This window comes from uncultured Maribacter sp., from assembly GCF_947500405.1.
Taxonomy (GTDB): domain Bacteria; phylum Bacteroidota; class Bacteroidia; order Flavobacteriales; family Flavobacteriaceae; genus Maribacter_B.
In genome coordinates, this window is sequence record NZ_CANMRY010000010.1 from 1 (window position 1) to 115343 (window position 115343).

At 31.3% G+C, this 115343-nt stretch carries 93 protein-coding genes (1 of these 93 running past the window's edge); 56 read left to right on the forward strand and 37 right to left on the reverse strand.

Features of this window, described 5'->3' with window-relative positions:
* The 5 genes from Q0945_RS13215 to Q0945_RS13235 form a co-directional block, all read left to right on the forward strand.
* The coding region (locus tag Q0945_RS13215) for a T9SS type A sorting domain-containing protein (protein WP_299435345.1) at window positions 1–650 on the forward strand (650 nt) is incomplete at its 5' end.
* A gap of 388 nt (window positions 651–1038) precedes the next feature.
* Complete coding sequence (locus Q0945_RS13220) at window positions 1039–2037, forward strand: SDR family oxidoreductase (protein WP_299435347.1); 999 nt, start codon at window positions 1039–1041, stop codon at window positions 2035–2037.
* Window positions 2038–2046: 9 nt separating this feature from the next.
* Entirely contained in the window at window positions 2047–3378 is a 1332-nt protein-coding gene (locus tag Q0945_RS13225; protein ID WP_299435349.1) for a UDP-glucose/GDP-mannose dehydrogenase family protein, read from the forward strand.
* 11 nt (window positions 3379–3389) lie between these two features.
* Entirely contained in the window at window positions 3390–4670 is a 1281-nt protein-coding gene (locus tag Q0945_RS13230) for a nucleotide sugar dehydrogenase (protein ID WP_299435351.1), read from the forward strand.
* A gap of 131 nt (window positions 4671–4801) precedes the next feature.
* The gene (locus tag Q0945_RS13235) at window positions 4802–10288 is read left to right on the forward strand and encodes a T9SS type B sorting domain-containing protein (protein ID WP_299435353.1); all 5487 of its coding nucleotides are present in this window, start codon (window positions 4802–4804) and stop codon (window positions 10286–10288) included.
* 15 nt (window positions 10289–10303) lie between these two features.
* Here Q0945_RS13235 and Q0945_RS13240 read toward each other — a convergent pair whose 3' ends face one another.
* Both Q0945_RS13240 and Q0945_RS13245 read right to left on the reverse strand, forming a co-directional pair.
* On the reverse strand, window positions 10304–11245 hold the full coding sequence (locus Q0945_RS13240; RefSeq protein ID WP_299435355.1) for a nucleotide-diphospho-sugar transferase: 942 nt from the start codon (window positions 11243–11245) through the stop codon (window positions 10304–10306).
* A gap of 5 nt (window positions 11246–11250) precedes the next feature.
* Entirely contained in the window at window positions 11251–12129 is an 879-nt protein-coding gene (locus Q0945_RS13245) for a polysaccharide deacetylase family protein (protein ID WP_299435357.1), read from the reverse strand.
* Between the two features lie 308 nt (window positions 12130–12437).
* Between Q0945_RS13245 and Q0945_RS13250 the strand changes: the two genes are divergently transcribed.
* From Q0945_RS13250 to Q0945_RS13330, 17 genes are all read left to right on the forward strand, one after another.
* The gene (locus tag Q0945_RS13250) at window positions 12438–14279 is read left to right on the forward strand and encodes a hypothetical protein (protein WP_299435359.1); all 1842 of its coding nucleotides are present in this window, start codon (window positions 12438–12440) and stop codon (window positions 14277–14279) included.
* A gap of 209 nt (window positions 14280–14488) precedes the next feature.
* Entirely contained in the window at window positions 14489–15604 is a 1116-nt protein-coding gene (gene gmd, locus Q0945_RS13255) for a GDP-mannose 4,6-dehydratase (protein ID WP_299435361.1), read from the forward strand.
* Window positions 15605–15727: 123 nt separating this feature from the next.
* Window positions 15728–16810 (forward strand): GDP-L-fucose synthase, encoded by a 1083-nt coding sequence (locus Q0945_RS13260; RefSeq protein WP_299435363.1) that lies wholly within the window; start codon window positions 15728–15730, stop codon window positions 16808–16810.
* A gap of 32 nt (window positions 16811–16842) precedes the next feature.
* On the forward strand, window positions 16843–18279 hold the full coding sequence (locus tag Q0945_RS13265; protein WP_299435365.1) for a lipopolysaccharide biosynthesis protein: 1437 nt from the start codon (window positions 16843–16845) through the stop codon (window positions 18277–18279).
* Between the two features lie 34 nt (window positions 18280–18313).
* Window positions 18314–19423, forward strand: coding sequence for a glycosyltransferase (locus tag Q0945_RS13270; protein WP_299435367.1), 1110 nt, complete (start codon window positions 18314–18316; stop codon window positions 19421–19423).
* 6 nt (window positions 19424–19429) lie between these two features.
* Window positions 19430–20701 (forward strand): glycosyltransferase family 4 protein, encoded by a 1272-nt coding sequence (locus Q0945_RS13275; RefSeq protein WP_299435369.1) that lies wholly within the window; start codon window positions 19430–19432, stop codon window positions 20699–20701.
* Between the two features lie 11 nt (window positions 20702–20712).
* Window positions 20713–21915, forward strand: coding sequence for a hypothetical protein (locus tag Q0945_RS13280; RefSeq protein ID WP_299435371.1), 1203 nt, complete (start codon window positions 20713–20715; stop codon window positions 21913–21915).
* Window positions 21916–21988: 73 nt separating this feature from the next.
* The gene (locus Q0945_RS13285) at window positions 21989–22858 is read left to right on the forward strand and encodes a glycosyltransferase family 2 protein (RefSeq protein WP_299435373.1); all 870 of its coding nucleotides are present in this window, start codon (window positions 21989–21991) and stop codon (window positions 22856–22858) included.
* Between the two features lie 47 nt (window positions 22859–22905).
* Window positions 22906–23934: a hypothetical protein gene (locus tag Q0945_RS13290; RefSeq protein ID WP_299435375.1), complete on the forward strand. Its 1029-nt coding sequence runs from the start codon at window positions 22906–22908 to the stop codon at window positions 23932–23934.
* 18 nt (window positions 23935–23952) lie between these two features.
* A complete protein-coding gene (locus tag Q0945_RS13295) occupies window positions 23953–25167 on the forward strand; it encodes a glycosyltransferase (protein WP_299435377.1) in 1215 nt (404 codons plus the stop codon).
* 32 nt (window positions 25168–25199) lie between these two features.
* Window positions 25200–25946 (forward strand): glycosyltransferase family 2 protein, encoded by a 747-nt coding sequence (locus tag Q0945_RS13300; RefSeq protein ID WP_299435379.1) that lies wholly within the window; start codon window positions 25200–25202, stop codon window positions 25944–25946.
* Window positions 25947–25989: 43 nt separating this feature from the next.
* Window positions 25990–27714, forward strand: a complete 1725-nt coding sequence (locus tag Q0945_RS13305; RefSeq protein ID WP_299435381.1) for a N,N-dimethylformamidase beta subunit family domain-containing protein — start codon at window positions 25990–25992, stop codon at window positions 27712–27714.
* Window positions 27715–27731: 17 nt separating this feature from the next.
* Window positions 27732–28643 carry an NAD-dependent epimerase/dehydratase family protein gene (locus Q0945_RS13310; protein WP_299435383.1) on the forward strand — a complete coding sequence of 304 codons (912 nt, stop codon included), beginning with the start codon at window positions 27732–27734 and terminating at the stop codon, window positions 28641–28643.
* Entirely contained in the window at window positions 28634–29134 is a 501-nt protein-coding gene (locus tag Q0945_RS13315) for a WxcM-like domain-containing protein (protein WP_299435385.1), read from the forward strand. Before Q0945_RS13310 ends, Q0945_RS13315 begins: the two co-directional genes overlap by 10 nt.
* On the forward strand, window positions 29122–30075 hold the full coding sequence (locus tag Q0945_RS13320; RefSeq protein WP_299435386.1) for a glycosyltransferase family 4 protein: 954 nt from the start codon (window positions 29122–29124) through the stop codon (window positions 30073–30075). The genes Q0945_RS13315 and Q0945_RS13320 overlap by 13 nt, the downstream gene beginning before the upstream one ends.
* A gap of 118 nt (window positions 30076–30193) precedes the next feature.
* Window positions 30194–33562 (forward strand): PQQ-dependent sugar dehydrogenase, encoded by a 3369-nt coding sequence (locus Q0945_RS13325; protein ID WP_299435388.1) that lies wholly within the window; start codon window positions 30194–30196, stop codon window positions 33560–33562.
* Window positions 33559–34248: a hypothetical protein gene (locus Q0945_RS13330; RefSeq protein WP_299435390.1), complete on the forward strand. Its 690-nt coding sequence runs from the start codon at window positions 33559–33561 to the stop codon at window positions 34246–34248. Before Q0945_RS13325 ends, Q0945_RS13330 begins: the two co-directional genes overlap by 4 nt.
* Before the next feature lie 36 nt (window positions 34249–34284).
* Here Q0945_RS13330 and Q0945_RS13335 read toward each other — a convergent pair whose 3' ends face one another.
* The 9 genes from Q0945_RS13335 to Q0945_RS13375 form a co-directional block, all read right to left on the reverse strand.
* The gene (locus tag Q0945_RS13335) at window positions 34285–35466 is read right to left on the reverse strand and encodes an OmpA family protein (RefSeq protein WP_299435392.1); all 1182 of its coding nucleotides are present in this window, start codon (window positions 35464–35466) and stop codon (window positions 34285–34287) included.
* A gap of 123 nt (window positions 35467–35589) precedes the next feature.
* Window positions 35590–36018, reverse strand: a complete 429-nt coding sequence (locus Q0945_RS13340) for a hypothetical protein (protein ID WP_299435394.1) — start codon at window positions 36016–36018, stop codon at window positions 35590–35592.
* Window positions 36019–36025: 7 nt separating this feature from the next.
* A complete protein-coding gene (bshA, locus tag Q0945_RS13345) occupies window positions 36026–37165 on the reverse strand; it encodes an N-acetyl-alpha-D-glucosaminyl L-malate synthase BshA (protein WP_299435396.1) in 1140 nt (379 codons plus the stop codon).
* A 16-nt stretch (window positions 37166–37181) separates the two neighbouring features.
* The gene (locus Q0945_RS13350) at window positions 37182–40091 is read right to left on the reverse strand and encodes a glycoside hydrolase family 3 N-terminal domain-containing protein (protein ID WP_299435398.1); all 2910 of its coding nucleotides are present in this window, start codon (window positions 40089–40091) and stop codon (window positions 37182–37184) included.
* A gap of 105 nt (window positions 40092–40196) precedes the next feature.
* A complete protein-coding gene (locus Q0945_RS13355; protein ID WP_299435400.1) occupies window positions 40197–40679 on the reverse strand; it encodes an ABC transporter ATPase in 483 nt (160 codons plus the stop codon).
* 14 nt (window positions 40680–40693) lie between these two features.
* A complete protein-coding gene (locus Q0945_RS13360) occupies window positions 40694–41488 on the reverse strand; it encodes a (Fe-S)-binding protein (protein WP_299435402.1) in 795 nt (264 codons plus the stop codon).
* 95 nt (window positions 41489–41583) lie between these two features.
* Window positions 41584–42906: a (Fe-S)-binding protein gene (locus tag Q0945_RS13365; protein WP_299435404.1), complete on the reverse strand. Its 1323-nt coding sequence runs from the start codon at window positions 42904–42906 to the stop codon at window positions 41584–41586.
* Window positions 42907–42918: 12 nt separating this feature from the next.
* A complete protein-coding gene (locus tag Q0945_RS13370; protein ID WP_299435406.1) occupies window positions 42919–43881 on the reverse strand; it encodes an MlaD family protein in 963 nt (320 codons plus the stop codon).
* 58 nt (window positions 43882–43939) lie between these two features.
* Window positions 43940–45304, reverse strand: coding sequence for an N-acetylmuramoyl-L-alanine amidase (locus tag Q0945_RS13375; protein WP_299435408.1), 1365 nt, complete (start codon window positions 45302–45304; stop codon window positions 43940–43942).
* Between the two features lie 168 nt (window positions 45305–45472).
* Between Q0945_RS13375 and Q0945_RS13380 the strand changes: the two genes are divergently transcribed.
* Window positions 45473–48139, forward strand: a complete 2667-nt coding sequence (locus tag Q0945_RS13380) for a putative LPS assembly protein LptD (protein ID WP_299435410.1) — start codon at window positions 45473–45475, stop codon at window positions 48137–48139.
* Between the two features lie 19 nt (window positions 48140–48158).
* Complete coding sequence (locus Q0945_RS13385) at window positions 48159–48539, forward strand: RidA family protein (protein ID WP_299435412.1); 381 nt, start codon at window positions 48159–48161, stop codon at window positions 48537–48539.
* 6 nt (window positions 48540–48545) lie between these two features.
* Here Q0945_RS13385 and Q0945_RS13390 read toward each other — a convergent pair whose 3' ends face one another.
* The 4 genes from Q0945_RS13390 to Q0945_RS13405 form a co-directional block, all read right to left on the reverse strand.
* Window positions 48546–49397 (reverse strand): N-acetylglucosamine kinase, encoded by an 852-nt coding sequence (locus Q0945_RS13390; RefSeq protein ID WP_299435414.1) that lies wholly within the window; start codon window positions 49395–49397, stop codon window positions 48546–48548.
* 82 nt (window positions 49398–49479) lie between these two features.
* The gene (gene gap / locus Q0945_RS13395; RefSeq protein ID WP_299435416.1) at window positions 49480–50481 is read right to left on the reverse strand and encodes a type I glyceraldehyde-3-phosphate dehydrogenase; all 1002 of its coding nucleotides are present in this window, start codon (window positions 50479–50481) and stop codon (window positions 49480–49482) included.
* A gap of 23 nt (window positions 50482–50504) precedes the next feature.
* Complete coding sequence (gene pfkA / locus Q0945_RS13400) at window positions 50505–51491, reverse strand: 6-phosphofructokinase (RefSeq protein ID WP_299435418.1); 987 nt, start codon at window positions 51489–51491, stop codon at window positions 50505–50507.
* Window positions 51492–51640: 149 nt separating this feature from the next.
* Window positions 51641–56050: a translocation/assembly module TamB domain-containing protein gene (locus tag Q0945_RS13405; protein WP_299435420.1), complete on the reverse strand. Its 4410-nt coding sequence runs from the start codon at window positions 56048–56050 to the stop codon at window positions 51641–51643.
* 108 nt (window positions 56051–56158) lie between these two features.
* Here Q0945_RS13405 and tsaD point away from each other — a divergent pair, with 108 nt between their 5' ends.
* From tsaD to Q0945_RS13435, 6 genes are all read left to right on the forward strand, one after another.
* Window positions 56159–57181, forward strand: a complete 1023-nt coding sequence (gene tsaD, locus Q0945_RS13410) for a tRNA (adenosine(37)-N6)-threonylcarbamoyltransferase complex transferase subunit TsaD (RefSeq protein WP_299435422.1) — start codon at window positions 56159–56161, stop codon at window positions 57179–57181.
* 11 nt (window positions 57182–57192) lie between these two features.
* Entirely contained in the window at window positions 57193–57540 is a 348-nt protein-coding gene (locus tag Q0945_RS13415; RefSeq protein ID WP_299435424.1) for a TfoX/Sxy family protein, read from the forward strand.
* Between the two features lie 19 nt (window positions 57541–57559).
* Entirely contained in the window at window positions 57560–58267 is a 708-nt protein-coding gene (locus Q0945_RS13420) for a 16S rRNA (uracil(1498)-N(3))-methyltransferase (RefSeq protein WP_299435426.1), read from the forward strand.
* Window positions 58268–58371: 104 nt separating this feature from the next.
* Window positions 58372–59022, forward strand: a complete 651-nt coding sequence (locus Q0945_RS13425) for a DUF4159 domain-containing protein (protein ID WP_299435428.1) — start codon at window positions 58372–58374, stop codon at window positions 59020–59022.
* A gap of 4 nt (window positions 59023–59026) precedes the next feature.
* Window positions 59027–60127 carry an AI-2E family transporter gene (locus Q0945_RS13430; protein ID WP_299435430.1) on the forward strand — a complete coding sequence of 367 codons (1101 nt, stop codon included), beginning with the start codon at window positions 59027–59029 and terminating at the stop codon, window positions 60125–60127.
* Window positions 60128–60200: 73 nt separating this feature from the next.
* Complete coding sequence (locus Q0945_RS13435) at window positions 60201–61319, forward strand: class I SAM-dependent methyltransferase (protein ID WP_366136444.1); 1119 nt, start codon at window positions 60201–60203, stop codon at window positions 61317–61319.
* Window positions 61320–61425: 106 nt separating this feature from the next.
* Here the strand turns inward: Q0945_RS13435 and Q0945_RS13440 are convergent, their stop codons facing one another.
* A complete protein-coding gene (locus Q0945_RS13440; protein WP_299435434.1) occupies window positions 61426–70077 on the reverse strand; it encodes a T9SS type B sorting domain-containing protein in 8652 nt (2883 codons plus the stop codon).
* A 144-nt stretch (window positions 70078–70221) separates the two neighbouring features.
* Between Q0945_RS13440 and Q0945_RS13445 the strand changes: the two genes are divergently transcribed.
* Together Q0945_RS13445 and Q0945_RS13450 are read left to right on the forward strand one after the other, a co-directional pair.
* On the forward strand, window positions 70222–71346 hold the full coding sequence (locus Q0945_RS13445; RefSeq protein WP_299435436.1) for a PQQ-dependent sugar dehydrogenase: 1125 nt from the start codon (window positions 70222–70224) through the stop codon (window positions 71344–71346).
* Between the two features lie 8 nt (window positions 71347–71354).
* Window positions 71355–71756 (forward strand): cytochrome c, encoded by a 402-nt coding sequence (locus Q0945_RS13450; RefSeq protein WP_299435438.1) that lies wholly within the window; start codon window positions 71355–71357, stop codon window positions 71754–71756.
* A 2-nt stretch (window positions 71757–71758) separates the two neighbouring features.
* Here the strand turns inward: Q0945_RS13450 and murQ are convergent, their stop codons facing one another.
* Both murQ and Q0945_RS13460 read right to left on the reverse strand, forming a co-directional pair.
* The gene (murQ, locus tag Q0945_RS13455) at window positions 71759–72568 is read right to left on the reverse strand and encodes an N-acetylmuramic acid 6-phosphate etherase (protein ID WP_299435440.1); all 810 of its coding nucleotides are present in this window, start codon (window positions 72566–72568) and stop codon (window positions 71759–71761) included.
* Window positions 72569–72574: 6 nt separating this feature from the next.
* Complete coding sequence (locus tag Q0945_RS13460; RefSeq protein ID WP_299435442.1) at window positions 72575–73324, reverse strand: DeoR/GlpR family DNA-binding transcription regulator; 750 nt, start codon at window positions 73322–73324, stop codon at window positions 72575–72577.
* A 192-nt stretch (window positions 73325–73516) separates the two neighbouring features.
* Here Q0945_RS13460 and nagB point away from each other — a divergent pair, with 192 nt between their 5' ends.
* The 8 genes from nagB to acs all read left to right on the forward strand — a co-directional run bounded on the left by nagB (window position 73517) and on the right by acs (window position 85137).
* Window positions 73517–75460, forward strand: coding sequence for a glucosamine-6-phosphate deaminase (gene nagB, locus Q0945_RS13465; RefSeq protein ID WP_299435444.1), 1944 nt, complete (start codon window positions 73517–73519; stop codon window positions 75458–75460).
* 72 nt (window positions 75461–75532) lie between these two features.
* Complete coding sequence (locus Q0945_RS13470) at window positions 75533–77026, forward strand: family 10 glycosylhydrolase (RefSeq protein ID WP_299435446.1); 1494 nt, start codon at window positions 75533–75535, stop codon at window positions 77024–77026.
* Window positions 77023–78288, forward strand: coding sequence for an MFS transporter (locus Q0945_RS13475; protein ID WP_299435448.1), 1266 nt, complete (start codon window positions 77023–77025; stop codon window positions 78286–78288). The genes Q0945_RS13470 and Q0945_RS13475 overlap by 4 nt, the downstream gene beginning before the upstream one ends.
* Before the next feature lies 1 nt (window position 78289).
* The gene (locus Q0945_RS13480; RefSeq protein ID WP_299435450.1) at window positions 78290–79876 is read left to right on the forward strand and encodes a glycoside hydrolase family 3 N-terminal domain-containing protein; all 1587 of its coding nucleotides are present in this window, start codon (window positions 78290–78292) and stop codon (window positions 79874–79876) included.
* A 6-nt stretch (window positions 79877–79882) separates the two neighbouring features.
* Window positions 79883–80962, forward strand: a complete 1080-nt coding sequence (locus Q0945_RS13485; protein ID WP_299435452.1) for an anhydro-N-acetylmuramic acid kinase — start codon at window positions 79883–79885, stop codon at window positions 80960–80962.
* Window positions 80963–81082: 120 nt separating this feature from the next.
* Window positions 81083–81343, forward strand: a complete 261-nt coding sequence (locus Q0945_RS13490) for a DUF4212 domain-containing protein (protein ID WP_299435454.1) — start codon at window positions 81083–81085, stop codon at window positions 81341–81343.
* 25 nt (window positions 81344–81368) lie between these two features.
* A complete protein-coding gene (locus Q0945_RS13495) occupies window positions 81369–83144 on the forward strand; it encodes a sodium:solute symporter family protein (protein ID WP_299435456.1) in 1776 nt (591 codons plus the stop codon).
* An 85-nt stretch (window positions 83145–83229) separates the two neighbouring features.
* The gene (gene acs, locus Q0945_RS13500) at window positions 83230–85137 is read left to right on the forward strand and encodes an acetate--CoA ligase (protein WP_299435458.1); all 1908 of its coding nucleotides are present in this window, start codon (window positions 83230–83232) and stop codon (window positions 85135–85137) included.
* A 60-nt stretch (window positions 85138–85197) separates the two neighbouring features.
* Here the strand turns inward: acs and Q0945_RS13505 are convergent, their stop codons facing one another.
* Window positions 85198–86406 carry a multidrug effflux MFS transporter gene (locus tag Q0945_RS13505; protein ID WP_299435460.1) on the reverse strand — a complete coding sequence of 403 codons (1209 nt, stop codon included), beginning with the start codon at window positions 86404–86406 and terminating at the stop codon, window positions 85198–85200.
* A gap of 193 nt (window positions 86407–86599) precedes the next feature.
* Between Q0945_RS13505 and udk the strand changes: the two genes are divergently transcribed.
* The 9 genes from udk to Q0945_RS13550 all read left to right on the forward strand — a co-directional run bounded on the left by udk (window position 86600) and on the right by Q0945_RS13550 (window position 93505).
* Window positions 86600–87208 (forward strand): uridine kinase, encoded by a 609-nt coding sequence (gene udk, locus Q0945_RS13510; RefSeq protein WP_299435462.1) that lies wholly within the window; start codon window positions 86600–86602, stop codon window positions 87206–87208.
* 1 nt (window position 87209) lies between these two features.
* Window positions 87210–87545, forward strand: coding sequence for a septum formation initiator family protein (locus Q0945_RS13515; RefSeq protein ID WP_299435629.1), 336 nt, complete (start codon window positions 87210–87212; stop codon window positions 87543–87545).
* A 165-nt stretch (window positions 87546–87710) separates the two neighbouring features.
* Window positions 87711–88484 (forward strand): AAA family ATPase, encoded by a 774-nt coding sequence (locus Q0945_RS13520; RefSeq protein ID WP_299435464.1) that lies wholly within the window; start codon window positions 87711–87713, stop codon window positions 88482–88484.
* Window positions 88484–89395 (forward strand): ParB/RepB/Spo0J family partition protein, encoded by a 912-nt coding sequence (locus Q0945_RS13525; RefSeq protein ID WP_299435466.1) that lies wholly within the window; start codon window positions 88484–88486, stop codon window positions 89393–89395. Before Q0945_RS13520 ends, Q0945_RS13525 begins: the two co-directional genes overlap by 1 nt.
* Window positions 89388–90050 carry a DUF5683 domain-containing protein gene (locus tag Q0945_RS13530; protein WP_299435468.1) on the forward strand — a complete coding sequence of 221 codons (663 nt, stop codon included), beginning with the start codon at window positions 89388–89390 and terminating at the stop codon, window positions 90048–90050. The genes Q0945_RS13525 and Q0945_RS13530 overlap by 8 nt, the downstream gene beginning before the upstream one ends.
* Window positions 90051–90053: 3 nt before the next feature.
* The gene (gene dapB, locus Q0945_RS13535; RefSeq protein ID WP_299435470.1) at window positions 90054–90755 is read left to right on the forward strand and encodes a 4-hydroxy-tetrahydrodipicolinate reductase; all 702 of its coding nucleotides are present in this window, start codon (window positions 90054–90056) and stop codon (window positions 90753–90755) included.
* A 97-nt stretch (window positions 90756–90852) separates the two neighbouring features.
* Window positions 90853–92553, forward strand: coding sequence for a signal peptidase I (lepB, locus tag Q0945_RS13540; protein ID WP_299435472.1), 1701 nt, complete (start codon window positions 90853–90855; stop codon window positions 92551–92553).
* A 3-nt stretch (window positions 92554–92556) separates the two neighbouring features.
* Window positions 92557–93195 (forward strand): WbqC family protein, encoded by a 639-nt coding sequence (locus tag Q0945_RS13545; RefSeq protein ID WP_299435474.1) that lies wholly within the window; start codon window positions 92557–92559, stop codon window positions 93193–93195.
* The gene (locus tag Q0945_RS13550; RefSeq protein WP_299435476.1) at window positions 93188–93505 is read left to right on the forward strand and encodes a DUF6122 family protein; all 318 of its coding nucleotides are present in this window, start codon (window positions 93188–93190) and stop codon (window positions 93503–93505) included. Before Q0945_RS13545 ends, Q0945_RS13550 begins: the two co-directional genes overlap by 8 nt.
* On the opposite strand, the gene Q0945_RS13555 is transcribed toward Q0945_RS13550, so the two are convergent.
* The 7 genes from Q0945_RS13555 to Q0945_RS13585 form a co-directional block, all read right to left on the reverse strand.
* A complete protein-coding gene (locus tag Q0945_RS13555; RefSeq protein ID WP_299435478.1) occupies window positions 93492–94538 on the reverse strand; it encodes an endonuclease/exonuclease/phosphatase family protein in 1047 nt (348 codons plus the stop codon). The two genes, Q0945_RS13550 and Q0945_RS13555, sit on opposite strands and share 14 nt — an antisense overlap.
* Before the next feature lie 3 nt (window positions 94539–94541).
* Window positions 94542–95408 carry a rhomboid family intramembrane serine protease gene (locus Q0945_RS13560; protein ID WP_299435480.1) on the reverse strand — a complete coding sequence of 289 codons (867 nt, stop codon included), beginning with the start codon at window positions 95406–95408 and terminating at the stop codon, window positions 94542–94544.
* A gap of 4 nt (window positions 95409–95412) precedes the next feature.
* Window positions 95413–96147: a rhomboid family intramembrane serine protease gene (locus tag Q0945_RS13565; protein WP_299435482.1), complete on the reverse strand. Its 735-nt coding sequence runs from the start codon at window positions 96145–96147 to the stop codon at window positions 95413–95415.
* The gene (gene mutL / locus Q0945_RS13570; protein WP_299435484.1) at window positions 96148–98022 is read right to left on the reverse strand and encodes a DNA mismatch repair endonuclease MutL; all 1875 of its coding nucleotides are present in this window, start codon (window positions 98020–98022) and stop codon (window positions 96148–96150) included.
* 1 nt (window position 98023) lies between these two features.
* Window positions 98024–98320: a riboflavin synthase subunit beta gene (locus Q0945_RS13575; RefSeq protein WP_299435631.1), complete on the reverse strand. Its 297-nt coding sequence runs from the start codon at window positions 98318–98320 to the stop codon at window positions 98024–98026.
* Window positions 98321–98423: 103 nt separating this feature from the next.
* The gene (gene ribH, locus Q0945_RS13580) at window positions 98424–98903 is read right to left on the reverse strand and encodes a 6,7-dimethyl-8-ribityllumazine synthase (RefSeq protein WP_299435486.1); all 480 of its coding nucleotides are present in this window, start codon (window positions 98901–98903) and stop codon (window positions 98424–98426) included.
* A gap of 2 nt (window positions 98904–98905) precedes the next feature.
* On the reverse strand, window positions 98906–99670 hold the full coding sequence (locus Q0945_RS13585; protein WP_299435488.1) for a tetratricopeptide repeat protein: 765 nt from the start codon (window positions 99668–99670) through the stop codon (window positions 98906–98908).
* Between the two features lie 125 nt (window positions 99671–99795).
* Here Q0945_RS13585 and recF point away from each other — a divergent pair, with 125 nt between their 5' ends.
* The 3 genes from recF to Q0945_RS13600 are packed head-to-tail and all read left to right on the forward strand — an operon-like array spanning window position 99796 to window position 101596.
* Entirely contained in the window at window positions 99796–100875 is a 1080-nt protein-coding gene (gene recF, locus Q0945_RS13590; protein WP_299435490.1) for a DNA replication and repair protein RecF, read from the forward strand.
* A 2-nt stretch (window positions 100876–100877) separates the two neighbouring features.
* Window positions 100878–101300: a hypothetical protein gene (locus Q0945_RS13595; protein WP_299435492.1), complete on the forward strand. Its 423-nt coding sequence runs from the start codon at window positions 100878–100880 to the stop codon at window positions 101298–101300.
* Window positions 101300–101596, forward strand: a complete 297-nt coding sequence (locus Q0945_RS13600; protein ID WP_299435494.1) for a DUF721 domain-containing protein — start codon at window positions 101300–101302, stop codon at window positions 101594–101596. The genes Q0945_RS13595 and Q0945_RS13600 overlap by 1 nt, the downstream gene beginning before the upstream one ends.
* A gap of 53 nt (window positions 101597–101649) precedes the next feature.
* On the opposite strand, the gene Q0945_RS13605 is transcribed toward Q0945_RS13600, so the two are convergent.
* Window positions 101650–102069: a nucleoside-diphosphate kinase gene (locus tag Q0945_RS13605; RefSeq protein ID WP_299435496.1), complete on the reverse strand. Its 420-nt coding sequence runs from the start codon at window positions 102067–102069 to the stop codon at window positions 101650–101652.
* Between the two features lie 288 nt (window positions 102070–102357).
* Here Q0945_RS13605 and Q0945_RS13610 point away from each other — a divergent pair, with 288 nt between their 5' ends.
* The 3 genes from Q0945_RS13610 to Q0945_RS13620 are packed head-to-tail and all read left to right on the forward strand — an operon-like array spanning window position 102358 to window position 105033.
* Entirely contained in the window at window positions 102358–103374 is a 1017-nt protein-coding gene (locus tag Q0945_RS13610; RefSeq protein ID WP_299435498.1) for a bifunctional oligoribonuclease/PAP phosphatase NrnA, read from the forward strand.
* Window positions 103371–103910, forward strand: a complete 540-nt coding sequence (gldI, locus tag Q0945_RS13615; protein WP_299435500.1) for a gliding motility-associated peptidyl-prolyl isomerase GldI — start codon at window positions 103371–103373, stop codon at window positions 103908–103910. Before Q0945_RS13610 ends, gldI begins: the two co-directional genes overlap by 4 nt.
* A gap of 16 nt (window positions 103911–103926) precedes the next feature.
* On the forward strand, window positions 103927–105033 hold the full coding sequence (locus Q0945_RS13620) for a peptidylprolyl isomerase (protein WP_299435502.1): 1107 nt from the start codon (window positions 103927–103929) through the stop codon (window positions 105031–105033).
* Window positions 105034–105086: 53 nt separating this feature from the next.
* Here the strand turns inward: Q0945_RS13620 and Q0945_RS13625 are convergent, their stop codons facing one another.
* Complete coding sequence (locus tag Q0945_RS13625; protein ID WP_299435504.1) at window positions 105087–106547, reverse strand: aminoacyl-histidine dipeptidase; 1461 nt, start codon at window positions 106545–106547, stop codon at window positions 105087–105089.
* 112 nt (window positions 106548–106659) lie between these two features.
* Between Q0945_RS13625 and Q0945_RS13630 the strand changes: the two genes are divergently transcribed.
* Complete coding sequence (locus Q0945_RS13630; RefSeq protein ID WP_299435506.1) at window positions 106660–107727, forward strand: DUF3810 domain-containing protein; 1068 nt, start codon at window positions 106660–106662, stop codon at window positions 107725–107727.
* Window positions 107728–107739: 12 nt separating this feature from the next.
* On the opposite strand, the gene Q0945_RS13635 is transcribed toward Q0945_RS13630, so the two are convergent.
* The 9 genes from Q0945_RS13635 to Q0945_RS13675 all read right to left on the reverse strand — a co-directional run.
* A complete protein-coding gene (locus Q0945_RS13635) occupies window positions 107740–108282 on the reverse strand; it encodes an HNH endonuclease (protein WP_299435508.1) in 543 nt (180 codons plus the stop codon).
* 167 nt (window positions 108283–108449) lie between these two features.
* Window positions 108450–109640, reverse strand: coding sequence for a molybdopterin molybdotransferase MoeA (locus Q0945_RS13640; protein ID WP_299435510.1), 1191 nt, complete (start codon window positions 109638–109640; stop codon window positions 108450–108452).
* A 14-nt stretch (window positions 109641–109654) separates the two neighbouring features.
* Window positions 109655–110728, reverse strand: coding sequence for a HesA/MoeB/ThiF family protein (locus Q0945_RS13645; protein WP_299435512.1), 1074 nt, complete (start codon window positions 110726–110728; stop codon window positions 109655–109657).
* Window positions 110725–111327 carry an NTP transferase domain-containing protein gene (locus Q0945_RS13650; protein WP_299435514.1) on the reverse strand — a complete coding sequence of 201 codons (603 nt, stop codon included), beginning with the start codon at window positions 111325–111327 and terminating at the stop codon, window positions 110725–110727. The genes Q0945_RS13645 and Q0945_RS13650 overlap by 4 nt, the downstream gene beginning before the upstream one ends.
* Window positions 111311–111784, reverse strand: coding sequence for a cyclic pyranopterin monophosphate synthase MoaC (moaC, locus tag Q0945_RS13655; RefSeq protein ID WP_299435516.1), 474 nt, complete (start codon window positions 111782–111784; stop codon window positions 111311–111313). The genes Q0945_RS13650 and moaC overlap by 17 nt, the downstream gene beginning before the upstream one ends.
* Window positions 111784–112767, reverse strand: coding sequence for a GTP 3',8-cyclase MoaA (gene moaA, locus Q0945_RS13660; protein WP_299435519.1), 984 nt, complete (start codon window positions 112765–112767; stop codon window positions 111784–111786). The genes moaC and moaA overlap by 1 nt, the downstream gene beginning before the upstream one ends.
* Before the next feature lie 3 nt (window positions 112768–112770).
* The gene (locus tag Q0945_RS13665; protein WP_299435521.1) at window positions 112771–113190 is read right to left on the reverse strand and encodes a molybdenum cofactor biosynthesis protein MoaE; all 420 of its coding nucleotides are present in this window, start codon (window positions 113188–113190) and stop codon (window positions 112771–112773) included.
* Window positions 113190–113429 carry a molybdopterin converting factor subunit 1 gene (moaD, locus tag Q0945_RS13670; protein ID WP_299435523.1) on the reverse strand — a complete coding sequence of 80 codons (240 nt, stop codon included), beginning with the start codon at window positions 113427–113429 and terminating at the stop codon, window positions 113190–113192. Before moaD ends, Q0945_RS13665 begins: the two co-directional genes overlap by 1 nt.
* A gap of 15 nt (window positions 113430–113444) precedes the next feature.
* Window positions 113445–115343 carry the 3' portion of a molybdopterin cofactor-binding domain-containing protein gene (locus Q0945_RS13675; protein ID WP_299435525.1) on the reverse strand. It continues 318 nt past the right edge of the window, so 1899 of the gene's 2217 nt are visible here — the last part of the coding sequence; the start codon falls outside the window, past its right edge; its stop codon occupies window positions 113445–113447.

A 115343-nucleotide genomic window follows, 5' to 3' on the forward strand; every position in this document is an offset into this window, starting at 1 on the left:
ATGCAACTGCTTCTGATGAAGGTACCTATACCTATAACACCCCGCAAGGTTGCGCTATAAACCTAAATGTAAACGTAAAATCTTTTGATTGTAATTCTTTAGGATTACAAACTTCTTATAGTGTTAATAATGGAACCTTTGTGAATGAAGATACTAACTCAGTTTTTATTTCTCTTAATGAAGGAGATGATTTAATTTTAAACTTGAATCGTGGAGAAATTCCTTTTAGCATATCTGGCTACAAAACAAGACCATTAAGCGAAGAAGACTTTGTTATAAACAAAGCAAAAACATCAGATATAGGAAGCTATAACCTTACAACAAAAGAAGGCTGCAACAAATTACTAGTTATAAATGTTCAAAAAATAGCTATAACATCTAACCCAAAAATAGAAGATATTATTTTATATCCAAACCCAACAACAGATGGTAAAATAAAATTCATAGTTAAAGACTTTATAAATGAAACAATTAACATTAGATTCTATGATATATATGGAAAATTAGTTTCCACTAATCTAATCCCTTTAAATCATGGTGAAGAAGAAGAATTAAACATAGGACACTTTAATGTTGGAACATATATTGTTGAAATAGTTAGAGTTGAAAAAGCCGAAAGCATATATAAAAAAATAATAAAAAAGAACTAATTCTTATTTTTCATTAAAAAATAACCACAATGATGGAAAAAAATAAAAAAAATTAAATTAGAGATAATTACTTCTAAAATTCAAAATTGTAAAATTTAACATTCAAAACTTATAAGCACGTATTAATAATATGTGCTTATTAAAAAATTCTAGTACTAAAAATAAAAAGGCATTTATTAAAAAAAATACAATATTGGAAACAACAAATCCGTTAAGCTCCTATATTTTTGTATAAAAAAATTAAATTAGAGATAATTACTTCTTTTTTACCAAAGTTCTTACAAAAAAACTTCTTCTATAAAATGTAGAAAATAAAATTGCTTATTATAAATTTCAATGCAAATTAATTTCTTTTGATCATCTTTGCATTATAAACACTAAAAAAACCATGAATATCTCATCACTAAAATTAGATTCCAAAAACACTATTCTTGTCACTGGAGGTGCTGGTTTTATAGGTTCAAATTTATGTAACTCTTTATTAGATAACGGTAACAAAGTTATTTGTTTAGATAATTTTGCCACTGGTAAAAGAGAAAATATTTCTCCTTTAATGAAACATCCAAATTTCACATTAATCGAAGGAGACATAAGAGATTTAGAAACTTGTCATATAGCCTGTAAAACAGTAGATTACGTTTTACATCAAGCTGCTTTAGGCTCCGTCCCAAGATCTATCAATGATCCCATAACAAGTAACGACGTTAATGTTTCTGGTTTTTTAAATATGCTTGTTGCTGCAAGAGATGCAAAAATTAAAAGATTTGTATTTGCTGCAAGTAGCTCTACCTATGGAGACTCTACAAATATGCCAAAAGTAGAAGATGTTATAGGTAAACCTTTATCCCCTTATGCAATTACAAAATATGTAAATGAACTATATGCTACTATTTTTAGTACTACCTATGGTTTAGAGACTATAGGGTTACGCTATTTTAATGTTTTTGGACGCAAACAAGATCCAAATGGAGCTTATGCCGCAGTAATACCAAAATTTGTTTTGCAATTAATGAATTATGAATCTCCCGTTATTAATGGTGATGGTTCTTTTTCAAGGGATTTCACTTATATAGACAATGTAATACAAATGAATATTAGAGCAATTACATCCAATAACAAAGAAGCTACTAACACTGTTTATAATGTTGCTTATGGTGAACGTACAGATTTAAAACAGTTAATTACTTTATTAAAAGAATATTTAGGGGAGTTCGACCCTGCTATAAAAAATGTAGAACCTACATTTGGCCCGCAGAGAGCTGGAGATGTACCACATTCTTTGGCATCTATAGACAAAGCTAAAAAACTTCTCGGTTATAGTCCTGAGCACAGCATAGAATTAGGGCTTAAAGAAGCTGTAAATTGGTATTGGGAAAATTTAAAATAGTATAAAACAATGAATTTAACAGTAATTGGAACTGGTTATGTTGGCCTTGTGAGTGGAACATGTTTTGCTGAAATGGGTAATACTGTAACCTGCATTGACATTGATGCTTCTAAAATACAAAAATTAGAAGAAGGAATTATTCCTATTTATGAACCTGGATTGGAAGCCATGGTAAATAGAAATTACGCTAATAAAACTTTACGCTTTAGTACTAAATTACCTAATAATTTAGAAAAATGTGATATTGCTTTTATAGCTGTAGGTACACCAATGGGAGATGACGGCTCTGCAGACTTACAATATGTATTACAAGTTGCCAAAGAAATAGGGCAACACATGACCAAATCTATAATTATAGTAGATAAATCAACAGTACCTGTTGGAACAGCAGACAAAGTAAAGGCTACTGTACAAAAGGAATTAGACAATCGAGGTTTAGATATTTCTTTTGACGTTGTTTCTAATCCTGAATTTTTAAAAGAAGGAGATGCTATTAACGATTTTATGAAACCTGACCGTGTAGTTATTGGCTCTAATAGCCCTGAAGCTACAGATAAAATGCGAGCTCTATACTCCCCTTTTTTTAGGTCTAGTGTAGACCGTTTGATTGTAATGGATGTTCGTTCAGCAGAGATGACAAAATATGTTGCCAATGCTATGCTTGCCACAAAAATTTCATTTATGAATGAAATTGCAAATATATGCGAACTAGTAGGTGCCGATGTCAACAAAGTACGTATTGGCATAGGTTCTGACACTAGAATTGGGTATAGTTTCATTTATCCAGGTAGCGGTTATGGAGGCTCTTGTTTTCCTAAAGATGTAAAAGCTCTAAAAAAAACGGCAGAAGAACATGGTTATAATGCCAAATTAATAAAATCTGTAGAAGAAGTTAATAATAGCCAAAAACTAGTAATTGCAAATAAAGTTATTTCTCGCTTTGGGGAAGATTTATCAGGAAAAACATTTTCTATTTGGGGGTTAGCATTTAAGCCAGAGACAGATGATATGCGAGAAGCTCCTGCTATTTACATTATAAAAGAATTAGTTAAACGTGGTGCTAAAATAAACGCGTATGACCCCAAGGCAATGGATGAAGCACAACATTTTTATCTTAAAAATATAAAAGAAGTTTCCTATTTTAATTCTAAATACGAAACTTTAAAAAATGCAGATGCTATGATTCTTTTAACTGAATGGAAAGAATTTAGATCTCCAGATTTTGAAGAATTAAAACAACAACTAAAACAACCTATAGTCTTTGACGGTCGCAACCAATATAATGACGAACGTATGAAGCGAAATGGTTTTGAATATTTCCAGATTGGAAAAAAATCTTAAAAAACAAACAAATGTCTAATACAAAAATTGCCATTATAGGATTAGGCTACGTAGGCCTGCCTTTAGCTAGATTATTTGCTACAAAATACCCTGTAATTGGTTTTGATATTAATGAAACTAGAATTAAAGAATTACAAGCAGGATCTGATAAAACCTTAGAAGTTTCAGATGATGTCTTACAAGATGTACTCCAAGACAACTCTAATATGAATACTGGGCTTTATTGCTCTAACAATTTAGATGATATTGCAGATTGCAATTATTATATAGTAACGGTACCCACACCTGTAGACAGTACAAACAGACCAATTTTAACACCTTTGTATAAGTCTAGCGAAACAGTTGCTAAAGTCTTAAAAAAAGGAGATACTGTTGTTTATGAATCTACCGTTTACCCTGGAGTTACAGAGGATGAATGTGTTCCCGTATTAGAAAAAATAAGTGGTTTAAAATTTAATGTGGATTTTTATGTTGGCTACTCTCCAGAACGAATAAATCCTGGAGACAAAGAACATACCGTAGAAAAAATACTTAAAGTTACATCTGGCTCTACTCCAGAGGTTGGAAAAAAAGTAGATAATTTATATAAATCTGTTATTACAGCGGGAACTTTCTTAGCTTCATCGATAAAAGTTGCCGAAGCCGCGAAAGTAATTGAAAATTCTCAAAGAGATATAAATATCGCTTTTGTTAATGAATTAGCTAAAATATTCAATTTAATGGATATAGACACACATGATGTTTTAGAAGCAGCAGGCACAAAATGGAACTTTCTTCCTTTTAAACCAGGACTTGTTGGCGGACATTGTATTGGCGTAGATCCTTATTATCTTGCACAAAAAGCGCAAGAATATGGCTACCACCCTGAAATCATCTTAGCTGGTAGACGTATGAATGATGGAATGGGTAAATATGTTGCATCTGAAGTAGTAAAATTAATGGTTCAAAAAGATATAAAAGTTAAAAATTCTAATATTTTAGTTTTAGGAATAACTTTTAAAGAGAATTGCCCCGATGTTAGAAACACTAAAGCTGTTGATGTAATTAAGAACTTAAAAAGTTATGGAACTAATGTAACCATCTATGATCCTTGGGCCTCTCCTGATGAAGTAAAAAAAGAATACAAAATTACTTCTCAAAAAGATTTACCAAAAGAAAAATATGACGCCATTGTTCTTACTGTTGCTCATAAAGAATTTCTTACTATGAATATCGAAAAAATGCTGGATTCAGATGGCGTTTTATATGATGTAAAGGGATTACTTACATCTGGTGTGTCGGGAAGACTATAAAAAGTTCGATTCCACACAATAAAAAAGACCTTCTTATTGTGTGGAACAACTAGTAATTAGATACAATTAACGAATTTTACTTTTAGGTAGCCTATGGTTTAGTATTTTTGCTAGACACACTATATTATAACATGGCTCCAAATTTTAAATTTATTCCATTTAGTTTAAGGGTAATTTATAAAAATATCCTACCAGTAATAATATGCTTTTTATTTGCTACGCCAATATTTTCTCAAGATACAGATGGCGATACTGTATTTAACAATATTGATGTAGATGATGATAATGATGGTATACTTGATATATATGACTGTATTATTCCAATTCCTAACTACAGTTTTGAAAATCCAATCCCATATAGCATACCAACCAACTGGATCAACACATCTGGAACTGCTTTACAAGCAGGGACTCACGACATAGACGCGAGTAATTACCTAGCTGCTCATGAAGGAAATCAATTTTTATATATTAATTCTGCTAATGGGATAACAAACCAAGTAACATTAGACCTTCCTTACGGTGTATACTCGGAAACTGGCTATATATTCTCTATTGCAATTGGAGATGGTTTAGCCAATACGCAATACAGAAATGATGGTATATCTACTATTGAAATGGGTTATGGAAATAGCGCTGCTGGTTTTAACCCTATTCCCGGCGCTTCTATAGTTGTTGATGGAACAACTACTCTAGATGGAACTTGGACAGATATTGAAATACCTTTTACTATTAACGCAGGTGATCCAGCAATAAATGAAGGCATTTTAATTAGAATCTCCCATGAAGGAAGAACCAATGAGCTTGCGGGAAATTATGATAACTTAAGATTAGAAATTGATACCGATGCTGATGGGATTTCAAATTGCCTTGAGGTTGATTCCGATAATGATGGTTGTTTTGATACTGAAGAAGCCGGACATATTGCTAATGGAGCAGGTAGATTAAATAATACAGGAACAAATCTCGATGGATCAGTAATTCCTGCTACTACTGGATATACAGGAAATACAGAATATGTACTAAACAACCTTATAAATACTTGTAACGCTAACTTTAAAGACAATGACAATGATGGTGTTCCAAATAATGTTGATTTAGATGACGATAATGACGGTATAACAGATATCTATGAATGTGAAATTCCTGTTTTAAATTATAGTTTTGAAATGGATCCTGCTTTTGGTACAACAACAGGCTGGACATTTATATCAGCCTCAGGAGGAGGTACACACGATTTACAAGCAGATAATTATAATTATGCTCCTGACGGAAATCAATTTGGTTTTATCAATGGCACAGGGTCTGCTACATTAACAAACTCCTGGGCTACTTTTAGTCCTGGTGGTTATGTTTTATCTATTGCAGTTGGCGACGGAATTGATTTTACAAATAGTTTCCGCAATGACGGCACAACTCTAATTGAACTTGGCTATGATAATGGTGGCGGCTTTATACCAGTAGGATCGAGAACAATAACAGCATCAGAAACGCCAAATGGTATTTGGACAGATTTTTCATTAAATATAAATATTCCAACTGGGAATGCTGCTAATGGGCAAGGAATACTTATTAGAATATCTCATACCGAAAATACAGCGTTATACCAAAGTGCTGGTAATTACGATAATATTAGGTTAGTAAAAGACACTGATAACGACGGTCTTTCTGATTGTTTAGATTTAGATTCTGATGGAGATACATGTGCTGATGTAGACGAAGCTGGATATACTAATTCTGGAACAAACACCTTACAAGGGAGTGGTATTAACGTAGATGGTACAATTTCAGGAAATATTGATGGCTATTTAGGAAATAGAGAAGCTGTAATAAACAATACAATTATTCAATGTAATCCCATAGATACAGATACAGATACAGTACAAAATGGAGATTCATGGTATTACAATGGATCAGGCAATTTACTTTTTGACCAATACGATCTTGATAATGATAATGATGGTATTACTGATTTAGATGAAGATTGCCATTTAACAACACAAGGAACAAATAGAGAACCATACAATTTTGAGCTGCCAGAAAATAATTATTTTTATGACCCCGCTGCTGGAAACAACGAACCTTTTTCTACTGGAACTGGGTTTAATGGTGTTACGGGGGTACTAGACTTTTGGACAGCAAGTGACCCTAGCATTACTGGCCCACACCTAGTAAACTCTGACCAATTTATTAATCCCGCAACTACATTACCATACTCTCCTAATTACAAAACTGATGGTTCTGGATTAATTGATGACCCAATTTCATATGAAAATGACACCTATGCTTTTATAAATGGTAATGGAACATTAACACAAAACACATCTCCTATAACAATACAAGAAGGTAGCTATATTTTAACCATAGCTGTAGGCGATGCTTTAGATTATGCTGATCCTTTTAGAAATGATGGTCAAAGTTTAATTGAAATGGGGTATGATAATGGTGGAGGTTTTACCACACTAAATTCCCTTACTATAGAAAGCCATGAGACACCAAATGGGCTATGGACAGATTTTACATTTTCTGCACTTGCTACTCCAGCATCTATTGGAGAAGATCTTTTAGTTAGAATTACTCATACTCAAAACGTAGCACTAAATCAACAATCAGGAAACTATGATTATATCCGTATAAATTTTGATTATGATGGTGATGGTATAGAAGACTGCAACGATTCTGACAGTGATAATGATGGTTGTAGCGACACAAAAGAAGCTGGATATACAGATGATGATGATGATGGATATTTAGGAAACACTAGCCCACCAACAATTAACACTAGTGGAATAGTAACTAGTGGTGTTGATGGATACAACACCCCCATTAGTCCTAATGTACGTTCTGCAGGAACACTTGCCATAAATACTGATTTAACAAATACTACTGTTTGTGAAGCTCAAAATGCGACTTTTACAGTAGCTGCAACAGGATCTGGTAATTTAATGTATGAATGGACTATAAGTACTGATGGTGGAGCAACCTATGGGTTACCTCTATCCGAAACAACAAACACATTAACATTCGCTACAGTTGCAGCTGAAAATGGTAATTTTTATCGAGTAGAGGTATGGGGAGATGATTATTTATGTAGAGAAGAATCCATTGCTCAATTAACAGTAAATTCAGCCCCAACACTTACAAGTATTACTCCTACAAACACTAATATATGTGATGGAGATAATGCAGAATTCACTATCCTTGGAGACGCAAATGATATAATCACCTATTCTTTTGATGGGGGAACAACAACTGCTATTACAACATTAGACAATACTGGCAGCTCTATTGTATCGCAGGCTGCTGCATCTTTAAATACTACAATAAGTATTATAAGTATCGAAGATAACCTAACTAATTGTCTTGGAAATTCAACCTTGACTTCTTCAATTGCAGTAAATACAGTGCCTACTCTAACAATAGACAATACTGTTTGTGCAGCAAACTTACTTACATATCAAGTTGATTTTACATTAAACCTAGGGACTGTAACAACTACAGCTGGATCTGTTTCTGGAAATAGCATTACTAATATCCCAGCTGGAACTAACATCACTATTACTGCCGATAATAATGGGTGTATTAGAACCTTTAATGTAACTGCTCCTAACTGTAATTGCTTATTTGTAGAAGCCCCTATAAATCCAAATACCCCTAACATTTGTTTTGGTGAACCAAATGCAATTTTAAATGTTCAGCTTCCTATTACAGGTATTGGCAACCAAGTAAGTTGGTATACTAATTCTACTGGAGGAACAGCAATAGCATCTGGATTAAACTATACTACCACTGACAATGCTATTGGCACTTATACCTATTACGCTGAAGCAGTAGAAACTATCTCTGGTTGCACCAGTGGATCCAGAACACCAGTAACTTTCTCTATAACAGAAATACCTACTGCAGATACACTGCCAAATGTTGACATATGCGATACTTATAATTTACCCACATTAAGCCCAAACAATTTTTATTATACTGGAACAAATGGAACAGGTAACCTTTTAAATTCAGGTGACAACATCTCTAGTTCTCAAACCGTATATATTCTTGCCCGATCTTCTGTAAATTCAAATTGTTTTGATGAAACCAGCTTTACTATCAACATTTATGAAACACCAGACTTAATAATTGACAATACTTATTGTGATGCTTCTCTACTAACATATAATGTAGATTTCACTTTAAATTCAGGAGTAGTTACGGCTAGTGCCGGCACTGTTTCAGGAAACAGTATTATAAATATTCCAATAGGCACAAATATCTCTATAACAGCTATTAACAATATTTGTTCAGATTCAAAAACAATAAATTCACCTACCTGTATTTGCCCAACTATTGAACCTCCTATAAACCCCAATAATCTAGTAGTTTGTTTTGGTGACTCAAATAACGTTTTATCAGTTGAACTTCCAAATACAGGACTTGGGAATACTATAAATTGGTATACTACAGAAACTGGTGGCTCTATCTTATCAACAGGGTTAACGTATTCTTCCCCAGAAACCAACACCGGCACTTATCTATATTATGCAGAGGCTGTACAGAATGCTTCAAACTGTTCAAGTACTAGAATACCAGTTTCATATACAATTACAGAAACTGTTTCTGCAGATATAATTACAGATATTAATTCCTGTGAAACATACATATTACCTAATTTAAGTGCTAATAATAGATATTACACAGGGCCCAATGCCTCTGGCTCAATACTAAACTTTGGAGATACAATTTCTAATACACAACGAATTTATATTTTTGCAGAATCTCCAGATAATCAAAACTGTTATGATGAAAGCAGTTTTGTAGTTTCTATTTTTAACACCCCAAATGTTAATATACCAGAAACTCTTTCTATATGTACAGACGAAAATGGAAACACCACTCCTGTATCAATAGGAGAATATATAGGAGCTAATTATACATACAATTGGACTCCTGATAATGATATTGATGGAGATGGTGTTGAAGAAGCAATACTTCTTGTAAACCAACCAGGTTTCTATACATTAGAAATAACTGACAATAACAATAATCTTGTTTGTCCAGGAAGCTTTTATTCAACCAGAGTTACTAACACTCCATTACCCATTGGTATCGAAGTAGAAATTTCTCATCAAGACAACAAATTAAGTAATACAAATAATAAAGTTATAATAACTACAGAAACATTAAATGGAATTGAAAGTGATAAGTTTGAATACAGCATAGACTCTCCTAATGGTCCGTTTCAAGAATCAAATATTTTTACAAATCTATTAGGAGGGCTGCATAATGCTTATGTAAGAAACTTAGAAGGATGCGGTAATACAATTATGAGCTCCCCTTTTTTAATAATAAATTACCCTACAGTTTTTACTCCAAACTCAGATGGTTTTAATGATACTTGGAATATTCTTGGTTTAAACAGTACAAATTTCACAACAGACGTAACAATTTCAATATTTGATCGATATGGAAAACTTTTAGTATTAGTAGATCCTGATGGATTGGGTTGGGACGGGACTTTTAAAGGAAAGCAAATGCCTTCAACTGACTATTGGTTTAAAGTAGATTATATAGATATAATCAACAATAAAAAATTAAACTTTAATGGCCATTTTAGTCTAATTAGATAATAGTATATTCTATGTTTATTTAGAATATACTATTGCCATAATTTTCTTTACAAAATCCTTTATTGGTTTTGGAAAAAACCAAGCAATAGTATTTACTAAAGAGTTTCTATCTTTATAAAATGCTTTATCAAAATTGAAATTAGGAACTACAAAATTAGGATGTTTTAGAGGAAATTCTACTTCGCTGTTTGATTCATAATCAACAAAAGGACTTTTAGAAGTATGAGTAGCATCTTCATCAAAACCAATATTACTAATTAAATTGTGGCTAGGAAATACTCCCAATTGGTTTTGTGCTCCAACAGAATAACACCATTGAAAATCCCATGCACTTACAATATTGTTATCAATAGCTTTTACTCTTCTTTTCCAATATTTATAATCTTTCCCTAAAAAGCCACAGTTAGATAAAATTGAAACTTCATCATTTCCTCCTTTCCAACTCATATCATAATCCATATTATCCCATGCTCTTTTCCAAGTAGCCCAACCCCAACATACTACATATTTAGAAAAACAATAAGATAAATCATTCATAGAACTACCCACTTGATTAAAACCTGAGATAAGAGCAATACGCTCATCATTCTTATATTTTTTTAAGAGTTCTTCAGAAAAATTAAAGAAACTTGGTTGGGCAACACAATCATCTTCAAGAATAATCCCCATTTCAACTTCATTAAAAAACCAATTAATTGCTGTATATACTCCTGGACCACATCCTAAATTATCTTCTTGAAAAAGAGTTTTTATTTCGCAATCCCAATCTATCGCTTTTAAGACTGCTGATCTTGTTTCATTTACTTTTTCTATTTCACCCAAGATATGTTTTCTTGGGCCATCTCCTGCAATAAAAATTCGTTTCGGTTTAACTTTTTTTATTGCTTCTAAAGATAATAAAGAAGTTTTTTTTCTATTAAAAACAACAAAAAGTATTGGTATTTCTAAATATTCCATTAAAATTATTTATAACTGTTGGGTATAAAATTTGTATCTAAAGATAATTTTTTTGCACTAGCCTTAATAAAGTATTTCATTTGGTTTAATGGCCAACCTGCAATAATTTGATCTCTTCTTATAAACAATTCATTTTTCTTAATTTGATTTCCATTAGAGATATGACAACCTCGTGATGCCGAAGAACAGGATTCGTAACCGTTAGAAAAAACAATATCATAAGCTTTCTTATTAAAATCACTATATTTTCCATACGTAAAAGCAAAATGTTTTATTTTTCCACACTTGGCAGTAAGTTCCTTATCTGTCTTAAAAAAGTCTTCTTCAAACTCCACCGCAGTCATATCTGATACCCGATCATGCTCATAGGTGTGTGCACCAATTTCATGACCGTCTTTCTGCAATTTATATACGTCGTCCCAATCCAGAAAAGACACTTTAGGTAACTCCAGTTTTTTATTACAAAAAAATCTTAATTTTTCATCGTCCTTAAGACCTATACTATAAGGGTTTAAAAAAAAACAACAGCTTGCTCCATATTTTTCAAGGATTTTAGCAGCTATCATATTACTATGAATTCCATCATCAGAACTCCAAGATATATATGGTCTATCTACGTTACCATTTAAAAGGCGCTCTACTGCCTCTGAATGAGAAATAAATGTATGTTTTTTTGAAAGAAAACTCAATAACTTATCAAAGTTATCTGCTTCATCTTTAAATACATGGTGAATGTATAAAAATTGTACTCTAGGAATATCTAATAAATAATCATTCCTCACAAATACATCCTTTATAAATAAAGTGTCTAAAACAATTGATCTAATTGCACCTCTCAATTTTCCTTTTTGAGCTTTTTTAACTGCTTTATAAGTACTAACCATTTTCTTGTTTCCAATTTTTAAATCATAATAAAAGTTACATCATAAACTAAAATTCAACAATTATGTTGTGCAGTATCTTATTATTTCAATTAATCATTAACAATGTTAAAGAAAAATGTATTTCATCGAATAAATAACATTTTAAAAATCCAAAAGAAGATAAGCTCCGTATAACCTAGGAAACAAAATCGCAAAATGTGCATTTCAACGAAAAAAATAGAATTATATCGGATATTTAAAAATAATGTTGAATTTTTGTTGTGCTGATTTTACCCCAAATGAAACTTAACCTTTTTACAATTTAATTTATGAGCAACTTAAAAGCCCCAAAGTCAATTAGTTTACTCTTTATTTTTCTTATTTTATTTTCATGTTCTAAAGATTCTGACCTACTAAGTGATCTTGTGCTAAAAGATGAAAATGGCCAAATAACAGACATAAAAAGAATTCAAGATGATTACTTTCAGATTAATACTACTTCAATAGTATTAGATGTACTAGAAAATGATAATCTCACAAACTTAGAAAATGTAAAAATTGTCAAGGTATCTAACCCTATAAATGGAATTGTTAGCATCAATGAAAATAAAACAATAACATATAGTATTTCCTCACAACAAGAGACTCCTCAGCAAGAGACTCCTCAGCAAGAGACTCCTCAGCAAGAGACTCCTCAACAAGAGACTCCTCAACAAGAGACTCCTCAACAAGAGACTCCTCAACAAGAGACTCCTCAACAAGAGACTAATACTACTGACACATTTACATATACAACAGAAGTAACAAATGAAGATAACTCTGTAACTACAGAAGAAGCTACAGTTACTATTGAAGTTAACAGGAATAACAATTCAGAAGACACACCTACATCCTTTGAAAATGGATATTACGTAACTTCATATGGTAATAGCAATAATGATGGTTCTAGTGAAAATCATCCGTGGAGTATACAACATGCAATTAATGTAGCTAAAGCTGGTGATATTGTTTATGTTAAAGCTGGTGATTATGGCCATCTTGAATTATTACAATATAACAATGGAACTTCTGAAAATCCAATAAGATTTATCGGATATAACAATACTCCAGGTGACATCTCTTCTAATGGTAGTCCTAGTTACTCATACGGAGACTCTTTTGAAGACTTAAATTTTCCTAAGTTTTCTGGAAATGGCAACGGAATATCATTTAAAATTAGTGGTCGAAATGTTCACTTAGAAAATTTTGTTTTGTCAAATTTTGAAACTGGAATAGTTTCAAGTGGAGATAATAATACAATTAAAAATTTCATAGTCTTTAATATGGGTAACTTAAATGGAAATGACTATAATGGTTTTGGTATAAGAGGGATTGGTAATTCTATTAAAATTGAAGATTGTTTTATTCTTAACGCAGGAGCGGAAGGAATTACTATAAGAGAATCTGAAAATGCAAGAATTTTAAATTGCAGTGTATATTCGGATAACTCCACAAATCCAACAGATTATTACATATTATTTCATGGTAACGTTACTAATTCCTTAATACAAAACAGTACTGTATACAGAGGAGAAGGACTACACCACCCTGGGCATGGATTAGTATTTAAAGATGGACCACAATATAATACTATAAAAAATAGTACAGTTATAAATACAAATATTGAAATGAATTATGGTAATGTAGCCTTTAACACTATAGAAAGTACTACCCTAAGAGGGAGTTTCTATAATTCCGGAGATACAGCTGGTGGTATTGAACTCAATAATGGTGCTCATGATAATACTTTTAACGATATGAATGTTTCCGGAACATGGGGCGGAGTTCGTTTTAAAGACTACTATGATGGCAACAGTCCAAATGATTTAGTTAATGCAGGACATCACAATACTTTTAACAGAATCACAATTACAAATTGTCAAGAAGCAATTTTAATGGATGAATTTGGTCATGAATATGGAGGAGAAACCCACGACAATACATTTAATGATTGCTCTATATCAAATTGTCAATCTTTAATTCGTGTATATAGACCCAACAGTAATTTTAAAATTGCAAACACTACAATTGATAATGTTGGAGAATTAAAAGATGAAAACAAATCCTTTAGATTAAATGACAATACAATTTTTGAAAATTGTATTACAATAAACACTAATTTTAGTTTATAAAACTAACAAGGTTAAATAAAAGGTTAAATGCTCTAAATAGTTATATTTAGAGCATTTAACCTTTTATTACTATACGTTAATGGATTTGTTTTTTATATTTAAAAGTAATTTATCATTTTTGCACACCAAATAAATAATATATTCGTTATATAACTTAACAAGCAAATAATTTAAATTACAAATTTAAAAAGCATAAAGAATTAATTTTCATGAAAAAAGTAGCATTAATTACAGGGGTAACTGGACAAGACGGTGCCTATTTAAGTGAGTTTTTATTAAAGAAGGATTATATTGTACACGGTTTAAAACGACGTTCCTCTCTATTTAATACAGATAGAATTGATCACCTATATCAAGATCCCCATATTGAGAATAGAAATTTCATTTTGCATTATGGAGATATGACGGATAGTACCAACCTTATTCGTTTAATCCAAGAAATTCAACCTGATGAAATATATAATTTAGCAGCAATGAGTCATGTTCATGTTTCTTTTGAAGTACCGGAATATACTGGAAACGCTGATGGTTTAGGAACTCTCAGAATATTAGATGCTGTAAGATTATTAGGATTAGGAGAAAAGACTAGGATTTATCAAGCCTCTACTTCTGAATTATATGGTAAAGTTCAAGAAGTACCTCAATCAGAAACTACTCCTTTTTACCCAAGAAGCCCTTACGCTGTCGCAAAAATGTATGCTTATTGGATTACTGTAAACTATAGAGAAGCTTATGGAATGTATGCTTGTAACGGTATACTATTTAACCATGAATCACCAATAAGGGGAGAAACTTTTGTAACAAGAAAAATTACAAGAGCAACCTCTAGAATTGCATTAGGATTACAAGATAAATTTTATCTAGGTAATTTAGATGCTCAAAGAGATTGGGGTCATGCAAAAGATTACGTTCGCATGATGTGGATGATTTTACAAGCAGATCAAGCTGAAGACTGGGTAATAGCAACTGGAAAAACAACAACTGTTAGAGATTTTGTAAAGCTGAGTTTTGAGCAAGTTGGTATTGAATTAGAATTTACTGGTGAAGGAGTTGATGAAAAGGCAACTATAAAAGCTTGTAACAATCCTGAATATCAACTAAAAATCGGAAAAGAAGTATTAGCCGTTGACCCAAAATATTTTAGACCAACTGAAGTTGAATTATTAATAGGTGATCCTACAAAAGCACAACAGAAATTAGGCTGGGAATTAGAATACGAATTAAAAGACCTTGTCAAAGATATGATGCAAAGTGATTTAAAACTTATGCAAAAAGATCAATATCTAAGAAAAGGTGGCTATAGAACTTTAAATTATTTTGAATAGAATTCGCATCACAAAAAGGTTTAAAAATAAATTATAAAAAAACCCTTCAAAAAAACTAATTATTTCAATAAATTTTTTTGAAGGGTTTTGCTTAAAATAAAATTTAAGAAGTCAAATTATAAAATGAAGAAAGATTCTAAAATATACGTTGCTGGTCATAGAGGATTAGTTGGTAGTGCAATTGTAAACAACTTAAAAGATAAAGGGTATACAAACTTAATAACTAGAACGCACTCAGAATTAGACTTAACAAATGAAACATTGGTTAGTACTTTTTTTGAAAAAGAAAAACCAGAATATGTTTTCTTAGCAGCAGCAAAAGTTGGAGGAATTGTTGCAAATAATAAATATAGAGCAGATTTCATCTATAGTAATTTAATGATTCAAAACAATGTAATACACCAAAGCTATTTACATAATGTTAAGAAACTACTTTTTTTAGGAAGCACTTGTATCTACCCTAAAAACTGTGCGCAACCTATGAAAGAGGAGTATTTACTTACGGATACTTTAGAGTATACAAACGAACCTTATGCTATAGCTAAAATAGCGGGAATAAAAATGTGTGAAAGTTACAATTTGCAATATAATACAAACTTTATATCTGTAATGCCAACAAACTTATATGGGCCTAATGATAATTTTGATTTAGAAAAATCTCATGTTCTTCCTGCTTTAATAAGAAAAATACATATTGGAAAAGCTTTAGAAAATAATGATTGGACTAGCATCAAGAATGATTTAACAAAACTTCCTATAGAAGGTGTTGATGGTTCTGCAACAGAAAAAACCATATTAAACAAGTTAAAAGACTACGGCATTAAAATAAATGAAAATAATAAAGTTAGTGTTGAAATATGGGGAAGTGGAAAACCCATGAGAGAATTTTTATGGTCTAAAGATATGGCAGATGCTTGTATTTTTATAATGGAAAACAGAGAATTTAAAGACACATTTACTAATTCTAAAGAAATTAGAAACACGCACATTAATATTGGTACAGGTGAAGATATTTCTATAGCCGATTTGGCAAATCTTATAAAAAAAGAAATAAATTTTCAAGGAGACTTTAACTTCAATTCTGAAAAACCAGATGGTACAATGAAAAAATTAACCGATGTTTCTAAACTAAATGAATTAGGATGGAAACATAATATTTCTCTAGAAACAGGAATTAAAAAGGTTTATGATTGGTATTTAAATTAAAAAAACAAAAAGTTTAAATTAAACACCATAAAATGAGTCTAGGCAATAAAATGTTTCTAGGAATGGTTTGGAACGCTTTAGAACGTATTTCAATCCAAGCAGTTTCATTTGTTTTAGGTATTATTTTAGCAAGATTACTTACTCCTACAGAATACGGTACTGTTGGCCTTTTAATTGTATTTATATCATTTTCTCAAGTATTTATAGATAGTGGTTTTAGTAAAGCTCTAATACAAAGACAAGAAAGGACAGATGATGACATTTCCACAGTTTTTATATTCAGTATATTTATTGCTTTATTATTCTATGCTATTTTATGGGTTACGGCCCCATTTATTGCAAATTTCTATGAAATTATTGAACTCACTAATTTATTGAGAGTTCTAGCAATTTCATTAATATTTAATGCTCTTTTCTCTATACCCCTTACTCTATTTACAATTAACCTTAATTTTAAAGTAATTGCTAAGGTTAATTTTATTGCTACTTTAATAAGTGGTGCAATTGCAGTTTATATGGCATATAAAGGGTATGGAGCTTGGGCACTTGTTGGACAAACTTTACTAAAATCAATAATTACCGCTATTTTAATGTGGACACAAGTAAAATGGCGACCTACTTGGGTTTTTTCTATACCCTCTTTAAAAACTCTTTTTTCTTTTGGATCTAAATTATTAATTTCATCATTACTCAGTAATTTAGTAAATAATTTTTATTCTTTATTTATTGCTAAACTAATAAGTACTAAAGACCTTGGTTATTATACAAGAGGAACGCAATTCTCTGATACAGTATATGGAAGTATTAGCACTATTTTTGACAATGTTTTATTACCTACATTATCAACAGTACAAGATCAAAGGGACATTCTGATACAACACACAAGAAGAATAATACGCTCCGCTGCAATAATAGTTTTACCCTTATTTTTAGGATTATCTGTTATGGCCGAACCTATTATCACTGTGTTATTAAAAGAAAAATGGCTTCCAGCGGTTCCAATAATGCAAATTCTATGTATAGCTAGACTAATTACTATTATTTCTGGTATTAATGTTAATTTACTTTATGTTATAGGTAGAACAGACTTAGCTTTAAGGCAACAGTATGTAAAACTTGTAATAAGAGTTATTTTACTAATAGTAGCATTAAAATATGGAATTATATATATTGCTTTTGCAGAACTAGCCTCTACAGCTATACACTTTTTCATTAACACTTATTATCCTGGAAAAATAATGAGATACGGAGCCCTAAACCAGATAAAAGACATGATGCCAATTATACTATCAAGTATAGCTATGACCCTATTTGCTTATATTTGTATGCTATGGATACATAATGATATTTTAAAACTCTGTATTGTCCCTATTTTAGCAGCTGCCTTTTATTTTGGAGTAATTTATACTCTTAAGTTACCAGAATTATTTTTCCTAATAGATAAAATAAAAAGTATTAATAAAAAATAGAAACAACTTACTCATAAAATCAGGAATACAAAACATGAAAAACAAAATTTGTTGTGTCTTCAATTTAGCACCTCACTATCGTTTATCTATATATAAATTAATGGATCAACAATTGGAATGTGACTTTTATTTTGGAGACAAAGTAGGTAGTCCTATTAAATTATTAGATTATTCCGAATTAAAAGGTTATAAATCTGAACTTAAAAACTCTCAGGTTCTCAACACTTCATTTACTTGGCAAAAAGGTGCTTGGCAACTTATTTTTAAACCTTATAAACACTATATAATTAATGGAGGCCCAAATTTTTTAGCTAACTGGATTATTCTTTTTTTCGCAAAAATACTTGGCAAAAAAGTTCATTCTTGGGATCACGGAATGAAAGGAGACCCAGAAACTAAATACAAATTTTTTGAACATTATTTTTATAAGTTTTGTAATACCGTTTTCCTTTACGGTCATTACTCTAAAAATGTGATGCTCAATAAAGGGTTTCCAAAAGAAAAACTTGTATGTATCTACAACTCACTAGATTATAAGAAACAATTAGAAATAAGAGAAAATCTTAAAAAAACTGATATCTATAAAATAAAATTTAAAAATAATGCCCCAGTAATTTCTTATATTGGAAGAATTCAAAAATCAAAAAAATTAGATTTATTAATAGAATCTATTGCAAAATTAAATAATAATGGAATAGCATGTAATCTAGTTATAATTGGGCCTAATGTAGAAAATGATGATATGAATAAATTTGTGGACAAATTCAAAATAAAAAATAAAGTTTGGTTTTACGGTCCATGCTATGATGAACAACTTACAGGTAACTTATTATACAATTCTGAAGTTTGTGTTACTCCAGGAGCTATAGGTTTAACGGCAATACATTCAATGGCATATGGTACACCAGTTATTACAAGTGATAATTTTTTAATTCATGGACCAGAGTTCGAAACAATAATTCCAGGGGAAACCGGGGATTTTTATAAAGATAATGATTTAGATGATTTAACTTTGAAAATTAAAAAATGGATAAATCTAAATAAAGAACAACAAATCATTACTGAAAAGAATGCTTATAAAGTAATTGATGATAAATATAATCCATTATATCAAATAGAAGTGCTGAAAAAAGTATTAAAATAACTAGCTATGAAAATACTTTGGATTACTAACCAAATTTTACCTGATATTGCGGAACATATAAATATAGAAAAATCTAACTCAGGGGGATGGATGTATGGACTTGCAAATAATTTAAAACAACGTAAAGAAATTAAATTACATATTGCTAGTGTTTTTCAAGTTGAAAAACATGTGCACAAAAAAATAAATGATATTGATTATTATTTATTACCATCAAAAATTGATAAAATAAAATATGACCAGCTTTTAGAAGAAGAGTGGAAAAAAACAATTGCTATTGTAAAGCCAGATGTTGTACATATTCATGGAACAGAATATGCACATGGTCTAGCTTTAATTAATTCCTTTCCAAATTTAAACTATGTAGTTTCCGTTCAAGGATTAATTAGTGTTTGTGAAAAATATTACCTTGGAGGAATTTCAACTCTTAGTTTATTAAAAAAAATAACCTTTAGAGATATTGTAAGATGGGATACCGTTTTTCTTGCGAAGAAAAAATTTTACAAAAGAGGTGTATATGAAAAACAATATCTACAAAAAGTATCCAATGTAATGGGAAGAACTGATTGGGATAAGGATAATATTTTTGCAATTAATCCCAAAATTAATTATCATTTTTGTAATGAAACTCTTAGAAACTCATTTTATGATTCTTCCAAATGGGACATTTCTAAAAAGAATAATTACACTATTTTCTTAAGTCAGTGTTACTATCCATTAAAGGGGTTACACCAAGTTCTAAAAGCAATTTATTTGGTAAAGAAAAAAATAAATGCTCCTATAAAATTACAAATTGCGGGAGATAATATTACAAAACTAGATACTTTTAAGGCTAAACTTAAGTTGAGCGGGTATGGTAATTATATTATAGATCTTGTTAAAAAATACGATTTAAAAGAGAATATAGAATTTTTAGGTGTATTAGACGAAAATCAAATGATTTCTAAATATTTAAACACCCATATTTTTATTTGTCCTTCAAGTATTGAAAATAGTTCTAATTCATTAGGTGAAGCTCAAATTCTAGGTGTTCCATCTATTGCCTCTTATGTTGGTGGAAACCCAAATATGATTGAACATGGAGTAAATGGATTTCTATATCGATTTGAAGAAACAAGTATGCTCGCAGAAAGAATTATCACTTTATTTTCAGACGATGAAATTGCTAAAAAAATATCAAAAAACTCTATAATTACAGCAGAAAAAAGGCATAATAGAAAAATTAACGTAGACAGAAACATTGAAATATATAAGGATATATTTAACAGAAATTCTTAACCAAAATAATAATGAATTCTACAAAATTATATTTAAAAGAAATAGGCATAATTAACTGTGTTCTTTTTTCTTTATATTTTATAAGTCCTTTTAATACAGGTTTTATTTTTGGGTATCTTTTGTTATTATCTCTATTATTAAAGAAAGATTTTTTAAAAAAAAGTTTTGATATTGATTTTGTAATATTATTTTTCTTTAGTGTTGTGTATTCTATTTTTTATAGTTTTGACTTATCTCTAGGCTCTCAATATATTTTTATATATGCAATGTTCCCAATGACATTTTATTTGTGGGGAAAATACTTTGTATCAAAATCAAACTCTCCCAAAAATTTATTTACTTTAATCCTATTATTAGGTTCTATATATTCCTTTGTTTCATTAATATCAATATTATTTGATATAAACAGAGTAGGTTTTGTAGTACTTGAAAGAGATGTTCCAATGATATGGGGAGGAGATCCTATTCCGGCAACAGGAATGGGCGCATATTTACTATTTAATGCATGCATTCCAGCAGTTTTAATCTCTAGATTTAAAACGTCAACTATCTTTCCAAAAATATTATTAATTGTATTATATGCGCTAACAGTATATTGCGTTCTTCGTTTAGGAAGTAGAACACAGTTATTAATTACTGTATTTACAATTATAGTTTCTTTATTTTTTATAATTTCAAAACAATCTGCAAAAAAAAATATAACCATTTTTGCTTTTCTTTTTTTGATTATTAATATTGGCGTAAAGTATTTAGATATAGATTCAAAATCAGATTTAATAAGCTCTTATGCTAGCCGTATGGATAATAAAAATTACGGTGCCGCTTCTGCAGGAGGAAGAACAGAAAGGTGGGTTAAATCTATTAATAATCTTATTCAAAAACCAATGGGGTGGGAATTAGAAGAATTTGGATATTCTCATAATTTATGGCTTGATGTTTTAAGAATAGGTGGAATAATTTCTTTTTTCTTACTTTTTATTTTCACTACAAGATCTCTTATTCAAACACGAAAAGCTTTAAAATTAAATAAGGATAATTTAATACTTAATAATATAATTCTTGTATACATGCTTGCTATTTTTCTTCAATTTTTTGTAGAACCTATTTTTGAAGGAATGTTTCATTTATTTGTTTTATTCTGCCTTCTACAAGGAATAACAAATAGCTATAAAAGTAAGTTTGTGTATAAAAATGCTAAAAAAGTAATCAAATAGTATATTAAAACTTTTTTTTATACTATTTTATGTTTTACTTAGTTAGAATTATAGCATCAATAAAAAAAATACTGTGAAAAACATAGCTGTTTTACTTACTTGTTATAATAGAAAAGAAAAAACGATACAATCTTTAGAATATTTATTTAAAGCAAGTGAACTCATTGAAAGTAATATAAAGTTAAGCGTTTACCTAACAGATGATGGATCGACAGATGGGACAAGTGAATATGTTTTAAAAAAATTCCCAAATGTAACAATTCTAAAAGGTAGCGGCTCATTATTTTGGGCTGGAGGAATGAGAAATTCATGGAAAGAAGCCATAAAGAATAACTATGATGCTTATTTACTGTTAAATGACGACACTAATGTTTTTCCAAATGTATTTAAAGAATTAATCTTAACTCATGAAAAATGTATTGAAAAATATGGTTCCCCAGGTATCTACATAGGATCAACAAAAGATGAAGAATCTAAAAAACTAAGTTATGGTGGAGCTGTACTAACTAATAACTTTCTTTTTAAATATCATTTTATAGAACCTAACGGAGACATACAAAGCTGTGATCTTGGCAATGCTAATATTATGTTAGTATCAAAATATACAGTTGATAAAATAGGAACATTATCTGAAGGGTATCTTCATGGAGTTGCTGATTATGACTATACTCTAAAAGCAGTTAATAAAAAAATTCCTGTTTTAATAACCCCAAGTTTTTGTGGAACTTGTACAGATGATCATTCCGATATATATGATGATTACCATTCAAAACCACTTTTAGAAAGGTACAAGATATTAAAAAACCCCCTCGGGTTAGATTTTAAATCAAATTTAACCTTAATGAAAAGACATTTTCCTTTTAGAGTTCCCTTTGTAGTCATTTCAGCAATACTAAAAGTCCTTTTACCTAAAATTTATGTAAAGGGACTAGCTAAAAGATAGAGACCATTATTTTTACATTATTAATTATTTTTTAAAAAAAAAGTCTTGTGAAAAACTATATTGCAACGTGGGTTTATTTAGATTCAAAAGATGAAAAATCTAAATACCCAAACAACAAAGGAAACTCAACTTCTTCAGAATTTCAATCCGTATATTGGAGATGTATTGTTCTGTTTTTTGAATCTTCTCTTAGGTACCATAAAAATGAAAATCATGTACTATTTACTAATACTAAAAACTTACCTGTTGTAGATGGGTTAGATTTGAATATGTTTTTTAGTAATAACAATATTGAAGTAATTTCTTTAAAAAATAAATATCCATTACCTAATGATTATTATGGGCAATTTAGAAATCAATATTTTGAATTTACAATAATTGACCATTTTAGTGACCGAATAAACGATGAAGATACTTTTCTTCTTCTAGATTCTGATTGTGTTTTTACTAAACCATTATATAGCGCTTTTGATAAGTTACAAAAAGAGAGTGCTATGACATATATAGTTGATTATGAAGAAGATTATGAAATTCATGGAGTTACAGGTAACAACATGAAAGAAATATTTTCAGACTTTGGAGTAAAACTAGACAAAAATCCTTACTATAGCGGCGGCGAAGTTCTTTTTGCTAAAGGTAAATTTATAAAGAATGTTGCTAAAGACTTCCCTATTCTTTTTAAAAATATGTTAGATAGGCATGCATCCAACGCAATTAAATTTAATGAAGAAGCACATGTGTTAAGCTATTACTATTATAAACATGAAGCTTTACTTGGAGGAATGGATTCTTATATAAAAAGAATCTGGACAAATAAAAATTATTTTAGAAACGTAGAGAAAAGTGATAAAGACCTAGCGATATGGCATGTTCCAAATGAAAAAAAGACTGGAATAAATCGAATATTTAAAGAAATTGCCGAAGGAGAAAATATAAAAACATTAGATGACAAAAGCTATCAAAAATTATTATTTGAGAATCTTTTAAAAGAATCAAATTACAAATTTGATTATTTTTCATACTTTAAAAACTACTTAAATAAAACGTTTCAAAAAATTGGTTTAATAGGTAAATAACCTAAAAACGTAATATTTATGCCCATTTTACTACAAATAAACACAGAAATAAATTATGCATCTACTGGTAGAATCGCAGAAGAAATTGGTTTTTTAGCTCAAAAAGAAGGATGGGAAAGTTATGTTGCTTTTGGAAGAAAGAAAAGAAGTAGCTCTTCAAAAACTATTTATATAGGAAATCTTTTTGAAACATATTTACACGTTTTCAAAACTCGTTTTTTTGATACACATGGAACTGGCTCTAAAAGAGCAACAAAAAAACTTATTAATAAAATTGAAGAAATAAAGCCAAATATAATTCATTTACATAATTTACATGGGTATTATCTAAATATTAAATACTTATTTAACTACCTAGAAAAAAAACAGTTACCAGTTATATGGACATTACATGATTGCTGGTCCATGACTGGTCATTGTACTCATTTTGAACATATACAATGTAACAAATGGAAAACAGAGTGCCATACTTGTCCGCAAAAAAATGTTTACCCTGAAAGTCTTTTTATTGATAATTCTAAAAAAAATCAAAAACTAAAAAAAGAATATTTTACATCATTAAAAAATTTAACTATTGTGCCTGTCTCAAATTGGTTAGATACAATTGTAAAACAATCCTTTTTAAAAAACAAGAATACTAAAGTAATTCTAAATGGAGTTGATTTAGAAATATTTAAACCTGTCTTAAAAAATAATATCAGAGAAAAAAACAATTTAACTGGAAAATTTATTATTCTTGGAGTAGCTAGTGTTTGGAGTAAAAACAAAGGACTAAATGATTTTTTAGAATTAAATAAAAGTCTTTCTGAAAACGAAAAAATAGTTCTAATTGGTTTAAATAAAAAACAAATAAAAAAACTACCAACTAATATTTTGGGTATTGCAAGAACTGAAAGTAAACAAGAACTAGCTGAATGGTATACAGAGGCAGATACTTATGTTAACACCTCAGTAGAAGAATCTTTTGGTTTAACTACAGCTGAAGCAATGTCCTGTGGCACTCCTTCTATAGTATATAATGCAACTGCATGTCCCGAGATGATAGTTCCAGAAGTTGGATTTGTTATTCCAAAGAACAACATAGAACAACTTTTAAAAGCAATTAAAAAAATAAAAAAAAATAGTAGTAAAAGTTATTATGAAGGATGCACGCAAAGGGCATTGAAACTTTATAATAAGAATGATAGATACCAAGAGTATATTAATTTATATAATCAAGTGATTCTATCATGAATTACGATAAAGGTTATACAGTATAAAAAATTATGAAAGTAAGCATTGTAACAGGAACATATAATAGTGAAAAATATATAAAAGATTGTGTAAACAGTGTTCATACTCAAACCTATCAAAATATTGAACATATAATTATAGATGGAGCATCAAAAGATAATACGGTCTCTGAAATTAAAAGTATTCCAAATAGAATTACTAAAATAATCTCCGAAGCTGACAACGGCATTTATGATGCTATGAATAAGGGCTTAAAAAATGCGACTGGGGAGATTTTAGGGATATTGAATTCGGATGATTTTTACAACTCTACAGAAGTAATTGATATGATTGTAAAAACTTTCAAAGAAACTAATGTAGATTGTGTATTTGGTGATTTATACTACGTTTTACAAAACGACCCAAAAACTATAAAAAGGAAATGGATTACTGGGGCTTATAATCAAAAAAAAGGATTTAAAACTGGATGGCATCCTGCTCACCCTACTTTTTTTGTAAAAAAAGAAATTTACGAGAAATTTGGTTATTTTGATTTAGAATACGGATTGGCTGCAGACTTTGAATTAATGTTACGTTTTTTAGAAAAACATCAAATTAAATCTAGTTATATAAATTTTCCAATGGTGAGAATGCGTTTAGGAGGTGCCACAAACAAAAGCTTAAAAAACATATACCAAGGAAATAAAGAATGTATAAAAGCATTTAAAAAAAATGAAATTCCTGTAAATTTTATGTATTCAGTTTACAGATTAGTACCCAAACTAAAACAATTCTTTTAATTTAATTTTTAATAAAATATTTTACCTGTATAAATACTAAAAAGTGGAGAGCAAAATTAACCCAGTACTACAAGAAAATTTATTAACAGGATCTAAAGAATGGAAATTAACAAATCCTGCTACAAAAAGAGAAATTGAAGGATACGCATCCAAAACTAGTGTAAATACTGGTGAATATATATCTATATACGTAAATACCAAATCTGAGAAATTTAATATTACTTTATTTAGAATGGGTTGGTACAATGGATTAGGAGGAAGATGCGTTATGCCAGCAGTAACTTTAAACGGTCAAAAACAAGAAACTCCTCTACCAGATGAACATGGCATTGTAGAATGTAATTGGAAAAACCCTCATAATATTACAATTGCTAACTCTTGGACAACTGGCATATATATCTTAAAACTTGAAGAGTTAAAAAACAACAAACAAAGCTATGTAATCTTCGTTGTAAGAAATGATAATTATACTCCAGATATACTTTTTCAATTACCTATTACAACATACCAAGCTTATAATTATTGGGGAGGCAAATCTTTATACGATTGGGGAAGTGGTTCTATAAAAAAATGGGGAACTATTTATGGAGATAGGGCTAGCAAGGTTTCTTTTAATAGACCATATGCTTGTAGTAATACTCCTGAAGCAAAATTGGGGGTTGGTGCAGGTGAATTTTTCTCTAACATTCAACCAATAACTACACAGATGTATCCTATAAGTCCTGCTTCTTGGGATTATAATATGGTTAGATGGCTAGAAAAAAATAATTATGACGTATCATATATTACTAACATTGACACACATATTGGAGACAACATTAAAGACAAATCAAGTATCTTTATGTCTCATGGACATGATGAGTATTGGTCCAAAGAAATGCGAGATAATGTAACTAAACTACGAGATACAGGAAGCAACATAACTTTTTTCTCATCAAATACCATGTTTTGGCAAGTTAGATTAGAAACGAGTACTCTCTCTAATGAGCCATACAAAACTCTTGTTTGTTATAAAGATGTAGATATTGACCCTATAAAAAATGAATACTGTACTGTAAATTTTAGAGATTATCCTGTAGAAAATCCTGAAGCCTCTTTTATTGGAGTTCAACATTTTATGGATCCAGTTGATGGGGATATAATTGTAAACAATTCTTCCCATTGGATCTTTAATAATACCAATCTAAAAAATGGTGATACAATACCTGGGTTACTTGGGTATGAAATTGATGGAATTACTGATGATTCACCGGAAAACATATGTGTTTTAACAAAAACAAAGGGAGAGAATTTATTGAAGAATAACTATCAGTTTATTTTAAAAAATACAAAAAAAACATTGGAAAGAAAACTAGAAAACATATTAACAAAAATTAAAATTCCGCAAAAGTTAATACCTATTACTAGTATTTCTATTTATATCTTACTCATTACAATATTTATTTATTTTCTTAAAATATATTTAAACTATTCTTTAGTATTACTAGTCAGCTCTGTCATTTCTGTTATAGTGTTATTTGGATTATGGTTATATAATAGTTTAAAAAAAATGAATAAAACGATTCCTACAAAAGGTGCATCAAATATGACTATTTATAAAGCTAAAAGTGGCGCAAAAGTATTCTCAACTGGATCCATGCAATGGTCATGGGGACTAGACGATTATGGTGTCCCCCAATTAAGGAATTCAAGAAAAAATAATTTTGCTGAAAAAATAACTCATAACATTCTCCAAAAATTTGGAGCAAAAAAATGGGAAATACAATAAAAAATTATTAGAAAATAATGAATATACTAATAACCGGCGCTAATGGTTTTTTAGGATCACATTTTTGTGAAACTTGGAAAAGAAATAATAACCAAATAATACGTTTAGGGAGATCCAATGATAATGATATTATATGTGATTTAGCAAATAACATTCCTCTCTTTAATCAAAAAATAGATGTAGTCATTCATGCTGCAGGTAAAGCTCATATTGTACCTAAAACTAATTCAGAAAAAGAAGATTTTTTTAATGTCAACTTAAATGGAACTTCCAATCTTTTAAAAGGACTTTCTAAACTTCAAAATAAGCCTAAAAGTTTTATTTATATTAGTACAGTTGCCGTTTATGGAGTAGATACGGGAGAATTAATTAAAGAAAATAGTAGTCTGCTAGCAAAAGACCCCTATGGGCTAAGTAAAATTCAGGCGGAGTCTTTAATCTTAGAATGGGGAAAGAAACATAATAATCTAATATCTATAATAAGACCTCCTTTAATAATAGGTAAAAATGCCCCCGGTAATCTTTTAAAGATGATTAAAGGAATAGAAAATAACAAATACGCAAATATTGCTGGCGGTAAAGCTAGAAGATCTATGGTGTTAGCAGAAGATATTGCAGATTTCTCTAGTACGCTAATAAATGACCAAGGTATTTTTAATTTAACAGATGGTTATGACCCAAATTTTCTAGAGCTATCCCAACTAATTGGTAAGAAAAAATCAAAAAAGGTAATTAACATACCTTTATTCATAGCAAAATTAATAGCAATTTTTGGAGACACATTATCATTCATTACGCGTAAAGAGATGCCATTTTCTTCTAATAAGCTTAAGAAAATGACAAGTAATCTTACATATGATATAAGTTCTGCAAAAAAACTGGGTTGGAGCCCTAGAGAAGTATTAAAACATTCTGAGATATGGCTATAAAAAATAATATAATATTTAATATGGGAACTAATGCTAAATTAATAAAAGGAGGAGTCTTTTCAGATGAAAGAGGAAATATTTCATTTGTTAATGATTTAAATTTAAACCCCGTAAAACGGTTTTACATAATTACAAATGCGAATACAAAAACAATAAGAGCATGGCAAGCACATAAAATTGAAAAAAGATGGTTTTATTGTATTAAAGGAAAAATTGACCTAAGGCTTGTTAAAATTGATAATTTTCAAAACCCTAGTAACAATTTAACTGTTAATAATTTTATACTTTCTGAAGAAAAATCCCAAATCTTAGAAGTACCAAACGGGTATGCAAATGGATTTAGAGCTCTTGAAGACAATTCTCAATTACTTGTTTTTTCAAATTATGAACTTAATTCTAATATTGATGATGATTTTAGATTTGAATCTAAAAAATGGACAAATTGGGAAGAACAACTTACATACAAAAAAAATAAAAGATGCATTATTTAATAATTTTCACTTCTCTTTTTGTACTTGCTCAAGCATATTTAATTGTTGCGAAAAAAAATAATATAATAGACAAACCAAATGAAAGAAGTTCACACAGTAACCCAACAATCAGAGGAGGTGGTATTGTATTTTTCTTTTCTATTATTTTATTTTATTTTATTTCAGACTATCAATATCCATATTTCATACTTGGAGCATTACTAGTTAGTTTAATAAGTTTTATTGATGATATAATTACTCTAGGTTTTAAAATTAGATTAATAATTCATTTTATTGCAATAAGTTTATTATTTCTAGAAATTGATTTATTCGATAACTCTACCCTTATTATTTTATTCACATTAATAACCAGTGTTGCTATATTAAATATATACAACTTTATGGATGGAATAAATGGAATAACAGGCCTGTGTAGTCTTTCATCATTACTTGGAATATATCTATTAAATCTAAAACTAGAAATTCTAAATCCCAATTTAATCATTTACTTAATTCTTTCTATTATAGTTTTTGGTTTTTATAATTTTAGAAAGAAAGCACTTTTTTTTGCTGGTGATGTAGGTAGTATTTCAATAGCTTTAGCAGTAATATTTTTAATCCTTAACCTTTTAATTAAAAATAATACCCCAAGCGTACTATTGTTCATTGGTATTTATTTAACGGACGGAATAATAACAATAATAAAACGAATCTTAAAAAAAGACAATATTTTTAAGCCGCACAAGTCACATTTGTATCAAAAACTTGTTCAAAACACAAGTCTGTCACATTTGCAAGTTTCAGTATCCTATGCTATTCTTCAGTTATTATTAGTGGTCCCAGTTTATCTATTAGAACCTTTAAGTTTTTGGAATCAAATAATTGGTACTTGTATTACATTTTTTATATTAACTTGTATTCATATAGGAGTTTCAAAAAAAATAAGTTATTCTTCATATTAATTCCTATATGAATGCATAGTGAAAATTTTATTCTTTTATAGTCCAAAAACTTGGTTTACACGTATATTTAATATATTTAATTAACCAATAATAAATAAAAGTGTATAATTTTTTTAATTTGTTCAATTTTAAATTTGGTTTCTTTTTTTTCTTCATAGTATATTCAACTACTTATTGTTGTGCGCAAGTTACATATGAAGAGGTTTTCCCTAATTTAAATTTTGAATTCGCTGTTGAAATTCAAAACTCAAAAGATGGAACAAACAGGATATTTGTTGTGGAACAAGCAGGAAGAATTAAAGTATTTCCAAATGATAATTCTATCACTTCTGCACAACTAAATACATTTTTAGATATTAGTAACCTTGTTAATTTTTCTTCAGGACAAGAAGTAGGTTTGTTGGGGCTAGCATTTCATCCAAATTATTCACAAAATGGTTATTTTTATGTATACTATACTAGACAAAGTGATATACCCGGTATTGAGGTAGAAATGGTTTTAGAAAGATATTCAACCAGTTCATCAAACCCTAACATAGCAGACTCAAATAGCGGATTAGAAATTTTTAGCTTTGATAAAAATCAAAATAACTCTAACCACAATGGCGGCAAAATAGAATTTGGACCAGATGGTTATTTATATATTTCTATTGGAGATGGCGGAGGAGCTGGGGACCCAAATAAAAATTCACAAAATTTAGAAAGTCCATTTGGAAGTATTCTTAGAATTGATATTGATATTGATGGTAATAATCCTTTAGAATCTAATTCAGCTCTTCCGAATGGTAATTATGAAATCCCATTAGATAACCCTAGAATTGGCCTAAGTGGGTTAGATGAGATTTATGCATGGGGTTTTAGAAACACATGGAAATTTTCTTTCGACCCAGACTCAAATAGACTATGGGGAGCAGATGTAGGTCAAGATGCTATAGAAGAAATAAATTTAATTGAAAAAGGCGGAAATTATGGGTGGAATGCCTATGAAGGTAATAATGTTTATGACAGTTCTACTAGCTTAATAACCAATCCTAGGACAGAGCCTACCTTTTATTATGATCATAATAATGGCGATTTATCTATTACTGGAGGATATGTGTATAAAGGAGAGAGTAACAATCCTTCCTTACAAGGAAAATATATTTATGGAGATTATATTTCAGGAAGAGTATGGGCTCTATCTTACGACCCCTCTACAGGACAAGCAACCTCAGAATTATTATTTAGAACTAATGGTCAATTCGTTTCTAGTTTTGGATTAGATGAATCTGGTGAGTTATATTTTAGTGATTATGGCACTAGCAGTAAAATTTATAAAATTGTTGGCGGAAATTCTGGACCACTAACTAATACGATTAATGGTTATGGAAGTTGGAATAATATAAGCGAAGGTACAAACGGAATTGTAGAAGCTATAGAATTTTTTAACGAAACAATATATGTTGGTGGTGAATTTACAACAGCTGGAGGAGAAATAGCTAACAATATAACTACTTACCACCCATTAAATGGGTGGTCTTCACTAGGTGATGGCACAAATGGAAAAGTAAATACAATTGCTGTTGCAACTAATGGCAATGTTTATGTTGGAGGTGACTTTACTAATGTGGATGGTGTTACTGTCTCAAATGTAGCAGTTTGGAATGGTACTAATTGGCTAGGTTTAGGTAATGGTGTTAACGGACCAGTATCTAAAATTAAAATTGACACAAATAATAATGTATATATTGGAGGAGCTTTTACAAGTTCAGGTACAACAACTTTAAACAATATAGCTATGTGGAACTCTTCATCTTGGCTACCGCTTACTGACTCTAATTCTGGTATTTCTGGAACAAATAATGAAGTTAGGGCAATTGCTATCGATGAGAATAACTTAATTTTTATAGGAGGTAATTTTGATAGTGCTGGCGGTAATACTGCTTCTAGAATTGCTACTTGGAATGGCTCTACATGGTCAACATTAGGTGACGGGACAAGTGGATTTGTGCAATCAATTATAGTTGATTCGAACAATGTTTACGCAGGAGGTAACTTTTCCTTAGCTGGAGAAAAAACTGTTAATAGAATAGCTCGATGGGACAGAAACACTAACGAGTGGTTTGGTTATGGTAATGGTTTAAGTGGTAATGTAAATAGCATACAACATGATGGCACCTACCTCTATGCAGCAGGAAACTTTGAAACAGCATCTGATATAACAGATGTAAACAAAATAGTTAGGAATATTGCAAGGTGGAGCGATTCTAATGGTTGGCAAGGTTTAGGTACAGGAACTTCTGTGGGAACCAATTCTCAAATTAACTCTATTGTTTTTAACTCAAATAATTCAAACCTATATGTTGGAGGTAATTTCAGTGTGGCAGGTATCACTGCTGCTTCAAATGTTGCAGAATGGGGATTAAATCTAGATTGCTCTAAAGATAGTATTATAACAGAATACAGGGTAAATGGAAATTGGGAAAGTAACGAACAAATTTTGACTATTGAAGCTGGCACTGAAATAGTTTTAAGTATTTTACCCAATGGATTAGATTTTACTATTGAATTGCCAAACCAAACAATAGTAAATGGAGATTATAATCTAGGTAATGTTAGCTCTTCTAATTCCGGAATATACACCTTTGTTTCTAGTCAAGGATGTTCTGAAAGTTTTACATTAAACGTTGTTAACTCTATTTTGGATGAAGACAATGATGGTATTACAAACAACATAGATTTGTGTCCAAATACACCAAAAAATGCAATAGTAGATTTAAATGGTTGTGAAATAGCTACTTCTAACAATAGCAACTTTACTATTTCTACTTCAAGCAATATATGTAAAAATGAAAAAAATGGCGAAATTGAAATAATTTCTAAAACAACAGGGACTTATACTGCTACTATAATTAAAGAGGGTACTTTAAATAGTTATTCTTTTACAGATTCTATATTAATCAGTGAATTAGCTAGTGGTGACTACCAATTATGTATTACTGACACTAACAATGAAAATTGCTATACAGCGAGTATAACAGAACCAGATGAATTAATAGTAGATTCAACTTTTAATAACATTACAAATAGTGTTACCTTGAAAATGTCCGGAAGCAATAAATACAATTTACTAGTAAACAATGAGATAATAACTACAAATAAATCAGAAATAACTATTCCTTTAAATAAAAAAGAAAATATTATTAAAATTTCTACTGATAAAAATTGTCAAGGTAGACATGAGGAAACTATATATTTAGTAGATGAAACAATACTATTTCCTAACCCGTTTAATGATGAAATAAATATTAATCTAGGAAAGACTAATTCAAAAACAAAAAAAGGAATATACCTCTACGATAGTTCTGGAAAATTAGTTATAACATATATAAATAACAACATTAGAGAACTTGAAACAATAAATACCTCTCAGCTTTCAAAAGGTTTTTATTTTTTAAAAATAATTAACGAAAATAATATTTCAAATTTTAAATTAATAAAAAAGTGATAAAAAAATTACATTTAATACTGGTTTTAGTAATTTTTCAATTCTCATGTAAACCTGATAAAGATTTATTCGAAAAGCTTAATACTGATAATTCTGTAAAATTAATTTTTCCAGAGCAAAATTCAGAATGCAATACAGGAAATATTATATCTAACACAGAAAGTGAGATTACTTTTAAATGGTCAGATAGTTACACAAACCAAACCTATGAAATACACCTTACTAACTTATTTTTAAATACGACACAAATAATTGAGAGTAAAAATTTTCAAGCCCAAATACAATTAAATAGAGGTGTTGCATATAGTTGGTCTATTGTAAGTATAACTCCCAATAATTTTAAAACAGAAACTGAAAAATGGTTTTTCTATAATGCTGGTCCAAGTATTAAAAATTATATACCATTTCCTGCCTCAGCCATTTCTCCAGTCTCAGAAGCTAACGTTGTATTTAGCCCTACAATAAGTTTAAATTGGGAATCTAGTGATATAGACAATAATATAGAATCTTATGATGTATATTTTGGAACAGAAAACCCTCCTAAATTACATCTGGAATCTGTAAAAGAAAACATTTTAAACTCAGTTCCTATAGAAACAAAAACATCTTATTATTGGCAAATAAAAACGAAAGACTCAACAGGAAATGAATCTTTTTCAGAGATTTTCAATTTTAATGTTGAATAAAATATTTAACATTAAAATTGAAAACTTGATTTTTTACTAATACCCCAAAACAAGAAATTCAGAACGTCTATTTACTTTGTGTTTACTTTCTGGGCAATAAACACCATCTCCACAATCATTTAACAACTTTTCTTCTCCATATGCTTTTGTAATAAGTCTAGAAGAATCTACACCTTGTTTAATTAAATACTCTTTAGTGTTTTTTACACGTCTTTGAGACAGCTCTTTATTATAACCCGAAGATCCTCTAGAATCGGTATGCGATGCAATCGTTAAATTTAAATCCGAAGTTTCCTTTAATAAAGTTGCTAAGGACTCTAATACTTTTCTAGAGTTTCTATTTATATAAGAGGAATTTAAACTAAAGTATACAAGGCCAAAATCTTTTATTTTATCTTGCAACATAGCCTTACGTACTCTTTTAGCTTCTTCAATTTTCTCTTTTTCAATAGCTGCTAATCTTGCAGCCTCTTTTTCTTTAGCTAATTTTTCTGCTAACAGCATTTCTTCTTTAATTCTATTTGCAGTAGCTATAGAATCATTTACTCGTTGTTTCTCTTTTTCTTGAGCCTCAATTAATGCCAATTTTTCTTCTCCTTTTTTAGATAAACCTTTCTCTATTCCAAATTGATATACAACTCCAACAGAGTGTTGCAAATGATTAGTTGCTCCATTAGAACCTATAGCCCATTTTCCTGAAGAATTAAAATCTAAACCTACCCTATCAGAAAACCAAGTTCTAAAACCTATTATTGCATTATAGGTACCCCTACCAACATTGTTAGCATCTGTGTATCCTAAACCTGCACCTACATAAGGATCAAACCAAGCTGTTTCTCCAAACAATTTATTTAAATCATAAGAAACTCGAGCATCAAAGCCTAAGTAATCAGTTACATCTGTTACTATTACCCCATCAACTACTTTACCTTCTTTATATTTATTGTAAGATACTATTGCTTCTAGCCCTACTCCACTTTTAAAATAACGGCCTATACTTAATCTATTAGGAAAAGTTAATCCATTCCACTCTTCTTTAAAATTAAAAAGACCATCTGCAACATCACCAGAATCATCTACAAAATTGTATCCTAACCCTAGCATCCACGAACTTTTTACAATACTATCTTTCTCTGTTAATTTTAATTCTTCTTGCGCAAAAATTGGCGTACATAAAAGAAGCGCAACAATTAGTATATAGTTTTTAATGTTTTTCATAATTAAGATTTTGGAACTTATCGTCCGTAAAATTATGAAAAGCAGAATGTTAGATAAAATATAAACTTCTAACAGCAAGGATATTCGTTGGAAAGATTAACGGTAATAATAATAGACAAACAACTACTTTTTAAAAGTTATTTCTTTATCAAAAACGGGTATTTTATAAATTTTAAACGGACTTACAATAACTTTTTCCTTAGTTTTTTCTTTATTGTAAATTGTTTTTAATTGTATCTCTTCATCCGTTTCTAAAATTAATTCTAAAGCAGAATTTAAAGTATTCTGATGTTCTCCTGAACAAAGAACAACTAGAGTCTCTTTTTTAAAATCTATAGTCGGAACTGGAATTCCTGGTTTTCTGGTCTTATTAATTTTTAAAAAAAAGCTTTTTAAACTTTTTTGGTCTTTAATAATAAAATTATCTTCTTTGGTTAATCCACTATAATTATCTTCTAATATTAAAACAATAGGCCCCTTAGAGGTTATCATATTTTTCTGCCCTTTACACGATACAACAAATACCAAAAGAAGTAATAATAAATTTTTCATAAGAATATTATTTATTTTCACATCTAGTATCATATGCTCTTTGGTATATAGCTTCATAAAGCGGTAATATATTTAAAATATCAAACTCTTTAGCTACTGCAACAGCATTTTGTTTAAATGTGTTTAACTTATCATCATCACTTAACAACGTTATAGCATTCTCTGCCATTTCAGAAACGTTTCCTACATCACTTAAAAAACCAGTAACACCATGTCTATTAACTTCTGGGATACCTCCTGTATTACTAGATATTACAGGAACTTTATTTATCATAGCCTCTAGAGCAGCTAAACCAAAACTTTCTGTTTCTGATGGTAATAAAAACAGGTCAGAAAAACAAAGAATTTTATCAATCTCATTACTATTACCCAGAAATATTACTTTGTCTGTAATACCGTATTCTTCACATAAAGCCTCTGCTTTTACTCTTTCTGGTCCTTCACCTACCATTATTAGTTTAGAAGGAACTTCTTTTTGTACTTTATTAAAAATATGAATTACATCTGGAATTCTTTTTACTTTTCTAAAATTACTAATATGAGTAATAATTTTTTCTCCTTCTTCTGCCATAGCAGTACGTTGGCAATCTGTAAAGGATGGTTTGTATTTTGTTTTGTCTATAAAATTAGGAACTACTTCTATTTCTCCTTTAATATTAAAAAGTTCTAAAGTACTCTTTTTAAGATTTTCCGAAACAGAAGTCACTACATCAGATTTATTAATACTAAAGGTAACCGCTGGCTTGTAAAAAGGGTGCTTACCAACCAATGTAATATCTGTACCATGTAAGGTTGTTATCATTGGTAAGCAAAGTTCTTCTTCTTCTAACATTTTCTTTGCCATATACCCAGCATATGCATGCGGAATCGCATAATGTACATGTAACAACTCTATTCCAAAAAGTTTTACAGTATCTACTAATTTACTAGATAATGCTAATTCATAAGGTTGGTATTGGAATAAAGGATATTCAGGAACATTTACCTCATGAAAATGAATATTGTTACTTAAAAGCTCTAATCGAACTGGTTGCCTATAGGTTACAAAATGTATTTCGTGTCCTCTATTGGCTAATGCTATACCTAATTCTGTTGCTACAACACCACTACCTCCAAAGGTTGGGTAACATACTATTGCTATCTTCATTTTACAAAGCTACCTTTTAATTTATAATAGCATCATAAATTAACTTTTGAATCCTTGTTCTTAACCCAGATTTAACTAAAAGTGTATTAGATGCTGTAGGATATGTTCTATTAGAAAGAAACACATAAACTATTTCTTCTTCGGGGTCTGCCCAAGTATAAGTGCCTGTAAAACCACTATGTCCAAAACTTTTCCGAGATACACAGCCACAAGTTGGTCCGCTCTTTTCCAATTGTGGTTTATCAAACCCCACTCCCCTTCTAACATTTTTATCACAAAAATAACAAGTGTTAAATTTTTTCACTGTTCTAGAGTTTAAATACCTATCACCTCCATAATATCCATTTTGCAAATACATTTGCATAATCTTAGCGACATCATTTGCATTACTAAAAAGACCTGCATGTCCTCCTACGCCACCTTGCATGGCTGCTCCCATATCATGCACATAACCCTGCACAGTTTGGTATCTATAATACGTATCTTCTTCTGATGGTACTATTTCTTTTTTAGAATGATTTTCTAATGGATTATAACCCGTTTGGAAAGCTCCTATGGGCTTATATATAAAATCTGATGCTAATTCATCTAAACCCTTATTATATGTATCTTCTATATATTTTTTCATAACATAATAAGAAACATCGCTATAACGGTATCTATTAGATTTTAAATCTTGTCTTCCTATTCTGTTATAAATTGAATCTTTATATGCATCTGTCAAGTATAAATTATCGGCTACTTTTATGGAAAAACCCGGTAATTTTTGTTCTCTATAAAATTCTTTAGATGGTTTTCTTTTTTTGTCTAGTGTACTTGCATAAAAAGCTATCCAAGCTGGCAATCTTCCATAATGCGAAAGTGCTTTTAAAACGGTAACATTTTTTATTTCTGTATCTGCGTATGCCGGTATTAATTCTTGAAACGTATTATTCAATTTAATTTTACCCTCTTGCTCCATTTTCATTACCATAGGTAACGTTGCTAATATTTTAGTCACAGAAGCTAAATCATAAATATGATTAGGGGTTATTTTTTCGTTAGATTTATAAGTAGGTTTCCCATACCCTTTATTAAATATAACCTTCCCTTTTCTTGCTATTAAAACTTGTGCACCTGGAAACATTAAAGAATCTAAACCATTTTGGACTAATTTATCTACTTCTGCTAATTTAGAAGAACTAAGTCCAACTCTCTCCGGAATACTATACCCTAACCTTCTTAAAGACTTTAATTCCACACTAGTATTAACTGGTAACGTAGCATTTGCAGAAACTGGTAATTTCCCTTTTGCTGCTATTGCTCCAAATATTACTTGCGCAGTTTTTTCTTGAGCAATTTTACTATTTTGGTATCCTACTACAACACCATCTATAAAACTCAAATCTATATTAAGAAGTGCATATGGTTTTGTAAATACGCTTAATATTACATTAGAACCTCTTTCTTTACTAATCTCTTTGAGAATATTCTTCTCATTTTTAGTTAGCGAATAAGCTTTCCATGGGCTCTCATTACTCCTGTGATGCCCTATAATTACTAAATTATACGGTTTTAATTTCTTTTTTAACGTTGCAACATCGTTTCCTTGTATATGAATAACTTTTGCATATTTATTAAGCTCGTTTAAAAATGGTTTATGGTCTGCATCTCCAAACTTTATATAGGCAATTTTCTTATTTTCAAGTTTTTTAATACCCATTAAATAAAACTTATTCTTTACTACTGTAATGGCATTCTCAATAGCCTCTTCATAAATTAAATCGTCTTCTAATGCGTTTAAGTCTTTATATAAATTTTTGGTTACTATTGGTTTGTAGTTATGTAAACCAACTTTATATTTTGCCAATAAAATTTTCTTTACAGAATATGCTAATCTGTTTTCAGAAAATTTACCTTTATTATAAGCTTTTATTAATTTCTCTTTTGCTTTTTGCACTTCAGTTGGCATTAAAAGAATATCATTACCTGCCATAAATGCGGCTAATTCTACATCACCATTTTTTCCTTGCGTAGAAACGCCTTTCATATTTAAAGCATCTGTAAAAACCAACCCTTTAAATTTTAATTTCTCTTTTAATATCCCAGTTATAATTTGTTCTGATAAAGAAGAAGGTAAATTTTTTTTTATTTCTAATCCGGGTACATTTAAGTGCGCAACCATTATACTACTTAATCCTGATTTTATAAGTTGTTTGTATGGATAAAGCTCCACACTATCTAATCTTTCTTTTGTAAAATTTATGGTAGGTAATGTTAAATGAGAATCTACAGAGGTATCTCCGTGCCCTGGAAAATGTTTACCGCTTGATAAAACACCAGCACTTTCCATTCCCTGCATAAAAGCAATACCCTTTGCTGCTACATTAAATTTATCTTCCCCAAAAGAACGATTTCCTATTATAGGGTTTTTAGGATTGGTATTAATATCTATATCTGGGGCAAAATTAATATGCACTCCAATACGCTTAGCGTGCTTTCCTATTTGTCTACCAACTTTTTCTACTATAGCATTATCTTTAATTGCTCCTAGCGTCATGTTCCAAGGGAATGCGTAGGTAGAATCTAAACGCATTGCTAAACCCCATTCTGCATCCATACCTACTAATAATGGTAAGTCTGAGTACGATTGAAATTTATTTGCGAGTTTTGCTTGTTGTACTGGCCCTCCTTTTGAAAATATAATACCTCCAATTTTTTCAGTTTTAATTAAGGCTTTTATTTTATCTATACTTGCTTTATTTTGGTTAGAAGCTATACTAACCATAAAGAGTTGTCCAAGTTTTTCTTCTAGTGTCATCTTCTCGTAGGTAAGATTTACCCACCTTTGCTGTGCCATACTATCTCTAGACACTAAAGGGTTAGACTGCCCTTGCGCATTTAAGAAATAAAAAAATAGAAGAAAAACGGTTAGATTAAAACGCATATAAAATTGTGTATGAAAATAACTAAAAAGAATTTACATTATTGCATTTTATTCTTTTTAAAAAGTAGTTTTAAATAATAAAGCAAGTACTATACCAAAAGAATATTACATAAACCTACTATGCCAACTTTCTGATGCAGGCACTTCCCAATGTTCTAAATACTCTCCTTTATTTGTAACTAAATTATTAAACACAATTGTTTTTAAAGAAACAGCTTTCTCTTTTGCCATTTTCTTAAAATCTATAAGAGGTTTATATGCTACATATTCTCCTTGCTTATATGATACATTCATTTTGTCCAGTAAAAGCACATCGTACTTTTTCTCTAATTGCATAATAAAATGCACAGAGGCATCTATGGAGCAACCTGTAGCAGCGTTTAAAGATTGATCTAATGCTAAGATTATAAATCTATTATATTTAATTTCAAACCCTGCTTTTAAATCACTTCCATGTGCTGTCCAATCCGCAATAAAAGTTTTAAAATCTTTATTTATATCTACTAATTCTTGCTCAGAAAAAGACCTACTACATTGGTAAATCCATACTCTAGACGAATTAGGTAATTCTTTAAAATCTACTAACATTTTTTATTTTAATATTATAGTTCTTCTGCAGTTGCAATAATTTCAGCAATATCCATTACTTTAACTATATCTTCTTTTTCTTTATTTTTTACCCCATCTGTCATCATAGTTATACAATAAGGGCAGCCTGTTGCTATAATGTTTGGTTTTGTTCTAAGTGCATCTTCTGTTCTTAGTACATTAACATCTTTATCTCCTTTTTCTGGTTCTTTAAACATTTGTGCACCACCAGCTCCACAACATAATGCTGTTTGCTTATTCCTTTTCATTTCAATAATATTTGCATCTGTTTTTTTAAGGACTTCTCTTGGCGCATCATATTCATTATTTGCTCTTCCTAAGTAACAAGGGTCATGAAATGTAATGCGTTTTCCTTTATAAAGGCTTCCTGTGACATTTAATTTTCCAGAATTAATTAAATCTTGAATAAATTGGGTGTGATGAATAACGTCGTAAACACCTCCTAAACCTGGATATTCATTCTTTAAACAATTATAAGAATGAGGATCACAGGTTACTATTTTTTTAATTCCATATCCGTTTAAAACTTCAATATTCATTAAAGCTTGCATTTGAAAAAGAAATTCATTTCCTGCTCGTTTAGCAACATCACCAGTACAACTTTCTTCTGTTCCTAAAACAGCAAAATCTACATTGGCTTTATTTAAAATTTTAACAAAAGCTCTTGTTATTTTCTTTGCTCTATCATCAAAACTACCAGCAGAACCTACCCAGAACAACACTTCGGGTTTCCTACCTTCTGCCATACATTGCCCCATTGTAGGAACCCTTAGTTTATCATTACTCATAAAATCAACGTTTTATATAAATGCTTAAGTTTCTTTTAATACATTACTAAATAAGCTTAAAGCAAATATTTTTAAAAATTTAACCTTACTGCTTATTATTCTTCAACCCAATTTAACCTGTCCATCTGATTATATGGCCAAGGCGCACCATTATTTTCTATATTAGACATCATATTATTTAATTCTACTGGAGCAGCACTTTGCTCCATTACTAAATAACGGCGCATGTCTTGAATAATTGATAATGGACTAATACTTACTGGGCATTCTTCTACACAAGCATTACAAGTAGTACATGCCCATAGTTCTTCTTTAGTTATGTAATCTCCCAGGAGTTGTCTCCCATCATCTACAAAAACTCCTTTATTAGCATCTATATTTTTACCCACTTCCTCTAGGCGGTCACGGGTATCCATCATAATTTTACGAGGAGATAATTTTTTCCCAGTTAAATTTGCAGGACAAGAAGAGGTACACCTACCACATTCTGTACAGGTATAAGCATTTAATAATTGTACCCAACTTAAATCTTTAACATCAGATGCTCCAAATTTTTCTGGAACTGAGTCATCTTCTGCAGGTGCAGCAAAAGGGTCTGCACTTGGATCCATCATTAATTTTACCTCTTTAGTTATAGCTTCTAAATTATTTAACTTCCCTTTTGGTTCTAGGCTTCCGTAATACGTATTAGGAAATGCTAGTAAAATATGCAAATGCTTAGAATAGTATAAGTAATTTAGGAAACATAAAATTCCGATTATGTGTAACCACCATGCTGTTCTCTCTAATACTATTAAGGATGAGATAGACATATCTGAAAATAAAGATGCTATAAACTGACTTACTGGAAAAGCTCCTGCTTTTGCATAATGGGGTACATCTAGTAGTTGAAGCTGATAGTCTGCAGCATTCATAGTCAAGAACAAAGTCATTAATACCAATTCTATATATAGTATTATATTTCCATCATTCTTAGGCCATCCGTTCATTTCTGGGTTTACAAAACGCTTTATTCTAATAATATTTCTTCTAATCCAAAAAATAACAACAGCTACTATTACTAATAGTGCTAAAATCTCAAAAGAGCCAATTAAAAGATTATATACACTCCCTAATGAAGCAAATATTCTATGGGTACCAAAAAGGCCATCTATAATTATTTCTAAAACTTCAAGGTTAATAATTATAAAACCTGCATAGACAATAATATGAAGAAAACCAGCAACAGGTCTTACCACCATTTTAGTTTGACCAAGTGCAATTTTGGCCATATTTTTCCATCGTTGGGGTTTATTATCACTTACATCTACATCTTTTCCTAGTTTTATGTTTCTAGAAAGACGTAATACGTTTTTAGTAAAAAATCCAATTCCCGCAACTAAAACGATTGCGAATAAAATATTTGAAAGATATTCCATAAAAAATCTCAGTTATTCAATATTTTCCGCAGGGTCTTCCTCCGGAACGGTGTATTCTTTTTGTTTTTTTCCAAATACAGATACATTAACATATCGCTTAGGATTTAATCTAAAGTCTTGTAGTAATAAATCTAATTCTTTAGAAGCACTATTAAGGTTCGTGTACAACTCTTCGTTATTCATTAATTTTCCTAATGTCCCATTTCCTCTATCTATTTTTGCCATTAACTTATCTAAATTAGCGACTGTAGATTCTAGATTAGAAAGGGTTCTTCCTAAACCTGCATTATTTATAGAATCTGTAATGCTTGTTAGATTAGAGGTAAGAGATTCAAAGTTTGTTAAAGATTCATTTAACTTACCTTCATTATTTTTTAAAATATTATTTAAGACAGATGCACTGCCGTTTAAACTAACCATAAGATCGCTTAAACCAGCAATAGCGGTTTGCAAATCTTTTTTAGTTTTTTTATCTAGTACTTTATTTACATTTAATAAAACAGAATCTGCATCCGTTACAGCAGATTCAAACTTTTTAAATAATGGTGTTAATTTTTGCTGTGCAAGTTCTGTTAACCCTGGCCTTGTTTCTGTAGTTAAGGTATCTCCTGTTTTTGCAATAGGAGCATCATCAAAAACCGGAATTATTTGCAATCCCTTACCTCCTATTATTCCAGTATCATACAGTTCTGCTCTACTATTCTTAGAAAAACTAAAGTCTTTATTTACAGTAAAAGTTACTAGTAAATTACCCATACCATCTTTAAACTGAATATCATTTACAGTTCCTACAGAAAAGCCGTTAATAGAAACAGGGGTTCCTGGCTGCAAACCTCCAATATGAGGATAAATTGCATAAAGCTTATTATTATTATCAAAAAGCGGTGTGGACTTTAAGTAACTAAACCCCATTATAAATAAAAGTATTCCTCCTATAACAATTATTCCTGTTTTAATTTCTCTAGATAGTTTCAAACGAATATGTTTTGGGTTCCTAACAAAATTAGAAATATTTTTTTTGATCTTAGCAATTTTATTCAGATATGTACTCAAGAGCTTTTTCTAAAGGAATCCGAACTCCGTCTTTATAAGCTACTATGTATGAACTAGTGTATCCTTTTAAATCGGCATTTTTCTTAAATAATTTTACTTTCTGATAAGATTCTGTATTCCCATACATATATCTAAACAAATTTTTAACTGGTTCTTTAGATAAATCATTTAGTCCATTAAAATTTTCTGCTTCTAAAGCTATATTCTTTCCGCTAGCCAGCAGTTGTACTTTAAAAATAATACTATAATTCTTTTTAACTACTATTGGCTTAGGAGTTTCTATTTCTTTTTCTTTTTCTTTTTTTTCCTCTGAAATTTCTTTTTCTTCTACCTGTGTTCTTACTCCAGACGATGATCTAATAACTTCTTTAGTTGGTATAATACCCCCTACTTCTTTTATTTCTGCAACTTCCTCTTTTTTTAAAACAATAGGCTCTTTTTTATTTTCTACTTGAGGCACCTCCTTTTCTATAACTTTTTCTGGATCCTCTTTTATTTTTTCTTCTATAACAGGTACATCGGTAGTATCTACAGGGGAAGATATAGTTGTATTTTGTGAAATTTTAGAAGGCACCTCTTCCTTATACTTTATAATTGCAGAAGCTATAGCTGTTCCTATTTTAGATTGTCCTTGTTTAGAATTTAAGTAAGCCCCTTCTTCTTTATTTGTTAAAAAACCAGTTTCTACTAAAACACTGGGCATAAAAGTTTGATGTAACACTATAAAACCAGCTTGTTTTACTTTACGGTCATTCCTTTTTAATTTTACAGAGAAATTTTCTTGCATAATTTTTGCTAACGCAATACTCTGATCTAAAAACTCTTCTTGCATTATAGTTAACCCTATTACTGACTCTGGAGAATTAATATCATAATTAGCATATCTAGTCTCATAATTATCTTCCAAATAAATTACGGAGTTTTCCTTTTTAGCTATTTCAAAATTTTGTTTGTTAGCATGCAGCCCCAAAACAAAAGTTCCTGCCCCGTGCGCATCAGAAGTATGAGAATCGCAATGAACCGATACAAAAAGGTCTGCATTTGCCTTATTTGCAATCTCTCCGCGAACAAATAAATCTATAAAAGTATCATCCTTTCTGGTATAAATTACTTTAATATCTTTATTCTGTTCTAAAATAGCTCCAACCTTTAAAACAATATTTAATGCAATATTTTTTTCTAAATATCCATTTCCTAAATTCCCAGGGTCATGACCTCCATGCCCCGCATCTAAAACTATAATAAATGGGTCTTCTTCTTGTAAAACCTCATTAAATAAGGCATAGGAAGAAAAAGAAACACCCAAAAAAGCTATTGGTAAAAGAAAAATTAATTTAAATTTCATATTTGTATTCTAATTAATAGTTCCTAATAAGGTTAAATTTATTGTAATACCATACAAAAGGAACAAAAAATATATGTATGTTTGAACTCCAAAAGTCGAGCCAAACCTTTTACAAAAATAGGATATATAGCCTTGCAATCAAATAAACATTATTTACTTTTCTTTTTCTTGCTAGTTCTAAGTCTAGTTTCTTTGCATGCGCAGGAGGACAAAGTCATTACTTTACCTATTAAAGCCGAAGCAGATTCTATTACAGCTCCACTCTTTCCTATACCTGTAGAAATAGATAGTATTGAACGAGACTCTATACTCCAAGATAGTCTAAATAAAAAGCCTGCTCTTTTGTTAGACAAAATAACTTACAAAGCAAAAGACTATGTAAAGCTTAGCCAAAAAGACCAAAAAATATATTTATATAACGAAGCGGAAATTTATTATCAAGACACAGAACTTAAAGCTGGTATTATAATAATGGATTATATAAAAAATGAAGTATATGCCGGCCGATTAAAAGATTCTTTAGGAAATTATACCCAAACTCCATTTTTTAAACAAGGAACTAATGAAGTGGTTCCTGACTCAATACGGTTTAATTTTGACACTCAAAAAGCACTAATTTGGAATTCTAGAACAGAACAGCAGGCTGCTGCTGGATCATTAGGTAGTGATGCTATGAAAGTTTATGCTAATATCACAAAAAAAGAAAACGATTCGGTTTACTTTCTAAGCGAAGGAAAACTAACTACGTCTTCAGATACCATTAATCCAGATTATTATATTCGCATTAGAAAAGCCAAATTTGTACCAAAGAAAAAAGTAATAGCAGGTTTTAGTAATTTATACATTGCAGATGTTCCTACCCCTATTGCATTGCCTTTTGCTTACTTTCCGTTAACCGTAGGGCGATCTGCAGGTATTATGATGCCAACTTTTGGTAATGACCCTAATACTGGTTATTTTTTACAAGATTTAGGCTATTATGTACCAATAGGAGAAGTAGCAGATATTACTTTTAATGGTAGTTTTTACACCAATGGAAGTTATGGTATAAGAACCCAATCTGTTTATGCAAAAAGATACAAATACCGTGGTAATGTAAATATTAGGTATGAAAACCAAGTAACTAGTCAAAAAGGGTTTGATGATTATAGTAGAAGTTCAAATTATAACATCCAAATTTCTCATTCTCAAGATACAAAATCTAGTCCAAACTCTAGGTTTTCTGCCTCTGTAAACCTTGGTAGTAGTAATTACTATAGAAATTCATTACAACAACAAAACTTACCAAATACGCAAAATAATAATTTATCATCCTCTATATCCTATTCTAAAACTTTTCCTGCATACCCTTCTATAAACATGAGTTTATCGGCTACGCATAGCCAAAACACAAATACAAAAGTTATTAATATGACGTTACCAACCTTACAAGCAAGCATGGAGCGTATTTTTCCTTTTGCAAAAAGAGACGGTATAAAAAAAGGGATTATTCAAAATATAAACTTTCAATACAATCTTAACGCAAGAAATACGATTGTAACAGATGATGATAGTTTTTTTAAAAGTGAGATGTTTGACAATGCTAAGGTTGGAGCACAACATTCTATTCCAATTAGCACAAATTTTAAAGTTGCAAAATTTTTTAGTGTAAGTCTTGGCGGTAGATATGAAGATGTTTGGGCTCTTAAAACATTAGATAAGAGTTATGATTTTGAGAATGAAGTGGTAGTAACAGATACTATTAGTGGTTTTGATCGCTTTAACAAGTATAGCTTAAGTGCTAGTATAGGAACTACTCTTTATGGAACTTTTGACTTTGGAGAAGATAAAAAAATACAAGCCATACGCCATGTTATGCGACCATCTTTAAATTACGGCTACGCCCCTTCTTTTGATCAATTTTATGATGAATATATTGGTCCAGATGGCGCGGTACAGTTTACAAGGTTTGAGAACTCTCAATTTGGTCGTCCAAGTTTAGGGAAATCTAATAGTTTGAGTTTTTCTTTAGCAAATACCTTAGAAGCAAAAGTAACCGATAAAGATTCTACTGCAACCGAAGCTAAGAAAATACCCATCTTGAGTAATTTTAATATATCTACAGGATATAATTTTGAGTCAGACTCCTTAAGATTGAACCCTCTAAGTGTAAATGGAGGAACTAATATTCTAGACAATAAAATGTCTATTAACTTTTCGGCAGGTCTTGATCCTTATGCTATTGATAACACCGGAAGACGTTTTAATAAGTTTAATATAGATAATGGTGGTAGCTTATTACGTTTAACCAGGGCTAATGTAAATGTATCTTACTCTATTGATAGCAAAACATTTGGAAAGAAAGAGGATGAAGAGGAAGAAGAAGAACCAGACCCTTTTGATTATGTAGCATCTAGCGGTGGTAGAACAGACGACCTTTTTGGAAAAGGTGACGATTTTAATGACACAAGATATAGAGATGATAATGAAAAAAAAGGGGATGACGTTGACAATCCCATTTTTGGAACAAAAATACCATGGAATTTTCGTTTGGCTTACTCTGCCAATTATATCAATACTGCAAGACAAAATGAATTTAGCAGCCACTCTTTAATGTTCTCTGGAGATATAGAATTATCTCCTAGATGGAAAGTTGGAGGCTCTTCTGGTTACGATTTTAAAAACAACGGGTTTACACTTACACAATTACGGTTTGAAAGAGATTTAAAAAGTTTTACCTTACGTTTTAACTGGACACCATTTGGCCAGTACAAAAGATGGTATTTCTTTATTGGTATAAAAAGTTCTATTCTTAAAGATCTTAAATGGGAAAATAGAAGCCAACGAGTTAGATAGTAATTTAAAAATATTTATGATGAAAAAAATAATAACAACTACTAAAGCTCCTGCTCCTATAGGGCCTTACAACCAAGCAATACTAAGCGGAAACACATTATATATATCTGGTCAAATACCAATAAACGCTTCTACAGGAAAACTAGTAGAGGGTAATATAAAAGAAGAAACTAAACAATCTATGGAAAACTTAAAAGCAATACTTGAAGAAGCGGGTATGACTTTTGAGCATGTAGTTAAGTCTTCTATTTTTCTTAATGACATGAACCAATTTACAGATGTAAATGAAGTATATGGCACTTATTTTAATCCGGAAACAGCACCATCCAGAGAAACCATAGAGGTAGCAAATTTACCTAAATTTGTAAATGTTGAAATTTCTATGATTGCAGTAAAATAAGCTACTTTATAAAGTTTGTCTGTGAAATTCCACCAAACCATCAATTGGTTTTTGACGTATTACACCCACTATTAAATCGTTTCTTTCTAAAACAGTTTTTAATTCTTCTCTTAAAAAATATGCTACACTACCAACAAAGTTAATTGGCACTTTTGTAGCTAACTCAAATTGCATTACATAGTTATTTATAAATTGCTGAAATCCCTTATCTATAACTCCTTTGCAATATGGATGCTCTTTATTCTCTATTAAAAAACGAGCAAATGTTGCTAAATAGGTATTTGGATTAGGCTGTTTGTATAAATTATCTTTAATAACATCGGCCTCTAAATTATATTCTTTACTAAACTTGATTCCCAAATCTGCCGGCATTTTATGAAAATAATAATCTCTTATTAATTTTCTTCCAAAAAAGTTTCCACTACCATCATCCATAGGAATATAACCAAGCGATGTAACTTTCTGAAATAATTGGTGTCCATCAAAATAACTACAATTAGAACCCGTACCTAGAATACAAACTATTCCTTGATTTCCAATTTTTGTTGTAGCATAAATAGCTGCATAGGTATCTTCCTTAACATCTGCTTTTGCATTAGGAAAATAATCTGCAAATATTTCTTTTAAAAATATACGCATACGATCTGTACCACAACCTGCTCCATAAAAGAACAAATGAGTTACAGCTTCCTTGTTTTTTGAAAGTTCAAAGTTATTTGCTAACCTATCCTCTATAACATCTCTTGTTAAAACTTCTGGACTTAATCCTAAAGTTTGAGTAAAGAAAAGTTTTTCTCCTTTTTCATCTAAAGCTATCCAATCGGATTTTGTAGCTCCACTATCAACAATTAATATCATATTACGAACTTTTAAAAAACAATCCTAAAAACAAGATATAAACCTTGTTTTTAGGAAAAAATTATACAAATAATTTATATGCTTATAAACTAGCTACGTGTTGTGCTAAATCTACTAATTTATTAGAATAACCAGCTTCATTGTCATACCAAGAAATGATTTTAAAGAAAGTTGAGCTTAACTCAATTCCTGCCCCAGCATCAAAAACACTTGTTTGTGCTTCTCCTACAAAATCTTGAGAAACCACATCTTCTTCAGTATATCCTAAAACACCATTTAAAGCACCTTCAGATGCAGCTTTAAATACTTTTTTAATTTCTTCGTAAGAAGTTTCTTTTTTAACTCTTACCGTTAAATCTACTACAGAAACATCTGGTGTTGGAACTCTAAAGGCCATACCTGTTAATTTTCCATTTAATTCTGGAATAACTTTACCTACCGCTTTTGCTGCACCTGTAGATGAAGGAATAATGTTTGCCATTGCAGATCTACCTAATCTATAATTTTTTCTAGAAGGAGAATCTACAACATATTGCGTAGAAGTACTTGCGTGAATAGTAGTCATTAAAGCTTCTTCTATACCAAAGTTATCGTTTAATACTTTAGCAACCGGAGCTAAACAGTTGGTTGTACAAGATGCATTAGATACTATTAAATCTGACGCTTTTGCTTCTGTATGGTTAACTCCCATTACAAACATTGGCGCATCTGCAGAAGGTGCAGAAATTACCACTTTTTTAGCACCACCATCAATATGTAATTGCGCTTTTTCTAAAGTTGTAAAAATACCAGTACACTCAGCAACAACTTCTGCACCAGCAGCATCCCATCCAATACTCTTTGGATCTCTTTCTGCTGTAATTCTTACTGTTTTTCCATTTACAACTAAGTTACCATCTTTTACTTCAACAGTACCATCAAATTTTCCGTGAACAGAGTCATACTTTAATAAGTATGCTAAGTGTTCTACATCTAATAAATCGTTTATAGCAACTACATCTACATCTCCTCTTTTTACAGTGGTTCTGAAAACTAATCTACCTATTCTACCGAATCCGTTAATTCCTATTTTTAAATTTGACATGTTTCTAATTTATATTAATTAATTTATGTTGTCATTATATCTGATACTCTAATAAGCTCTTTATCTATTTTAGTATGGCCTTTAATTGCCATTTCTAGTGGGGTAAGTATTAGTTTATTGTCTTGTATACCAACCATTAAACTAGTTTTCCCTTCTAATAAAGCCTCTACTGCCTTTACTCCCATTCTACTAGCTAATACTCTATCATGACAAGAAGGAGACCCCCCTCTTTGCATGTGCCCTAATACAGAAACACGCACATCATATATTGGTAAATGCTTTTCTACATATTCTTTAAGTTCAAAAACATTTTTACCAGTTTTATCCCCTTCTGCAACTATTACAATACTTGAAGATTTTCCCGATTTTTTACTACGCTTTAATGATTCTACTAAACGATCTAATCCTAAATCTTCTTCTGGTATTAAAATTTCTTCAGCGCCTGCTCCTACTCCTGCATTTAAAGCTATATGACCAACGTCTCTTCCCATTACTTCTACAAAGAATAATCGGTTATGAGAACTTGCTGTATCTCTAATTTTATCAATAACCTCTACTACAGTATTTAAAGCAGTATCAAAACCTAGCGTAAATGTGGTTCCGAAAATATCATTATCAATAGTACCAGGAATTCCTATTACTGGAAAATCGTATTCTTGATTAAAAACCATAGCTCCTGTAAAACTACCATCTCCACCAATTACTACAAAAGCATCAATTCCTTCTGCTTTTAATTGTTTATACGCAGTGTTTCTTCCTTCTTTAGTTCTAAAATCCATGCATCTAGCACTTTTAAGAACCGTACCTCCTTTATTTATAATATTGTTTACACTGCGAGCATCCATAGGTTTAAAGTCTCCTTCAATCATACCTTGATATCCTCTATAGATTCCTACGCAATTAATTTTATGATATGCACAACTACGAACGACTGATCGTATTGCTGCGTTCATTCCTGGAGAATCTCCACCAGATGTAAGAACTCCTATTTTTTGGATTTTCGTACTCATTCTAATCTTATATTTAAACGAAATTAGCAAACTTAATTTAATAAATTAAGGCTTGTAAGCATTAATTTTCAAGAGGATACGTGCTATAACGTTTTCGTATTGAAAATAATTTCTATTCTCAAAAAATATTACTAAAAACTGAAGTTAATTTATCGCAAAATTGGATTTTTGGGCGTCTTTTTATAAAATCTTATTAGACTATCTTTCCCCATAATTGAAGTTGGAGCTACTTCTTTTATTTCTTTAATTTTGTCTTTCCCTAGAATTTTCCTGACAAGTTCTTTAAAATTATTAAAATCTACCTCATAAGATAAACCCACCCCTTGCGTATACCCTTGGCGATCTGCTAAAAACTCTTGAATCTCATTCTCTCTATTAAAAAACTTAGCACTTAATGTTCCTTCTTCATTAAGTAATAATTGTATTTCTACATCTCCTGCTACTACTGTTTCACTAGAACCACCTACAGGAACTCCAAACTTACCGTTAATTAATACTCGATCACTAATTTTTGTAGATACTGTTAAGCCTATTCTATCATCTGTTTCAATATCTGCGCTTTTATCTACAATACCTTGTTCATAAGATAACCCAAGATTAAACTTATCACTATCACCGCTTAGAACCTGATTTAATAATCCTGATGCAGATTGTAATAAATTCCCCGTAACTGCTTGTTGATTAATTCCAGTTTGGTCATTAACAAAAGAACCTTGTGCTAATAAAAACAGGGCATTTTTTTCTTCTACGGTTGGATCTTGTAATCTATATTCCAATTCGGATTGGATAATAGAATTTGCACTTGGAAATTCTATTTCAAAATCTATTTTAGGGCTTTCTAATTCTTCTGATAATTTAATAACTACATCTGTAGGTATTCTTCTAGTTGCTGTACCTGCATTATCTAATAATGGTGCTGGATTGGCCGTTAAAGAATAAACAGCTTCCATATTTAATTGCGCAGCTAAAGGGTCCCTCTCCCAATTAATTGTTCCTCCAGGTTTTACAATAAATGTTTTATCTATTATGCCTCCAAACTTATAATGATACTGCCCTGTAACAACAACAAAATCCCCAAACATTTCAAACTTACCTCTGGTATTTATTTGCATTAATATGGTACCTGCTCCTGTACCTTTTAAAGAACTCTTAGTTTTTTGATCGGTTACTATTTCTACTTCTGCATCTGGAGTTATATCTAAATCAAATTTTAGCTCTAAACCTTGATAATCTTTTAAAACCCTCTCATCCGTTATATCTCCTGTTTTATTTTTACGAACAAAATTAATAAACGAGTAATCTCCTAAACTAGCAACATCACTTAATGGAATTTTTAAAGAAGTCCCCTTAGCCGTAGAACCTATTACATCAATATTTAATGCTGTTGTAGGCCCATATATTCTCCCAGTTCCATTTAAATAGCCTGCTCCATAAAAGAGTTGATCTTCATCAAACACTGTATCTAAAATTAAAAAGCGGTTATTATTTGTATCAACATCTAAATCTAAAACCCAGTTATCAAAATATCTATGCGATATAATACCATCTATTGTTGCTTGGGTCTCTGCTTTAATATCGGTTAAGTTTATGTTTTCAAAATCAAAAGTTTGCTCATATAAGCGTACTTTAGAATTTGGTGCAAAAGAGTAATCTACATTTAAATAAGGAATACTAATCCCTGCTTCATTTAAAGAAAGTAAACCATTAATTTCTGGGTTATTTACCGGTCCCGTTATACGAGCACTACCGTTTAAATTTCCTCTTATATTTCCTATAACACCTTCTCCTAAGGGGCTAAATGGGTGTAATTTAAAATTGCCAAAATTTACTAAAAGATTTGCCTCTGGCGTTTTTCCAGTGTTTAAAATATTACCAACCACACCTAACTTTTCAACACCATTTTCTGTAAGTTGAGAGTTAACCGAAAAATCTGTCAAATCTCTATTTCCTACAATACCTATAGATAAATCTCCTAATGGGATTTTATTAATGCCAAAATTAGAAATAATTAAATTTGAAGACGGTAAATAAATATCATCCTTTTGTAAAATGTTTAATATACCGTTTACTTGGCCATTTAATTTAAGGCTATCTATTGCCGGTGTAATTTTATCTAAAGACACTATTTTAAATTGCAACTCTAAGTCTTTGTAGGTAGAATCTGCAAGCTGTCCCTTTAGCCGTATTTGCTCTTCTTTACTATTATTCATTACAATTTCTTTTATTGTAATGCTATCTAAAGTTCTATTAAGAATTACTTTATTTTTAGCGTCGCCAGTCTTGTTTAAAACCCATTTATTCCCCTTAAAGCTAATATCAGAAGTTTTTAAACCAATAACAGATTTATTCTCTTTATTAAATGTATGATAAAAGTTTAAATTATAACTATCATTATACTCACTACCCCCCTTAAACTCTGCTCTAAAAAACAATGTATCTTTTAATGTAGTGTTTATTAAATTAAAATCTTTTACATCATAATAATGTGTAGATAAATCGCCAACAGATACATAAGTATTGTAAAGTGGGTTTTTATTATCAATCTTTAAATCTATATTATCAGCTTCGTTTCCATAAGCAGCTATACTTGGTGATTTAAAATTTAATTTTAAGTCTCCATCATCTGCATTAATATTACCTTTAATAAAAGTATTTGGATCAAACTTCACTTCTGGAAAAAAAACATCTACAATTTTATTATAAATTTTAAAGTTAAAAGCTATTTTTTGTCCTTTAGATACTTTGAATGGTCTATAATTGGTATAAATACTACCCAGAGAATTCTGCACTACTTTACCTAATTCTTTTATTTTAAAATTCCCTTTTAAATATCCTGTTATAATATCGGGAGAATTTATTGTTATTGTCCGTATAGAATCATTCTCAAAATCAGAAGAAATTTTAAAGTCTTCAAAATAATAGGTATAATTTTTATTTTGAAAGTTTGTCTTGGAAAATTTTATATCACCCACTAAATTATCTAAAGTGTTTCCGCTAATATCCATATTTACATTCCCCTTAAAAATGGAAACACTATCTTTTATGAAATTAAGTTTCTTTAAGTTCGCATATCCTACAGATGCTATAAAGTTGAAGTTGTTACGCCCCTCTTCAAAATCTGCTAATCCTTTAAAATTAAACTTCAAGTTTTCATCATTACTAACCAAAGAACCATCAAAAAGTTGCTCTTTTAAAAGCCCAGACACCTTTATATCTTTATACTTATAATTATTAAACTCAATAGAATAAAGATCCCCTATTACTTCTGTATTTAAGTGTTCTTTTACAAACCCTTTTCCCTCTATATTAAAATCTAAATTAGCCTTTCCTATAGTTTCATTTTCTATAAAACCACCTAAATCAAAATCTATTAAAGAAATAAAACCTTTGTAAGTTGCATTATCAATATTATTAATATCGGTTAACACTACATCTGCATAAGAGCTTCCTATATTAGTATTTAAATTTATTTTTGCTTCTATTGCAGATTTTTCTACGGTAGTGTTTCCTCTAATAGTAAACTGACCCAATTTTTGAAAAGAACTTGGCAATGTTTTTCCTAAAATATTGGGCATTAAAGACCTCATTTCATAATAACTAGAGGTAATATTTTTAATCTTAGCAACCATTTTAAAAGGGTCTTTTCTCGAAAAAAGATTTTTAAAATTAAAATCGCCTCTTATTCCTGTACTATTAGTGTTTAAGAAAAGTTTATCCGTGTTTAAGTCATTTAAAACGCCATGCACACTCGTAGAAAATGTGGCTATCTTACCAGAGCCAAATTCATTATATAATTTATTAATCTCGTCAAAAGAAACAGTAGATTCTGTAAATGTTGCTTCTACTTTTACTTTGTTTAAAAAATCTGAAAAATCCTTTCTCTCATAATTAAAAACTAATTCTCCAAGTAAATTAGATGTCTCTGTCTTAAGGTTCAAAGAATCAAAACGCATTTGCTGTTTTGTGTACTTAAAAACTGTTTCGAGTTTATATACATTTATACCTCTACCACTCTCAAAAGACATATCATGTATTGCAGTAGTAACATTTGGTCCAACAATACTAAAGTCTGAAGAAGCAATATTTATTTTTTTGAAATTTAAAAGCTGTGGTTTTTCAAAATTCTCATTAATTAATTGAAAATTACTATTTAGAATCTCCACCTCTGAAGAAGATAAAAGAAAAGGTGGATCTCCAGGCGCTCTTTCTTTCCCGCTATCTAATTTTTTTATAAAAACATCTAAATTAGTATCTCTTAATCCCTTATAGGTTTTTAACTTAAAATTAAGACTATCAATATCTACTGCTCCAAATTCTAATTTACCTTTTGCAAGATTCTGCACACTTAAAATCGAAGTTTTTAAGTTGTTTACATAAAAAAGAGTGTCTTTTTTATAGTCTTCTACATAAATTCCTTTTAAAGAAGCTTTCCAAGATATTAGAGAAATTCCTAAACGATCAATATTTATGTTAGTTCCATATTTGTTATTGATTGTTTTTGTTGCGTACTCTGCAAAACGAGTTTGTACAGACGGTAAAGCCAAGATAATGGTACCCAAAATACATGTAACTAAAAGCACAATTAGTATTCGTAATAGTATTTTTCTTAGTTTTTTGATAATCCTTTATGTTTTACCTTTGTCTTTTCAATTTTTATTCCAAACCCTGTGCAAACTAAAACTATTTATATTCTTGCTATAGAATCTTCCTGTGATGATACTTCTGCTGCCGTTTTATGCAACGATAAAGTGTTAAGTAATGTAGTGGCAACCCAAAAAATTCATAAAGAATACGGGGGTGTTGTTCCAGAACTTGCATCTCGTGCACACCAACAAAATATTGTTCCAGTAGTACACCAAGCTTTAGCTAAAGCAAATATCGATAAAAAACAGTTATCCGCCATAGCTTTTACTCGTGGACCAGGATTAATGGGTTCTTTATTGGTTGGCACTTCTTTTGCTAAGTCGCTAGCTTTAGGTTTAAATATTCCTTTAATAGAGGTAAACCACATGCAAGCACATTTACTTGCTCATTTTATTGCGGATAAAGAAAGTACAAAACCAACTTTTCCTTTTATTGGATTAACTATTAGTGGCGGTCATACTCAAATTGTTTTAGTTAAAGATTACTTTAAAATGGAGGTATTAGGGCAAACACTTGATGATGCTGTTGGTGAAGCCTTTGATAAAAGTGCAAAAATTTTAGGACTACCTTATCCTGGAGGGCCTTTAATTGACAAATATGCTTCGGAAGGAAATCCAAAAAAATATGAATTTCCTATTCCAAAAGTAGGCGAATTAGATTTTAGTTTTAGCGGCTTAAAAACTAATATTTTATATTTTATTCAAAAAGAAGTTAAAAAAGACCCCAAGTTTATAGCCAATAATTTAGAGGATATTTGTGCTTCTATCCAATATACCATCGTAAAAATATTACTACTAAAACTTAAAAACGCTATAAAACATACCGGTATAAAACAGATTGCAATTGGCGGCGGTGTTTCTGCAAATTCTGGTATACGTAAAGCCCTTAAAGACAAAGAAAAAACCAATCAATGGCAAACATATATTCCCAAATTTGAGTATTGTACAGATAATGCAGCAATGATTGGTATTGTAGGCTATCTTAAATACCAAGAAGAGCAATTTTCTAAACAAGACATTACAGCAAAAGCTAGATATACTTTTTAAAAAAAGAACTTATGTCTTTCCAAAAAGAACTAGAAAATAGAATAGATACTTCTTTAAGCATATTTCCAGAAAACATTGCTTCTAATTTTTCTAAAAAAAGAATGTTTGGAGGAATTGCATATTTATTTCATGGAAAAATGACCGTTGGCATTATTAAAGGAAGCCTAATGGTTAGAATTATTTCCGAGAAAATAGATGCTTTTTTACAATTGGACCATGTTAAACCTATGGATTTTACTAAAAAGCCTATGAAAGAATTTGTATATGTATTACCCGAAGGCTTTAAAACAGAAGAAGAATTGCAAAATTGGATAGAATTAGGTTTGGAACATGCGCAAAACAAACTTAAAAGTTTATAATTTAGTTTAAAATATAGCAATGCAATTATTCTACAATCCTAATTTAGACAACACTACAATAGACTTTACTTTTAGTGAAGAAGAAAGCAAACATATTATAAGAGTCCTTAGAAAAAAAGAAGATGATATACTTACTATAACTAATGGGAAAGGGCTTTTACTAACTTCAAAAATTACAATAGCAAATCCAAAAAAATGTACCGCTACAATACTAAACTCTAAAGAAAAAGAACCTAGTACGTCATGGATTCATTTAGCTGTAGCGCCAACTAAAAATAATGACCGTTTTGAATGGTTTTTAGAAAAAGCTACCGAGATTGGTATAAATGAAATTACCCCTATTGTATGCGAAAATTCTGAAAGAAAAGTAATAAAACAAGAGCGTATGGAAAAAGTAATACAATCTGCTATGAAACAGTCTTTACAAACTTTTCTGCCAAAATTTAACCCAATAATTAGTTATAAAGAGTTTATAAAAAAAGAACATAAGGGTCAGTTGTTTATTGCACACTGTGAAGAAACAGAAAAAATTGATTTATCAAAAAAGGCAAAAAAGAACAAAAACACGACAATACTTATTGGTCCTGAAGGAGATTTTTCTACTACAGAAATAAAAGCTGCTTTTGAAAATAACTTTTCTCCAGTTTCATTAGGAAAAAACAGACTTAGAACAGAAACTGCTGCAGTGGTAGCTTGTACTACACTTTCTATAATTAACCAAGTTTAGAAAAAATAGAGTAGAAAAAATAACTGTTATTAGATTAATCTCTTCTCTATATTTTTTTAAACTTCATAATTGTTACATTTGAGATATCAAATTGCAAGGTATTTATGAAAAAAATCACCATAACGATAGTATTTATAACTCTTATTATACCTATTTTTTCTTATGCCCAAGAAATAGCTACTTTAAAATATAATGGTGGTGGAGATTGGTATAGCAACCCAACAGCTCTTCCAAATTTAATTAGTTATTGCAACACCTATTTAAACACTACAATAAAAGAAAAACCGCAGGTTGCAGAAGTAGGCAGCTCTTCTATATTCCAATATCCTTTTATATACATGACAGGACATGGAAATGTATTTTTCACTAAAAGTGACGCTCAAAATTTACAAGATTACCTTTTATCTGGAGGTTTTTTACATATTGATGACAATTATGGCATGGAACCCTATCTACGAAAAGAATTAGTAAAAATTTTTCCAGATAAAGAGTTAAAAGAGATTGGAAAAAATCATGAAATATTTAAAGATAAATTTATTTTTAAAGAAGGATTACCTAAAATTCACGAACACAACAGTAAAAGACCGCAAGCATTTGGCTTTTTCCATGAAGGAAGACTTGTATTACTATTTACCTATGAATCGGACTTAGGAGATGGTTGGGAAGACCCATCTGTACATAATGACCCTAAAGAAATACGAGACAAGGCATTAAAAATGGGAGCAAACATTATAAATTACGCATTTAAACACTAGTAAAATGACATCTAAAACAATAGCTAACGGTATTTTAAGAGCAGTAGGTATTATAATTGCTATAGCCCTTCTCATGCTCTTTTTATACAAAATACAATCTGTTATAGCCTATTTAGCATTTGCTGCTGTAATTGCACTTATAGGAAGGCCTATAGTACTGTTTCTAAGACGAAAGCTTAAATTTCCTAACACATTAGCTGTAATAATTTCTATGCTTTTAATGGTAGGTATTCTTGCAGGCATTATAGCATTATTTGTTCCCTTAATATCTGAACAAGGAAAAAACTTATCTTTATTAGATATAGATAAGTTACAAGAGAATGTAAATACTCTTTATAAAGAAATAACAAACTATTTAGGTTTTTCTACTTCAGATGTTAACGAAGCTTTAGAAGATGCTGAAATTGAAAAAAATATTTTAGACGGATTAAATATTAGCTTTATTCCAGATTTCTTGAACTCTTTCCTTAACATCTTAAGTTCTTTAAGTATTGGATTATTTTCCGTTTTATTTATTTCTTTTTTCTTTTTAAAAGACAGTAAACTTTTTCAAAATGGATTATTAATGTTTGTACCAAATAACAATGAAAAAAGAACCGTAAATTCTATAGAAAAAATAAACAATTTATTATCCAGATACTTTCTTGGCTTATTATTACAAATATTTATTTTGTTTGTTATCTATACCATTGTACTATTAATTGTTGGAATAGAAAATGCGATAGTAATAGCTTTTCTTTGCTCACTTTTTAACATCATACCATACGTAGGTCCATTAATTGGTGGAGTGCTAATGATAGGACTAACAATGACCAGTAATTTAGGTGCAGATTTTAGCGAGGTAATACTACCAAAATCTGGTTATGTTTTAATTGGTTTATTAATAGGACAACTAGTAGATAATTTCTTTTCCCAACCTTTTATTTTCTCTAATAGTGTTAAATCGCATCCCTTAGAAATATTCTTGGTAATTATAATTGCCGGGTTACTTTTTGGAGTAATAGGAATGATAGTTGCTGTACCAGGATACACTGCAATAAAGGTTATTTTAAAAGAATTTTTATCCGAAAACAAGCTAGTAAAATCTTTGACTCATAATTTATAGTAAGACTTTGAATAAAGAAATATTAAGAACTGGTGTTCAGATTTTTATAAATAATAATATTAATACTGACACCATGTCAGTATTATTAAAAAAGCCTCCTTTTACAAGGGTTACTTCAAAAGAACTCGTAGAACAGATTGAAGCCAAAAAAAAATGTCAAAAAAAGCTTCCTAAATGGTTTAACACCCCTAATATTTATTTCCCAAACAAGTTAAATATTGAACAAACCTCATCCGAAAAAACTGCAGAATATAAGGCTAGCATTTTATCCAAAAAAACCGTAATAGATATAACTGGTGGCTTTGGAATAGATTGCTACTATTTTAGTAAAAAAATGAAAGAAGTTTTTCATTGCGAAATCAATGAAAAACTAGCAACAATTGCTACTCATAATTTTAAAGAATTAGGTGCAAAAAACATTCAAAGCTTCCCTATTGATGGAATAAAATATTTAAAAGAAAGTAACCATTTTTATGATTGGATATATATAGATCCTTCTCGTAGAAATGATGCAAAAGGAAAAGTTTTTTTACTATCAGACTGCCTTCCTAATGTTCCAGAAAATCTAAAACTATTATTCAATAAATCTAATAATATTGCAATAAAAACCTCGCCTCTTTTAGATGTATCTATTGGAATTTCGGAACTAAAACAGGTTAAGGAAATACATGTAGTTTCATTAGAAAATGAAGTAAAAGAGCTCATTTGGATATTAGAAAAAGATTATAGGGACACCATAGAAATAAAAACCATAAATATTGGAAAACAAAAAACAGATACCTTTAGTTTTAATTTCTGTGAAGAAAAAGAAGCCAAAACAACATACAATTTACCGCAACAATTTCTTTACGAACCTAATGCAGCTATATTAAAATCTGGAGCATTTAAAATTTTAGGAGAAAAACTTAATTTAAGTAAACTACAAGTGAATTCTCATTTATATACAAGCGAACAAGAAGTTCTTAACTTCCCTGGGCGAATATTTAAAATTAAAAAAAGCATCCCTTTTAATAAAAAAGCTATAAAAGAATTAAAGATTTCTAAAGCTAATATTACCACCCGTAATTTCCCAGAAAGTGTTGCCAATCTTAGAAAAAAACTTAAAATTAAAGATGGCGGAGATATCTATATTTTTTTTACAACGACAATAAATAATGACTTAACTGTATTAATTTGTAGTAAACACAATTAAGGAGCATTTTACTCGATAATCGAGATTTAAATGCTCCGACGCTTGCTTCGAAATCAATGCTAATTTTCCTTCTAATGCCTCGTGGGCATGCCCCGAGGTAGTTTACTTATCTATACAAAGTAAAATGCCCAACAAATTGTATTTTGCTTTTATCGTTAGCATTAACTACATACCAATAATCCCCTGTAGGTACTGGTGAGCCTTCATAGTTACCATCCCATTGCGTAACGTTGTTTAGTATTGCTACTACACGACCGTATCTATCATAAATCTTAACTTCTATGTTTGGGAAAAATTCTCTATTATTAGGTGACCATAAATCATTTAAGCCATCACCATCTGGCGTAAAGGCATTTGGTATATCTAACATTCCTGTAAACTCAAAAGGCACTGTAACCATTGCAGCACAACCGTTACTATCTACCACTCTAACTTCTACTACAGTACTTTCATTTGTAGTATAAATTGTTTCACTACCATAAGATTCTCCTTGAAAGAAAAATTCATAACCACCATAACCGCCTTCTGCACTAGCAGTTAACTCATTAGGGCCTGTCTTTATAGCTGTAAGTGTTAAAGGGTCATAAGCATCTATCGTAAAATCTACCATATTTGTACAACCATTTTCATGGTATATATATACTGTATGATTACCAGGTGCTAAATTACCAAAAACATAGTCTGTACCTGCCATAGCAGTTACAGGATCTGTTGGGTCTACAGGGTCTAGTGCAAATAATAAATCTGGAATTAAATTTCTCTCTTGCATACGAATAGTTGTCGTGCTATTAGGGAATATACCTTCACACCCGTACTCTATAATTGGTTCTGCGGTTAAATCTACACCTATATCAATTGTGAAATCACGGAAAACTTCACAAAAAACCCCATTAACATCTTGAATATATAATGCATAGTAAGCCCCTCCTTCTAAATTCTCAATTAGTAAACCATCATAAGGGGCAAAAACTCCCGTTCCAGTTTCATCTATAGGACTTACTTGTTCTAACTTATACATATAATATGGTGTCGGAGAAACTAATACATCGTTAAATGGGGTTCCTCCAACAATATCAAAAGACAAAGTACCATCATTTGCTCCAATACATAATTCTGGGGTTGTAACTATATCTACTACCTGCAATACCTCTGGTTCAGTTACCGTTACATTAAATGTTTGCGGACAACCCTCTGCATCTTGTGCTAACACAGTATATGTCCCTGCACTCAAGTCCGTAAATGTATAAGTAGTTGGGTTATCTGGATCTGTAACTAACTCACTTAAATTAGGTTCTATTGCAAATTTTACTAAACCTGAAGTTGCACTTGTTACCTCCATAGTTATTGTACCGTCAGCCCCCCCATTACATGTTACAGGAGTACTACTATCTGCTATAATCACAGGTTCTGCGGGTGCAATATAAAAAGGACCTTGCACTACACCGCAATCTAAACGACTAATAACTGAAATCCAATAATCTCCCGCACCTAAATCCTCAAATGTCCCAGTACTTTGTACAGCTCTATTTTCATAAGTAGGCAAGAATTCTGCAGCAAAAGCATCTGTTCCTGGATCTGTATTATATATTCTAAATTCATAAATCCCTGTACCCCCATCTACATGCGCTTCTATCCTACCATCTACTTCATAAGCACAAGTAACACGAAAGGTTGGAGAATTAATATCAAGACTAAGAGGGTCTGCTCCTGTAATGGTAATACCATTAGTTGCTTTAGGTTCACAAGAACTTAAATCCCCTACTTTTCTTACCTCATATCTATACGCTAAACCAATTGTTCCTGGAATATTTTCTTCCGCCGTACCATTTTGATATGTCATAGGCAACCAAGGATCTGCTGATAAATAATTACGATATTCATAAGTAGCACCAACTTCTGCAGAACTACCTAGTTCTATCTTCATTGTAGCAATATTACCACAAGCAGGTACTGCTGTTTGTATAAGTCTAGGATTAATTGGTAAAGGAGGTATAACCTGTATTGGGTCTGTTACAGTAGAGCAATTTAAAGTAGAAACAACTTCTATAGCATACCAACCTGCCTCAATTACCCCTGTTCCTGCACTACCAACAAATCTTGGATCACTTTGCAAACCAGTTGAAGAAGCTACGTCTGTTCTATCATTACTATTTAAAGTTAACAAACGATATTGATACCCTGCTCCTGGGACTCCACCAATTGCTCCTTGAGTTGTTGTGCCTGGCTCTACGGATTGTATCACCGCATCATTACCTTCTGGACACTCCAACTCTCTAAATATCATTGCTTCAGCCTCAATAAAAGGTGTAGCACTTAATCTTTCTGTAGAAGTAGTAGAACAGTCTTCTGAATCTGTTACAGTAATTCTATACAATCCTGCAGAAAGACCTGTAAAGGTATTAGAATTTCCTAATGGTGTGTGAGACACAAAGGTTCCACTACCTACTGGACTTTCTATTTCTAACATATATTGATAAGGTGTAGTTTCCCACCCCCCAGATGCAGTAACAACAATTTCTCCTAAATTATCACTACACCCAACAGCTTCCTGTGCAACATTTGTAATTGTCAATGGTCCGTTTGGCGAACCAATTACTGCAACATCACTAAACACACTACAACCTGCTACTGTTTTTCCTTGTTCACGGATTACAACTCTTAATGTTCCCGCTGGTAAACCAGCTATAACAAATGGGTTACCATCTACTGCAGTATCTATTGAACCTGTTGAATTCCCGCCTACAACAGACCCAAAAGCGCCTCCTGAAAAACCTGGGTCACTAGCTTCATACACCCAATAATCATAAATCCCTGTAAAATTAGTTACTTCTATATTTAAAGCTCCATCAATAGCACCAAAACAACTTATGGGTTCTGACTCACTTATTGTAACAGAAGGTAATACTGGTTGTGCAACTACATAAGGCTCTAATGGATAAATACAACCGCTAGGATCATTAATCTGTAACCTATATTCACCTGCCATAAATGGCAAGTCAAAAGTTACTGTGTTTCCACTAGTTTGAACAACATTAGCCACAGCTGATACTGACGAACCTTGATCTTCTATAATAAAATTCGTTATTTCTGGAACCGTAATCGTAATTCGTTCCGGGTTTTCACAATCCATAGGTGTAACTTGCGCAATTGTTCCTGTAACACCAGAAGGAGGGTCAATTACTCTTGTAAAATCGTGCTCACAACCATTAGAATCTATAGCATACACCGTGATTGTTTGAGATGATCCATTATCTACAATTTCAAAATCACCGCTACTTTGGTAACTATCTGTAGGATTTAATCTATAACGATATGGGGCACCATTACCAACTTCTACTATTTGAGTAGATATAGTAGCTGTACTGTACCTGTTTGCTCCTGTTTCACAAGCAAAAGTTACTGGATCCCAAGTTATTTCAAAAGCGGGTGGATTCACAATTGTAAATTCCTCTACATCTGTACACCCTTTATCTGTAACAACCTCTACTACGTATGTATTAGCTCCCAAGCCTGTAAATTCACCTGATAGCTGTGTTACTATTGGTGTTGCAGTAGGAGCAAGGGGTAAAGAACCAACATACAAATTGTATTCTTGAATACCATCACTATCCGTTCCTGTCTGTAAGGCTACACTAATACTACCATCTACAACATCATGACAACTCATATCACTTTTCCCAATATCTTGAATAACTGGAGTCACTGGAGGATCACTTACTATTCCATCAACCAGAACAGTACATTGAATACTACCATCATTAGCCAAATCATCCGTAAGAAGAACTTGATATTCCCCTGGTGGTACTCCATTAAAAATACCTGTAGAATTATTAGTAATTCTTGTGCCTAAATTGTCTTGTAATTCAAAATCAAAATTACCACTACCTCCGTTAGCAGTAATTGTAATTGTACCATCTGCATTTGTACAAGTTGGGGTATTAGCTCCAAAACCTCCAGAAGCAGAAAGTATCTCATATACCTCAGCTATAGCATCCACGTCACAACCATTAGCATCTATAACATTAACTGGGTATGTTCCTATACTACCAACAGTAAAAGTTGCTTGCGTAGGTGTTCCTGCAACATAAGCTGGTGTTTGCGTACTACCATTTAAAGTAAACGTAGGCGTATCTATATCTCCAGGCATTTCTACTGTAATTGTAAATCCACCAGAGGGAGTTACTGCGTTACATTGATTATTAACATTAATTGTCGGAGCCGGTAAAGCAGGATCAAGCTGAATAACTGCTGCATTAATCATAAAATTACAACCTCTAGAATCTTGTACCCAGATATCATAATCTGTACCAGGAGAAGAAGAACCAGGAAGTGAAACTGTTGTTGCATCTGTAAAGTTTGAAGCAACAGGAGGTACACCAGAAGGCATATATGCATAAAAATAAGGACTACCCGTACCGTAAGGAGTACCTCCACTACCTCTTACCGTTAATTGTCCTGGCGCATTACAATTTGCATTTATATTTTCTATTATGTCTACTCTTGGTAAATTTAAAGTTGCGACAGCTTCAGCACCTCCACTACAATTCCCAGCATCCACTACGGAAATTCCATAGCGCCCAGAAGGAACAGCTAATGGTGTTGCAAAAGTTGCATCAGATGTAGTTTGGTTATACTCCTCAACACCTGTATCTAAATTGGTAATAACAATATCAAAAGGAGCAGTTCCTGTTGTTACAGTATAGTTTAATCCAACATTTCCATTTCTACAAGTTACATTATCTATACTCAAAGTTACATCTACACCTGGACCATCTGGCAAGGTTATTACTTCATCATACGTACAATTTGTATTATCATCACGAACCTCTACTGTATATGAAACTCCATACAACAAGCCTGTAAAACAATGATTGGTTGGTCCATTATTAGGTGCCTCCCATGACAAAACTGGGTTTTCTACCAATCTAATACTATAATCTATAGGAAGTGTTCCTCCTGAGATTTCTACACAAACCGTAGCACCTCCTGGCAAACATGTTGCAGGTGGTGGTGGGTATGCAGGTATAATGTCTAAAGTTGCTGTTCCTATTGTTAATGGTTCTACATCTAAACAACCACGGGAATCTACAACTGCTACTTGGTAATTTCCTGGCACAAGACTAGGATCATTAATTGGCAATGGCAAATCTCCTGGCGCTACATTTAAACGTTCCACTAAAAGATTTCCAAATTCATCTTCAATTCTTATCGTATAATTAGGTGATCCATCTGTTACATCAATTACAACTCCACCAGAAATTTCTCCAACTGCAGCACAAGTAGCATCAACAGGTGTTACGGTAGCAGAAGGAGGCACTGTTCCATCAGGTGCTATGGTTATAGCTATAATTCCTGTAATACAATTTCTATCATCTTTTACTATATAATGGTAATCCCCTGCTGCTAAACCTGAATAAATAGTTTGCGAACTAAAATCATAAATATTAGTAACAGCTGGATCAGGATCATTAGGGTTAGCAATTAACCCATAAGAAGCTGGAGCCAAAACTGTCTGAAAAGGTGGTACTCCAGAGGATACTGTAGGGTAAATCTCTACAAAACCACTATTTAAATCTCCACAGCTTGGTCCTACTATACGTTCTGTAGCAGAAATAGTTGTTGGCTCTGTATATGTTCTTGGTATGGATATATTTGTACAAGAGTTATTATCTGTAACTTCTACCGTATAATCTCCATGCTCTCCATAAGGAACTGTATACGGAAAAGAAGCAGAAGGCAATGTGTTTCCTGTATGCCCTGCTACAGCAATACCATCTTTAAAAATTGTATATGATGTTGCTGCTAAATTAGAAATATCTCCGCCATTAATATTTATTTGCATTAAACCATCTCCATCACAAGAAATTTCAGAAATTATATCTAGAGTAACTTGAATTTGTGAAGGTATTGTAACTGTTAATTCATCGGTACAATTATTACCATCTACCACTTGGACTGTATATGTTCCTGGTGATAAATTAGAAAACACTGGACTCACTTGTGTTGCCCCTGAAGTTCCTAAACGATATCTATGTGTTCCTAAAACTGCTGTACCAGCTGTAGAAGAAACTGTAATCTCACCATCATTAGTTGGTGAAAAACAACGATCTGCATTTACTAATGAAATTACGGGAGCATCTACCTCAGAAAGTGTAAATGTATCTGTTGCTACACAACCTTCAGAATCAATAATTGTTAGCGTATATGTACCTGTTTCCGTTAAGTTACCAAATGTTCTACCTGTTTTAGGTCCTTGAGTTGTTCCTGATGGCCATTCTAATTCATATCTATATCCTCCAAAACCACTACCTGCACCAGCATTTGCCTGAACTCTACCTATATTATTGTTTTGACAACTCATAGCAGTAACATTCCCAGTAACAGAAAGCGGGGTTGTTGGTTCCTCTATCACTAAATTTGCGGTGTTTACACAATTAGTTTCATTGTCTGTTACAGATATTGTGTAAGTTCCTGCCCCTAAACCACTAATTGGAATTTCTGAATTAGAGCTTGTTCCACTTAATGCAGTACTTGGCCCTGTAATAGTATAATCATAATCTACCCCAAAACCATCTATTAAAAATGCTCCAAAACCATCTGTAGCACCAGGGCAAACCCTAGTATCCCCTCCTGATTTTACACGTGCTCTTATAGTGCTAAACCCTCCTGTAGTAAAACTAGCAGAATGCACACAGCCATTTGCATCTGTTATCTCGAATTGATATGAGGTATCCAATAACAACCCAGGAAAGACATTACTTGCTTGGCTTATAGAAGTAGGTGAGGTTATAGCGTACTGTGCAATTGCAACACTACTAGTTACATTTATGGTAACTCTACTTGTACCCGCTGCACAATTTAAATTATCTTGAACAAAATCTATTGCCGAAGGCTCTTCTGGATCTGATATTACTAAAGGCGCTAATCCTTGAGAACAACCGGCATTATCTCTTATATATGGGACATAAGTACCAGGAGCTAAACCTGTAAAACTTGTTCCTGCTTGGTAAGTAACATTATCTAAACTATACTGGTAACCAGTACCTGAACCACCTGAAGTTAACCCCGCATCAAATTCAATTATACCCCCTCCATTAGCACAAGTATAATCTTGTGTTATACTGGAAGAACCGGTTAAACCTGATTCTGACGTTACAGTCTCTGAAGGTAGCGGCAAAATACACTCAAATGCACCTTGAAAATAACGCACCTCGATAGTATTATAAGTTCCATCTGCTACTGGCAATGACATTGCGGTACTCCAAGCATCAGTATTAGCAGCTCTAAATTCTAAATTAAAACCTCTTGCATCTACAACGTTAAAATCAATTCTCCCTCCTCCGTTAGTACATGTTCCATCAAAATTACTAGCTGTAACAACAGGTGGATCTAGACTTGCAATATATTCAGATTTAGTTGCAGTACAACCTGCACTATCCGTTATAGTAAAAGTATAAGTACCTTCGGTTGTTACTGTATAGGTATCTGTAGAAGAAAAAGACCCTCCAGAATTACCTCCATCATCTACTGTATATGTATAAGGCCCTGAACCTCCAGTAACAGTAACATCTATGTCTACACTCGTAATTGTAGCACAACCAAAACTCCCACCGTTTGTATCCGTAACAACATTTATAGGATTTAACCCATTACCTATTGTAATTGGGTCTCCATTAATATCTCTATCTTGAGTTGGAGCTGCTATTCCATTTGGAATATCTTCCTTACATTCATTGGTTTCTACTTGAACAGAATAAGTTCCTGCGCTAACTGTTGTAAAGGTATGCGTATTACTTGCTATAGTAGAGGTAAACTCAATTTCTGCTCCATTTTCATCTAACAAAGTAAACACATAAGGACCTACATTATTAGGTAATGCTTCCACGGAAATACTACCCGAATCTCCACTACAAAGTGCATCTGTAAAAGTTACATTAATGGCTATGTCTTCTTGGAAAATTTCAATTACTGGATAACGATATATACAAACATCTCCACCTATATTTAACCTAGTTTCTATTTCATATCTACCTGGATTTAAATTAGAAAAAACAGATGAAGATTGAAAAGTAGGACCAAAACTAGGGTCACTTTCTAATTTTATTCTAAACTCATAATTATTAGGCAATCCAGTTAATTCTATACGACCAGGGCTATTACAGATATAATCGTCCTTTAAATAAGATAAATTAATAGTACTTTTTGTAACTTCAATATAATATGGAGTACCGTCTACTACTACTCTATATTCCGCTCCTTCTGTTGCAGAAATAGTACTTGCATCTATAAACAACTCATTTGTAGTAGAAACTACATTACTGGTATAACAAGTTGGATTTGATGTATCTGGACAATCTGTATTTGTATCTGGGCTACACGGCCCTCCTAGCTGTTGCCATGAAACATTTGCGTATGGCCCTCCTGATAGTGAAATAGTCCTGTCATCTGCATCCCCACATAAAAAAAACTGAGCTACTGTAGCCCCTGTATCATTACAAGTAACCTCAGCATCTGCACCCTGAACCAAAGTAACAAACATAGGCGTCATACTAACTGTAGCATCACTTTTACTCCTATAAGATGTTGCTGTATTTATTGTGTTAACAGACTCCGTTTTAGTTACAGCCTCTTTCTTTGAAAAACTTACTTCTTTAAGTAATTCAAAAACTGTTGTATTTGCAACTGCAGATGTATACATTGCAGAAACAAAAACCAACAGAACAGCATACAAAGTATACTTGGTTTTTTTTGATAGCATAGGTTAAGTCGTATTTTTAAAAAAACAGTTTATGATTTGGGGAACCTAAATGTTTTTTTAGTGTAATTCTTTAAACTTATAATTTATCTTTAATTTTAAACAAAAAATTTATTGACCATTTTAATATTATTCTAACGTAAGTCCATGAAGAAAAGTATCTACTATTTTTATTTATTCGTTGTAATGCACAATTTTTTGATTTCTCAAACTCTAGAAAACAATGTTTCAGAACCAAAAAATGATGTATTTTCTGCTGTGCTATTGGTCGATGAGTTGGAGATTCCATGGGGTTTCTCGTTTTTACCAAATGGAAGTATTCTAATAACTGAAAAGAAAGGAGAGTTAATTCTATTTAAAGACAATAAAAAACAAAAAATAGGCAATATTCCAGAGGTTTACAAAAGAGGGCAAGGAGGACTATTAGATGTTGCTTTACACCCTAATTTTAAAGAAAACAGATGGGTTTATCTATCTTATGCATCTTCTGATGGAGAACCAAAAGGAGGACATACTGCCATATTAAGAGCTAAACTAAAAGACACATTACTATCAGAAAAAAAAGTACTTTACAAAGCAACTCCCAACACAACTAAAGGGCAACATTTTGGATCTAGAATAGTGTTTGATAAAGACAATTATGTATACTTTTCTATAGGAGAAAGAGGTGCTAGAGATATAAATCCACAAGATATAAAACGGGATGGTGGTAAAATTTATAGATTACACGATGATGGTCGCATTCCTAAAGACAACCCTTTTACAAATATAAATGGTGTAAAAACTGCTATATACAGTTACGGACATAGAAACCCACAAGGGTTATTACTACACCCTATTACAGGTAAAATTTGGGAAAATGAGCACGGACCAAGAGGTGGAGATGAAATAAACATCATAAAAAAAGGCGCAAATTATGGTTGGCCAGTTATAACTTATGGAATTAATTATAGCGGTACTCCTATAACTGACAAAACAGAAATGGAAGGAATGGAACAACCTTTACATTATTGGACCCCATCTATTGCACCGAGTGGAATGGCTTTTGTTACGTCAAACAAATATCCCGAATGGAATGGTAACCTTTTAGTGGGCTCATTAAAATATCAATACTTAGAAAGGCTTGTCCTAGAAAATAACAAAGTAACCTACAGAGAAAAACTTTTACCAAATTTAGGAAGAGTTAGAGCTGTTAAACAAGGTCCAGATGGTTATATTTATGTTACTGTAGAAGGCAAAGGCATTTACAAACTAATTCCTAATTCTAAATAATTTTAAGAATGAAATTTATAATCACTGTTTTTTTATTTTTTATAGCTTCTAATATCTCTTTTTCGCAAGAAAAATCTACTTTACAAGAAAGCATGTTAAGAGGCGAGGAAATTTATGCAGACTTTTGTGTGTCTTGTCATCTAAAAAAAGGAAAAGGTTTTGCTAAAATTTATCCTCCCTTAGCAAAATCGGATTACTTATTAAATAACAGAACTGAAAGCATAAAAGCTATTCTGTATGGTTTACAAGGAGAAATTGTAGTGAATGGAAAAACGTACAATAACTCTATGCCTAGTCAAGGCTTAGAACCAGAAGAAGTAGCAGATGTTATGAACTACATTTTAAACACATGGGAAAACTCTAGCGATAAAATAGTTACCCCAGAAGAAGTTTCTTTAGTTACTGAGTAATCTTATTTTTGAGACGCTATTGCTAATTTAACAGACCCATGTTCTTTTAATAATTTTTTTGCCTTTTCATAGCTAATATCTAACCCTTCCATGATATAACGCGTACCTCTATCTACTAATTTATCATTGGTTAGCTGCATATTAACCATTTTATTTCCTTTTACACGCCCTATACGTATCATTAAGGCTGTGGAAATCATATTTAAAGTTAATTTTTGAGAGGTTCCACTTTTCATTCTTGTGCTACCAGTTACAAACTCTGGACCTACATTAATTTCTATAGGAATCTCCGAAAGTTGTGCTAAAGGTGAACCAGGATTATTCGTAATTCCTGCAGTTAATAGTCCTTTTTCTTTTGCCGTTTGTATACCTCCTAAAACATAAGGGGTGGTACCAGATGCAGCAATACCTACAACAACATCAATCTTAGTAATATTATGTGCTTCTAGATCTTTCCAAGCTTGGGTAGTAGCATCTTCGGCATGTTCTACCGCTTTACGTATGGCTTTATCTCCTCCTGCTATTAAACCAACAACTCTTTCATGTGGCATTCCAAAAGTTGGCGGTATTTCAGACGCATCTAAAATTCCTAATCTTCCACTTGTACCTGCACCAATATAAAATAACCTTCCTCCTTTATGAAACCTTTTTTCTAAACCGTCTACTAACTTTGTTATTTGAGGTATTACCTCTGCTACTGCATCTGCAATTTTCCTATCCTCTTCATTCATTACTTTAAGAATAGTAGTAGTGTCCATCAATTCTAAATTGTTGTGATTAGATGGTGATTCTGTGATTTTTTTATAATCCATAATTATTTATAAGAGACGAATATCATTATTTCTAAAAAGGTTTAGCAAGTTATTTTCCGGATGTAATTCTGTAATCATTGTATTTATAGCATTTACATCACAACTTTTATACCTATGTTGTGAATTCAGTTTTTCCGAAATAGAAAGCAACACCGATTTTTTTGAAGATTTTATAACAGCTTTCTTTATTTGCACAATATCCCAATCAAACTCTGTTAAACCATGTATAGCGTCAACATAGCCCGTACCTATAAAAGAATAATCTACTCTAATCTCTGATAAATTATGAATTGCATTTGCTCCTATTGCAGATTGCGTATCATTAGAAATTTGTCCTCCAATAAATATAACAGTTATATTTTCTTTGTCTAACAACTCCATGGCTACCGTTAAACTTAGTGTAAAACAAGTAAGTTTTAAGTGTTCTGGCAATAAACGTGCTAACTCCATACACGTAGTACCTCCATCAATAAAAATAACTGCATTCTCTTTTAGTAAAGAAATCGCTTTTTTAGCAATCAACTTTTTTTCAGACAATTTATAAATATTTTTATTTGGCAAACTTTTATTAGTAAAACCAAGAGAAATTGCACCTCCATGCACTTTTTTTAATTTATTATCTGCATCTAACTCCTTAACATCTCTTCTTACCGTATCGATAGAAACATTTAAACTCTCTGCTAAATCCATCAACAATACTCTATTATGCAATGCAACTTCATTTAATATAGCAAAATGTCTTTCTTCTTTTAACATATATAAATATTCTTATTCCGAATCTACAACAAAAATATATAATAAATAACGTGCCACTTTACGTGATTTTAACAGCTAAAGTATATTAAAAATTAAAATAAAGCAAAAAACAGCAAAATAAATAGCAAAAAACAGCAATAAAACACAATTTATGCTTACATTAGCAACACATAACTGTAAAAAACAGCATCTATGCATCTCCTTACAACGAAACCCAAGACAAAAAAAATTCCAAAAGATGAAGAATCAAGAAAATTTGAAAAAATTAAGACATTAGTATATTCAAATGCAGACTCTGCTTCTTTATCTGTTGCAAAAGAAATAGCAGAATTAATACAACAAAAGCAAAAAGAAGGCAAAAATGCTGTTTTAGGTCTTGCGACTGGGTCTACCCCAACTAAAGTTTATGACTACTTAGTTAAATTTCATGAAGAAGATAATCTAAGTTTTAAAAACGTAATTACATTTAATTTAGATGAGTATTTTCCGATGCAAGCAGACTCTATACATAGCTATGTTAGGTTTATGAAAGAACACCTTTTTGATCATATTGATATTAAAGAAAGTAATATTAATATTCCTGATGGAAGTCTTGAGAAAGAAGATATAAAAGAATTTTGTGAAACCTACGAAAAGAAAATTCTAGAAGTTGGAGGAATAGACATACAATTACTAGGAATAGGAAGAACGGGACATATTGGTTTTAATGAGCCTGGTTCCTCTCTAACAAGTAAAACTCGTATGGTACGTTTAGACCGTGTTACCTGTTTAGATGCTGCAAGTGACTTTTTTGGATTAGAAAATGTACCTTCCAAAGCCATTACAATGGGTGTTGGCTCCATTATGGAAGCAAGAAAAATTATTCTTATGGCATGGGGGGAAGGTAAATCTGAAATTATTAAAGAGGCTACAGAAGGGAAAATAAGAAAATCTGTCCCTGCAACTTTCTTACAACAACACAAAAACTGTGAATTTATAATAGATTTTGCTGCAGCTTCTTCATTAACAAGAATATACACACCATGGTTAGTAAGTGATTGTGAATGGACTGAAAATCTTATAAAAAAAGCATCTATTTGGTTATCCCAAAAAGTAAACAAGGCTATTTTAAAGCTTACAAATGAGGATTATAATGAACATGGAATGGGTAATTTAATTGCCGAAATTGGTTCTGCAGAACAAATAAACTTACAAGTATTTAACCAATTACAACGAACTATTACTGGTTGGCCAGGAGGAAAACCTAATGCCGATGATAGTAGCAGACCTGAAAGAAAATCTCCATATCCTAAAACTTCGCTTATTTTTAGCCCACACCCAGATGATGATGTTATTTCTATGGGAGGAACCCTATTACGTCTTGTAGACCAAGGTCACCAGGTACATGTAGCATACCAAACCTCAGGAAATATAGCTGTTTTTGATGATGAAGTAATTCGTTTTTTAGATTTTGCAAAAGATATTGACGAAAAAAACACAGAATTACAAGAAAAAATAAAACAGGTAAGAGCCTTTCTAAAAAATAAAAAACCGGGACAAATAGATAGTCCTGAAATTCAACAAATAAAAGGGCTCATTAGAAAGGGAGAAGCTCTTTCTGCTTGTAGATATTGTGGTGTTAAAGAAGAAAATGGTCATTTTCAAAACTTACCATTCTATGAAACAGGAACTGTTAAGAAAAAACCGCATTCTAAAGAAGATATTCAAATAACATATGATTTATTAAACAAAATAAAGCCTAATCAAATATTTGCTGCTGGAGATTTATCTGATCCCCACGGAACACACCGTGTATGTTTACAAATTATTTATGACGCACTACAAAGACTTGTTGAAGAAAAAGCAGATTGGCTAGATGATTGTTATGTTTGGTTATACAGAGGAGCATGGCAAGAATGGGATATTGCCGATATGGAAATGTCCGTTCCTATTGGTCCAAAAGATATGCAACGTAAAAAGAATGCAATTTTTAAACATCAATCTCAGAAAGATGCCGCGATGTTTCCTGGAAATGATGAGCGTGAGTTCTGGCAAAGAGCTGAACAAAGAAATACTGAAACCGCAAAAAAATACAATGCTTTAGGCATGGCAGAATATGAGGCAATGGAAGGTTTTGTTCGATATCATTTTAATTAATAGAAATATAATCTTAAAAAGGGCTATTTTAGTAAAAAATAGTCCTTTTTTGTTTTTCCTATGTCAAAATACTTGTTAGTTTTTCTCCTTACTACTATTCTTCTTTCTTGTAATTCTTTACAGTCATATAACAAGCATCCAAAAACCGAATTTAGAGGTGTTTGGATTGCCACAGTAGTAAATATAGATTGGCCAAAAAACGGATTAGATAACATAGAAAAACAAAAAAAAGATTATCTAGAAATATTAAATTTCTATCAAAATCTAAATTTTAATGCGGTTATAGTACAAGTTAGAGCTACAGGAGATTCTTTCTACGCATCGGATTATGCACCATGGTCTAGGTATTTAACTGGAGAAGAAGGAAAAGTACCAATACAAAATTTTAATATGTTAAAATGGATGATTTCTCAGGCGCATTCTCGCGGTATGGAATTTCATGCATGGCTAAACCCTTATAGAGCAACATTTGATTTAAATACAGAAGTTCTAAGTCCTACACATGATTTTAACTTACACCCAGAGTGGATGCTTAAATATGGTAAAAAAAATTATTACAATCCCGGATTACCAGAAGTAAGAGAAAAATTAGCTTCTATCATAAAAGAGGTGGTTCGTAAGTACGATATTGATGCTATTCATTTTGATGATTATTTTTATCCTTATAAAATTAAAGATCTAGTTTTTGAAGACCAATCTTGTTATGAATTTTACAAACAACCTAACCAAAAATTAGAAGACTGGCGTAGAAGTAATATAGATTCTTTAATAAAAAATGCGCATCAAACTATAAAAAAAGAAAAGCCATGGGTACAGTTTGGGGTTAGTCCGTTTGGAGTATGGAAAAATAATTCTACCGACCCAAAAGGTTCGGATACCAAAGCAGGAGTTACCACTTATGAAGATTTATATGCAAACCCATTATTATGGATGCAAAAAGGATGGGTAGATTATGTTATTCCGCAAGTATATTGGAGTATGAATTTACCCATTGCTTCGCATAGTAAAATAGTAAGCTGGTGGGCAAAAAACAAAAGTAATAGCAATATCTACATTGGTAATGGCGCTTATAAAGTTAGAAATAATAGCGATAAGGCCTGGGACAAGAAAAAAGAACTTCCTAACCAATTAAAACTATCAAGAAACACTAAAGAAATAGTAGGCAATGCATTTTTTAGTGCCAAATCTTTAATGCAAAAGAATACCGATGTTGTAAAAAACATTCAAAAAAAATACTATAAAAAAACAGCTCTTTCACCAATCTCCCCCTTAAAAAAAGAACCTATAAAAGAGATTAAAGTTAAAAATTTAAAAATAACATCAGACACTATTCATTTTTCTATAAATACAAACCATAATATTAGATATGCTTTATGCTATAATAGTGGTAAAAAACGAAAAGAAAGCTACCCTATTACTAAATTACATACCAAAATCCACATTAATACAAATCATCAATTTACAATTCCCTTAAAAGAATTAAAAAGCAAAAAACAGGTAGCGGTTAGTTTTTTAGACTATTACGGGCAAGAAAGTAAACCAATAGTATTAAATTTAAAACCATGATTAAAAAAGATAAAGGTGCTTGGGCATGGGTTCCTGTTTTATATTTTACGCAAGGTCTCCCTTATGTAATGGTAGTTACCGTATCTGTAATTATGTATAAAAAATTAGGAATTAGTAATTCCGATATTGGCCTATATACCAGTTGGCTATACTTACCATGGGTTCTTAAACCACTTTGGAGTCCTTTTGTAGATTTAAAAAGCACAAAACGCAAATGGTTTTTAGCCATGCAATTTTTAATTGCCTTAGCACTTTTAGGAGTTGGATTAACCCTACCAACTAATATTTTTTTCACTACAACCCTAGCCTGTTTTTGGATGGCTGCATTTGCATCTGCTACTAACGATATAGCGTCGGATGGGTATTATATGTTAGGATTATCCGAAAAAAAACAGTCTTTCTTCGTTGGTATGCGAAGTACCTTTTACAGACTAGCAATGGTTACAGGAGAAGGTTTAATAGTTATACTTGCAGGTTATTTAGAAACCAAATACGGTGATAGTACTAAAGCTTGGAGCATTACCATGATTGCTGCTGCTACACTAATGTTAGCTTTAACAATAGCCAACTTTTTTGCAGCTCCTAAATATGAAAATGAAGAAAAAAATAATGTAGACAAACCTCAAAGTTTTGGAACTATTTTAGGCTCTTTCTTTAAAAAACCTAATATTGGTATTGCCCTTGCTTTTATTCTTACATACCGTTTAGGAGAATCGCAATTAGTAAAAATGGCAGCCCCTTTTATGTTAGATGAAGTTTCTGAAGGCGGATTGGGGTTTTCTACCGAAAAACTAGGAACTTTATTTGGAACGGTTGGCGTAATAATGCTTTCTATTGGCGGAATTCTTGGCGGAATATTAATCTCTAGAGACGGACTAAAAAAATGGATGTTACCCATGTTGTTATCTTTAAATATTCCAAATATTCTTTATGCAATTTTAGCCGTAACAAAAACCACTAATATTATTGCCGTTACTGCAACAGTAGCTTTTGAAAAATTTGGTTATGGCTTTGGTTTTGCCGCCTTTCTAATGTATCTAATTTATATAGCAGAAGGAAAATCTAAAACGTCGCATTACGCAATTGCTACAGGTTTTATGGCTCTAGGGATGATGCTTCCAGGAATGATAAGTGGTTATATGCAAGAATGGTTAGGCTACGGCGGATTCTTTATTTGGGTAGTTATTGCAGCTCTCCCTGCTTTGATACTTTTAAAATATATTGAATACCCTGCAGAATACGGTAAAAAATCAAACTCATAGAATGCGTAATATCACTTCTTATACTCTAGCATCAGAATCTCTTAGCCTAAGAGAAAAAGTTGGGCAATTTTTTATGCCCGCTGCTTTTATTAATGATACTGAAAAAGAAATCTCTACGCTAGAAAACCTAATAAAAGAACAAGGAATTGGAGGATTATGCTTTTTTCATAGTAGAGCTAGTGCAGCCACAAATTTTGAAGGCAAGAAAAAAATAATTTACAATAAAGAAAGTTTACAAACTTTAAAAAAATTAATTAAAAGGTATCAAAAAGCAGCAAAACACCCCCTTTTAATTAGTATTGATGCGGAATGGGGATTAGCTATGCGTATTGAAAATACACCACAATACCCCTATACCATTTGTTTGGGAGCAATGACCAGTAATTTAGATTTAGTTGAAGCTGTTGGAAAAAATATTGCTTTAGATTGTAAAGATGCTGGTATTCATTGGAATTTAGCTCCTGTCGTAGATATTAATAACAACCCTAACAATCCTGTTATTGGTTACCGTTCTTTTGGAGAGAATAAAGAAAATGTTACCCAAAAAGCACTTGCTTTTATAAAAGGAACCCAAGAAGCAGGAATACTAACTAGTATTAAACATTTTCCTGGACATGGCGATACTGCTACAGACTCGCACTTAGATTTACCCTTAATAGATAAAACCAAAGAAGCTTTATGGGAAAACGAGTTATATCCTTTTAAAAAAGCTATTGCCTCTGGTATAGATTCTGTAATGGTTGGGCATTTATCGGTGCCTGCCTTAGCAAACGGGAGTACTATATCGTCCAGTATATCTAAAGACATTATTAAAAGTGTTTTACGCAAAGAAATGGGGTTTAATGGGGTCGTAATTTCCGATGCTTTAAACATGCATGCCGTTTCTAAAAACTATCCCAGAAAAGGAGAATTAGAAGGACTAGCTTTTGATGCTGGAAATGATATTTTATGTTTTGCGGAAAACACCAAAGAAGGTATAGAAACTATTCTAAAAAATGCAGATACAAAAACCATAGAAGAGAGTTTTAAAAGAATATGGTTATTAAAAGAAAAGGCAATAAATCAATTTAATAACAAAAAAGGAAGAAGAATAAGCCTTAGCTCTTTAAATAGTCAGATTGCAAAAAAAAGCATCACGCAACTACAAAACAATACTAAAGATTTTGATAAAAATTCTTTCGTAGGAATTAGTGTAAATTTCAGCAAAGACACTACTTTTTTTAATACCATTCAAGAAGAAAAAAAAATCGATTTTTATAGTTTAAATGATGCATCTATAACAGAAATAAAGTCAAAAATAAAAGATGTAAAAAACATTCTTTTAAACGTAGAACCTGCTAAAGTAAAGCCTCAAAACAAGTTTGATATTCCTGAAGAATACTGGACTTTTATAAATGAATTATTACATACTAAAAATGTAAAACTATACGTTTTTGGAAACCCGTATATTCTAAACCATTTAAACTATAAAAAAGCACAATCTGTAATAATTTCTTATCAAAACTTTGAAGAATTTAAAACTGTTGCCGCCCATCATTTTTTAGAAAAAGTGGAAGCAAAAGGAAAATTACCCATTTCTATAAAGTAAAGCATTATGAAAAAAACGTTTAATGTAATAGGATTAATGTCTGGCACTTCTTTAGATGGGTTAGATTTGGCTTACTGTCAAATTTCAGAAATAGACGGAGTATATCAATATACAATTGCAAAAACAAAAAGTGTAGACTATACTCTAGAAATGAAAAGCAATCTTAAAAATGCTATTCATTTACCAGCTCTAGGATTGCTTGAATTAAACAATACGTACGGAACTTGGCTAGGAGAACAAGCAAAACTTTTTATTGAAGAAGAAAATTTAGAAGTTGATTTTATTGCTAGCCATGGGCATACTACCCACCACCAACCAAAAAAAGGAGTTACCTATCAGATTGGGAGCGGGCAACATTTAGCAAATGCTTGCAACAAAGTGGTAATTAACGATTTTAGAACTAATGATGTTGCTCTCGGTGGTCAAGGAGCTCCATTAGTTCCTATTGGAGATATGCTATTTTTTAAAGAATATGATTTTTGCTTAAACCTTGGCGGTATTAGTAATATTTCTTTCCAAAAAGGGAAAGATAGAATTGCTTATGATATTGGATTGGCTAATATGCTACTAAATTATATCACTCAAAAAATAAATTTAGCTTACGATAAAGGTGGAGATTTAGCACGTTCAGGAAAACTAAATCAAAATTTATTAGATAGCTTAAGTGCTTTAGAATTTTATAAACTACCCTACCCAAAATCTATTGGATACGAATGGTTTTTACAAGAAGTTATTCCATTAATAGACAAAACAGAAGACACTATTCCTAATCTATTACATACTGCAGTGGTACATATATGTAATCAAATTACAATACAAATAGAGCAAAACATTTCAAAAAAAAACAACCAGCTTTTAGTAACTGGAGGTGGAGCCCTAAACTCATTTTTAATAGACACTTTAAAAAAGGAATTACAAAACACGACAACAGTAATTATACCTTCTAAAACCGTTATAGAATTTAAAGAAGCTTTAATTTTTGCTTTAATGGGGGTTTTAAAACATCAAAACAAAACAAATGTACTTAGTTCCGTTACTGGAGCTATAAAAGACTCTAGTTCTGGTGTAATTTTTTATCCGCAATAACTTCTACAGTCAAATTATAGTACTTTATTGTTATTTACAGATAATATTTGCTGTATAAGCAAATCAATTCTTAAATTGTTACAGATTATATAATAGTACTTTTTTTAACAGTATATATTTATGAATAGCAAAAAAGAGAAAGCATCTGCTTATTGGAAAGAAAATATAAGATATTTAACAGTTCTACTTACTATCTGGTTTTTGGTTTCTTTTGGAGCTGGAATACTATTTAGAGAAACCCTTAATGAATTTCGCCTAGGAGGTTTTAAACTAGGTTTTTGGTTTGCGCAACAAGGTTCTATATATGTTTTTGTTGTTCTAATCTTCATATATGTTAAACTAATGAATAAGCTTGACAAGAAGTACGGCTACGACGAATAAAAATCTCACCTAAAAACAAAATAATATGAGCGTTCAAGTATGGACATGGATTTTAGTTGGGGTAACTTTTTCCCTTTATTTTGGAATAGCAATTTGGGCACGAGCAGGGTCTACTAAAGAGTTTTACGTTGCAGGTGGTGGTGTTTCTCCCCTTGCAAACGGTATGGCTACAGCAGCAGATTGGATGAGCGCCGCCTCCTTTATTTCCATGGCTGGAATTATCTCTTTTGCAGGCTATGATGGCTCTGTATACCTTATGGGATGGACTGGAGGTTATGTCCTGCTTGCCTTACTCCTAGCTCCTTATTTGCGAAAATTTGGCAAATTCACAGTACCAGATTTTATTGGGGATCGCTACTATTCTAACACCGCAAGAACCGTAGCTATAATATGCGCATTAATTGTGTCTTTTACTTACGTTGCAGGACAAATGAGAGGTGTTGGCATTGTTTTTTCACAATTTCTTCAGGTAGATATTACACTAGGTGTTATTATTGGTATGGCTGTAGTTTTAATATTTGCTTTTTTAGGAGGAATGAAAGGGATAACCTATACCCAAGTAGCACAATATTGCGTCTTAATTTTTGCTTTTATGGTTCCTGCCTTTTTTATCTCTATGCAAATGACAGGAAACCCAATTCCACAATTTGGCATGGGTGGAAAAGTTGAAGGAGGCACTTTTTTATTAGACAAATTAGATACGCTACACACGCAATTAGGTTTTAATGAATATACTAGTGGAACAAAATCTACATGGGATGTTTTTGCAATTACTTTAGCTCTAATGGCCGGTACTGCAGGATTACCGCATGTAATTGTACGTTTCTTTACAGTTCCTAAAGTTAAAGATGCTCGTAAATCAGCTGGATACGCCTTATTATTAATAGCTATTTTATACACCACAGCACCTGCAATTGCGGTATTTTCTAGAACTAATTTAATTGAAACAGTAAGTAATAAAGAATACAACACTATCCCAGAATGGTTTAAAAATTGGGAAAACACAGGCTTAATTGCTTGGTCCGACAAAAATAAAGATGGAAAAATTCAATATGTAGCAGGAAGCGCTATATCAAGTAAAAAGCCAGTTTTCACAAATGAAAGAGGCATACATGGAGAACGTTTAATTTCTAATGCAAATAACGCTACAAATGAGCTTTATGTAGATCGCGATATTATGGTTCTTGCAAATCCAGAAATAGCAAACTTACCTAATTGGGTTATAGCTTTAGTTGCGGCTGGTGGTTTAGCAGCTGCACTATCTACAGCTGCAGGTTTATTACTTGTAATATCTACTTCTATTTCTCATGACTTAATTAAAAAGCAGTTAAAACCAAACATTTCTGAAAAAGGAGAACTATTAGCTGCGCGTATTGCAATAGTAGTAGCAATAATAATTGCTGGAATTTTTGGAATATACCCGCCAGGATTTGTCGCCGCCGTTGTTGCTCTTGCATTTGGATTAGCTGCTGCATCCTTTTTTCCTGCCATTGTATTAGGTATTTTTGATAAACGCATGAATAAAGAAGGTGCCATTGCTGGTATGGTCGTAGGAATATCTCTTATGCTATTTTATATGATTAGATACAAAACAGGATTAATCGGTGTTATGGATCCAAGGCCAGCGAGCGAGTGGTGGTTTGGAACCTCTCCAGAAGGTTTTGGAACATTTGCGATGCTTGTTAATGTTATTGTTTCTGTTATCGTTTCTAGAGTTACTCCTGCCCCACCTAAAAATGTTCAAGAAATTGTAGAAAATATTAGAATTCCAAGTGGCGCTGGTGAAGCCGTATCCCATTAATAAAAAAACACAACGCTTATATAGTTTGAATTTTTAGAAGAAATATTTACTTTAGATTCTTCTTGCTTAAATCAATAAAAAACCCATGAGTAATTACCATATAAAACATTTAGAAGAATACTATCAAGTCTACAGAAAATCTGTTCGTAATCCAGAAGCTTTTTGGGAAGAAATTGCTGAAGAGCATTTTATTTGGAGAAAAAAGTGGGACACCGTTTTAGACTGGGATTTTACTAAACCTGAAGTAAAATGGTTTGAAGGTGCACAACTAAATATCACTGAGAACTGTATTGATAGGCATTTAACTACTCGTGGAGATAAAACAGCTATTCTATTTGAACCAAATAACCCTAAAGAAGAAGCATTACATATAACTTACTCTCAGTTGCACGAACGCGTTTCTAAAATGGCAAATGTTCTAAAAGAGCAAGGCGTAAAAAAAGGAGACCGTGTTTGCATTTATTTACCAATGATTCCAGAATTAGCAGTTGCGGTTTTAGCATGTGCTAGAATTGGAGCTATACATTCAGTTGTATTTGCAGGGTTTTCTTCTAATGCACTTTCTACAAGAATTAACGATTCGGATTGTAAAATTGTACTAACATCTGATGGTTCTTATAGAGGCTCTAAAACTATAGATTTAAAAGGTATTGTAGATAAAGCTTTAGAAGATTCTCCAGGAGTTACTAGTGTCTTAGTTGTAAATCGTATTAATTCAGGCATTACTATGAAAGAAGGAAGAGACCAATGGCTACAACCTTTATTAGATGATGCTTATGGTGATTGTGTTCCTGAAATTATGAATGCAGAAGACCCTTTATTTATTTTATATACCTCTGGTTCTACAGGAAAACCAAAAGGAATGGTACATACTACAGCTGGTTATATGGTATATACAGCCTATACGTTTAAAAATATTTTTCAGTATAAAGAAAATGATATTTATTGGTGTACTGCAGATATTGGATGGATTACAGGTCACTCCTATATTCTTTACGGTCCACTAGCAAATGGTGCAACTACCGTTATGTTTGAAGGCGTGCCTTCTTTCCCAAATTATGGTAGATTTTGGGAAGTTGTAGAAAAACACAAGGTTAATCAGTTTTACACAGCTCCAACTGCTATTAGGGCTTTAGCAAAGGAAAACTTAGAATATGTAGAAAAATATGACTTATCTTCTTTAAAAGTTTTAGGCTCCGTAGGAGAACCTATAAATGAAGAGGCTTGGCATTGGTACAATAACAACGTTGGCAAAAAACAAAGTCCAATCGTAGATACTTGGTGGCAAACAGAAACTGGTGGAATAATGATTTCGCCAATACCTTATGTAACCCCTACTACCCCAACTTTTGCCACACTTCCATTTATTGGTATTCAACCGGCACTTATGGATGAAAACGGTAAAGAAATTAAAGGAAATCAAGTAGATGGAAGATTATGTATTAAATTCCCTTGGCCATCCATAGCCAGAACCATTTGGGGTAATCATGAGCGTTATAGAAATACTTACTTTTCTGCCTACCAAAATAAATATTTTACTGGTGATGGTGCCCATAGAGATGCTGTTGGCTATTACAGAATTACAGGAAGAGTAGATGATGTTATTATAGTCTCAGGACATAACTTAGGAACAGCTCCAATTGAAGATGCTATTAATGAACACCCTGCTATTGCAGAGTCTGCTATTGTTGGTTTTCCTCATGATGTAAAAGGAAATGCGCTTTATGGTTATGTAATATTAAAAGAAACAGGAGAAAGTAGAGATAGAGAAAATCTTAAAAAAGAAATAAACCAACAAATTACGGAACATATTGGACCTATTGCAAAATTAGACAAAATTCAATTTGTACCCGGCTTACCAAAAACACGTAGTGGTAAAATTATGCGTCGTATTCTTAGAAAAATTGCTAGTAAAGACACTAGTAATTTAGGAGATACAAGTACTTTGTTAAATCCAGAGGTAATAAAAGATATTATGGAAAATTCTTTATAAGTAATACCCAAAACTGCTAACAACCAAACATGTTTTTTTAAAAGAACAATGTTTGGTTTTCTATGCTAAGACAATTCTTTGTTTTCTTCTAATAAGAATAAAAATAAACAAAGAGAAAAAACCACAAACAGCCAACCCAGCAAATAAAGGCCAAACTGTATTCTCTACAAAACTACCAACATATGTTGCTATTGGTATAGATATTACTGTAGATATAAAACCAGTAATTGCAGCCCCTATTCCAGCTATATGACCAATAGGCTCCATTGCAATAGAGCGTAAATTACCAAACAAAAACCCTAAACTAAAAAATTGAGTAGCTAAAAAAACTATTAGAACAATAACATTAGGATTTGGAGAGTTCCAAAACAAAACTACATATAACAAAGACACTCCAAAAAATAAATAGAGTGCCATAAACGCTAATTTTTGCATTCCAAATTTTAGGACTAAACTTCCATTTAAAAATGTTGCAATACCAATAGAGATAGCTAATCCTGCAAAAATATATGGAAATTCATCGACCAAATCATATTGCGTTTCAAAAACTTGTTGCGCAGCACTTAAATACACTAAAAAAGAACCTGTAATTAAACCAGATATTATAGTAAAAGCAATAGTCTTTCTATAACGTACAAGCTCTTTTAAACCATCAAAAAAAACATGCCTAGTAAAAGGTATTTTATATTTTGGTTTTAAAGTTTCTGGTTGTCTTTTCCAAAACCAAATACACACTATTAAAGAGAAAAACAGTTGTATATAAAAAATAGATTGCCATCCAAAATTATTCAAAAAAGCTTTTCCTATAGCTGGCGCAATCACTGGTATTAAAATAAAAAAAGCGGTAACAAAAGACATTACCTTTGCCATATAATCTCCTTTATAAGTATCTCTAATAATAGATATACTTATAGACCTAGCTGCAGACAATCCTATACCTTGCAAAATTCTACCAAAAACCATCCATGACATAGATGGTGCAAAAACACAGATAAGACTTGCAATAAAAAACACTCCAAAACCAATGTAAATCATAGGTTTTCTGCCATAACTATCAGATAAAGGCCCAAAAAATAATTGCCCAACTCCCAAACCTAAAAAAATCATGGTAACGAGTTTTTGATTTTCGGTATCTCCTAAACTATTAACCGCTATACCTATATCTGAAAGTGCTGGTAAAATTGCATCAATAGCCAAAGCCGTAATAGACATTAACGATGCCATTAAAGCAACAAACTCAAAGTTTGGTTTCACATTCTCATTCTCCATGATACAAAGGTACTTATATGCTATATAGTAAATAGATTATTTATCATTAAAAAACGTATCTATTAATAGATTTTATGAATACAAAAAGTAAAAATATTGCGTTTTTATTAGTTGTTTATAATTTAAATAATCCCATACTTATTTTTTAGTTTCATTAAATAGCAAATACTTATTTTTGTATAAATTGTTATACATGTTAATTATAGGTATTGCTGGAGGAACAGGTTGCGGAAAAACTACCGTTGTTAATCAAATAATGAATGAATTTCCTAAAGAAGAAGTTGGTATTATTTCTCAGGATTCATACTACAATGATTTATCTCATCTAACTATTGAAGAACGAAAAAAAACAAATTTTGATCACCCATCTGCTATAGATTTTGATTTATTAGTAGAACATTTAGAATTATTAAAATCTGGTCAATCTATAGAACAGCCGGTTTATTCTTTTATTAAATGTAATAGAACAAAGGAAACTCTTGCAACGCAACCAAGAAAAGTAGTCTTAGTAGAAGGTATTCTAATTTTAACCAACTCTAAAATTAGAGAAATGTTTGATATTAAAATTTATGTGCATGCAGATTCTGATGAAAGATTAATTCGTAGATTAAAAAGAGATACCACAGAAAGAGGTTGGAGCTTAGATGAAACTCTTGATTGTTACCAAAACACATTAAAACCAATGCATGACCAGTTTATAGAACCTACTAAAGAATATGCAGATATTATTATTCCAAATAATAAATATAATACGGTAGCTATAGATATAGTACGCACTATAATAAATGATAAATTATCCTAAAATGGGATTAGCAGATTTAAGAAAAAAACCTTGGTTTAAAATAATTACTAACGCCTATGTGTTAGTACTAACTGTTTTTGTTATTTGGATGCTATTTATTGACACCAATTCTTTATTAATTCATTTAGAATTAAAAAAAGAAATTAATAAACTAGAAAAACAAAAAGAGTTCCTAAAGGAAGAGATTGCAAAAGACAAAGTAATTATTGATAAACTTTCTGACGCTAAAGAATTAGAAAAATTTGCAAGGGAAGAGTACTACTTAAAAAAGAAAAACGAGGAAATTTACTTAATAGAATATGAGGATAGCCTAAAAACCATGAATAAACTTCCGTAAATATTTTTTCTCTAAAAAAACACAAAAAAGACCTCTACAAACTCTTATTTTACAACACTTTAACGCTATTTAACACAATCTGTTATACTTATTCACTTTGTGTTAACAAAATCGTTTCTAGAACACCACAAATAATTGTATTTTTACATCCTAACTTACTTTACAATGGGCAAGATAATTGCTATAGCAAATCAAAAAGGTGGTGTAGGTAAAACTACAACCACGGTAAACCTTGCGGCATCGCTAGGGGTACTAGAAAAAAAAGTGTTATTAATTGATGCTGACCCCCAAGCTAATGCTACATCTGGATTAGGTATAGATGTGGAAAGTATTGAGCTAGGAACATATCAATTATTAGAACATACAAAAACTGCAGAAGAAACCATTATTGAAACTACATCCCCAAATGTAGATTTAATTCCGTCTCATATAGATTTAGTAGCCATTGAAATTGAGCTAGTAGATAAAGAAGAGCGAGAATACATGATGAAAAAAGCTATCACAAGGCTTAAAAAAAAGTATGATTATATTTTAATTGATTGTGCTCCATCTTTAGGCTTGCTAACACTTAATGCTTTAACATCTGCAGATTCTGTTATAATACCAATTCAATGTGAATATTTTGCATTAGAAGGACTAGGTAAATTATTAAACACCATTAAAAGTGTTCAAAAAATACACAATCCAGATTTAGATATAGAAGGCATGCTGTTAACTATGTACGATTCTAGGTTACGATTATCCAATCAGGTTGTAGAAGAGGTTCGAAAACATTTTGGAGACATGGTTTTTGAAACTATAATTCAAAGAAATGTGCGCCTTAGTGAAGCCCCTAGTTACGGGGAAAGCATTATAAAATATGATGCTAGTAGTAAAGGAGCTGCCAACTATTTAAACATGGCTAACGAAGTAGTAAATAAAAATAAGGAAATTGCGTAATGGCAAAAGCAACAAAAAAACAGGCTTTAGGAAGAGGTTTATCTGCATTGTTAAAAGATCCAGAAAACGACATACAATCTGCAACAGATAAAAATGCAGATAAAGTTGTTGGGAATATTGTGGAGCTAGAGCTAGAAAGTATAGAGGTTAACCCTTTTCAGCCAAGATCCTATTTTAATGACGAAGCATTAAATGAATTAGCAACATCTATAAAAGAATTAGGAGTTATACAGCCTATAACTGTTCGTAAGTTAGATTTTAATAAATATCAATTAGTCTCTGGAGAAAGAAGATTTAGAGCTTCTAAACTTATAAATCTTCAAACTATACCTGCATATATTCGTATTGCTAACGATCAAGAATCGTTAGAGATGGCTTTGGTAGAAAACATACAAAGACAAGATTTAGACCCTATAGAAATTGCCTTGTCTTACCAACGCCTTATTGATGAAATAGAACTTACTCAGGAAAAATTAAGTGATCGCGTAGGTAAAAAACGTTCTACAATTGCAAATTACTTAAGACTTTTAAAGTTAGATCCAATTATACAAACTGGCATGAGAGATGGTTTTTTAAGCATGGGTCATGGTAGAACTCTAGTGAACATAGAAAAAAATAAAGATCAGATAGCGCTATATGAAAAAATTGTTTCTGAAAATTTGTCCGTAAGAGAAACAGAAAAAGCGGTAAAAAAATATCATGAAGAAAAAAAACCAAAAAAAATAACAACACCAACGACAGAAACCTTAAAAACACCTGAATATATAGTAAAAGGAGTTACAAACTTATCTAACTACTTAGATGTTAAAGTAGACATTAAACCAACCTCGGGAAATAAAGGAAAAATTACGATTCCATATACATCCAAAGAAGATTTTAAACGAATAAAAAAAATAATCCTAGGTGAATAAATACCTAATTACAGCAATTATTCTAATCTTATTTTCTTGTTACACTTTTGCTCAAGAGGGTAATAAAGAAGTAGATAGCACAACTACGCAGGTTAATATAGATAGTGTAAAAACTAATCTAAAAGATAAAGGTGTTGTTATTGATTCTAAAAAAAATAAGAAAAAAAGAAACATTAACCCTTTAGCACCTAGCAAGGCTGCATTTTACTCCGCAATTTTACCAGGATTAGGACAAATTTATAATAAACGCTACTGGAAAGTTCCTATTGTATATGGTGCCATAGGAGCAGGAATTTATTCTTATAAATTTAACAACGATCTTTATGACCGCTTTAGAGTTGCATTTAAAAGAAGAAAAGCCGGATTTTTAGATGATGAATTTTATAATCCTAATGGGGAAAATGGTAATACAAATCCAAATTTTTCTGATACAGTTTTACAAAATAAACAAGAAGATTTTCAAGAAGCAAGAGACTTGTCTCTAGTAATTACAATAGCTCTTTATATCTTAAATATTGTAGATGCTAATGTAGATGCACACTTACAACAATTTAATGTCAGTGATGACCTTAGCGTAGATTTTAAACCTTATTTAAATTTAGACCCAATTAGTAACAATCCAAATTATGGAATGGGACTAACAATTAATTTTTAACTTATGAGAATAGCATTATTTGGATACGGAAGAATGGGAAAAATGATTGAGCAAGCTGCTCTAAATAGAAATCATAACATTGTAGCCAAAATAGATATAGATACTAAAGAAATAGATTTTTCTTCTTTTGATGTTGCCATTGATTTTAGTATGCCTACTGCTGCTTATGGTAATATTACTAAATGCCTAGAAAACAATGTTCCTATTATTAGTGGTACAACAGGTTGGTTAGATAATTATGATAAAGCAGTTTCTCTATGTAAAGAAAAAGAAGGAGCCTTTATTTACGCTTCTAATTTTAGCTTAGGTGTTAATGTCTTTTTTGAGTTAAATGAATATTTAGCTAAAATGATGAAAAACCTTAAACAATATAATGTGTCTATGGAAGAAATTCACCATACACAAAAACTAGATGCTCCAAGCGGTACTGCTATTACTCTAGCGGAAGGCGTTATAAATAATTCAGATTACACTAAATGGAAATTAGATGAGTCTGGTGACAACCAAATCCCCATTACAGCCAAAAGAATAGAAGCTGTACCTGGAACACATACTGTTGCATATAATAGTGATATTGACAGTATAGAAATTAAACACACTGCGCATAACAGGGAAGGGTTTGCCTTAGGAGCAGTTATTGCTGCAGAATGGATTCTTGGTAAAAAAGGAAATTTTACTATGAGAGATGTGTTAAACCTAGGTTAATATTTGTAACATAAACATCTTTTTAGCACTAATACAAAATAATTAAAGACTTAAAGAGTGCATTGCACTTTTAAAATAGAAAACAAATAGCATTTATATGGATACTACACAGTGGATTATTTTTATACTTATAGTACAGGTTATTCATTTTTTAGGAACTTGGAAACTATACGTTAAAGCTGGAAGAAAAGCATGGGAAGCTGCTATACCTGTTTATAATGCAATTGTATTAATGCAAATTATAAATAGACCAAAATGGTGGACTATACTTTTATTCATACCTATTATTAACTTATTAATGTTTCCTGTTATTTGGATAGAAACCATACGAAGTTTTGGAAGAAATAGCCTTATTGAATCTTGGTTAGTTGTTCTAACTCTTGGTTTTTACATATACTATGTAAATTATTTACTAGATGTAAAGTATATAGAAGATCGTAGTTTACAACCAACAACAGCTTTAGGAGAATGGGTTAGCTCTATTGTTTTTGCAATTGTAGCAGCAACATTAGTACACACTTATTTTATACAACCTTATGTAATTCCAACAGGTTCGTTAGAAAGAACATTGCGTGTGGGCGATTTTCTTTTTGTAAGTAAGTTTCATTATGGAGCAAGAACACCTATGACTACAGTCGCGGCACCAATGGTTCATGATACACTTCCTGTTGTTGGCACACGTTCATATTTAAACAAACCGCAACTTCCATACTTTAGACTACCTGGTTTCACAAAAGTTAAAAAAAATAATATTGTTGTATTTAGCTGGCCCGCAGATACAGTTCGTGTTTTCTTTAAGAGAGAAAAAGGGGTAAAAAAACCTATTGACAAAAAATCTAACTATGTAAAGCGTTGTGTAGGGACCCCTGGAGATTCTTTAGAGATTATAGATGGTTATGTTTTTATTAATGGGAAACAACTAAAACTGTCTGATAGAGCTAAACCTCAGTACGACTATATGGTGTACAGTCAAAAAGGAGTTTCTTCACGCCTACTAAAAAATATAGGGGTTGTAGATTTAACTAGAAAATATCTTTCTGACCCAATAAACCAAGAGCAAGCACAAATTATACAAGAATATCTTTTAGGATATAACCAAACAGAAGATGGTAAACTAGAATTATATACAAAGCATTTAGGCATCCCAACTAAAGTTATTCAAAAAGCAAGACTCTCTTTAAAAGAGATTACAGAAAGGCAGCGTTTAGTTGCTTTAACCAACGAAATGGTATCTAAATTAAAGGCAGACACTTCTATAGATTCTGTGGTAAGACAAGTTGAACCAAAAAATAGTAGAGGTGCAAACATTTTTCCTCAAAACCCAAACTATGCTTGGAATAACGATAATTTTGGACCAATCTACCTTCCAAAAAAAGGAGTTACTGTCCCGTTAGATTTAAACATACTTCCTATTTATAAAAAAATAATTAAAGATTACGAAGGAAACAAAATAAGTGTTTCTGGAAATCAAATTAGTTTAAATGGTAAAGTTGCTACAACTTATACTTTTAAACAAGATTATTATTGGATGATGGGAGATAATAGAGACCATTCTGAAGATAGTAGAACATGGGGGTATGTTCCAGAAAACCATATTGTTGGAACTCCAATTTTCATTTGGATGAGTTTTGATAACTTTACAGACGGCTTTAAAAACTGGAAAATTAGATGGGATCGTGTATTTACTACGGTAAATGGCGATGGAGAACCAAGGTCTTATTTTAAATTCTTTTTAATAGCATTAGTTGGGTGGTTCGTATTTGACTTTTTCCGTAAGAAAAGAAAAAACAAAGCCTAACTTTTGAAGTACTTACTACATCCTGCTTATATTCCAAACTTAGTAACTTTTGCTGTTATTGCTCAAAAAGAAGTCTATTGGGAATACATGGACAATTATCAAAAACAAACCTATAGAAACAGAGCTTATGTTTGTGCAGATCGTGGTAAGCACATATTAAACATTCCTATTATTCATTTAGGAAAAAATAAAGAGAAGCAAAAATATAAGGACATTAAAATAGACAACTCATATCCTTGGCAAAGGCAACATTGGCGAACTTTAGAAACCGCTTACAGGTCCTCCCCTTTTTTTGAGTTTTACGAGGATGAAATACAACCACTATACACTACAAAATTTGAAAGTTTATTAGAGTTTAATTTAAAAACTATTGAGGTTGTTTGTGATTGCCTCCAGTTAGAAATACCTAAAGAAAAAACTACAGAGTATAATACTAAATTAGAAGAAGTAGATGTCGTAGATGTTAGGTTTTTAATAAATGCTAAAAAAGAGCCTACTTATACTGCTAAAGAATACATTCAAGTATTTAGTGACCGTAATAGTTTTATCCCTAATACAAGTATTCTGGACCTTTTATTTAATGAAGGAACCAATGCACTTATGTATCTAAAGGAAATAAAATTAGACTTCTTACATGCTTAGATTTGTAATACATTATGGTATACATTTTATAGTTCCCATTATTATTGCTTTGGCATTCTACAAAAAAGATAAAACCTTTGCTATTGTTGTTCTTTTAGCAGGAATAGTAATTGATGTGGACCATTTTTTTGCAACTCCTGTATTTGATTCTATGCGTTGCAGTATTAACTATCATCCTTTACATACCTATTGGGCAATAGCCATATATATAGTATTATTTCTTTACAAAAAAACTAGGATATTTGGATTAGCACTTCTCATTCATATTCTTGCAGATCTAGCAGACTGCTATATGATTACTTTAAACTAAATGAAGCCATTACTGGAAAATGGTCTGAGTATTTAACATTAAAATTCTTATGCGATTCTACAATAATTCCTTTATCAGCAAGAATAAAATCTATCCGAATAGGCAATCCATGATAATTATATGTTCTACCATAACCACTCCCCTTTTCCTCAAAAGTATCTTTAAGACCTCCTCTAATTAAATTATATATTCTAGAATATTGCCCATTGTTAAAATCTCCACAAATAATTTTTTTATAGTTAACTACTTTTGCATGTTCAGAAACTAATAAAGCTTGCTCCTCTTGTTTTTTAAATACATCTCCCAATTGTTTATATAACTTTTCTGGAGGCTTGGTAGATAAAACTCCTTTACCTGGTGTAATACCCAAGGATTCTAAATGTAAATTATAAATTCGCAATGTATCTTTTTCGTATAAGACATCAGTATAAATACCATTGTTATAGCTTTTAGGGAAATTTAAATTTCCTTTAGAAACAATAGGAAATTTTGAATAAATAGCTTGAATGACTTTATCTCTTTTAACTCCAAACTCAAAATCAACATAATTGTAAGGGTATGCATCTAATTCTCCACTTCGTATTCTTTTATAATCGAACTCCTGAAAGCAGATAATATCTGGGTTTTGTTTTGATATAAAATCTATTATATTAATACCGTTTTCTTTTTCTTGCTCTTTATCATTTTTCTCTCCTACCCCTTGAAAACCATAAGAATTAAATGTCATTATTTTTATATCTTCTTTAGAGTCCCTTGCAGATTCTCCCCTAAATTGCACAAAAGAACCTAGAATTAAATAACCAACTGCTAAAGCTCCAATTAAAAACAAACTTCTTTTAAAACTAGTAAATACCCAATAAATAGCAAAAAGAATATTTAGTACAACTAAGGCCGGCACCCCTAAACTAATAAATGAAAACAAAGGGATTAACTTAACTGGAAAATAAGGAATTACACAAGCCAACAGCAACAGTAAAGCCAATAATACCGCAATAAAATAAATAAGTTTTTGAAATATAGATAGCTTCTTCACTCTTTAGTTTTCTTTGCCCGCTTTAAATAAAAAATCCTTTTCTTCTTGAGATAAACTTTCGTAACCAGACTTACTAATCTTATCTAAGATACCATCTACCTTACGTTGTTTACTTTCTTTTGTGTAATCCGGTTTCGTTTGTTTTTTTACAGACTCTCTTCTGTAAACAGTTTTTAAAGGAGATTTTTTTTCTTTTTTCCTAAAGATATTTACAATTCCATCAACTAACTTCTCAAAACCTGAACCTATATCTGTACCATTAAGAAGTTGTCTCGCATAAAAATACCCCAAAGCAGCTCCTCCTAAATGCGCTAAATGCCCTCCTACATTCCCACTAGTAGGTATTCGAATTAAATCTGTTAAAACTACAAAAGCACCTATATACCAAAGCTTAACATTAATAATAAAGAGTCTAACTTCTTGATTAGGTATATATGTACATATAAAAATTAATATAGCTGTAACACCTGCCGAAGCTCCAATAAGCGAAGTATTTGTGTGTACTAAAGTTGGAAAAACATTATAGCTCAATAAAAACGCTAATCCACCAGCTATAACTCCTAAAAAATAGACATTAAGAAAACGTTTATTTCCAAAAAGGTTCAGAAAAATTCTTCCTGAAAAGTACAACAACATCATGTTCCAAAATACATGCCCTAAACTACCATGAAAAAAAGAGTAACTAATTATAGACCATGGCTGCGTTATAAATATAGAAAAATCTTTGGGTAGCTCAAACCAAGACATAATACTAAACCCAAAAAGAGCTTTCAAAAGTCCGTCTACAATAAAAACGATAACATTTACTACTATAAGTTTTTCTGCTATAGAGAGGTTAGCGTATTGGTATTTTAAATTTCCTTGTGCCATACACTTAATTCCAACGGTTACCGTTAAATTGATTTTTTTTCCAATACCACATCATAATAAAACCAAATAACGCACCACCAACATGCGCAAAATGAGCTATACCGTCTCCAGAATTACTAAAGCCATAATAAAAATCTCCAATAAAGTATAACGGAACAAAATACTTTGCTTTTATTGGCACTGGAAAAAACAAGAGCATTAACTCCATATTTGGAAACATAAAAGCAAAAGCAACCATAATTCCAGAAGTAGCACCAGAAGCACCCAACATTCTTCCATTAAATTCAGACAACAAACTCTCCACGATATCTTTAGATGCTAATTCATACCAACCTGTGTTATATTGACCTTTAATTAATGTATCAATTATTTCAGATTTAACTACCCCTGCACTTTCAAGTACCTCTAAGGATTCTGAGAAAAAATAATAATTAGCCAGGGTCTGTATTAATAATGCACCTAATCCCACTGAAAAATAGAAAAATAAAAACTTATTTCTCCCCCACATTTTTTCTAGAGGAGAACCAAACATCCATAATACAAACATATTAGCAACTATATGCATTACACTACCATGCATAAACATATGAGTAATAATTTGCCAAAATTGAAAATTCTTATTCAATGGGAACCACATTGAAAACCAATGATAAATTTGTTCGCCGAAAAGCTGTGCAGCAATAAAAAATAAGACATTAATTATTAGTAAATGCTTAATAACACCTGTTAATCTAGCCATCTAAATAAATTTTTTATCAATATCGTTTTCTGTTATAGTAACATACGTTGGTTTATTAAACGGACTTAATCCTGGTTCCTTACAAGCGAACAAATCATTTACTAAAGCTTGTTGTGAAGCCGCATCTAATACCGCTCCTGTTTTTACACTTAAAGTCTTAGAAAGTGTTTTTGCAAGAATATCGGTTTGCGAAAAACTATCTCCAGAAATTTCCATTTGATAATCTAAAATTAATTGTTCTAAAACCATTTCCACTTCACTTTCTACAACCTGTAAGGGAACTCCAGTTATTTCTACAACTTCTTTATCGGTAATATTAAATGCAAAACCAATAGTTCTTAACTGCTCTTGTATTTCTTTTAATATAGTAACATCTGTGGTAGAAAAATGCAAAGAAAGAGGAAATAACAATTGCTGAGTTACCGCTTCCTGAATAGTAATATTCTTTAAGAATTTTTCATAGAGTACTCTTTGGTGCGCTCTACTCTGATCTATTACCACCATACCAGATTTAATGGTGGTTACTATATATTTTCTTCTAAGTTGAAATGTTGTTGAAACTGATTCTTCTTCAATCTTTTCTTCTTTAAATATAGACCCTGTAATAACCTCAGACTCAAACTCCATACTAGCAAAAGGAGCACTTTCCTCTTTTTTTGTTCCTAAACCCTCATATAAATTTTCCCACCCTTTAGTACTTGGTTTGGTATAATTTGTAAATGAAGTTCCTGCTGTATTAGAAGTACTTTTTGGCTTTTCTACCTCGTTAGCAAAAGGATTAAAAGTAGCATCTACTGTAACTTGCGGTATTTCTACTTGTTTATTTTTATAAGAATAAGGTGTATCTAAATTAGGGTCTTGCTCAAAATCTATAGCTGGCACAACACTAAATTGCCCTAGGCTATGTTTTATTGTAGAACGCAACAAAGCATATAATGTATGCTCATCATCAAACTTAACCTCGGTTTTTGTTGGATGAATATTGATATCTATTGTACCAGGATCCACTTCTAAACATAAAAAATAACCAGGATACGTATTTGGTTTTATTAGCCCTTCAAAAGCAGCAACTACAGCATGGTGCAGGTAAGGGCTTTTTATAAACCTATCATTCACAAAAAAAAACTGTTCTCCCCTACTCTTTTTTGAAAATTCTGGTTTATTTACAAATCCAGAAATTTTCACCACTTGCGTTTCTTCGTTAACAGGTACTAATTTAGAATTAGCTTTTCCTCCAAATATTTGTACTATTCTTTTTCTAAAATTTACGATAGGTAAATTAAATAACTCACTTCCGTTATTATAAAAATGAAAAGCAATAGTTGGATGCGCTAAGGCAACTCTATGGAACTCGTCTGTAATATGTCTAAGTTCTACTTGATTAGATTTTAAAAAATTTCTACGTGCTGGTATATTAAAAAAAAGGTTCTTTACCAGCATTGAAGTTCCTTTAGGAGTAACCGTAACTTCTTGAGCAATTACTTTACTGCCTTCTATTTTTAATTGGGTACCTACTTCATCTACCTCCGTTTTGGTTAAAAGCTCTACGTGTGCAATTGCAGCTATAGACGCTAAAGCTTCTCCTCTAAACCCTTTTGTATTTAAATTAAATAAATCCTCGGCTTTTTGGATTTTAGATGTAGCATGCCTTTCAAAACTTAAACGAGCATCTGTAGCACTCATTCCTTTTCCATTATCTACAACTTGGATAAGCTTTTTTCCAGCATCTTTTACAATAAGTTTTATTGTCGTAGCACCAGCATCAATTGCATTTTCTAGAAGTTCTTTTACAACTGAAGCGGGACGTTGCACTACCTCACCCGCAGCAATTTGATTCGCTACGTGGTCTGGCAAAAGTTTTATAATATCTGCCATGCTAACTTATAAATATGGATAAATCAAAATCAATAATAAATAAAAATATTAAGATTAAAACTACAAGGATAATAACCATTCTCTTTCTAAGGTTACGGTCACCCTCTCTTTTAACATCGTCTAAAACGTTATTAAACTTTCTTTTTAACCCTCTATTTCTTCCTACGGTAGACCTATACTTATCAAACTTATGTTCAATTTCATAAGGATTCCCTTCTCCTTTATCGTCATAAAAACGAGGAGAATATCCAAATTTCTTGTTCTTACCTAATTTCGTGATTTTGCTAAGCATCCCCATTGTATCAAAGTTACTTAAAATCAAAAAATATGCCGTAATAGGGACCTTAAAATTTGTTAACAGTTTTAAAGTTTTCTGTAATAGAAGTTAAAAAAGCAGGAAACTAGCCTATAGCAGCCATTTTTATTGCAGCAATTGCGGCCTCTGTGCCCTTATTTCCGTGTTTGCCTCCACTACGATCAATAGCTTGTTGCAAAGTATTATCAGTTAACACACAAAAAATAACTGGAGTATCTGTTAATACATTTAAATCTTTAATGCCTTGAGCGGTTCCGCTACATACAAAATCAAAATGTTTTGTCTCTCCTTGAATTACACTTCCAATTGCAATAACAGCATCTACTTTTTGCGTAGCTATCATTTTTTTAGAACCATAAATAAGTTCAAAACTACCAGGAACATCCCATTTAACAATATTCCCTTCTAATGCACCACAATCTTTAAGAGCTTCTACTGCTCCTAGATAAAGACCGTTAGTTATTTTTGTATTCCATTCAGAAACAACAATCCCAAATCGAAAGTCTTTCGCATTTGGGATTGTTTCTTTATCATAAACAGATAAATTTTTATTTACTGTAGCCATTTTTATTCACTTTTAGCCATTCCAAGAAAGGCATCAATACTACGAGCTTCATCAGAACTAGAAAATTCATCTTTAATTCTTTGAAAGAATTTTAAAGCTTTTTCATTTTCCTTTAACTCTAATGCAGTTACTCCTGCTTTATATAAAAATTTTGGAGCTGTGTATTCATTACCGCTATGCGCTACCGCACTTTCATAATATCCTAAAGCATCACTTGCTTGTCCTAATTGCATAAAAGCATCTCCTAAACCACCTTTTGCTAAAGCACCTAATATTGCATCATCAGAAGAAAAGTTTTCTAAATAAGTAATTGCCTCTTGGTATTTTTGCATATTCATATAAGACATACCAGCAGAATAATTAGCAATATTTGCTGCTTTGGTTCCATTGTATTCTTCTATTATATTTAAAAAGCCATATTTACCATCTGCACCATTTAATGCTAAAGTAAACAATGAATCTTTTGCAGTAGTACTAATTAAAGCTTGGTCAAAATGTTGCTGTGGATAATACATTTCATTAGCAGCATCTGCCTCCTTAGGATTCTGTACAAATTGCATGTATCCTAAATATCCTAAAACCGCAACTGCTATTACACCAATAATACCTAATATGTAATTTTGATTATTAGAAACCCATTCCTCACTTTTAGAAGCACTCTCATCTAGGGTATTAAATACTTCGGCAGTTGTGCTTTCTTGCTCCTCTACCTGTTGCTCTTCTACTTGATTTTTAGGTTTAAATCCTCGTTTTTTATATGTTGCCATCTTAAATTTTATTGATCGCGCAAAAATAAAGTTTTTATTGAAATTCAAGTGGGTATTTATTCGTTATTTTTCGATATTTTGCAGGTTTCTATGAGAATTTAGAATAAAATACCCGAAAATTAAGTATGCATCTACATAAATTATCCTTAATAAATTATAAAAACTTTAGTTCAGAAAATTTTGAGTTTGACACTAAGACCAACTGTTTTGTAGGACATAACGGTGTTGGAAAAACAAATGTTCTAGATGCTATTTACCATTTATCTTTTGGCAAAAGTTATTTTAATCCAATAACCTCTCAGAATATAAAACACAATGAAGACTTTTTTGTTATTGATGGTTTTTTTAAAAAAAATGAAAAAGAAGAGCATATAGTTAGCAGTCTAAAAAAAGGAGCAAAAAAAATAATTAAACGCAACGGCAAAGCATACGAACGCTTCTCGGATCATATTGGCTTGCTGCCTTTAGTAATCATTTCTCCTTATGACAGAGATTTAATTGCAGAAGGTAGTGTTACTAGAAGAAAATTTATAGACGGAGTCATTTCTCAGTCAGACAAAGAATATTTACTCACCTTAATAAAATATAATAAGGTATTATCTCAAAGAAACTCTTTATTAAAATACTTTGCTATTAACCATACTTTTGATGCTACAAACCTAGATGTTTATAATGAGCAATTATATGAATATGGCACATTAATATTTAACAAAAGGCAAAAATTTTTAAATACTTTTATTCCTATTTTTAAGGAGCAATATAAAGCCATAACCAATAACACTGAAGAAGTAACTATATCTTTTGAAAGTAAATTAAAAGACCAAACGCTTTTACAATTATTAAAAGCTACAGTAGATAAAGACCGTGCATTGCAATATACTAGTAGCGGAATTCACAAAGACGATTTAAGTTTTAAAATTAATAACTACCCTGTTAAAAAATTTGGTAGTCAAGGACAGCAAAAATCTTTCTTAATTGCTTTAAAATTTGCTCAATTTCACTTTATTAAAGAACAATCTAAAACCACCCCTATTTTAGTTTTAGATGATATTTTTGATAAATTAGACGAAAACAGAGTTTCTCACATTATAAGCTTGGTAGATAATGAAAGTTTTGGACAAATTTTTATTAGTGATACCCATGCAGAAAGAACAGAAAATTTAGTTAAAAACATACATCAATCTTATAAAATTTTTAAATTATAAGTATGCTTAAAAATTTAGTTTTTCTTATTGCTTTATGCTTTACTAGCTGTTCTTCTAAAATTGATAAACATGACATAAAAAACCTAAATGGGTATTGGGAAATACAAAAAGTAACCTTTAAAGACGGTACCTCTAAAGAATATAAAATGAGTACTACCTTAGACTACATTCAAGTTTCAGATACTACTGGGTACAGAAAAAAAGTACAACCAAAATTTAATGGCACCTATGAAACCTCTAACGATGCAGAAATATTTAGGATTACAGAAGAAAACGCAACATTCTTCTTAAATTATTCTTTGGATGAAATTAGCAAGAGAAAAGAAAAATTGGTTACTTTAAATAAGAACACATTTTCTGTTATAAACGAAGAAGAAATTATGTATACCTATAAAAAATTCACTCCTATAAATAGTACTAAATAATGGCAAAACGCAAGTTTGGTAATTTACCGTTAAATGAAGCTTTACAAGAATTTATTAAAGAAAATAAATTACAAGGCGGTATGGACAAAGTTAATGTTAAGGAAGCTTGGGTTAACTTAATGGGTAATGGTGTTAATAGTTATACCACGGCTGTAGAATTAAGAAATGAGACTTTATTTGTTTCCCTTTCTTCCTCTGTACTAAGGAATGAGTTAAGCCAAGGAAAATCTAAAATTATTACAATGCTTAATGAAGAGTTAGGTAAAGAAATAATTAAAAAACTTGTTTTAAGATAAAAAAAGCTGCCTATTTAAAGATAAGCAGCTTTTAAAATAATATACTTTTATATTTAGTAAATTTCTCTTCCTGAAAAATGGAAACTTCCTTCTATAGCAGCATTTTCATCACTATCAGAACCATGAACAGCATTTTCTCCAATACTAGTTGCAAACATTTTACGAATAGTACCTTCCGCTGCCTCAGCAGGGTTAGTAGCTCCAATTAAAGCTCTAAAATCTTCTACAGCATTTTCTTTTTCTAAAATAGCAGACACAATTGGCCCCCTAGTCATAAAAGTAACTAACTCTCCAAAAAATGGACGCTCACTATGTACCGCATAAAATGCCTCTGCATCTCTTTTGCTTAACTGTGTATATTTCATTGCTACAATTTTAAAACCTGCAGCAGTGATTTTATCTAAAATACCACCAATATGCCCATTTTCTACAGCATCAGGCTTAATCATTGTAAAAGTTCTATTTGTTGTCATGTCTTATTTTTTGCGCAAAAATAAAGCTTTTAAATAAACGAACAAGAAAAATAAAAGAAAGTGTTTAGTTCTTGATTTTAAGCATATAAAAAGAGAAAAAAAATATTCAAAATAATAAACTTTGTAATTTAATAACAAAACACGTAAACTTAATCTTTACTATCTATACCATAATAAAAACTAGTATTCTTTACACAAAACATTTTAGCCATAAAAATTGATTTAAAATACAGTAACAGACCCCTAAAAATTTCTCCTTTTATTTTATAAAATTGTATATTCGTCGTCATGAATTTAAAGGACATAAATGCGCTTAAAGCGCTACTTTCTACACCTCAAAAAATTGTAATCGTACCGCATAAAAATCCAGATGGAGATGCTATAGGCTCTACCTTAGGGCTATACCATTATTTACAAGATAAAGGACACAAGGCAATCATTATTTCTCCTAATGACTATCCTAAATTTTTAAAGTGGATTCCAGGAAATGAGAACATTCTTAATTTTGAAAAGGAAAATTACCAATCTAAAGACCGTATTAATGAAGCCTCAATTATTTTTACATTAGATTTTAATCACTTAGGAAGAATAGGACAAATGCAGCCTTTCTTAGAACAAGCAAATGCAACTTTTGTAATGGTAGACCACCATCAAGAACCAGCAGACTATGCAAGTATTATGTATTCTGATGTTAGTATGAGCTCTACCTGCGAAATGGTGTATAACTTAATTGAATTTTTAGGGGATGTAAGTAAGATTAATGCCAAAATTGCTAATTGCCTTTATACTGGAATAATGACCGATACAGGTTCTTTTAGATTTGCATCTACCACCAGTAGAACACATGAGGTTGTTGCTGACTTAATTAAAAAAGGTGCTAAAAATACCGAAATTCATCAAAAAATCTACAACGCTAACACGCCAAGCAGATTACACTTACTTGGTTGCGCTCTTAAGAATATGGTAATTTTAAAAGAATTTAATACCGTATATATAACGTTAAGTCAACAAGAATTAGACACTTACAACTATCAAAAAGGAGACACTGAAGGATTTGTAAATTACGGTCTAACATTAGAAGGAATAAAATTTGCTGTCATTTTTATAGAGAATAAAGAAGAAGGGATTTTAAAAATATCATTACGTTCCATTGGAGATTTTTCTGTGAATGAATTCTCTAGAAAACACTTTAATGGCGGTGGCCATACTAATGCTGCAGGTGGTAAAAGTGATGATTCTATTGAGGAAACAACTAACTATTTTAAAAACCTGTTAAAAGATTACAAAGAAGAATTAACCGCATGAAAAATATCGCATTAATTTTATTCTTATTAGCCATAGCAAGCTGCAAAGGTCCAGAACCAAGAAGAGCTGTTAAAAAAAGTTCTGGTAACATAATTAAAGAATCGGTTGCTAGAAACAAAAGACTCTTAAAAGAAGAAGAAAAACTCTTTAAAGAGATTATTGAAAAAGACACCATTCATAAGTACATTCATAGTGATGTAGGTTCATGGTATTATTATACAGATAAGAATAACGAAAGTAGCTATACTGCCAAACCAAAAGATTTAGTTACTATGACCTATACTATTTTAAATGTAAACAATGACACTATTTATTCCTACAAGGAAATAGACACCATAAATTACAAAGTAGATTTACAGGAACTATTTCCAGGACTTAGGCATAGCGTTAAACTATTAAAAGAAAATGAAACAGCTACCTTTTTATATCCTTCTTCACTAGGATATGGCTATCATGGTGATAACAAAAAAATTGGAATTAACCTTCCTTTAAAAGCAACTATATCCATTTTAAAAATTAAAAAAGAAAACCAATAGATTTAAAATTAAAATTATGATAAAAAAAGTATATGCATTTATAGTTATAACTCTTGTAATAGCAAGTTGTAAATCTGGAAAACATGCAGATTTAGGAGATGGATTATTTGCAAATATAGAAACTACAAAAGGAGATATAATTGTAAAATTAGAACAAGAAAAAACTCCAGTTACCGTTGCTAACTTTGTTTCCTTAGCAGAAGGAACAAGCCCATTTGTAAGTGAAGAGTTTAAAGGAAAAAAATATTATGACGGCATTATTTTTCATAGAGTTATAAAAGACTTTATGATTCAAGGTGGCGATCCTACTGGAACTGGCTCAGGAAGCCCTGGATACAAATTTAAAGATGAATTTAATGACTCTTTAACGCACAGTAAAAAAGGTATTTTATCTATGGCTAACTCTGGACCAACAACCAACGGAAGTCAGTTTTTTATAACCCATAAAGAAACTCCTTTTTTAAACGGAAGACATACCGTTTTTGGTGAAGTAGTAGAAGGTTTGGACGTAGTAGACTCTATTGCTGTTGTTAAAACACAATCTGACAGACCTTTAGATAGTATTGTCATGAATAAAGTTAGTATTATAAGAAATGGGAAACTTGCAAAGAAGTTTGATGCCATTAAAGTTATGAGTTCTTATTTTAAAGGTGAAGAAGAAAAAATCGCAGCCTTTGAAAAAATGAAAAGCGAATTTGCTTCTGAGCTTAATGAAATGAAAACAAAAGCAACAGAACTTCCAAGCGGATTACAAATTTATACTATAAAAGAAGGTTCTGGCGAAAAACCAAAAGTTGGTCAAAAAGTAAAAGTTTTTTACGCTGGGTACTTATCCAACGGTAATTTATTTGATAGTAATTATGAAGAAGTTGCTAAAAAGTTTAATAAATATGACGATAGAAGAAAAAAAGGACGTGGATATGAAGCAATCCCTATGGATTATAGTCCTGATGCTACCCTAATACCTGGATTTAAAGAAGGGTTATTAAGTATGAAAGTTGGCGATAAAATTCGTGTATTTATTCCTCCACATTTAGGATACGGAGAAGCTGGTGCAGGAGCTGTTATACCTCCTAATGCAGATTTAGTTTTTGATTTAGAAATTACTGGTATTGCAGAATAAAACAAAACCAGATATTATAAAAAAGGCTTGCAAAATGCAAGCCTTTTTTATAATTATTTTCCTGGACTATCTTTTAGAATCTCTAAAACAAACTTCCAGTATTTTTGAACTGATGAAATACTAACTCTCTCATCTGGAGAATGTGCTCCTTTAATTGTTGGTCCAAAACTTATCATATCTATTTTTGGGTAGTTTTTCCCTAATATACCACACTCCAAACCCGCATGGCAAGCTGCTACATTTGGTTTTTCTTTAAAAATTGCTTCATATTTATTTTCTAAAACTTTTAATATAGCAGAATCCGGATTGGGATTCCAACCAGGGTAATCACCAGACAAAGAAACATTCATACCTGCCATTTCAAAAGTAGCTGTTAACACATTTGCCAAATCATCTTTAGAGGAGTTAACAGAAGAACGAGTTAAACATGCTATTACAACTTCTCCTTTTTTAACGGTTACACTTGCAATATTATTAGAAGTTTCTACTAATCCCGGCATTGAATTACTCATACTATAAACACCATTATGTGCAGCATAAAGAGCATTGAATAGTTTTTCTTGAGGACGTAATCCCATAACTGTTTTAGGCTTTCTAACTACGATAACCGCAACATTAAGATTAGGCTCTGCTATTTTAAATTCTTGCTTTATTATAACTGCTAAATTTTCTATTTCTTTTTTAAATGCGCTTGCATGAGCTTTATCTACAATTAATACTGCAGAACTTTCTCTTGGAATTGCATTACGCAAACCACCACCATTTATTTCAGAAATTCTTATACTATAATTCTTATTACAGGTATATAAAATTCTATTCATTATTTTATTAGCGTTACCTAATCCTTTATGAATATCCATACCACTGTGCCCGCCTTGTAGACCGTTTACAACAATCTTATAAGGAACTACTCCCCTTGGAAGAGACTTCTCAGAATAAGTACGCTTTGCAGTTATATCTACTCCCCCAGCACAACCTATACCTATTTCATCATCTTCTTCGGTATCTAAATTTAATAGAATCTCTCCTTTCAAAATTCCTCCTTTAAGACCCATCGCGCCTGTCATTCCAGTTTCTTCATCAATAGTAAATAATGCTTCTAAAGCCGGATGTTCAATATCTTTACTTTCTAATAATGCCATTATGGTTGCCACCCCTAGCCCATTATCAGCTCCTAAAGTGGTGCCTTTTGCTTTTACCCAATCTTCCTCTACAAACATATCTATTCCTTGTTCCTCAAAATTAAAAATAGTGTCGTTATTTTTTTGATGCACCATATCTAAATGAGACTGTAACGTTATCATTTTCTTATTTTCAAAACCTTTAGAAGCAGGTTTTCTAATTATAACATTACCAATCTCATCTTTTAGAGTTTCTAAATTTAAAGATTCTCCAAAAGCAAGCATAAAATTTATAACACGCTCTTCTTTTTTGGAAGGTCTTGGAACTGCATTTAAATCTGCAAATTTATTCCAGACAGGTTTAGGTTCTAATTCTCTTATTTCTTTACTCATTTTTTTATTTTAATCAATCAAAAATACGGATTGATAAACAACCTTACGAGTAAATTAGCTAATTTTGAAAAGGACGCTACATATTCATAACTTTCTAATATCAACATATAATTTGAAATTAACTCTAAATAAAAGTATTGCCATATTATTAATACCACAAATTATTGTTGTAAAATGGATTGGAAGCTACCCTGAAGTTGTAGAAAAATATTACAGTAATTGGCTATACCCAATAATAGCCTCTTTCTTTAGATCGCTTTTTGGATGGGTTCCTTTTTCTATAGGAGATATTATATATTTTTTATTAATACTTATAGGTTTAGGATACATTTATACAAATAGAAAGTACTTACGAAAAAACTTAAAAGTATTTTTTATAAACTGCATAATGATACTTTCTATAGCGTATTTTACTTTTCATCTTTTATGGGGGTTCAATTACTACAGAGAACCTATTTCTAAAAAATTTAATTTAAAAGAAGAATACTCTCAGGAAGAACTTATAGTTTTAACAAAAAAACTTATTGCCAAAACTAACGCTACACAACTAAAAATCACAAAAGACTCTACTACTACTGTAACTTTTCCTTACACTAAAGAAGAAATATTTTCTAAAACTTTAGACGGTTACGTTCAATTAAATAAAAAATATCCTTTTTTATCTTACCAAAAACCAAGCATAAAAAAATCGCTCTTTAGCACAGGACTAACCTATATGGGGTATGGTGGCTACCTTAACCCATTTACTAATGAAGCACAAGTAAATGCTTTATTGCCTAAATTTAGATTTCCTGTAGTTGCTGGTCATGAAATTGGGCATCAAATAGGGTATTCTGCAGAAAATGAAACTAATTTTATTGGATATTTAGTTACTGTTCATAACTCTGACATTCATTTTAAATATTCTGCATATGCTTATGCTTTAGGCTATTGCCTAAACAATATAAACAAGAATAACCCAGAGCTTGTTAAGCAACTATTAAATGAATTAAACCCAGGGGTTAGAAATAACTATAAGGAAATGACCACTTTTTGGAATACCTATGAAAATTCTTTAGAGCCTATTTTTAAATCTATCTATAACAGTTTTTTAAAAGCTAACAATCAAACTAAAGGGATACAAAGTTATAATTCTGTTATATCCCTTATTATTAGCTATCATAAAAAAAACAATTTATAGATTTTTTTTACTTTATTCTACAGAACCCCAGTTTTCTCCAGATTTAATTCTGTACAATTGCATTTCTGAAATACCAAATTGTTTTGCTAACATTTTTAGTCTAGTACGCCTATTGGGATCATTTATTTTTTTCTTTAGCAACCTTACTTTTGCCTCTGATAATTTAGAATATCGTCGTCTTTTAGAAGCTTCTTTGTATTCCGGATTACTAAATTGATGTTTTTCTTTCTCTTCTTTAGTAGCCCATTTTAAGTTTTCTAGTCTGTTATCTTTTTTATCGTAATTTAAATGAATTACATAAACTCCATCCTTTTTTTCAAGAAAATGCTCTGCAATTAACTTATGTACATATCTACTAGTTAATTTTTTATTCACTTCCTGTTTTAAAGGCAAGTTTTGATAGCCATTAATATAAGTTACTTTTACCAGTTTTTCGGTAGTACCTTTACAGTTAATGATTCTTCCAAAATTTGAAATCTTGTACTTCTCGTTTTTAGAAATCTTGTCGTCAAACTTAATTTCTTTCCAATTTTCTTTTCTGTAGCTTTTTATCATCTTTAGGGGGTTCAATGATAGTTAATGGTTTCTTTATATATTTTAACAAGATATAAAATTCTTTGCAATACCAATATTATTTGAGGTTTTCCTTACAAAGAATAAAAACAAATCAGCTTATTTACGTAAAAAAACATACGTAATCTTACAAAACATATAATTATAATTTACTTTATTTTTATAAATGGTACTAACTCCCCTATTTTATAAACATTTTCTCTAGGGAGTAAACAAACAAAGCCATTAGCTCTAGGTAATGTTGTTAAATCTCCAGAACCGTTACCATTTATGAATTTTCCACAAAACATACCTTTCTCTAAAAAAGTAGTTACTTGAACAAATTTGGCTAATGGAGGTTTTGCTTCTATTTCTTCCTGCAGTTGCACTTGTAAATTATCTTGCGGTAATCCCAAACTCTTTTTTAGCCACGGTAAAAAATACACATGGTAATTAGCAAATGTGGAAACGGGATTTCCAGGAAAAGAAAATATAATCGTATTTGTTTCTTTATGAATACCAAACCAAAAAGGTTTTCCTGGTTTTTGCGCCACTCTATGAAAAACTTTTTCTACTCCAAGTTCTTCCATAACCTCAGGGATATAATCATATTTTCCTTTAGAAACGCCACCGCTTAACAACAGAGCATCATTATTCTTAAGCGCTATAGAAAGACTTTTTTTAATTTCTTCTTTTTTATCCACTAAATGCAACTGTTCTGGAGTAATATACTCTTTGTACAAAGCAGTAACTATAGAAAGAACATTAGATTTTCTAATTTGATGTGGCAATGGCTTTTCTTCTACTGGAACAAGCTCATTTCCTGTAGAAATAACACTTATTTTAGGAAGTTTTTTAACTTTCACTAAAGCTTTACCAACCGTAGCCAAAATACCAACCTCAGCAGCGTCTATTATTGTTCCAGGAAATAATAAAACAGCCCCTTTTTTTTCATCGGTTCCTTGTGCATGAATATTTATTCCTTGTTTTGGAATCTCATTAATTGTAACTACTCCATCAGTAATACTAACATGTTCATACATTACAATGGTATCTGCATTTTTAGGCAACACAGCTCCTGTCATAATCTCTAAACAGTTATAATCTTCTTTTAATTCTTGCTGCGGAATTCCTGCACTACAAATACCTTCTATTTTTAACTCCGTTTTTCCTTCTAAAATAGATTTATAATTAAGTGCAATACCATCTTTAGTAGAACGATTAAAAGGCGGAAAATCACGATCTGCACAAATTGTTTCGGCTAATACTCTACCAACACTGTTTTTTAAAGTAATAGTCTCTTCTCCAAAATCTTTAGCATATTCTAAAACCTTACTAAGGGCTTCCTCAAAATTTATCATTAGCAATAGTATAATTAGGCATAATTAGCAAAGGAATTTAAACTATTCATTCCTCCGTTTACATTAACACAAATAGCTTCTGGAAACTCTTTTATTACTATCCGCAATGCTTTTTTACTACGTATACCAGATTGGCAAATAAAATAAATAGGGGAATTTGTATCTAGTTCTTCCAATCGGTCATCTATTTCATCTAACGGAATGTTTATAGCCCCAATAAGATGCTCATCTTCATATTCATTCTCAGTCCTAACATCAATAAGTTGTATATTTTTATCCGCTAACAAATCTTGTAAACCAATAGCTTCAATAGACTCTAGCATTGTTTCACAACTAAAGTCATAGTTAGTTTGCAATTCTTTAATTAATAAGTTTTCTTCTACAACAGGAAATTTTATTTTTTGACTTCTTTGCGCTAAAGCATCAAAAATTAATAAAGTACCGGATAATAAATCTCCAATACCAGTAATTAACTTAACCGTTTCTAAAGCTTGTAAGTTACCAATTATTCCTGGTAGTATTCCTAAAACGCCATTCTCATTACAATTTGGAATAGCATCTTCTTTTGGCATGGTTGGGAATAAACACCTATACGTTGGACCTCCATTTGCATTAAAAACACTTACTTGCCCCTCAAAATCATGTAAGGCACCATAAACAAAAGGTTTATTTAGAATAACACAAGCATCGTTTACAAGATATCTTGTTGGGAAATTGTCTGAAGCATCTACAACGCAGTCGTAATTTTTAATAATTTCTAGAGCATTTTCAACATTAAGAAAAGTCGCAAAAGTTTTAATTCGTGTATTGGAATTCTGAGCTTTTAATTTCCTAGCTGCAACGGTTACTTTTAGTTTATCTACATCATCCTCGTCAAATAACACTTGTCTATGTAAATTGGTGATAGAAACCGTATCATTATCTACAATTCCAATTTCACCAACTCCCATGGCATTTAAATACGTTAAAACAGGTACACCCAAACCACCAGCGCCAATTACCAAAACTTTAGCATTTGCTAATTTGTTTTGCGCTAACTTTCCAAAACTTTTTAATTGAATTTGCCTACTATACCTATTCTGGCTCATGAGACAGCAATTTTCTCTAATGCTTCTTTATAATCTTCTACAGAATTTGCATTAAGCAACACATGTTCATTAGAAGGAAAAACTAACTCCACTTCACTATTAATTAAATATTTACGTGGACAACTACCATTCCCAGCTTCTAAGTAAGTAACCGATTCCTTTAGTGCTTCTGGTTCCCAAATAGCACATAATGGTTCTGGTAACGGACTTTCTTTTAAAGCAAAAGCTGTAGACAAAGGGTTCTTATTTAAATTTCTAGACGCAATTAATTCTTTTAAAGAAGTAACATCCATTAAAGGTAAATCACAAGCTAAAACCAACCAAGCAACATCTGGATACGTTTTATAGGCAGACAAAAGCCCATTATAAGGTCCTTTATATTCGTCTTTATCAATAATAACATTAAATTCTTCATTAATTTCTGAAGCTTGTTCGTTACGAATACTCATAAAAGTCTTATCGCAAACAGAACTTAACATTTCATATAAATGTTTTCTTTGTGGCTTCCCATGATAAGACAACAATCCTTTATCTTGTCCCATTCGGGTACTTTTACCTCCAGATAGAACTAAACCATATATTTTACCTTTCAAAATCATTTTTCCCTCCTGTTTTTTTCTCTAATTTAATTTCAGAAATAATTATATCTTGAGACAATGCTTTACACATATCATAAATAGTTAATGCTGCCACAGAAACACCTGTTAAAGCTTCCATTTCTACTCCTGTTTTCTCTGTACATTTTACGGTACAACTAACCAGCAACTCATTAACTCCTAGCTCTATGTCAATATGAACTTTTGTTAGGTTTATTTGATGGCAAAGCGGAATTAACTCAGATGTTTTTTTTACTGCCTGTATTCCTGCTATGATTGCAGTTTGTAAAATGCTTCCTTTTTTGCCAGAAAATTGATTTTCTGATAAAGTTTTAAAAACTATTTCTGGAAAAATCACTTTTCCTGATGCAATAGCTAAACGTGGCGATTCTGCTTTATTAGAAACATCTACCATTACCGCATTACCTGCCTCATCTATATGTGTAAGTTTAGTACTCATTACCCTCCTATTGATGTCATTGAATTAGAAAAAACATTTTTGTATTTTTCTTGTGCTTCAAAACCTGTTTTAGCTCTGCTCCCAACAGCTTTTAGAATTTCGGTTTTAATTCCATTTTCAGAGTTCTCGCCTCTCATAATATCTCTTAAATTAGCACTAGCTTTTGCATACAAACAAGTAATTACATCTCCTGTAGCAGAAATTCGTAATCTATTACAACTACCACAAAAAGTTCTACTAAAAGACGGTATAATACCAAAAGAACCCTTGTAGCCAGGTATTTTATAATTAATAGAAGTCGATGTTTTCTCGGATTCTAATTTAAAATAATCAGGAAAACCTTCTTTAATATGTTCTAAGATGTGCTTATAATCCCATTTTAATTTAGAGAATGATTTTGTACCGCCATTAAATGGCATCTCTTCTAAAAAACGCACACAAACATTAAAATCCTTAGTTAACTCTAAAATTGGAAGTATATCTTGCGTATTTTGACCTTCTAGTGCTATAAAATTTATACGCACATTAAAACCTTCTGTAATTAACTTAAGAATATTAGCGTGTACTGTTTCGTATTCTTTTCTTCTTGTAATGCGTTCAAATGTATCTCTATTAATAGCATCTAAGCTTACATTAATATTTTTAATTCCTAATTCTTTAAGTTCATTTATGTATGGTCCAATTACAGTTGCATTAGTGGTTATAGATATATCTTTTAAACCCTTTAAATTAGATAAGTGGCGTAATAAAACCATTACATCCTTACGTACAAATGGTTCTCCTCCTGTAATTCTAATTTTATCTATACCTTGACTTACTAGAATAGAACTTAACTTAGACAATTCTTCTATTGTAAATAAGGCATTGTTTGGCGCAAAATTTATACCTTCCGAAGGCATACAATAATTGCATCTTAAATTACAACGGTCTGTTACCGCTAAACGCAAGTAATTAATTGTTCTATTATGATTATCTACTAACATAAACTATGGATGGGCAGATACCCAGACTTCTTTATTTTTAAACATTTCTTTTTTCCAGATAGGAACTTGTTCCTTTAAAGTATCAATTAAATAACGGCAAGCTTCAAAACATTCTGGTCTATGGGCAGAAGAGGCCCCAACAATAACTACTGGTTCTTCTACTTTTTTTGCACCAACAGCATGCGTAATAACCACACTATTTAGGCTCCATTTTTTTACAGCCTCATCTGCAATTTTTTGCATTTCTTTTAAAGCCATTGTTTTATAAGTTTCAAACTCTAAGGCTATAACTTCTTCGTTGGCTGTAAATTCCCTAACCGTACCTATAAAAACACAAATACCTCCACTATGTGCATGCGATAACTGAGCATATATATTGGAAGTATCTATAGTATTTACTATTTCTATTTTTATTTTCTTCATTAGCCTCCGCTTACTGGTGGTATAATAGCAATTTCATCATTCTGATCTAAAGGTACATTATCTTTAGCATATTCATTATTAACTGCTACTGCAAAGGATGTTAATTTAGAAAATTCGGAATATCTAGCCATTAAATATTCTTTTAAATCATTTACCGTAGGTTTATTTACTAAATCCGAAATTAACAATTCGGAAGTACCCACAATATCTCTAGCTATTCCAAAAAACAAAACATTCATTTTAACATCTCTTAATTAACCAATTATTTCTTTTGCAACCATATTTTTAGTAAATGGTTGCTTATATATTCTTTTCCCAGTTGCTTTAGTAATTGCTATTGAAACAGCAGCACCTGCAGGAGGTAAAGTTGGCTCTCCTAAACCAGTAGGTGCTAAGTTATTTTCTACAAAGTACGTTGCTACTTTTGGCGCTTCACTATTACGAATAAGACGATAAGCACCAAAATTACTACTACCTGGCATACCATCTTTAAATTTAAAATCGCCATACATAGCATGTCCAACACCATCTACTACGCCACCTTCTATTTGATTAATTGCTCCAAGCGGATTAACCACTATACCACAATCTACAGCTACGGTAACATTTTTTACTACAGGCTTATTATTTTCCATCACCACATCGGCAACCTCAGCTACATGTGTATTATGACAATAGTAAGCGCAAAAACCTTGATAAACACCTTCTTTTGGAGTTCTATAACCAGATTTTTCCACTACTAAATTTATCACACCTTCTAAACGTTCTGGTGAATATTGAATTTTACTATCTTTAGTACCTTTTACTTTTTGTAATAAATCTAATCGCATTTGAACAGGGTCTTTCTCTGTTATTTCTGCCAATTCATCAAAAAAGCTTTGTTCCGCATAAGATAAAAAATTAGTATATGGAGCTCGCCATGCACCAGTAGTTATATTACTTTTTATGCTTGCTACATCTATCTGATAATTTTCAATAGCACCTGCTGGAAAAAAATTAGGTATTAAACCATACATATTCCCATTAACGGCTGCCTCTTTTAGCTGGTATCCTGTTATTTCTCCATTTTTTACACTAGCCTTAATTCTATATTTTATTGCAGGTCTATATACTCCTGTTGTCATGTCATCTTCTCTAGAAGAAACCATTTTAACAGGCTTACGAATTACATCTGCTATCTCTGCAACTTCCATAGCAAAATCTCCATATAGTCTTCTTCCAAAACCACCCCCCATACGCGTCATTTCTACACTAACCTCTTCCAAGTTTCTATCTAACATAGTAGAAACTGCTGTTGCTAAATCTTCTGGTGTTTGTATTGGCCCTACTAATCTTATTTTAGCGTCATCTACACTAGCAAAGAAATTCATAGGTTCCATACAGTTATGTGGCAAAAATGGAGATTCGTATGTTCTTTCTAAAACTTTATCTGCTTGCGCAAAAGCTTTTTTCACATCTCCATCAGAACGCATAGTTCTAAACTTTTTACCATCTAGCAACTTTACCAATTCTGTATCATGAGCATCTGTACTTTCTAATGGCGTAACTTTTTTCCAGGCTGCTTTTATTGCTTTTTTTCCTTTCATAGCAGCCCAAGTAGATGTGGCAATCACAACAATTTTATCACTACTACTAAGTTTAACAGACCATCCTGGTTTTTTGCTATTTAAAAGATTTCTTGCTTTTTCTCCAATAGTAATAACATCTAATACACCATTAATACTTTTTGCAGCAGTAGCATCAAAGGATTCTAATTCTTGCCCAAAAGCTGGAGGTCTTAAAACAGATGCATATACCATTCCCTCTTCTTTATAATCCATCCCAAAAAGAGGTTTTCCACTAACAATTTTATCTATATCAACGTTTATAGCTTTAGTACCAATTATGGTATAATCTTTTGGCTCTTTAAGCGCTACATTCTCTGGAATTTCTAATAAAGCTGCCTCTTTTACAACATCTCCATACCCAAGAGTTTCTCCCGTTGCATTTGTAATTACCCCTTCCTTTGTAGAACATTCTGAAGCACTAACTCCCCATTTTTCCGCAGCAGCATTAACTAGCATTTGCCTTGCTGTAGCTCCTGTTTGGCGTAAAGCATCCCAACCAAAACGAATAGATTGACTACCACCAGCAACTTGTCTTGTATAATTTTC

What these genes read in the sequence shown, in the direction of transcription:
- Q0945_RS13225 (WP_299435349.1), top strand. Translation starts at nt 2,047, where the DNA reads ATGAATTTAACAGTAATTGGAACTGGTTATGTTGGCCTTGTGAGTGGA.
- moaA (WP_299435519.1), bottom strand. Translation starts at nt 112,767, where the DNA reads ATGTTAGTAGATAATCATAATAGAACAATTAATTACTTGCGTTTAGCG.
- Q0945_RS13505 (WP_299435460.1), bottom strand. Translation starts at nt 86,406, where the DNA reads ATGGAGAATGAGAATGTGAAACCAAACTTTGAGTTTGTTGCTTTAATG.
- Q0945_RS13320 (WP_299435386.1), top strand. Translation starts at nt 29,122, where the DNA reads ATGCATTATTTAATAATTTTCACTTCTCTTTTTGTACTTGCTCAAGCA.
- mutL (WP_299435484.1), bottom strand. Translation starts at nt 98,022, where the DNA reads ATGGCAGATATTATAAAACTTTTGCCAGACCACGTAGCGAATCAAATT.
- Q0945_RS13300 (WP_299435379.1), top strand. Translation starts at nt 25,200, where the DNA reads ATGAAAGTAAGCATTGTAACAGGAACATATAATAGTGAAAAATATATA.
- lepB (WP_299435472.1), top strand. Translation starts at nt 90,853, where the DNA reads ATGGATACTACACAGTGGATTATTTTTATACTTATAGTACAGGTTATT.
- gmd (WP_299435361.1), top strand. Translation starts at nt 14,489, where the DNA reads ATGAAAAAAGTAGCATTAATTACAGGGGTAACTGGACAAGACGGTGCC.
- Q0945_RS13460 (WP_299435442.1), bottom strand. Translation starts at nt 73,324, where the DNA reads ATGTTAAAAGAAGAAAGACATTTTGCTATATTAAATGAAGTTGCATTG.
- gap (WP_299435416.1), bottom strand. Translation starts at nt 50,481, where the DNA reads ATGTCAAATTTAAAAATAGGAATTAACGGATTCGGTAGAATAGGTAGA.
- Q0945_RS13375 (WP_299435408.1), bottom strand. Translation starts at nt 45,304, where the DNA reads ATGAAATTTAAATTAATTTTTCTTTTACCAATAGCTTTTTTGGGTGTT.
- Q0945_RS13220 (WP_299435347.1), top strand. Translation starts at nt 1,039, where the DNA reads ATGAATATCTCATCACTAAAATTAGATTCCAAAAACACTATTCTTGTC.
- Q0945_RS13270 (WP_299435367.1), top strand. Translation starts at nt 18,314, where the DNA reads ATGAAAAACAAAATTTGTTGTGTCTTCAATTTAGCACCTCACTATCGT.
- Q0945_RS13575 (WP_299435631.1), bottom strand. Translation starts at nt 98,320, where the DNA reads ATGGGGATGCTTAGCAAAATCACGAAATTAGGTAAGAACAAGAAATTT.
- Q0945_RS13340 (WP_299435394.1), bottom strand. Translation starts at nt 36,018, where the DNA reads ATGAAAAATTTATTATTACTTCTTTTGGTATTTGTTGTATCGTGTAAA.
- Q0945_RS13595 (WP_299435492.1), top strand. Translation starts at nt 100,878, where the DNA reads ATGCTTAAAAATTTAGTTTTTCTTATTGCTTTATGCTTTACTAGCTGT.
- Q0945_RS13600 (WP_299435494.1), top strand. Translation starts at nt 101,300, where the DNA reads ATGGCAAAACGCAAGTTTGGTAATTTACCGTTAAATGAAGCTTTACAA.
- Q0945_RS13250 (WP_299435359.1), top strand. Translation starts at nt 12,438, where the DNA reads ATGAGCAACTTAAAAGCCCCAAAGTCAATTAGTTTACTCTTTATTTTT.
- Q0945_RS13265 (WP_299435365.1), top strand. Translation starts at nt 16,843, where the DNA reads ATGAGTCTAGGCAATAAAATGTTTCTAGGAATGGTTTGGAACGCTTTA.
- Q0945_RS13550 (WP_299435476.1), top strand. Translation starts at nt 93,188, where the DNA reads ATGCTTAGATTTGTAATACATTATGGTATACATTTTATAGTTCCCATT.
- Q0945_RS13425 (WP_299435428.1), top strand. Translation starts at nt 58,372, where the DNA reads ATGAAAAAAATCACCATAACGATAGTATTTATAACTCTTATTATACCT.
- Q0945_RS13645 (WP_299435512.1), bottom strand. Translation starts at nt 110,728, where the DNA reads ATGAGCCAGAATAGGTATAGTAGGCAAATTCAATTAAAAAGTTTTGGA.
- Q0945_RS13485 (WP_299435452.1), top strand. Translation starts at nt 79,883, where the DNA reads ATGAAAAAAACGTTTAATGTAATAGGATTAATGTCTGGCACTTCTTTA.
- bshA (WP_299435396.1), bottom strand. Translation starts at nt 37,165, where the DNA reads ATGAAGATAGCAATAGTATGTTACCCAACCTTTGGAGGTAGTGGTGTT.
- ribH (WP_299435486.1), bottom strand. Translation starts at nt 98,903, where the DNA reads ATGGCTACAGTAAATAAAAATTTATCTGTTTATGATAAAGAAACAATC.
- Q0945_RS13350 (WP_299435398.1), bottom strand. Translation starts at nt 40,091, where the DNA reads ATGCGTTTTAATCTAACCGTTTTTCTTCTATTTTTTTATTTCTTAAAT.
- Q0945_RS13275 (WP_299435369.1), top strand. Translation starts at nt 19,430, where the DNA reads ATGAAAATACTTTGGATTACTAACCAAATTTTACCTGATATTGCGGAA.
- Q0945_RS13315 (WP_299435385.1), top strand. Translation starts at nt 28,634, where the DNA reads ATGGCTATAAAAAATAATATAATATTTAATATGGGAACTAATGCTAAA.
- udk (WP_299435462.1), top strand. Translation starts at nt 86,600, where the DNA reads ATGTTAATTATAGGTATTGCTGGAGGAACAGGTTGCGGAAAAACTACC.
- moaD (WP_299435523.1), bottom strand. Translation starts at nt 113,429, where the DNA reads ATGAATGTTTTGTTTTTTGGAATAGCTAGAGATATTGTGGGTACTTCC.
- Q0945_RS13420 (WP_299435426.1), top strand. Translation starts at nt 57,560, where the DNA reads ATGCAATTATTCTACAATCCTAATTTAGACAACACTACAATAGACTTT.
- Q0945_RS13360 (WP_299435402.1), bottom strand. Translation starts at nt 41,488, where the DNA reads ATGAGTAATGATAAACTAAGGGTTCCTACAATGGGGCAATGTATGGCA.
- acs (WP_299435458.1), top strand. Translation starts at nt 83,230, where the DNA reads ATGAGTAATTACCATATAAAACATTTAGAAGAATACTATCAAGTCTAC.
- Q0945_RS13415 (WP_299435424.1), top strand. Translation starts at nt 57,193, where the DNA reads ATGTCTTTCCAAAAAGAACTAGAAAATAGAATAGATACTTCTTTAAGC.
- Q0945_RS13335 (WP_299435392.1), bottom strand. Translation starts at nt 35,466, where the DNA reads ATGAAAAACATTAAAAACTATATACTAATTGTTGCGCTTCTTTTATGT.
- pfkA (WP_299435418.1), bottom strand. Translation starts at nt 51,491, where the DNA reads ATGAGTACGAAAATCCAAAAAATAGGAGTTCTTACATCTGGTGGAGAT.
- Q0945_RS13235 (WP_299435353.1), top strand. Translation starts at nt 4,802, where the DNA reads ATGGCTCCAAATTTTAAATTTATTCCATTTAGTTTAAGGGTAATTTAT.
- Q0945_RS13665 (WP_299435521.1), bottom strand. Translation starts at nt 113,190, where the DNA reads ATGAAGAAAATAAAAATAGAAATAGTAAATACTATAGATACTTCCAAT.
- gldI (WP_299435500.1), top strand. Translation starts at nt 103,371, where the DNA reads ATGAAAAATATCGCATTAATTTTATTCTTATTAGCCATAGCAAGCTGC.
- Q0945_RS13310 (WP_299435383.1), top strand. Translation starts at nt 27,732, where the DNA reads ATGAATATACTAATAACCGGCGCTAATGGTTTTTTAGGATCACATTTT.
- Q0945_RS13640 (WP_299435510.1), bottom strand. Translation starts at nt 109,640, where the DNA reads ATGATAAATTTTGAGGAAGCCCTTAGTAAGGTTTTAGAATATGCTAAA.
- recF (WP_299435490.1), top strand. Translation starts at nt 99,796, where the DNA reads ATGCATCTACATAAATTATCCTTAATAAATTATAAAAACTTTAGTTCA.
- Q0945_RS13240 (WP_299435355.1), bottom strand. Translation starts at nt 11,245, where the DNA reads ATGGAATATTTAGAAATACCAATACTTTTTGTTGTTTTTAATAGAAAA.
- Q0945_RS13445 (WP_299435436.1), top strand. Translation starts at nt 70,222, where the DNA reads ATGAAGAAAAGTATCTACTATTTTTATTTATTCGTTGTAATGCACAAT.
- Q0945_RS13490 (WP_299435454.1), top strand. Translation starts at nt 81,083, where the DNA reads ATGAATAGCAAAAAAGAGAAAGCATCTGCTTATTGGAAAGAAAATATA.
- Q0945_RS13385 (WP_299435412.1), top strand. Translation starts at nt 48,159, where the DNA reads ATGAAAAAAATAATAACAACTACTAAAGCTCCTGCTCCTATAGGGCCT.
- Q0945_RS13475 (WP_299435448.1), top strand. Translation starts at nt 77,023, where the DNA reads ATGATTAAAAAAGATAAAGGTGCTTGGGCATGGGTTCCTGTTTTATAT.
- Q0945_RS13585 (WP_299435488.1), bottom strand. Translation starts at nt 99,670, where the DNA reads ATGGCAACATATAAAAAACGAGGATTTAAACCTAAAAATCAAGTAGAA.
- Q0945_RS13650 (WP_299435514.1), bottom strand. Translation starts at nt 111,327, where the DNA reads ATGATTTTGAAAGGTAAAATATATGGTTTAGTTCTATCTGGAGGTAAA.
- Q0945_RS13440 (WP_299435434.1), bottom strand. Translation starts at nt 70,077, where the DNA reads ATGCTATCAAAAAAAACCAAGTATACTTTGTATGCTGTTCTGTTGGTT.
- Q0945_RS13435 (WP_366136444.1), top strand. Translation starts at nt 60,201, where the DNA reads ATGTCAGTATTATTAAAAAAGCCTCCTTTTACAAGGGTTACTTCAAAA.
- Q0945_RS13480 (WP_299435450.1), top strand. Translation starts at nt 78,290, where the DNA reads ATGCGTAATATCACTTCTTATACTCTAGCATCAGAATCTCTTAGCCTA.
- Q0945_RS13355 (WP_299435400.1), bottom strand. Translation starts at nt 40,679, where the DNA reads ATGTTAGTAGATTTTAAAGAATTACCTAATTCGTCTAGAGTATGGATT.
- Q0945_RS13560 (WP_299435480.1), bottom strand. Translation starts at nt 95,408, where the DNA reads ATGGCACAAGGAAATTTAAAATACCAATACGCTAACCTCTCTATAGCA.
- murQ (WP_299435440.1), bottom strand. Translation starts at nt 72,568, where the DNA reads ATGGATTATAAAAAAATCACAGAATCACCATCTAATCACAACAATTTA.
- Q0945_RS13515 (WP_299435629.1), top strand. Translation starts at nt 87,210, where the DNA reads ATGGGATTAGCAGATTTAAGAAAAAAACCTTGGTTTAAAATAATTACT.
- Q0945_RS13625 (WP_299435504.1), bottom strand. Translation starts at nt 106,547, where the DNA reads ATGAGTAAAGAAATAAGAGAATTAGAACCTAAACCTGTCTGGAATAAA.
- Q0945_RS13635 (WP_299435508.1), bottom strand. Translation starts at nt 108,282, where the DNA reads ATGATAAAAAGCTACAGAAAAGAAAATTGGAAAGAAATTAAGTTTGAC.
- Q0945_RS13245 (WP_299435357.1), bottom strand. Translation starts at nt 12,129, where the DNA reads ATGGTTAGTACTTATAAAGCAGTTAAAAAAGCTCAAAAAGGAAAATTG.
- Q0945_RS13620 (WP_299435502.1), top strand. Translation starts at nt 103,927, where the DNA reads ATGATAAAAAAAGTATATGCATTTATAGTTATAACTCTTGTAATAGCA.
- Q0945_RS13390 (WP_299435414.1), bottom strand. Translation starts at nt 49,397, where the DNA reads ATGATATTAATTGTTGATAGTGGAGCTACAAAATCCGATTGGATAGCT.
- Q0945_RS13610 (WP_299435498.1), top strand. Translation starts at nt 102,358, where the DNA reads ATGAATTTAAAGGACATAAATGCGCTTAAAGCGCTACTTTCTACACCT.
- moaC (WP_299435516.1), bottom strand. Translation starts at nt 111,784, where the DNA reads ATGAGTACTAAACTTACACATATAGATGAGGCAGGTAATGCGGTAATG.
- Q0945_RS13280 (WP_299435371.1), top strand. Translation starts at nt 20,713, where the DNA reads ATGAATTCTACAAAATTATATTTAAAAGAAATAGGCATAATTAACTGT.
- Q0945_RS13230 (WP_299435351.1), top strand. Translation starts at nt 3,390, where the DNA reads ATGTCTAATACAAAAATTGCCATTATAGGATTAGGCTACGTAGGCCTG.
- Q0945_RS13295 (WP_299435377.1), top strand. Translation starts at nt 23,953, where the DNA reads ATGCCCATTTTACTACAAATAAACACAGAAATAAATTATGCATCTACT.
- Q0945_RS13520 (WP_299435464.1), top strand. Translation starts at nt 87,711, where the DNA reads ATGGGCAAGATAATTGCTATAGCAAATCAAAAAGGTGGTGTAGGTAAA.
- Q0945_RS13430 (WP_299435430.1), top strand. Translation starts at nt 59,027, where the DNA reads ATGACATCTAAAACAATAGCTAACGGTATTTTAAGAGCAGTAGGTATT.
- Q0945_RS13260 (WP_299435363.1), top strand. Translation starts at nt 15,728, where the DNA reads ATGAAGAAAGATTCTAAAATATACGTTGCTGGTCATAGAGGATTAGTT.
- dapB (WP_299435470.1), top strand. Translation starts at nt 90,054, where the DNA reads ATGAGAATAGCATTATTTGGATACGGAAGAATGGGAAAAATGATTGAG.
- nagB (WP_299435444.1), top strand. Translation starts at nt 73,517, where the DNA reads ATGCATCTCCTTACAACGAAACCCAAGACAAAAAAAATTCCAAAAGAT.
- Q0945_RS13365 (WP_299435404.1), bottom strand. Translation starts at nt 42,906, where the DNA reads ATGGAATATCTTTCAAATATTTTATTCGCAATCGTTTTAGTTGCGGGA.
- Q0945_RS13605 (WP_299435496.1), bottom strand. Translation starts at nt 102,069, where the DNA reads ATGACAACAAATAGAACTTTTACAATGATTAAGCCTGATGCTGTAGAA.
- Q0945_RS13495 (WP_299435456.1), top strand. Translation starts at nt 81,369, where the DNA reads ATGAGCGTTCAAGTATGGACATGGATTTTAGTTGGGGTAACTTTTTCC.
- Q0945_RS13565 (WP_299435482.1), bottom strand. Translation starts at nt 96,147, where the DNA reads ATGGCTAGATTAACAGGTGTTATTAAGCATTTACTAATAATTAATGTC.
- Q0945_RS13450 (WP_299435438.1), top strand. Translation starts at nt 71,355, where the DNA reads ATGAAATTTATAATCACTGTTTTTTTATTTTTTATAGCTTCTAATATC.
- Q0945_RS13525 (WP_299435466.1), top strand. Translation starts at nt 88,484, where the DNA reads ATGGCAAAAGCAACAAAAAAACAGGCTTTAGGAAGAGGTTTATCTGCA.